Source organism: Amycolatopsis mongoliensis (genome assembly GCF_030285665.1).
Classification (GTDB): domain Bacteria; phylum Actinomycetota; class Actinomycetes; order Mycobacteriales; family Pseudonocardiaceae; genus Amycolatopsis; species Amycolatopsis mongoliensis.
Genome location: NZ_CP127295.1, coordinates 6,817,354 through 6,929,092 on the forward strand (window position 1 = coordinate 6,817,354; position 111,739 = coordinate 6,929,092).

At 72.4% G+C, this 111,739-nt stretch carries 112 protein-coding genes and 4 pseudogenes (2 of these 116 running past the window's edge); 69 read left to right on the top strand and 47 right to left on the bottom strand.

Features of this window, described 5'->3' with window-relative positions; all coding sequences use genetic code 11:
- From QRX60_RS32685 to QRX60_RS32720, 8 genes are all read right to left on the bottom strand, one after another.
- Positions 1-640, bottom strand: the 5' portion of a protein-coding gene (locus QRX60_RS32685; RefSeq protein WP_285995283.1) for a carbohydrate ABC transporter permease. Its footprint begins 179 nt before the window's first position; only the first 640 of its 819 coding nucleotides appear in the window; it begins with the start codon at positions 638-640; its stop codon lies beyond the left edge, outside the window.
- Positions 637-1,605: a carbohydrate ABC transporter permease gene (locus QRX60_RS32690; RefSeq protein ID WP_285995284.1), complete on the bottom strand. Its 969-nt coding sequence runs from the start codon at positions 1,603-1,605 to the stop codon at positions 637-639. The genes QRX60_RS32685 and QRX60_RS32690 overlap by 4 nt, the downstream gene beginning before the upstream one ends.
- A gap of 13 nt (positions 1,606-1,618) precedes the next feature.
- Positions 1,619-2,878: a sugar ABC transporter substrate-binding protein gene (locus QRX60_RS32695; RefSeq protein ID WP_285995285.1), complete on the bottom strand. Its 1,260-nt coding sequence runs from the start codon at positions 2,876-2,878 to the stop codon at positions 1,619-1,621.
- Positions 2,879-2,905: 27 nt separating this feature from the next.
- The gene (locus QRX60_RS32700) at positions 2,906-3,931 is read right to left on the bottom strand and encodes a LacI family DNA-binding transcriptional regulator (protein WP_285995286.1); all 1,026 of its coding nucleotides are present in this window, start codon (positions 3,929-3,931) and stop codon (positions 2,906-2,908) included.
- Positions 3,932-3,950: 19 nt separating this feature from the next.
- A complete protein-coding gene (locus QRX60_RS32705; RefSeq protein ID WP_285995287.1) occupies positions 3,951-7,574 on the bottom strand; it encodes a LamG-like jellyroll fold domain-containing protein in 3,624 nt (1,207 codons plus the stop codon).
- Positions 7,575-8,273: 699 nt separating this feature from the next.
- Positions 8,274-8,543 carry a hypothetical protein gene (locus tag QRX60_RS32710; RefSeq protein ID WP_285995288.1) on the bottom strand — a complete coding sequence of 90 codons (270 nt, stop codon included), beginning with the start codon at positions 8,541-8,543 and terminating at the stop codon, positions 8,274-8,276.
- A 22-nt stretch (positions 8,544-8,565) separates the two neighbouring features.
- The gene (locus QRX60_RS32715; protein WP_285995289.1) at positions 8,566-9,330 is read right to left on the bottom strand and encodes an SDR family NAD(P)-dependent oxidoreductase; all 765 of its coding nucleotides are present in this window, start codon (positions 9,328-9,330) and stop codon (positions 8,566-8,568) included.
- 10 nt (positions 9,331-9,340) lie between these two features.
- Positions 9,341-10,069, bottom strand: a complete 729-nt coding sequence (locus tag QRX60_RS32720) for an SDR family NAD(P)-dependent oxidoreductase (RefSeq protein ID WP_285995290.1) — start codon at positions 10,067-10,069, stop codon at positions 9,341-9,343.
- A 125-nt stretch (positions 10,070-10,194) separates the two neighbouring features.
- Here QRX60_RS32720 and QRX60_RS32725 point away from each other — a divergent pair, with 125 nt between their 5' ends.
- From QRX60_RS32725 to QRX60_RS32735, 3 genes are read left to right on the top strand one after another with little or no spacing between them, the layout of a single operon-like run.
- Positions 10,195-10,776, top strand: coding sequence for a carboxymuconolactone decarboxylase family protein (locus QRX60_RS32725; RefSeq protein ID WP_285995291.1), 582 nt, complete (start codon positions 10,195-10,197; stop codon positions 10,774-10,776).
- Positions 10,773-11,645, top strand: coding sequence for a fumarylacetoacetate hydrolase family protein (locus QRX60_RS32730; protein ID WP_285995292.1), 873 nt, complete (start codon positions 10,773-10,775; stop codon positions 11,643-11,645). The genes QRX60_RS32725 and QRX60_RS32730 overlap by 4 nt, the downstream gene beginning before the upstream one ends.
- Positions 11,645-12,502 (top strand): fumarylacetoacetate hydrolase family protein, encoded by an 858-nt coding sequence (locus tag QRX60_RS32735; RefSeq protein WP_286003745.1) that lies wholly within the window; start codon positions 11,645-11,647, stop codon positions 12,500-12,502. The genes QRX60_RS32730 and QRX60_RS32735 overlap by 1 nt, the downstream gene beginning before the upstream one ends.
- Here QRX60_RS32735 and QRX60_RS32740 read toward each other — a convergent pair.
- Both QRX60_RS32740 and QRX60_RS32745 read right to left on the bottom strand, forming a co-directional pair.
- Entirely contained in the window at positions 12,471-13,043 is a 573-nt protein-coding gene (locus QRX60_RS32740) for a TetR/AcrR family transcriptional regulator (protein WP_285995293.1), read from the bottom strand. The two genes, QRX60_RS32735 and QRX60_RS32740, sit on opposite strands and share 32 nt — an antisense overlap.
- Before the next feature lie 29 nt (positions 13,044-13,072).
- On the bottom strand, positions 13,073-13,906 hold the full coding sequence (locus QRX60_RS32745) for an alpha/beta fold hydrolase (protein WP_285995294.1): 834 nt from the start codon (positions 13,904-13,906) through the stop codon (positions 13,073-13,075).
- Between the two features lie 198 nt (positions 13,907-14,104).
- On the opposite strand from QRX60_RS32745, the gene QRX60_RS32750 reads away from it, so the two are divergent.
- Together QRX60_RS32750 and QRX60_RS32755 are read left to right on the top strand one after the other, a co-directional pair.
- Positions 14,105-14,854, top strand: a complete 750-nt coding sequence (locus QRX60_RS32750; RefSeq protein ID WP_285995295.1) for a GAF and ANTAR domain-containing protein — start codon at positions 14,105-14,107, stop codon at positions 14,852-14,854.
- A 29-nt stretch (positions 14,855-14,883) separates the two neighbouring features.
- The gene (locus QRX60_RS32755; protein ID WP_285995296.1) at positions 14,884-15,630 is read left to right on the top strand and encodes a GAF and ANTAR domain-containing protein; all 747 of its coding nucleotides are present in this window, start codon (positions 14,884-14,886) and stop codon (positions 15,628-15,630) included.
- Positions 15,631-15,701: 71 nt separating this feature from the next.
- On the opposite strand, the gene QRX60_RS32760 is transcribed toward QRX60_RS32755, so the two are convergent.
- The 3 genes from QRX60_RS32760 to QRX60_RS32770 form a co-directional block, all read right to left on the bottom strand.
- Positions 15,702-15,959, bottom strand: a complete 258-nt coding sequence (locus QRX60_RS32760; protein ID WP_286003884.1) for a hypothetical protein — start codon at positions 15,957-15,959, stop codon at positions 15,702-15,704.
- A gap of 186 nt (positions 15,960-16,145) precedes the next feature.
- Entirely contained in the window at positions 16,146-17,252 is a 1,107-nt protein-coding gene (locus QRX60_RS32765) for an AI-2E family transporter (RefSeq protein ID WP_285995297.1), read from the bottom strand.
- 375 nt (positions 17,253-17,627) lie between these two features.
- The gene (locus tag QRX60_RS32770) at positions 17,628-18,398 is read right to left on the bottom strand and encodes an NAD(P)-dependent oxidoreductase (protein WP_285995298.1); all 771 of its coding nucleotides are present in this window, start codon (positions 18,396-18,398) and stop codon (positions 17,628-17,630) included.
- Between the two features lie 75 nt (positions 18,399-18,473).
- Here QRX60_RS32770 and QRX60_RS32775 point away from each other — a divergent pair, with 75 nt between their 5' ends.
- The 4 genes from QRX60_RS32775 to QRX60_RS32790 all read left to right on the top strand — a co-directional run bounded on the left by QRX60_RS32775 (position 18,474) and on the right by QRX60_RS32790 (position 22,052).
- Positions 18,474-19,151 (top strand): GntR family transcriptional regulator, encoded by a 678-nt coding sequence (locus tag QRX60_RS32775; protein ID WP_285995299.1) that lies wholly within the window; start codon positions 18,474-18,476, stop codon positions 19,149-19,151.
- A gap of 171 nt (positions 19,152-19,322) precedes the next feature.
- The gene (locus QRX60_RS32780) at positions 19,323-20,027 is read left to right on the top strand and encodes a 4-carboxy-4-hydroxy-2-oxoadipate aldolase/oxaloacetate decarboxylase (protein ID WP_285995300.1); all 705 of its coding nucleotides are present in this window, start codon (positions 19,323-19,325) and stop codon (positions 20,025-20,027) included.
- The gene (locus QRX60_RS32785; RefSeq protein WP_285995301.1) at positions 20,024-21,085 is read left to right on the top strand and encodes a 4-oxalomesaconate tautomerase; all 1,062 of its coding nucleotides are present in this window, start codon (positions 20,024-20,026) and stop codon (positions 21,083-21,085) included. Before QRX60_RS32780 ends, QRX60_RS32785 begins: the two co-directional genes overlap by 4 nt.
- Positions 21,086-21,095: 10 nt before the next feature.
- A complete protein-coding gene (locus tag QRX60_RS32790) occupies positions 21,096-22,052 on the top strand; it encodes a catechol 2,3-dioxygenase (protein WP_285995302.1) in 957 nt (318 codons plus the stop codon).
- Here the strand turns inward: QRX60_RS32790 and QRX60_RS32795 are convergent, their stop codons facing one another.
- From QRX60_RS32795 to QRX60_RS32810, 4 genes are all read right to left on the bottom strand, one after another.
- Entirely contained in the window at positions 22,053-23,096 is a 1,044-nt protein-coding gene (locus QRX60_RS32795; RefSeq protein ID WP_285995303.1) for an MAB_1171c family putative transporter, read from the bottom strand. It lies immediately after the preceding gene.
- Positions 23,089-23,595 (bottom strand): hypothetical protein, encoded by a 507-nt coding sequence (locus QRX60_RS32800; RefSeq protein WP_285995304.1) that lies wholly within the window; start codon positions 23,593-23,595, stop codon positions 23,089-23,091. Before QRX60_RS32800 ends, QRX60_RS32795 begins: the two co-directional genes overlap by 8 nt.
- Positions 23,592-24,029 (bottom strand): helix-turn-helix domain-containing protein, encoded by a 438-nt coding sequence (locus QRX60_RS32805; RefSeq protein ID WP_285995305.1) that lies wholly within the window; start codon positions 24,027-24,029, stop codon positions 23,592-23,594. The genes QRX60_RS32800 and QRX60_RS32805 overlap by 4 nt, the downstream gene beginning before the upstream one ends.
- A 350-nt stretch (positions 24,030-24,379) precedes the next feature.
- The gene (locus tag QRX60_RS32810) at positions 24,380-24,856 is read right to left on the bottom strand and encodes a hypothetical protein (RefSeq protein WP_285995306.1); all 477 of its coding nucleotides are present in this window, start codon (positions 24,854-24,856) and stop codon (positions 24,380-24,382) included.
- Positions 24,857-25,340: 484 nt separating this feature from the next.
- On the opposite strand from QRX60_RS32810, the gene QRX60_RS32815 reads away from it, so the two are divergent.
- Positions 25,341-25,514, top strand: a complete 174-nt coding sequence (locus QRX60_RS32815; RefSeq protein ID WP_285995307.1) for a hypothetical protein — start codon at positions 25,341-25,343, stop codon at positions 25,512-25,514.
- 2 nt (positions 25,515-25,516) lie between these two features.
- Here the strand turns inward: QRX60_RS32815 and QRX60_RS32820 are convergent, their stop codons facing one another.
- Together QRX60_RS32820 and QRX60_RS32825 are read right to left on the bottom strand one after the other, a co-directional pair.
- Complete coding sequence (locus QRX60_RS32820) at positions 25,517-27,193, bottom strand: MOSC and FAD-binding oxidoreductase domain-containing protein (protein ID WP_285995308.1); 1,677 nt, start codon at positions 27,191-27,193, stop codon at positions 25,517-25,519.
- An 11-nt stretch (positions 27,194-27,204) separates the two neighbouring features.
- Positions 27,205-27,708: a CGNR zinc finger domain-containing protein gene (locus tag QRX60_RS32825; protein ID WP_285995309.1), complete on the bottom strand. Its 504-nt coding sequence runs from the start codon at positions 27,706-27,708 to the stop codon at positions 27,205-27,207.
- A 100-nt stretch (positions 27,709-27,808) separates the two neighbouring features.
- Between QRX60_RS32825 and QRX60_RS32830 the strand changes: the two genes are divergently transcribed.
- Positions 27,809-28,678 carry a DUF427 domain-containing protein gene (locus QRX60_RS32830; protein WP_285995310.1) on the top strand — a complete coding sequence of 290 codons (870 nt, stop codon included), beginning with the start codon at positions 27,809-27,811 and terminating at the stop codon, positions 28,676-28,678.
- A 186-nt stretch (positions 28,679-28,864) separates the two neighbouring features.
- Positions 28,865-29,158, top strand: coding sequence for a VOC family protein (locus tag QRX60_RS32835; RefSeq protein ID WP_285995311.1), 294 nt, complete (start codon positions 28,865-28,867; stop codon positions 29,156-29,158).
- On the opposite strand, the gene QRX60_RS32840 is transcribed toward QRX60_RS32835, so the two are convergent.
- The 3 genes from QRX60_RS32840 to QRX60_RS32850 form a co-directional block, all read right to left on the bottom strand.
- Positions 29,143-29,931, bottom strand: a complete 789-nt coding sequence (locus QRX60_RS32840; RefSeq protein WP_286003746.1) for a glycoside hydrolase family protein — start codon at positions 29,929-29,931, stop codon at positions 29,143-29,145. The genes QRX60_RS32835 and QRX60_RS32840 overlap by 16 nt on opposite strands.
- Before the next feature lie 127 nt (positions 29,932-30,058).
- The gene (locus QRX60_RS32845; RefSeq protein WP_285995312.1) at positions 30,059-30,238 is read right to left on the bottom strand and encodes a hypothetical protein; all 180 of its coding nucleotides are present in this window, start codon (positions 30,236-30,238) and stop codon (positions 30,059-30,061) included.
- Positions 30,238-30,816: an alpha/beta fold hydrolase gene (locus QRX60_RS32850; RefSeq protein WP_332845870.1), complete on the bottom strand. Its 579-nt coding sequence runs from the start codon at positions 30,814-30,816 to the stop codon at positions 30,238-30,240. The genes QRX60_RS32845 and QRX60_RS32850 overlap by 1 nt, the downstream gene beginning before the upstream one ends.
- Before the next feature lie 27 nt (positions 30,817-30,843).
- Between QRX60_RS32850 and QRX60_RS32855 the strand changes: the two genes are divergently transcribed.
- Entirely contained in the window at positions 30,844-31,230 is a 387-nt protein-coding gene (locus QRX60_RS32855) for a nuclear transport factor 2 family protein (protein ID WP_285995313.1), read from the top strand.
- Here the strand turns inward: QRX60_RS32855 and QRX60_RS32860 are convergent.
- A complete protein-coding gene (locus QRX60_RS32860) occupies positions 31,209-31,943 on the bottom strand; it encodes a hypothetical protein (RefSeq protein ID WP_285995314.1) in 735 nt (244 codons plus the stop codon). The genes QRX60_RS32855 and QRX60_RS32860 overlap by 22 nt on opposite strands.
- A 185-nt stretch (positions 31,944-32,128) precedes the next feature.
- Between QRX60_RS32860 and QRX60_RS32865 the strand changes: the two genes are divergently transcribed.
- Complete coding sequence (locus QRX60_RS32865; protein ID WP_285995315.1) at positions 32,129-32,509, top strand: hypothetical protein; 381 nt, start codon at positions 32,129-32,131, stop codon at positions 32,507-32,509.
- A 3-nt stretch (positions 32,510-32,512) separates the two neighbouring features.
- Here the strand turns inward: QRX60_RS32865 and QRX60_RS32870 are convergent, their stop codons facing one another.
- Together QRX60_RS32870 and QRX60_RS32875 are read right to left on the bottom strand one after the other, a co-directional pair.
- On the bottom strand, positions 32,513-33,694 hold the full coding sequence (locus QRX60_RS32870) for an NADH:flavin oxidoreductase (protein WP_285995316.1): 1,182 nt from the start codon (positions 33,692-33,694) through the stop codon (positions 32,513-32,515).
- Complete coding sequence (locus tag QRX60_RS32875) at positions 33,691-34,284, bottom strand: TetR/AcrR family transcriptional regulator (protein WP_285995317.1); 594 nt, start codon at positions 34,282-34,284, stop codon at positions 33,691-33,693. The genes QRX60_RS32870 and QRX60_RS32875 overlap by 4 nt, the downstream gene beginning before the upstream one ends.
- Positions 34,285-34,441: 157 nt before the next feature.
- On the opposite strand from QRX60_RS32875, the gene QRX60_RS32880 reads away from it, so the two are divergent.
- Both QRX60_RS32880 and QRX60_RS32885 read left to right on the top strand, forming a co-directional pair.
- Positions 34,442-35,182, top strand: a complete 741-nt coding sequence (locus QRX60_RS32880; protein WP_285995318.1) for an SDR family oxidoreductase — start codon at positions 34,442-34,444, stop codon at positions 35,180-35,182.
- 50 nt (positions 35,183-35,232) lie between these two features.
- Entirely contained in the window at positions 35,233-35,925 is a 693-nt protein-coding gene (locus QRX60_RS32885) for a hypothetical protein (RefSeq protein ID WP_285995319.1), read from the top strand.
- Here the strand turns inward: QRX60_RS32885 and QRX60_RS32890 are convergent.
- Positions 35,834-36,826 (bottom strand): LuxR C-terminal-related transcriptional regulator, encoded by a 993-nt coding sequence (locus tag QRX60_RS32890; protein ID WP_285995320.1) that lies wholly within the window; start codon positions 36,824-36,826, stop codon positions 35,834-35,836. The two genes, QRX60_RS32885 and QRX60_RS32890, sit on opposite strands and share 92 nt — an antisense overlap.
- Before the next feature lie 235 nt (positions 36,827-37,061).
- On the opposite strand from QRX60_RS32890, the gene QRX60_RS32895 reads away from it, so the two are divergent.
- On the top strand, positions 37,062-37,415 hold the full coding sequence (locus QRX60_RS32895) for a hypothetical protein (protein WP_285995321.1): 354 nt from the start codon (positions 37,062-37,064) through the stop codon (positions 37,413-37,415).
- A 65-nt stretch (positions 37,416-37,480) separates the two neighbouring features.
- On the opposite strand, the gene QRX60_RS32900 is transcribed toward QRX60_RS32895, so the two are convergent.
- On the bottom strand, positions 37,481-38,605 hold the full coding sequence (locus QRX60_RS32900) for a hypothetical protein (RefSeq protein ID WP_285995322.1): 1,125 nt from the start codon (positions 38,603-38,605) through the stop codon (positions 37,481-37,483).
- Positions 38,598-39,059, bottom strand: coding sequence for a type VII secretion target (locus tag QRX60_RS32905; RefSeq protein ID WP_285995323.1), 462 nt, complete (start codon positions 39,057-39,059; stop codon positions 38,598-38,600). The genes QRX60_RS32900 and QRX60_RS32905 overlap by 8 nt, the downstream gene beginning before the upstream one ends.
- Before the next feature lie 170 nt (positions 39,060-39,229).
- Between QRX60_RS32905 and QRX60_RS32910 the strand changes: the two genes are divergently transcribed.
- The 3 genes and pseudogenes from QRX60_RS32910 (at position 39,230) to QRX60_RS32920 (ending at position 40,315) form a co-directional block, all read left to right on the top strand.
- Positions 39,230-39,448 carry a cupin domain-containing protein gene (locus tag QRX60_RS32910; RefSeq protein WP_285995324.1) on the top strand — a complete coding sequence of 73 codons (219 nt, stop codon included), beginning with the start codon at positions 39,230-39,232 and terminating at the stop codon, positions 39,446-39,448.
- A 62-nt stretch (positions 39,449-39,510) separates the two neighbouring features.
- A pseudogene (locus QRX60_RS32915) lies at positions 39,511-39,633 on the top strand (hypothetical protein); the annotation flags it as partial.
- A 97-nt stretch (positions 39,634-39,730) separates the two neighbouring features.
- On the top strand, positions 39,731-40,315 hold the full coding sequence (locus QRX60_RS32920; protein WP_285995325.1) for an NAD-dependent epimerase/dehydratase family protein: 585 nt from the start codon (positions 39,731-39,733) through the stop codon (positions 40,313-40,315).
- Here QRX60_RS32920 and QRX60_RS32925 read toward each other — a convergent pair.
- Positions 40,302-40,733 carry a GntR family transcriptional regulator gene (locus tag QRX60_RS32925; protein ID WP_285995326.1) on the bottom strand — a complete coding sequence of 144 codons (432 nt, stop codon included), beginning with the start codon at positions 40,731-40,733 and terminating at the stop codon, positions 40,302-40,304. The genes QRX60_RS32920 and QRX60_RS32925 overlap by 14 nt on opposite strands.
- A 201-nt stretch (positions 40,734-40,934) precedes the next feature.
- Between QRX60_RS32925 and QRX60_RS32930 the strand changes: the two genes are divergently transcribed.
- From QRX60_RS32930 to QRX60_RS32950, 5 genes are all read left to right on the top strand, one after another.
- Complete coding sequence (locus QRX60_RS32930; protein WP_285995327.1) at positions 40,935-41,456, top strand: hypothetical protein; 522 nt, start codon at positions 40,935-40,937, stop codon at positions 41,454-41,456.
- A gap of 31 nt (positions 41,457-41,487) precedes the next feature.
- A complete protein-coding gene (locus QRX60_RS32935) occupies positions 41,488-42,429 on the top strand; it encodes a GNAT family N-acetyltransferase (RefSeq protein WP_285995328.1) in 942 nt (313 codons plus the stop codon).
- Positions 42,430-42,522: 93 nt separating this feature from the next.
- Positions 42,523-43,995 (top strand): FAD-dependent oxidoreductase, encoded by a 1,473-nt coding sequence (locus tag QRX60_RS32940; RefSeq protein ID WP_285995329.1) that lies wholly within the window; start codon positions 42,523-42,525, stop codon positions 43,993-43,995.
- Positions 43,992-45,062, top strand: coding sequence for a hypothetical protein (locus tag QRX60_RS32945; RefSeq protein WP_285995330.1), 1,071 nt, complete (start codon positions 43,992-43,994; stop codon positions 45,060-45,062). The genes QRX60_RS32940 and QRX60_RS32945 overlap by 4 nt, the downstream gene beginning before the upstream one ends.
- Positions 45,063-45,090: 28 nt before the next feature.
- Complete coding sequence (locus QRX60_RS32950) at positions 45,091-45,690, top strand: TetR/AcrR family transcriptional regulator (RefSeq protein WP_285995331.1); 600 nt, start codon at positions 45,091-45,093, stop codon at positions 45,688-45,690.
- 15 nt (positions 45,691-45,705) lie between these two features.
- Here the strand turns inward: QRX60_RS32950 and QRX60_RS32955 are convergent, their stop codons facing one another.
- Positions 45,706-46,137 (bottom strand): winged helix-turn-helix transcriptional regulator, encoded by a 432-nt coding sequence (locus QRX60_RS32955; RefSeq protein WP_285995332.1) that lies wholly within the window; start codon positions 46,135-46,137, stop codon positions 45,706-45,708.
- Positions 46,138-46,207: 70 nt separating this feature from the next.
- Between QRX60_RS32955 and QRX60_RS32960 the strand changes: the two genes are divergently transcribed.
- The 10 genes and pseudogenes from QRX60_RS32960 to QRX60_RS33005 all read left to right on the top strand — a co-directional run bounded on the left by QRX60_RS32960 (position 46,208) and on the right by QRX60_RS33005 (position 59,690).
- The gene (locus tag QRX60_RS32960; RefSeq protein WP_285995333.1) at positions 46,208-47,350 is read left to right on the top strand and encodes an MFS transporter; all 1,143 of its coding nucleotides are present in this window, start codon (positions 46,208-46,210) and stop codon (positions 47,348-47,350) included.
- Positions 47,351-47,795: 445 nt separating this feature from the next.
- On the top strand, positions 47,796-48,524 hold the full coding sequence (locus QRX60_RS32965) for a YcnI family protein (protein WP_285995334.1): 729 nt from the start codon (positions 47,796-47,798) through the stop codon (positions 48,522-48,524).
- A 25-nt stretch (positions 48,525-48,549) separates the two neighbouring features.
- Positions 48,550-49,278 (top strand): helix-turn-helix domain-containing protein, encoded by a 729-nt coding sequence (locus QRX60_RS32970; protein WP_285995335.1) that lies wholly within the window; start codon positions 48,550-48,552, stop codon positions 49,276-49,278.
- 454 nt (positions 49,279-49,732) lie between these two features.
- Positions 49,733-50,557 (top strand): hypothetical protein, encoded by an 825-nt coding sequence (locus QRX60_RS32975; protein ID WP_285995336.1) that lies wholly within the window; start codon positions 49,733-49,735, stop codon positions 50,555-50,557.
- Positions 50,558-50,690: 133 nt separating this feature from the next.
- Positions 50,691-51,524, top strand: a complete 834-nt coding sequence (locus QRX60_RS32980; protein WP_286003748.1) for a helix-turn-helix domain-containing protein — start codon at positions 50,691-50,693, stop codon at positions 51,522-51,524.
- A gap of 259 nt (positions 51,525-51,783) precedes the next feature.
- Positions 51,784-52,748 (top strand): annotated as a pseudogene (locus QRX60_RS32985) (PDR/VanB family oxidoreductase).
- A gap of 735 nt (positions 52,749-53,483) precedes the next feature.
- Positions 53,484-55,796 (top strand): YncE family protein, encoded by a 2,313-nt coding sequence (locus tag QRX60_RS32990; RefSeq protein WP_285995337.1) that lies wholly within the window; start codon positions 53,484-53,486, stop codon positions 55,794-55,796.
- 68 nt (positions 55,797-55,864) lie between these two features.
- A complete protein-coding gene (locus tag QRX60_RS32995) occupies positions 55,865-56,632 on the top strand; it encodes a DUF1775 domain-containing protein (protein WP_285995338.1) in 768 nt (255 codons plus the stop codon).
- Complete coding sequence (locus QRX60_RS33000; protein WP_285995339.1) at positions 56,629-58,305, top strand: copper resistance CopC family protein; 1,677 nt, start codon at positions 56,629-56,631, stop codon at positions 58,303-58,305. Before QRX60_RS32995 ends, QRX60_RS33000 begins: the two co-directional genes overlap by 4 nt.
- Positions 58,306-58,334: 29 nt before the next feature.
- Positions 58,335-59,690, top strand: coding sequence for a PepSY-associated TM helix domain-containing protein (locus QRX60_RS33005; RefSeq protein WP_285995340.1), 1,356 nt, complete (start codon positions 58,335-58,337; stop codon positions 59,688-59,690).
- A 12-nt stretch (positions 59,691-59,702) separates the two neighbouring features.
- Here QRX60_RS33005 and QRX60_RS33010 read toward each other — a convergent pair whose 3' ends face one another.
- The 4 genes from QRX60_RS33010 to QRX60_RS33025 form a co-directional block, all read right to left on the bottom strand.
- Positions 59,703-61,121 (bottom strand): glycoside hydrolase family 6 protein, encoded by a 1,419-nt coding sequence (locus tag QRX60_RS33010; protein ID WP_285995341.1) that lies wholly within the window; start codon positions 61,119-61,121, stop codon positions 59,703-59,705.
- Between the two features lie 149 nt (positions 61,122-61,270).
- Positions 61,271-61,627: a putative quinol monooxygenase gene (locus tag QRX60_RS33015; protein WP_285995342.1), complete on the bottom strand. Its 357-nt coding sequence runs from the start codon at positions 61,625-61,627 to the stop codon at positions 61,271-61,273.
- A complete protein-coding gene (locus QRX60_RS33020) occupies positions 61,624-62,379 on the bottom strand; it encodes an MBL fold metallo-hydrolase (RefSeq protein WP_285995343.1) in 756 nt (251 codons plus the stop codon). The genes QRX60_RS33015 and QRX60_RS33020 overlap by 4 nt, the downstream gene beginning before the upstream one ends.
- A gap of 16 nt (positions 62,380-62,395) precedes the next feature.
- A complete protein-coding gene (locus QRX60_RS33025) occupies positions 62,396-63,181 on the bottom strand; it encodes an alpha/beta fold hydrolase (RefSeq protein WP_285995344.1) in 786 nt (261 codons plus the stop codon).
- Between the two features lie 92 nt (positions 63,182-63,273).
- On the opposite strand from QRX60_RS33025, the gene QRX60_RS33030 reads away from it, so the two are divergent.
- The gene (locus QRX60_RS33030; RefSeq protein WP_285995345.1) at positions 63,274-63,696 is read left to right on the top strand and encodes a MarR family winged helix-turn-helix transcriptional regulator; all 423 of its coding nucleotides are present in this window, start codon (positions 63,274-63,276) and stop codon (positions 63,694-63,696) included.
- A 417-nt stretch (positions 63,697-64,113) separates the two neighbouring features.
- Here QRX60_RS33030 and QRX60_RS33035 read toward each other — a convergent pair whose 3' ends face one another.
- Positions 64,114-64,935: an alpha/beta fold hydrolase gene (locus QRX60_RS33035; protein WP_332845789.1), complete on the bottom strand. Its 822-nt coding sequence runs from the start codon at positions 64,933-64,935 to the stop codon at positions 64,114-64,116.
- A gap of 159 nt (positions 64,936-65,094) precedes the next feature.
- Between QRX60_RS33035 and QRX60_RS33040 the strand changes: the two genes are divergently transcribed.
- Complete coding sequence (locus tag QRX60_RS33040; RefSeq protein WP_285995347.1) at positions 65,095-65,679, top strand: TetR/AcrR family transcriptional regulator; 585 nt, start codon at positions 65,095-65,097, stop codon at positions 65,677-65,679.
- A gap of 10 nt (positions 65,680-65,689) precedes the next feature.
- On the opposite strand, the gene QRX60_RS33045 is transcribed toward QRX60_RS33040, so the two are convergent.
- Complete coding sequence (locus QRX60_RS33045) at positions 65,690-66,547, bottom strand: PaaX family transcriptional regulator (RefSeq protein WP_285995348.1); 858 nt, start codon at positions 66,545-66,547, stop codon at positions 65,690-65,692.
- Between the two features lie 114 nt (positions 66,548-66,661).
- Here QRX60_RS33045 and QRX60_RS33050 point away from each other — a divergent pair, with 114 nt between their 5' ends.
- The 7 genes from QRX60_RS33050 to QRX60_RS33080 all read left to right on the top strand — a co-directional run bounded on the left by QRX60_RS33050 (position 66,662) and on the right by QRX60_RS33080 (position 74,266).
- Entirely contained in the window at positions 66,662-67,963 is a 1,302-nt protein-coding gene (locus QRX60_RS33050) for an MFS transporter (protein ID WP_285995349.1), read from the top strand.
- Positions 67,960-69,297 (top strand): alpha/beta fold hydrolase, encoded by a 1,338-nt coding sequence (locus QRX60_RS33055; RefSeq protein ID WP_285995350.1) that lies wholly within the window; start codon positions 67,960-67,962, stop codon positions 69,295-69,297. The genes QRX60_RS33050 and QRX60_RS33055 overlap by 4 nt, the downstream gene beginning before the upstream one ends.
- Before the next feature lie 144 nt (positions 69,298-69,441).
- The gene (locus tag QRX60_RS33060) at positions 69,442-69,900 is read left to right on the top strand and encodes an ATP-binding protein (RefSeq protein ID WP_285995351.1); all 459 of its coding nucleotides are present in this window, start codon (positions 69,442-69,444) and stop codon (positions 69,898-69,900) included.
- Positions 69,901-70,019: 119 nt separating this feature from the next.
- A complete protein-coding gene (locus QRX60_RS33065) occupies positions 70,020-70,595 on the top strand; it encodes a TetR/AcrR family transcriptional regulator (protein ID WP_285995352.1) in 576 nt (191 codons plus the stop codon).
- On the top strand, positions 70,592-72,025 hold the full coding sequence (locus QRX60_RS33070) for an amidase (RefSeq protein ID WP_285995353.1): 1,434 nt from the start codon (positions 70,592-70,594) through the stop codon (positions 72,023-72,025). The genes QRX60_RS33065 and QRX60_RS33070 overlap by 4 nt, the downstream gene beginning before the upstream one ends.
- A gap of 13 nt (positions 72,026-72,038) precedes the next feature.
- Positions 72,039-72,956, top strand: a complete 918-nt coding sequence (locus tag QRX60_RS33075) for an alpha/beta fold hydrolase (protein WP_285995354.1) — start codon at positions 72,039-72,041, stop codon at positions 72,954-72,956.
- Positions 72,953-74,266: an MFS transporter gene (locus QRX60_RS33080; RefSeq protein WP_285995355.1), complete on the top strand. Its 1,314-nt coding sequence runs from the start codon at positions 72,953-72,955 to the stop codon at positions 74,264-74,266. Before QRX60_RS33075 ends, QRX60_RS33080 begins: the two co-directional genes overlap by 4 nt.
- Positions 74,267-74,294: 28 nt before the next feature.
- Here QRX60_RS33080 and QRX60_RS33085 read toward each other — a convergent pair whose 3' ends face one another.
- Positions 74,295-75,344, bottom strand: coding sequence for a glycoside hydrolase family 43 protein (locus QRX60_RS33085; RefSeq protein WP_285995356.1), 1,050 nt, complete (start codon positions 75,342-75,344; stop codon positions 74,295-74,297).
- A 327-nt stretch (positions 75,345-75,671) separates the two neighbouring features.
- Here QRX60_RS33085 and QRX60_RS33090 point away from each other — a divergent pair, with 327 nt between their 5' ends.
- The 7 genes and pseudogenes from QRX60_RS33090 to QRX60_RS33120 all read left to right on the top strand — a co-directional run bounded on the left by QRX60_RS33090 (position 75,672) and on the right by QRX60_RS33120 (position 81,231).
- Entirely contained in the window at positions 75,672-76,397 is a 726-nt protein-coding gene (locus QRX60_RS33090) for a (Fe-S)-binding protein (RefSeq protein ID WP_285995357.1), read from the top strand.
- 17 nt (positions 76,398-76,414) lie between these two features.
- Positions 76,415-77,863, top strand: a complete 1,449-nt coding sequence (locus QRX60_RS33095; RefSeq protein ID WP_286003749.1) for a lactate utilization protein B — start codon at positions 76,415-76,417, stop codon at positions 77,861-77,863.
- Positions 77,860-78,471 carry a LutC/YkgG family protein gene (locus tag QRX60_RS33100; protein ID WP_285995358.1) on the top strand — a complete coding sequence of 204 codons (612 nt, stop codon included), beginning with the start codon at positions 77,860-77,862 and terminating at the stop codon, positions 78,469-78,471. The genes QRX60_RS33095 and QRX60_RS33100 overlap by 4 nt, the downstream gene beginning before the upstream one ends.
- A gap of 270 nt (positions 78,472-78,741) precedes the next feature.
- A complete protein-coding gene (locus QRX60_RS33105; protein ID WP_285995359.1) occupies positions 78,742-79,320 on the top strand; it encodes an SDR family oxidoreductase in 579 nt (192 codons plus the stop codon).
- 34 nt (positions 79,321-79,354) lie between these two features.
- Positions 79,355-79,675, top strand: a pseudogene (locus QRX60_RS33110) (DUF3253 domain-containing protein); the annotation flags it as partial.
- A gap of 61 nt (positions 79,676-79,736) precedes the next feature.
- Positions 79,737-80,657, top strand: coding sequence for a class I SAM-dependent methyltransferase (locus QRX60_RS33115; protein WP_285995360.1), 921 nt, complete (start codon positions 79,737-79,739; stop codon positions 80,655-80,657).
- Between the two features lie 82 nt (positions 80,658-80,739).
- On the top strand, positions 80,740-81,231 hold the full coding sequence (locus tag QRX60_RS33120; protein WP_285995361.1) for a carboxymuconolactone decarboxylase family protein: 492 nt from the start codon (positions 80,740-80,742) through the stop codon (positions 81,229-81,231).
- 297 nt (positions 81,232-81,528) lie between these two features.
- On the opposite strand, the gene QRX60_RS33125 is transcribed toward QRX60_RS33120, so the two are convergent.
- Entirely contained in the window at positions 81,529-82,200 is a 672-nt protein-coding gene (locus tag QRX60_RS33125) for a lytic polysaccharide monooxygenase auxiliary activity family 9 protein (protein ID WP_285995362.1), read from the bottom strand.
- A gap of 397 nt (positions 82,201-82,597) precedes the next feature.
- Between QRX60_RS33125 and QRX60_RS33130 the strand changes: the two genes are divergently transcribed.
- The 8 genes and pseudogenes from QRX60_RS33130 (at position 82,598) to QRX60_RS33165 (ending at position 89,186) form a co-directional block, all read left to right on the top strand.
- The gene (locus QRX60_RS33130) at positions 82,598-83,560 is read left to right on the top strand and encodes a cyclase family protein (RefSeq protein ID WP_285995363.1); all 963 of its coding nucleotides are present in this window, start codon (positions 82,598-82,600) and stop codon (positions 83,558-83,560) included.
- 14 nt (positions 83,561-83,574) lie between these two features.
- Positions 83,575-84,693 carry an FAD-dependent monooxygenase gene (locus QRX60_RS33135; protein WP_285995364.1) on the top strand — a complete coding sequence of 373 codons (1,119 nt, stop codon included), beginning with the start codon at positions 83,575-83,577 and terminating at the stop codon, positions 84,691-84,693.
- A gap of 9 nt (positions 84,694-84,702) precedes the next feature.
- Complete coding sequence (locus tag QRX60_RS33140; RefSeq protein WP_285995365.1) at positions 84,703-85,641, top strand: VOC family protein; 939 nt, start codon at positions 84,703-84,705, stop codon at positions 85,639-85,641.
- 3 nt (positions 85,642-85,644) lie between these two features.
- Positions 85,645-86,601 (top strand): fumarylacetoacetate hydrolase family protein, encoded by a 957-nt coding sequence (locus QRX60_RS33145; protein WP_285995366.1) that lies wholly within the window; start codon positions 85,645-85,647, stop codon positions 86,599-86,601.
- Positions 86,598-87,334 (top strand): annotated as a pseudogene (locus QRX60_RS33150) (SDR family NAD(P)-dependent oxidoreductase). Before QRX60_RS33145 ends, QRX60_RS33150 begins: the two are co-directional and overlap by 4 nt.
- A gap of 11 nt (positions 87,335-87,345) precedes the next feature.
- A complete protein-coding gene (locus QRX60_RS33155; protein ID WP_285995367.1) occupies positions 87,346-88,491 on the top strand; it encodes an alpha/beta hydrolase family protein in 1,146 nt (381 codons plus the stop codon).
- 79 nt (positions 88,492-88,570) lie between these two features.
- On the top strand, positions 88,571-88,912 hold the full coding sequence (locus tag QRX60_RS33160) for a VOC family protein (RefSeq protein WP_285995368.1): 342 nt from the start codon (positions 88,571-88,573) through the stop codon (positions 88,910-88,912).
- A 94-nt stretch (positions 88,913-89,006) separates the two neighbouring features.
- Positions 89,007-89,186 carry a hypothetical protein gene (locus QRX60_RS33165; RefSeq protein WP_285995369.1) on the top strand — a complete coding sequence of 60 codons (180 nt, stop codon included), beginning with the start codon at positions 89,007-89,009 and terminating at the stop codon, positions 89,184-89,186.
- Positions 89,187-89,211: 25 nt separating this feature from the next.
- Here the strand turns inward: QRX60_RS33165 and QRX60_RS33170 are convergent, their stop codons facing one another.
- Complete coding sequence (locus QRX60_RS33170; protein ID WP_285995370.1) at positions 89,212-89,676, bottom strand: winged helix-turn-helix domain-containing protein; 465 nt, start codon at positions 89,674-89,676, stop codon at positions 89,212-89,214.
- A 154-nt stretch (positions 89,677-89,830) separates the two neighbouring features.
- Between QRX60_RS33170 and QRX60_RS33175 the strand changes: the two genes are divergently transcribed.
- The 3 genes from QRX60_RS33175 to QRX60_RS33185 all read left to right on the top strand — a co-directional run bounded on the left by QRX60_RS33175 (position 89,831) and on the right by QRX60_RS33185 (position 92,527).
- A complete protein-coding gene (locus QRX60_RS33175) occupies positions 89,831-91,159 on the top strand; it encodes a PepSY-associated TM helix domain-containing protein (RefSeq protein ID WP_285995371.1) in 1,329 nt (442 codons plus the stop codon).
- The gene (locus QRX60_RS33180) at positions 91,156-91,767 is read left to right on the top strand and encodes a DUF5134 domain-containing protein (RefSeq protein WP_285995372.1); all 612 of its coding nucleotides are present in this window, start codon (positions 91,156-91,158) and stop codon (positions 91,765-91,767) included. The genes QRX60_RS33175 and QRX60_RS33180 overlap by 4 nt, the downstream gene beginning before the upstream one ends.
- 205 nt (positions 91,768-91,972) lie before the next feature.
- A complete protein-coding gene (locus QRX60_RS33185; RefSeq protein WP_285995373.1) occupies positions 91,973-92,527 on the top strand; it encodes a copper resistance CopC family protein in 555 nt (184 codons plus the stop codon).
- A 359-nt stretch (positions 92,528-92,886) separates the two neighbouring features.
- Here QRX60_RS33185 and QRX60_RS33190 read toward each other — a convergent pair whose 3' ends face one another.
- On the bottom strand, positions 92,887-93,606 hold the full coding sequence (locus QRX60_RS33190; protein ID WP_285995374.1) for a zf-HC2 domain-containing protein: 720 nt from the start codon (positions 93,604-93,606) through the stop codon (positions 92,887-92,889).
- Positions 93,607-93,647: 41 nt separating this feature from the next.
- Positions 93,648-94,226: a sigma-70 family RNA polymerase sigma factor gene (locus QRX60_RS33195; protein WP_285995375.1), complete on the bottom strand. Its 579-nt coding sequence runs from the start codon at positions 94,224-94,226 to the stop codon at positions 93,648-93,650.
- A gap of 144 nt (positions 94,227-94,370) precedes the next feature.
- On the opposite strand from QRX60_RS33195, the gene QRX60_RS33200 reads away from it, so the two are divergent.
- The 6 genes from QRX60_RS33200 (at position 94,371) to QRX60_RS33225 (ending at position 102,317) form a co-directional block, all read left to right on the top strand.
- Positions 94,371-94,577 (top strand): heavy-metal-associated domain-containing protein, encoded by a 207-nt coding sequence (locus QRX60_RS33200; protein ID WP_285995376.1) that lies wholly within the window; start codon positions 94,371-94,373, stop codon positions 94,575-94,577.
- Positions 94,574-96,853: a heavy metal translocating P-type ATPase gene (locus QRX60_RS33205; protein WP_408630153.1), complete on the top strand. Its 2,280-nt coding sequence runs from the start codon at positions 94,574-94,576 to the stop codon at positions 96,851-96,853. Before QRX60_RS33200 ends, QRX60_RS33205 begins: the two co-directional genes overlap by 4 nt.
- Positions 96,854-97,005: 152 nt before the next feature.
- Positions 97,006-97,929: an ABC transporter permease gene (locus tag QRX60_RS33210; protein WP_285995377.1), complete on the top strand. Its 924-nt coding sequence runs from the start codon at positions 97,006-97,008 to the stop codon at positions 97,927-97,929.
- A complete protein-coding gene (locus QRX60_RS33215; protein WP_285995378.1) occupies positions 97,929-98,924 on the top strand; it encodes an ABC transporter permease in 996 nt (331 codons plus the stop codon). Before QRX60_RS33210 ends, QRX60_RS33215 begins: the two co-directional genes overlap by 1 nt.
- A gap of 10 nt (positions 98,925-98,934) precedes the next feature.
- Positions 98,935-100,611, top strand: a complete 1,677-nt coding sequence (locus QRX60_RS33220; RefSeq protein WP_285995379.1) for an ABC transporter substrate-binding protein — start codon at positions 98,935-98,937, stop codon at positions 100,609-100,611.
- Positions 100,608-102,317, top strand: a complete 1,710-nt coding sequence (locus QRX60_RS33225; protein ID WP_285995380.1) for an ABC transporter ATP-binding protein — start codon at positions 100,608-100,610, stop codon at positions 102,315-102,317. Before QRX60_RS33220 ends, QRX60_RS33225 begins: the two co-directional genes overlap by 4 nt.
- A 120-nt stretch (positions 102,318-102,437) precedes the next feature.
- On the opposite strand, the gene QRX60_RS33230 is transcribed toward QRX60_RS33225, so the two are convergent.
- From QRX60_RS33230 to QRX60_RS33245, 4 genes are all read right to left on the bottom strand, one after another.
- Positions 102,438-103,883: a hypothetical protein gene (locus QRX60_RS33230; protein ID WP_285995381.1), complete on the bottom strand. Its 1,446-nt coding sequence runs from the start codon at positions 103,881-103,883 to the stop codon at positions 102,438-102,440.
- A gap of 135 nt (positions 103,884-104,018) precedes the next feature.
- Positions 104,019-104,768 carry an ATP-binding protein gene (locus tag QRX60_RS33235; RefSeq protein WP_285995382.1) on the bottom strand — a complete coding sequence of 250 codons (750 nt, stop codon included), beginning with the start codon at positions 104,766-104,768 and terminating at the stop codon, positions 104,019-104,021.
- A 98-nt stretch (positions 104,769-104,866) separates the two neighbouring features.
- Positions 104,867-105,868: a methyltransferase domain-containing protein gene (locus tag QRX60_RS33240; protein WP_285995383.1), complete on the bottom strand. Its 1,002-nt coding sequence runs from the start codon at positions 105,866-105,868 to the stop codon at positions 104,867-104,869.
- The gene (locus tag QRX60_RS33245; RefSeq protein ID WP_285995384.1) at positions 105,865-106,227 is read right to left on the bottom strand and encodes an ArsR/SmtB family transcription factor; all 363 of its coding nucleotides are present in this window, start codon (positions 106,225-106,227) and stop codon (positions 105,865-105,867) included. Before QRX60_RS33245 ends, QRX60_RS33240 begins: the two co-directional genes overlap by 4 nt.
- Positions 106,228-106,297: 70 nt before the next feature.
- Here QRX60_RS33245 and QRX60_RS33250 point away from each other — a divergent pair, with 70 nt between their 5' ends.
- On the top strand, positions 106,298-106,762 hold the full coding sequence (locus QRX60_RS33250) for an ArsI/CadI family heavy metal resistance metalloenzyme (RefSeq protein ID WP_285995385.1): 465 nt from the start codon (positions 106,298-106,300) through the stop codon (positions 106,760-106,762).
- Positions 106,763-106,783: 21 nt separating this feature from the next.
- Here the strand turns inward: QRX60_RS33250 and QRX60_RS33255 are convergent, their stop codons facing one another.
- Together QRX60_RS33255 and QRX60_RS33260 are read right to left on the bottom strand one after the other, a co-directional pair.
- Positions 106,784-111,475, bottom strand: a complete 4,692-nt coding sequence (locus tag QRX60_RS33255; RefSeq protein WP_285995386.1) for a DUF6531 domain-containing protein — start codon at positions 111,473-111,475, stop codon at positions 106,784-106,786.
- 134 nt (positions 111,476-111,609) lie between these two features.
- On the bottom strand, positions 111,610-111,739 hold the 3' end of the coding sequence (locus tag QRX60_RS33260) for an SDR family NAD(P)-dependent oxidoreductase (protein ID WP_285995387.1). 596 nt of this gene lie beyond the right edge of the window; the window shows 130 of its 726 coding nt (coding positions 597-726); its start codon lies off the right edge, out of view; it ends in the stop codon at positions 111,610-111,612.

Sequence of the window (111,739 nt, forward strand, 5' to 3'; positions counted from 1 at the left end):
GGTCCAATGTGGACGCGAAGATGAAGTCCGACCAGGCCCACAGGAACGCGAACAGCGAGACCGTCAGGATCGCGTTGCGGCTGATCGGCAGCACGATCGACGTGAAGGTGCGCCACGTTCCGGCACCGTCGATCTTGGCCGCCTGCAGCAGCTCGCCCGCGATGCCGGACATGAACGTGGTGAACACCAGGACGCCGAAGGGGACCGCGATGGTCGAGTCGGCGACGACCAGGCCCCACACGGTGTTGAGCCAGCCGAGCCGGACGTAGATCGCGTAGAACCCGATGGCCATCACCACGCTGGGGATCATCTGCGCGACCAGCAGCACGAAGTTGAGCGTGCCCTTGCCGCGCACCCGCAGCTTGGCCAGTGCGAACCCCGCCGGCGCCGAGATCACCAGGGTCAGCACGACGCAGCCGAGCCCGACGAACAGGCTCGTGCCCAGCGCCGGGAACTGGTCGCTGAACACGTTCGCGTACCCCTGCAGCGTCGGGTCCTTCGGGTACCAGTGCGGCGGGTCGGCGCGCATGTTCTCGGTCTTGGTGAGCGAGACGTTGACCATCCAGTAGACGGGGAAGAGCATCAGCGCGGCCAGCACGATGCCGAGGGCCGTCTTCCACCAGGCGCGTTGCCGTGTCATGACCGCTCCTGACGCCGTTGGAGGTGGAGGTAGAGGAACCCGAAGACCAGGGCGATCACGATGAGCAGGTTCCCGATCGCCGCCGCGGGGGAGAAGTCCGGCTGGCCCGTGCCGAAAGCCTCCCGGTAGGACCAGACGGCGAGGGTCGTGGAGACGTTCCCCGGACCGCCCGTGGTCATGATCCAGATGACGTCCACCACCTTGAGGGTGTAGACGAGGCCGAGCAGCAGGGTGATCGCCGAGACCGGTCGCAGCATCGGCACCGTCACCCGCCGGAACTGCTGCCAGGCGTTGGCGCCGTCCAGCGCGGCGGCCTCGTAGAGGTCTCCGGGGATGTTCTGCAGCCCCGAGTAGAGGATCACCAGGTTGAACGGGATGCCGAGCCAGATGTTCGCGACGAGCACCGACGTCAGCGCCCAGTCCGGCGAGGTCAGCCAGTTGATTTCGCCGATGCCGAACGCCCGCAGCACGGAGTTCACGATGCCGTTGTCGCTGTTGAGCATCCACGACCACGTCGAACCCGACACGATCAGCGGCAGCAGCCACGGCACCAGGAACAGCGCCCGCAGCACCCCGGACAGCCGGAAGTTGTTACGGAAGAAGACGGCGAGTACCAGCCCGATGAGGTACTGCGCGGCGATCGACCCGAAGGTGAACACCACGGTGTTCCGCACCGCGGGCCCGAACGCCGGCGAGCTGAAGATGGCGGCGTAGTTGTCGAAGCCGACGAACTTCGCGTTGCCCAGTACGAACGCCCTGGCGTTGTAGTCGTGCACGCTGAGATCGATGTTCCGGACCAGCGGGTAGGCGTAGAAGATCGCCAGGTAGGCGGCCAGCGGCGTGAGGAAGCCGAGGGCCGCCCACTGCGTCGGGCGGCCACGCTTCCCCTTCCGGTCCCCGGTGGCCGGGGCGGGCGCGGACCGCACCCGCCGCTCGGCCACCGCGGTATTCGTGGTGACACGCATGGAAGTTCCTTCGTCAGCCGACCGCGGCGGACGCGGTCTTCTGCGCTTCGCTCAGCGCGTCCTGAGGGGACTTCGAGCCGCTGAGCGCGTTCTGTACCGCGGTCCACAGCGGTTCGGAGATCTTCGGGTACTTGGTGCCGAGGTTGTCACTCGTGCGCCCCTTGGCGTTGCGCACGGCATCGACCCACTGCTTCAGCTCGGGGTGCTGGGCCAGCAGGGCCTCCTGGCCGGCTTTCGTCGGCGGGATGTAGTACGCGAACGTGTTCGCCGTCTCGACCATGCCCTGCTGGGTGGTCATGCACTCGACGATCTTCTTGGTGGCGGTGTAGCGTGCGGTGTCCTTCTGCACCGGCACGGTGAGGAATTCACCGCCGGTCGGGGCGGGCGCGCCGCCGCCGTTGCGGCCCGGGAGCTGGATGACGCCGGTCGGGAACTTGGCCTTGGCGGCGCTGGTCACCTGCCAGGTGCCGTTGACGGCGAATCCGAAGCCGCCGGTCAGGAACTCCTCCCAGGAGGTGTTCTGGGAGTTGCTGATGACGGAGTTCGGCGCGTACCCGGACTTCAGCCAGCCGGTCCACAGGTCGAGTGCGGCCACCGCCGCCGGCGAGTCCAGCTGCTTGAGGTCGGCCCCGGCACCCCAGAACCACGGCAGGAACTGGAAGGAGCCCTCTTCGGTGCCGATACCGGCGAAGGTGATGCCCTTGTGGCCGGCGGCCGCCACCTTCTGCAGCGCGGCGGTCAGGCTCGCCCAGTCCTTGACGGACGCGGGATCGACCCCGGCGGCGTCCAGGACGGTCTTGTTGTAGTAGATGGCCAGCGTGTTGGCCCCGATGGGCACGCCGTAGGCCTTGCCGTCGACGACGCCGGCGGCGAGCAGGTTCTGGTCGATCCCGGCGGTGTCGAGGCCGAACTCGTCCATCGAGGTCAGCATGCTCGTGCCGGCGAGCGTCGACACCGCGGGGTTGTCGAGCAGGATGACGTCCGGCGACGTCCCCTCCTGCGCGGCGAGCAGCGCCTGGTTCGTCAGGGCGGTGGTGTCGTAGGCGGTGCGCTTGATGGTGACCCCGGCCTTGCTGCCGCACGAATCGACGCGCTTGGCCCAGTCCGAGGACGGCTCGTGCTGGGGGTAGGGGTCCCACCACGTGTAGGTGCCGCTCGCGGCGTTGCCGCCGCCGCTGTCGCTCGAAGACGAGCACGCGGCCAGGCCGGTGGCACACAGGGCCGCGGCGCCGAGGGCGATCGCGGCGCGAGCGGATTTCGATGAACGCTTCACTGGGTTCCTCCTTGAAAACGTGAAGAGCTAGGGACGGCCTGGTGGCCGTCCGGTGCTGCCGCGGTCGACGAGTTCGGGCGCGAGGAGCCGCCGGACCGGCGGCTCCGCGCGGGCCTGCGGCGACTCGATCCGCCGCACGAGCTGACGCACGGCCTGCTCGCCCAACCGGTCCGGCGCACTTTCGATCGACGAATAGGGGAGCGAGAAGGTGCGGGCGAACTCGTCGGAGTACCGGCCGATCACCGACAGGTCCTCGGGCACACGCAGCCCGCGAGCGGTCAGCACCGAGGGCAGCGCCGCCGCGGCGGCCTCGTTGTTGAGCAGCAGGCCGGTCGCCGTCGGGTGGGCGTCGAGAAGGCCGTGCAGGTCCTGCCCGACCTCGGGCTGGCGAGAGGCGCCGAACACGGCGTGGATCTCGATGCCGCGCTCCCGCGCCTCCCGCAGCGCCGCGTTCTGGAGCCGCCAGACGTACGCACCGCCCCGTTCCACCACGTGCTCCGGCTGCGACACCAGGATCAGCTCCCGGTGGCCGTGGGCGTGCATGTGCTCGACCATGAGGCGCCCGGCCGCCTCGAAGTCGAGGTCGAACACGTCCACGCCGGAGCAGTCACCGGGCATGCCCACCAGGGCGCCGGGTTGCGGAGCGGACCTCAGGATCGGCACGCGCTCGTCGTCCTGCGCGACGTTGAGCAGGACGACCCCGTCGACCATGCGGGAGCTGGTGATCCGGGTGAGGGCGTGCGCCCCGTCTGTCTCGGTCACCAGCAGCGTGTCGTAGCCCAGCGCGCGAGCCGTGTCCGAGACGCCCAGCATGTACTGCAACATGGCGGGTGCGAACTCGTCCGAGAAGAACTGCGCGAGCAGGCCGACGACCATCGTCTGGGACGTGGCGAGCGCCCTCGCCCCGGCGTTCGGCGTGTAACCGAGCTCCAGGGCCAGCTCCTGCACCCGCCGGCGCACGCTGTCCGAGATCGTGCGCTTGCCGGACAGGGCATAGGACGCCGTACTCCGCGAAACGCCCGCCGCCTTCGCGATGTCGCCGATGGTGACCAACTTTTCCTCCGATCCTGGTTCAGCGCGCGGGCGCGCTGAACGGGGCGATCGCGATCCGGTCCAGCACCGGTGCCCACTGGGAGCGCAGCGCCACGCCGGGGAACGTGTCCGAGGCGTAGGTGGTGCCGTCGAAGTTCGGCAGCTCCCCGGACCGGAACGTGATGGTGTTCGCGCCTGCCTTGAGCTGGACCGGCACGGTCAGCTCCCAGAAGTTGTCCTGGTGGAAGCTGTGCGGGAACAGCACCCGCTGCGCGGCCCCGCCGTTGACGGAGACGTCCGCGTGCCGGGCCACCGGGTCGGGGTTGTAGTGCGTAGCGACCGCCTGCTCGGGGTTCGAGTACCGGATCCGCATGGCGTAGGTGCCGTCCTTCGCGGCGGTCACCCGGAAGGTGAGCGCGTTGTCGTTGCCCGGGGCGCCGCCCACACCGGTGACGGCCTGGCCGCCGCCGGCGTTCGGCAGGGCGGTGACCTGGACCGAACCACTTCGCTGCGCGGCTTCGGCCTCGTACACCTCGGGCACCAGGGTGCCGTCGGTCCGGCGGACGTCGATCCGGTCGATCACGGACTTCGGGGCCACCCCGGTCAGCGTCACCTTGTTGACGCCGCCGGACAGCGACACCGCGACCGAGCCGGATCCGGCCACCCGCCGCACCTCACGGCCGTTGACGGCGACCGCCGTGACGCTGCCGAGCGTCCCGCGGACCGTGATCGTCGACTCGGCATCGGCCGGCGAGTAGACCCAGAAGGTCGCCTGGGCACCCTTGCCGAGCTCGGCGGAGCCGGGCCCGGATCCCGTGCCGTAGACGGCCTTTCCGCCCTTGAGCGTGGCCAGTTCGGCCTCGTACACGGACGTGGCCGCGGCGGGGTTGGGCAGCGCCAGCTTGATGCGGTCGACGATCGCGTCGCCCTTGGTCGTCCTGGTGCCGTCGAGACTGCGAGCGGCGAGGGAGATGACGTGCTTCCCCTTGCTCAGCCGCACCTTCGTGTCGGTGTGGTCCCACACCACCCACTTGTAGCCCAGTGGCAGCAGGATCTCCTGTTCGTTCGCTCCGTCGACGCGGACGAAGACGTTCGTCGGTCCCCGGTCCTTGATCAGGTCGGCGGTGTTGAGGGAATTGGCGAACACGCTCAGGTCGTACGTGCCGTCCTGGGGCACGTCGACGGTGAAGCCGAGCACGCCGTCGGAACCGGTCCGCAGGCCGCCGACGTCGTACCCGCCGGAGGTGTAGAACTTCGACACGGCCTGCGGCGAGCCCTCGGGGCCGTTCTTCGTGTAGCCGGAGCCGGTGTAGGTGGCGTTCTCGGCCTCGTAGCTCTGGTCGACCAGCTTCGGCGGAGCCGCGGCGGAGGGGCTCTTCCCGGCGGGGCTGAGCACGATCTCGTAGGCCGAGGACTCCTTGAGCGACGGCAGCGAACCGCCGAAGTCGAACGCGACCCTGCCGTCCTTGACCGCCACGTTCCGTTCGGTGATCAGCTCGGGCTGGGCCGAGTCACCGATCTGGCCGGTCCAGGGGATCTCGCGGATCCAGGCGTGCACACTGCTGCCGAGACCCGGCGGGACCTTGTCGAACTGGATCCAGGCGGGGCCGTCCGCGCCGCCGAAGATCGCGCGGGCCTGTGCCTTCGACTCGTCGAGCGTCGCCACGCCCTGCAGGGAGTAGTTGACACCGGGGAAGGGCGGGTCGACGTGCACGGTGTGCCCGCTCATCTCGCCGTAGGCGTTGTACAGCCACCACTGCCCGTTGCCGCGGTTGGCCTGCACGGCCGAGTCGGACAGGTTGCCGTCGATGTTCCAGTACGCGATGTCCGCGTCGATCTTCGAGTCCTCGATCGCCGAGATCCACTGGATCATCTGGCCCGGCACCGAAGTGTGGTAGTTGAACGCGTATTCGTTGACGTTGACCGGCAGCTGCCGGCCGGCATAGGCCGTACCGGCGAAGACTTCTTTCTCCCAAGCGCGGTACTGGGCGACGCTGGAGCGCACCTGTTCCGGGTGGCTCAGCTCGTGCCAGGTCACCACCTGGGGCACCGTCCCGGCCGCCACGGTGTGCTGCAGGAAGCCCTTGACCTCCGGGTACAGCACGCTCGTGTTGGGCCCGGCGATCCTGGCGTTCGGCAGAATGCCCTTGATCAGCCGGTACGTCTGGTCCCACGCGGCGAAGTAGGCCGTCGGGTCGGTTCGCCAGCTGACGCGGTCGTAGCTCCATTCCCCGGTGCCGAACATGTTGCCTTCCGGCTCGTTGAACGGCACGAACACGATGTTGTCCTGGTACTTCGGGTCGAGCGTGCGGACCTGCTCGACCTGCTTGGCGATCTTTTCGCTGTACAGCCGCATCTTCTCTTCCGGCGTGCTGCCCGGCCACTGGTACGGGAAGCCGCGGTGGATGTCGGTCATGTAGATGTAGACGTCGCCGTTGCTGCTGTCGGCCAGCGGCTTGACGACCTCGAGCGCGTCGGCACCCGGGTGCTGCGGGCCGTCCTGTGCCTTCGTGGAGATGGTGCGGACGTGCATGCCTTCGATCAGGTTGTTCGTGGGCACGCCGTCGCCGTACAGGCCGTAGAGGCTGCCGGACGCGCCGCCGTGGAACGCCCCGGTGCCGGTGCCGAGGTCGATCGTCAGCTGCCCGGGGCGGATCACCCGGACGTTCGCGGTGACCGGAATGCCCCCGGCGGATCCGGTGACGGTGAAGTCGCCGGGAGCGCCGTAGGCGGCGGGGTCGACCGCCTGCCACGCGATGGGGACGTCGCGGTCGTAGCCGTCGCTGAACGTGCTGCGCACCGCCGGCGGCAGGGCCGGCGCGGTGCCCACGGCGGTCCTGAGGTCGAACGTCGTTCGGGCCGGGGTCACCGCGGTCGGCGCCCGGCCGCCGGTCAGCTGCGCGACCTGGTCGGCGGACAGCGCCGAGTCGAACACCTGGAAGTCGTCGATCGCGCCCTTGAACAGCGGGTCGGGGTAGAAGGATTTGCCGATGTAGCCCGCGGAGGTCGCCGTCGAGTCGATGATCTGGGCGGCGGTGAGGTTCGTCGGGGTGCTCGCGACGGCGGTGCCGTCGAGGTAAGTGGTCAGCCGGTGCGCGGCCGAGTCGAGCGTCACCGTGACGGTCTTCCACGCTGCGGCGGGCAGTGCGCCGTAGCCGGTGACCTGGGCCTCGGCCCCGCCGCCGGCGGTGGTGGCCGCGGTGCGCAGGTTTCCGTCACCGTTGGACGGTGTGCTGAACAGGTACTTCGTGGTGTCCCGGCCCAGCGCGTAGATCCACTGCCAGGCGCCGGCGTTCGTGTTGTCCCACTTCAGCCGGGCCGAGACCGTCAGGTCGGGGGCGCTCGAGAGAGCCTCGCGGGGAATCCGGACGTACGCGCCGTCGGAGGTGGGCGCGCCACCGGGGAGGTTCAGTGCGGTGCCACCGTCCGCGCCGGTCACCATCGTGGCCGTCGCGCCGTTCACCAGGGTTCCGTTCAGCCCGTGGCCCGACGAGTCGGTCACCACGCCGGTGGCGACGTCGTCGGTGTCGAACGCGTAGTGCAGCGTGGGAGCGGGCGGACCGGCGGCGGCCGCCGTGGCGGGCACCAGGCCGGCACTCAGTGTCGCGGCCAGGGCCGCCGGAAGGGTACGGGCGAGCGCCCGTTGCGTCCTCGATAGCACCATCGTTGCTGCTCCTGAGGTCGATGGACTCAACGTGATAGGGGCGACGATCGGATTCTGCGGTGTCGAACCGGTTCGCCCGATTGGTCAGTCGAACCGGTTCGACGCCGCGGATTCAGGGCCCATTGTGAGCGCTAACACGGAGGGATGACAACCCCCGGATTCGGCCGGGAAGACTTCGCCGGGTCTGCGGCCACTCGGGTGACGACCAACCGGCGGTGCGGGCATCCTGCTGTCGGACCAGCCTGCGAGCCGCGAAGATCCGACGGCGGCGGGATCCGCTGTGGAGCAGTACTCGGACCCGCGAGCTCCGGCCCGGCGGTGCGCGGGCGAGCACATCGCCGGTAGGGGAGCCAGGGATTTCCGTGCCGCGGTGATGAACTGGCGTCGGATGACCTGTCGATCGGCTGCGGGGCGAAGACGTCGATGGGTTCGCCAGGTCTTTCGCCAGCTCGGTTACCTGCCCGCGCAGGGGCAGCGGCTCGCTCGGCCGTCCAGGGGCCGCTCCCGGTGGACGTCGGCTGCCCTGGTCCGATGTCGTTCGTCTTCGTGCCAAGCTGCTCGGAGAGCTTCGAGTTCGTACCGGGGCAAGGGACGACCTCGCAGCCGTCCGGTAGCCGACCTCGCCGAGGTCGTCGACGACGGTGTCGAACCCCGAGCGCTGCCAACGAACCTCGGGCTCGCGACACCAGGCGCCGGCGTTCAGCCGAGCCCGCCCAGCTGCACCGGGTTGTTGTCCCGCTCGAACGACGCCGCGCGCATCCGCGGCCCCACGGCCAGGCCGGCGGCGTTGCAGTCGCGCAGGACGGTCGCACCCCGGCAGTCGACGACGCGGTCGCCCGGTTCGGGGTCGACGCCGGAACGCACGGCCTCGATCCGGTCACCCCGGACCACGACGTCACCCGGCACCGCCGCCGAGCCGGTCCCGTCGAACACCCGGCCGCCGGTGAAGATCACCCTGGACCCGCGCATCCGCTCGTCCTCACCGACGAAGTCATGCGCCGATCATGTTGTAGCCGCCGTCGGCGACCATGAGGCTGCCGGTCATGTGGCTCGCGTCCTCGGTGGCGAGGAACAGCGCGGTCCCGGCGAGCTCCTCCGGCCGGGGGATCCGGCCGAGCGGGGTGTCGTTGCGCAGCTGCTCGCCGCGCCCGGACTTCCAGTCCTCCCGGCCCAGCGTCGCCTCGGTCTCGATGAAGCCCGGCGCGAAGACGTTCACCCGCACGGTGGGCGCGAAGGCGCGCGCGTACGACTTGGTCAGGCCGATGATCCCGTACTTGGCCGCCGCGTACTGCGGGGCGCGGGCGCTGCCGCGGGCGACGACCGTCGAGCCGATGTTGACGATCGCGCCGCCGCCCTGGGTGAGCATCCGGTCGCCGAACTCGTGCGTGCACAGCAGCGTGCCCTTGATGTCGACGGCGAGGACGTGGTCGATCGACTCCTCGGTGATGTCCCGCCACGACATCTGCTCGCGCGCGACGTCGCCGACGTTGTTGACCGCGACGTCGACGCGGCCGAAGTGGCTCCACACCTCGTCGGCCATCCGGCGGATCTGGTCGTGCTCGGCGATGTCCGCCTGCACGAGGAACGCCTTGCGCCCCAGCGCTTCGACGCGCTCCACGGTGCGCTCGGCGCCGGCCCGCGAGCCGCGGAAGTGCACGGCGACGTCGGCGCCTTCCTGCGCGGCGCGCACGGCGATCTCGGCGCCGAACCCGGTGCCGGCGCCGGTGACGAGGACGGTCTTGCCGGTGAATCGCATGAAGAACTCCTTAAACGAGGGTGCGGCCGCCGTCGGCGTACAGCACGTGACCGGTGACGAACGCCGAGCGCTCGGAGCAGAGGAACAGGACCGGGCCGACGAGGTCGTCGACGGCGCCGAGCCGCCCGGCGGGAACGAGCGACGTCAGCTCGTCGCGGACGCCGGGCTTGTCGAGGTGGTGGCGGGTCAGCCCGGTCTCGGTGTAGCCGGGCGCGACGGCGTTCACCGTGACGCCGCTGCCCGCCCACTCCCGGGCCATCACCCGGGCGAGCTGGTCGACTCCGCCCTTCGTGGCGGCGTAGGGCGCGTGGTGCGGGTGCGCGAGCAGGCCGGACACCGACGACAGGTAGACGATCCGGCCGTGCCCGGCCGGCACCAGCACCTCGCCCGCGGCCTTGCCGGTCCGGAACGCGCTGCTCAGGTTGAGCGTGACGATCGAGTCCCAGACCTCGTCCGGGGTCTCGAGCACCGGCCGCCGGTCGTTGACGCCGACGGCGTGCACGAAGACGTCGAGCCCGCCGAGCAGCTCGACGGCCCGCGTGACGCACTCGCGGCTGCCTTCGGCCGTGGCCAGGTCCGCCCGCAGCGTCTTGGTCCCGACCGCGGCGAGCCGCTCTTCGTCGACGTCGGCGACCACGACCTCCGCGCCCGCTTCGGCGAGCGCCGCGGCGACCCCGCCGCCGATGCCCCCGGCGCCCGCCACCAGGGCCTTCCGGCCGTGCAGCCCGAGCCAGTCCACTCCGCGCTCCTTCACCGTCCTTGGTGGCGCCGACGGTAGGTTCCGGGCCGCGGCCCGAGGAACGGCTGTGCCATTGGTTGGCAACACCGGGCCCGGGGACGGCGGGCGCTGGTGGGATGGCCGGCATGAGCAGGCTGCCGCACCTCACCCCGGACGACCTCGACGCCGAGCAGCGGGTGCTCTACGACACGATCACCGGCGGCCCCCGCGCGGCCGGGCCGCAGCGGTTTCCCCTGGTCGATGCCGCCGGCGCGCTCACCGGCCCGTTCAACGCGATGCTCGTCGCGCCGCCGGCCGGGCACGCGCTGCAGGGGCTCGGCGCCGCGATCCGGTACGGGACGACGCTGACCGACCGCATCCGGGAACTGGCGATCCTCGCCGTCGCGGCCCGCTGGGACTGCGCGTTCGAGCGGTACGCCCACGAGCCGCACGCGCGGGCCGCCGGGATCACCGGGGCGCAGGTCGAAGCGGTCCGCGGCGGCGCGCTGCCGGACCTCGCCGACGAGACCGAGCGGGCGGCGCTGCGGTTCGTGTCCGCGCTGCTGCGCGACGAGGACGTCGACGACGCGACTTACGCCGAGATCGTGCCGATCATTGGCAACCGCATGGCCGTCGAGCTCACCACTTTGGTGGGCTACTACGCGACGCTGGCCCTGCAGCTGCGGGTCTTCCGCGTCACCGAACCCGGAGGAAGCAGACACCGATGAAGCTCGTCACCTTCAACGAGAACCAGGTCGGCCGGATCGCCGACGACCAGGTCCTGGAGCTCGACACGGCTTCGGCCCGCGAGTTCTTCGAACGCGACCGGGACGTGCCCGAGACCGGCCGCCGCTACCCCCTGGCCGAGGTGCGCCTGCGCGCGCCGATCGTGCCGAAGAAGTTCTTCCACACCGCGGGCAACTTCCGCGAGCACCACGACGACCTCGCCCGGGTGAACTGGTCGCACCCGGTGAACAAGGGCATCGTCTTCTTCCAGAACGTCGACGCGATCATCGGCCCGGGCGACCCGATCGTCTACCCGGAGCACCTGACGTCGGAACTGGACTACGAGCTCGAGCTGGCGATCGTGCTCGGCAAGCCGGGCAAGTTCTTCACCGCCGAGCAGGCGGCCGAGCACATCGGTGGCTACCTGGTCTTCAACGACATCACCGCGCGTGACATCCAGCGCCGCGAGATGGAGTCGGGTGTCTTCTCCTTCTCCAAGGCCATCGACACGTTCTGCCCGATCGGCCCGTACATCGTGACCGCCGACGAGATCGAGGACCCGCACGACCTGGACATGGAACTGCGCGTCAACGGCCAGGTGCGGCAGAAGTCCAACACCGGGCGGATGTCCGTGTCGATCCCGCAGCTCGTCGCCTACCATTCGCCGCAGGTCTACAGCGCGGGCGACCTCATCACGACCGGCACGGTCGCGGGTGTCGCGGCGAGCACCGAGGACCCCTTCGCGAACTACCTCAAGCCCGGCGACGTCGTCGAAGCGGAGATCGAAGGCATCGGCGTGCTGCGCAACCGCGTCGTGTCGTGGCAGGACGCCCACGGCACGCCGCCTCCGGCCGCGGACCAGTGGATCTGATGCGTCTGTCCACAGTGGAGGACCGCGCGGTTCTGCTCGCCGGCGGCGGCGTCATCGACGTCGCCCGGGCGAGCGACGGCCGGTTCGGCCCCGATCCGATGGTCGTCCTCGAGCGCTGGACGGCGTTCACGGCGTGGGCCGCGACCGCCGTCCTGCCGCCCGCCGAACCCCTGGCCGGCCGCGCGTTCGACGCGCCCGTGCCGCGGCCGCGCCAGGTCTTCGCGATCGCCCTCAACTACCCGCCGCACGCCGCCGAGGCCGGCTACCGGCCGCCCGCGGATCCGTTGGTGTTCACCAAGTTCCCCAGCTGCATCACCGGCCCGGACACGACGGTGGAGCTGCCCGGCGACCGCGTCGACTGGGAGGTCGAGCTGGTCGTCGCGATCGGCGAGGGCGGCCACCGCATCGCCGCCGAGGACGCCTGGGGCCACGTCGCCGGGCTGACCGCCGGGCAGGACCTGTCCGAGCGCGGGGTGCAGCTGCTGGGCACCCCACCGCAGTTCTCGCTCGGCAAGTCGTTCCCCGGTTTCGGCCCGACCGGCCCGGCCCTGGTGACGCCGGACGAGTTCCCCGACCCCGGCGACCTGCGGCTGGTCACCGAGCTGAACGGCACCGTCGTCCAGCAGGCCCGCACCGGCGAGATGATCTTCGGCGTGCCCGAGCTGATCGCCCGCCTGTCGGCGATCTGCCCGCTGCTGCCCGGCGACCTCGTCTTCACCGGCACCCCGGCGGGCGTGGGCAACCGGATGAGCCCGCCGCGCTACCTCGGCCCGGACGACCTGCTGGTCAGCAGGATCGAGGGGATCGGGGAACTGCGGACCCGGTTCAGGACAGGAGCGTCCCGAACGCGATCGTGAAGAACGCGGCGAACGCGGAGCCGTCCTTGGCGGCGCGTTCGCCGACGATGGCGCCTTCCCAGGCGTTGACGAGGAACCGGCCCAGCACCTCGGGGTCCTGCGTGGTCGTGACGGATCCGTCGGCCTGGGCTTCGCGGATGGTGTCGGCCACGGCCGCCGCCCAGGTCGCGAAGGCCGTCACCAGGCCGTCGCGGATGGCCGGGCTGTGGTCGGCGGCCTCGTTGCTGAAGTTGCCGAAGACGCAGCCGCGCTCGTAGCCGTACTTCTCGATGTCGGCGGCCAGGAACTCGAAGTGGGCGCGCAGCCGGGCCAGTGGCGCGACCGTCCGGTCGGCGAGCTCCGGCACCCGCCGGGTGTCCCCGTAGCGCTCCATCACGACCAGCGCCAGCGCTTCCTTGCTGGCGAAGTGGTTGTAGAACGAGCCCTTCGGCACGCCCGCGCTGTCGGTGATGAGCTTGACGCCGCAGGCGTTGTAACCGTGCCGGTGGAACTGTTCGTACGCGGCGTCCACGATCTGTTCGCGCACGCTGGCCCTGGCCATCCTGGTGTCCTCCTCCGCTGGTGCGCCGGTCAGGCCGACGGGACCGGCGCGTTCGCCTGCCACCAGGCGGTGAGCACGCGAGCGTAGCCGTCCGCATCCTCTTCCCAGGCGAAGTGGCCCGTGTCGAGGACGTCGAGCCGGCTGTGGGGCAGCCGCTCGTGCAGGTACTCGGCGTTGGCCGGTGGGACCACGGGGTCCTTCCGCCCGGCGATGATCTGCACCGGCGTCCCGATGCCGGGCAGCAGGCCGCCCAGCACCGGGAGCTCGGCCGGGTACGCCCGGACGTAGGGCATCTGGTCGGCGAACCGCTGCCCCTGGTAGGCGGCGAGGTAGTCCTGGCGCACGACGTCGGGCAGCTCGTAGCCCTCGATGGTGTCGAGTGCGAAGGTCACGATGTCCTTGGGGCCCATGGCCCGGTACTTCGCCAGGTCCTCGGCGTGCACCCATTCGTCCAGCACACCCGTCAGGTTCAGCGGGACCGACGCCCCGCCTGAGCCCACGGTCACGCTGCTGAACCGGCCCGGGTGGGCGGCCGCGGCGAACAGGGCGGCGCTGGTGCCGATGTCCGGCCCCACGACGTGCGGCTTCGCCAGGCCGAGGTCGTCGGCGACGCGCACCACGAACTCGCCCATCGCGCGCGGGGACAACAGGTCTTCGCGCAGCTCGGAGTGCCCGAACCCGGGCAGGTCCACGGCGACCAGGTGCGCGTGCCCGGCCAGCCGCGCCCAGCTCGCGTCGAAGGCGAACAGGCTTTCCGGCCACGGGCTCAGCAGCAGCGCGTCCGCTTCGCGCGGCTCTTCGCTCTCGGCGTACCGGATGGACAACCCGTCGATGCTCCGGAACCGGGGCTTGATCTCGCTCATGTCCTCGTCCTCTCGGCGATCCGTCTCTTCCAATATGACCGGTCGTCTTACCTTCGTCAAAGCGGGTGACGCGGGGCACGGAGCGTGCGTTCCAGGGCTGCCTCGAAGGCGCGGGCCGCGACGGCACTCGGGTATCCTGCGGAGGCGCTTCCCGTGGTGGGGAACCGCCGATCGCTGAACCGGAAAGCGCTGAGCAGGGTGTCCACTATCCGTGACGAGTGGGGTGAGAACTCCTCGCTGGGGCGCCTGTGGGCGACGCTGACCGCTCTGGCCGGGGACCGTGGCCGGGCGGTGTCCGTCGAATTCGCGTGCGCGGTCGCCGCGGAGCGGTTCGGGAGTGAAGCGGCCTGCCTGATCGTGACCGGGAAGACGGGGGTCGCGGAGCTGCACAGCGCGATCGGGGACCTCGGCCGCCGGATCCCCGAAGTCGAGGTGACGGTCGGCGAGGGGCCGATCCGGGACGCGCTGGAGCTGGCGTCCCCGGTGATCGTCACCGACCTCGACGCCGAACCGGTGCTGCGCAGGTGGCCGCTGTTCGCGTCGCTGGCGGCCGAGGCGGGTGCGAAGGCGTGCTTCGCCTTCCCGCTGGCCGTCGGCGTGGTCCGGGCCGGCGTGCTCGTCCTGCTGCACGGCGCGCCGATCGTGCCCGGGTCGGCGAGTCTCCGGGAGGCACTGGTCTTCGCCGACCTGGTGCTGGCGATGCTGCTCGGAGAGCAGGTCGCCCGCAGCGGAACCGTCGCCGGGCCGGCGCCGGACGGGTTCCCGATCGTCGGGCCCGAAGTGCACCAGGCGACCGGGATGGTCGCCGCGCAGCTCGACACCGATCCGGACACCGCGTTCGCCCGGCTGCGGGCCCGGGCCTTCGCCGACGGTCGCCGCCTGTCCGAAGTCGCGGCCGACGTCGTCGCCCGCCGGCTGCGGTTCACCCCCGATCCGGACCCGCGGTGACCGGAACCGGCGGCGGTAGGCTGCGGGCCGTGGGAAGGAGGCCGATGCGCGAGGCCGGGCTGAGCGACACCCTCGTCGAGCTGGCCGGCACGTTGACCGGCGATTTCGACCTGATCGACTTCCTCCACCGGCTCGCCGGCCGGTGCGTCGAGCTGCTGGACGCCGACGCGGCCGGCGTCCTGCTGGCGCACCCGCACGGCAGGCTCCAGGTGGTCGCCAGCGCCGACGAAGCGCCGGAAGCCGTGGAGCTGTTCCAGATCCAGGTCGAGGAGGGGCCGAGCATCGAGGCCTGGCTGGGTGGTGCGCCGGTGAGCCACCCGGATCTCGCCGACGGCGACACCCCGTGGCCCCGGCTGCGGCGCATGGCCGCGACGGCGGGGTACGCGGCCGTGTATGCCGTCCCGATGCGGCTGCGCGAGGAAAACGTCGGGGTTCTCTGCTTGTTCAAGGGCGCCGCCGGCGAACCCGGCCAGGATTCGGTGCGTGCGGCGAAGGCGATGGTCGACGTGGCCACGATCAGCCTGATCCAGGCGCGGACGGCCCGGCAGCGGGATATCCTCGTCGAACAGCTGCAGACGGCGTTGAACAGCCGGATCATCGTCGACCAGGCGAAGGGCTTCGTGGCCGAGCGGCTCGGGGTGGACGTCGCGGCGGCTTTCGCCCTGCTGCGCGACTACTCGCGGGCGCGCGGACGCCGGCTGACCGCGGTCGCCGAGGAGGTCGTCACCCGCTCGGCGAACGTGCAGGACCTGTACGGCGGCAGCCCGGCGCGGTGATCCCCGGTGCCCGCACGGAACGTTGTCCGTCCTTTATGGACTCACCGCGCGCAGCGGGGCAACCCGATCGGTCACCTCCGCCGCGCCTGCGCGGAGTTCCGCCACCGGCGGTGGGGTCTCGGCGTTTCGGCGCGAGGGGAACCGGGCGGGGCGTCGTCCGCCGGCGGACGGCCCTCGGCGGGAGTGAGGCCGAGGACGGAGAGCAGCAGCGCGCAGTCGTCGGCGTCGTGCGAAGCGGACGCGACCACGCGCACGGCGTGGTGGCGCTGCTCGCCCGTCAGGCCGAAGGGGTCTGCCGCGTAGTCGGGCAACGCCCGTGAGCCGGTCATCGGACCGGGGCCGGTGCGCTCGGGCAAGGGGTGGTTTCGGCGGTCATCGCGGCCCTCCGGTCGGGTTCCACCACAGGGGTGGGGTCGCCGGGGACTGGGGCGCAGTGGCCGGGACCTGGTGGTTCCCGGACCTTCGAATGTAGTCCTCCCGGCGGGTCGCCGGGGCCGGCAGACGGGTTGTGGTGGTCAGCTCGGGCCGGGGAGGTGGTCGTCGTCCGGGGGCGCGGACAGGCTGCGCACGCCCGAGCTGACGACGGCCAGCAGGGGCACGGCGAACAGGGCGCCCACGACGCCCGCGGCGACGAGCCCGGTGGCGAGGGCCAGGACGACCGCCAAGGGGTGCAGCCGGACGGCCCGGCCGAGCAGCAGGGGTTGCAGCACGTGGCTTTCGACCTGCATGACGCCGACCACGACGGCGAGCACGATGACGCCCGCCCAGCCGCCGTTGGCCACCAGTGCCACGAGGACGGCGACGGCGCCGGCGAGCACCGAGCCGATGACGGGCACGAACGCGCCGACGAAGACCAGCGCGCTCAGGGGAGCGGCCAGCGGGACACCGACGATCACGAGCCCCAGGCCGATGCCGACGGCGTCGACGAACGCCACGGCGGCGGTGCCGCGGATGTAGTGCGCCAGGGTGGTGAAACCGCTGCGCCCGGCGACGTCGACGCGGGGGCGGAGCCGGGCCGGAACGGCGTGCAGCACGAACGCCCAGATCGCGCGGCCCTGGGCGAGGAAGAAGATCAGGCAGAACACCGCGAGCAGGAACTCGCCGAGCAGCTCGCCGACGGTCACCGCCGTGGTGAGCGCACCCGAGGCGATCACCGACTTGTTCCGGTCGAGGGTGGTGGTCAGGTTGGCGAGCATGGCGTCGAGCTGGCCCTGGCTCAGGTGCAGGGGACCGGTCCGGAGCCAGGTGTGCAGCTCGGTCAGGCTCGCGGTCACCTGGCCGATGAGCCCCGGCATGCCCGCGGTGACGGTGATGACCACGAACGTCACCACGGCACCGGCCAGCGCGATGCCCAGGACCAGCACGATCGCGGTGGCCGCCGCGCGGGGGACCTTCTTGCCCGCCAGCCACGAGACGGCCGGCGCGAACAGGCCGGCGAGCAGCAGGGCCACGGCGACCGGAACCAGCACCGAGGCCAGCTTGACGGCCAGGAAGCCCAGGACGGTCAGGGCTCCCGCGATGATCAGCAGGCGCCACGAGACGGCGGCCGCGACGCGGAGCCCGTAGGGCACGGCGGACCGGACGTGCCGGGAGGCGTCGTCGCCCGGGGTCTCGGCGGTCATGGGCGGCCGCAGACCGTCACGGGCCGGGAGGAAGGGGGAAGGGATGTTCTTCGTCGCGATCACGCCGATCCTGCCGCGGTCGTCGAGTGCGGGGTCCGGGCGCTCGCTGTCCGTGCGAGCGTACCGCGAGTACGGCCGGTCGGCCGGATCACCGAGCGCCCGGCCGGCGACCTCGCGCCGGGAAGGTCAGGCGTTCGGCGAACCCGGGACCGGCGTCCGGCCCCGGCCGCGACGACATGAATGAGTCATTCACCTCGTCCGGCGACATGAATGACTCATTCATGTCGCCGGACCGGCGCCCGCGGCCCTCGGCGGATCCAGGTCCGATGCACCCGACGCCACTTCGGCGCGCAGCGCCGGGCCGCTCGACGAACCTCAGGGGCGCGACACCAGGTGCGCGAGCTGGTCACGAGCCGCCGCCGCGACGTCGGCGCGGACGCCCAGCTCGCCGAGCATCTCCGCGGCCGCCGCCATCTCGGACGTCCGGCGGACGGCGTGCTTGACCGAGCCGTCGACCAGCCGGTCCACGGTGGCGGCGCTCGCCGCGGTGAGCTCGTCGACGACGATCTTCCGCAGCCAGTCCTCGCAGCCCGCGGCGCGTGCGGCCGCCAGTGCCTCGACCACGGCGGCCGACATGCCCTTGAAGAACACGCTGCGCAGCAGCTTGCGTTCGGCGGCGAGCCCGGCGTCGCCGGTCATGACCTCGACCGCCGCCCCGAACGAGTTCAGCGCGGTGGCGACGGCTCCGGCGGCGGCGCCGGTGGCGAGCATCGGGACGCGCAGGCCGCGGCCCGGCACCGGCGCCATGATCGCGATGTCGGTGAACGGCACGCCGTACCCGGCGGCGACGCCAGCCAGCTTGCGCTTGGTGCCGGGGGAGGCGGTGTTCAGGTCGGCCCAGGCCGCGCCGGTCTTCAGGCCGGGCAGGCCGGCTTCGAGCGCGTCGACGGCCGCGGACGCGCTGTTCACGCTGAGCACCAGGTCGGCGCCGTCGGCGGCTTCGGCCTCGGAGCCGGTCGCGACGACGCCCTCCGCGGCGGCGACGGCCGGGTCGTAGCCGCGCACCACGGCCCCGGCGGCGACCAGGTCACGAGCGAGCGCGCTGCCCGCCTCGCCGAGTCCCAGTACCGCGATGGTTCCGGTCATAGCAGAATCCTCTCCGCAAGCTACGATCGAGTACACGATGTTCTCGACAATATTGTCAACAAACGGAGCCGGGGTATGACGGAGAGTGCTGCGGACGGGCAGCCGGGGGAGCGTTCCGTGGTGACGGCCATCCGCGACGCGATCGTCCGCGGCGAGTTCGTGCCCAACCAGAGGCTGGTGGAGGCGGATCTCTCCGGCCAGTTCGCCGCGAGCCGCGCCACGGTGCGCGCGGCGCTGATCGAGCTGACCAACGAGGGGCTCGTCGAGCGCGTGCAGAACCGGGGAGCCCGGGTGCGCGCGGTGTCGCTGGAGGAGGCCGTCGAGATCTCCGAGGTCCGCATGATGCTGGAGTCGCTGTGCGCGGCGAAGGCGGCGGAGCGCGTTTCCGACGCGGAGATCGGCGAGCTGAAGGAACTCGGCGAGCTGATGCAGCAGGCGGTGGCCGGCGGGGACGTGGTCGGCTATTCGGGTCTCAACCAGCGGCTGCACCGCCGGGTCCGCGAGATCAGCGGCCAGCGCACGGCGGCGCAGGTGCTGGAGCGGCTGCGCGGGCAGAGCGTGCGCCACCAGTTCCGGTTGGCGATGCGGCCGGGCCGTCCGCAGGTCTCGCTCCCGGAGCACCTGGCGATCATCGACGCGATCTGCGCCCACCACCCGGAGCGGGCGGCCGAGGCGGCGCGGACGCATCTGGCGAGCGTGATCGAAGCCCTCAAGGCGGCCGACGCCGCGGAGGTTTCGCACCTGCGCCCCTGAGCCGGCGCCCCAAGGCGGCCTTGGTTGCGTTCAACGCACCGAAGGCCGCCTTGAGTGCGTTGAACGCACCGAAGGCCGCATTGGGGCGCTGGGATCCGGGCTTCAGGGGTGCGCCGACTTGGCCGCCAAAATTGTTGACAATTTCGTCAACCGAACCGTACCGTGGTTCGTATGAAGCCCGTCATCGTCACCGATCCACCGCGTGCCGACCTCGAGCAGGTCTCGCGCCTGGCCGACTACGGCGTCGCCACCGTGCACGAGGCTCTCGGGCGCTCCGGGCTGCTCGGCCCGGACCTGCGCCCGATCCAGGACGGCGTGCGCGTCGGCGGCACCGCCGTCACCGCCCTCTGCTGGCCCGGCGACAACCTCATGATCCACGCGGCCGTCGAACAGTGCCGCGAAGGCGACGTCCTCGTCGTCACCACCACTTCGCCGTGCCGCGACGGGCTTTTCGGGGAGCTGTTCGCCACCGCCCTGCGCTACCGGGGCGTGAGGGGCCTCGTCATCACCACCGGCGTTCGCGATGTCACCGACCTGCGGGCGCTCGGCTTCCCCGTCTGGTCGGCCGCGGTGAGCGCGCAGGGCACCGTCAAGGTGACCGCCGGCGCGGTCAACGTGCCCGTCGTCATCGGCGGGCAGCTGATCCGGCCGGGCGACGCCATCCTCGCCGACGACGACGGCGTCATGCGCGTCCGCCGCGAAGACGTCCGAACCGGACTCGAAGCCTCCCAGGCCCGCCTCGAAAAGGAAGCCGCCGCAAGGGAAGCGTTCGCCCAGGGGCAGCTCGGCCTCGACCGCTACGGCCTGCGCGAGAAGCTCGAAGCCCTCGGTGTCCGCTACCTGACCGCCGAGGAGTACGAGAAGGAGCAGGCATGACCGGCGTGCGCTGCATGCTCATGCGCGGAGGCACCTCGAAGGGCGCCTATTTCCTCGCCGAAGACCTCCCCACCGACCCGGCGACCCGCGACGACCTCCTGCTGCGGATCATGGGCACCCCCGACCCGCGCCAGATCGACGGCGTCGGCGGAGCGCAGCCCGTCACCAGCAAGGTCGCCGTGGTGTCGAAGGCGAGCGAGCCCGGGCACGACATCGACTACCTGTTCCTGCAGCTCGGCGTCGAAGAGCCCACCGTCTCCGACCGCCAGACCTGCGGCAACCTGCTGGCCGGCGTCGGCCAGTTCGCCGTCGAGCGGGGCCTCGTGCCCGCCGGCGAAGACCGCACCACCGTGCGCGTGCGGCTGGTCAACACCGGCACCATCGCCGTCTCGACGTTCGCCACCCCCGGCGGCGAAGTCGACTACCGCGGCGACACGGCCATCTCCGGCGTGCCCGGCACGGCCGCCCCGGTCGAGCTCGACTTCACCGAGACCGAAGGGTCCGTCTGCGGCAGCCTGCTGCCGACCGGCAATGTCCGCGACGATGTCGGCGGGATCGAAGTGTCCTGTGTGGACAACGGCATGCCGGTCGTCGTCGCGCGCGCCGAAGACCTCGGCATCACCGGGTACGAGCCGGCCGGCGAGCTCGCCGATCCCGCGCTGGCCCAGCGGATCGACGCCCTGCGCGTGGAAGCCGGGAAGCTGATGGGCCTCGGCGACGTCCGCGGCAGCTCGGTCCCCAAGACCACGCTCGTCGCCGCGCCCCGCGACGGCGGCGCGATCTGCACCCGGACGTTCATCCCGGTCAAGGCGCACCCGTCGATCGGCGTGCTCGGCGGCGTCAGCGTCGTCACGGCGCTGCTGCTCGAGGGCGCCGTCGGGCGCGAGCTGCTCGAAGCCCCCGCCGACGGTGAGCCCGTCGAGATCGAGCACCCGAGCGGCAAGCTCGCGGTCGGCATCGAGTTCGACACCTCGTCCACGCCGCCGCGCGTCCGCCGCTCGACGGTGATCCGCACGGCGCGAAAGCTGTTCGACGGCACCGTCTTCCCCCGCCCCTGAGGAGTCAGCGATGTCCCAGCCCTCGCCCCGCCACGAGATCGCGCACCTCGGTCACGTCGAGCTGCTCACCCCGGAGCCGGAGAAGAGCCTGGACTTCTTCGTCCGCGTCCTCGGGTTGACCGAGAACGGCACCGACGGCGACTCCGTCTACCTGCGCACCTGGGACGACTACGAGCACCACAGCCTGAAGCTCACCGCGGCGAAGACCTCCGGGGTCGGGCGGACGGCGGTGCGCGCGTCCAGCGAAGAGGCCCTCAAGCGGCGCGTGGTCGCCCTCGAGGAGCGCGGGCTGGGCGTCGGCTGGGTCGACGGCGACACCGGGATCGGCCCCACGTACCTGTTCCGCGACCCGGACGGCCACGAGCTCGAGGTCTACTGGGAGACCGAGCGCTACCGGCCGCCGGAGCACCTGCGGCCCGCGCTGAAGAACCAGGCGCAGGCCTACCCCGGGCGCGGGGTCGGCGTCCGGCGCCTCGACCACGTCAACTACCTGGCCCGGGAGGCGGAGGTCAACGGCCGGTTCATCTGCGACGCGCTGGGCGGCCGGGTCACCGAGCAGATCCGGCTCGACAGCGGCGTGATTTCGGGGCAGTGGACGCACTTCGCGCAGAAGTCCTACGACATCGTCTACACGAACGACTGGACGAAGTCGAACGGGCGCCTGCACCACATCGCGTTCGCGACCGACACGCGCGAGGACATCCTGCGGGCGGCCGACATCGCGCTCGACAACGACGTCCACATCGAGACCGGGCCGCACAAGCACGCGATCCAGCAGACGTTCTTCCTCTACCTCTACGAGCCCGGCGGCAACCGCATCGAATTGTGCAACCCCACCGGGCGGCTGATCTTCGCGCCGGACTGGGAACCGGTCACCTGGACCGAGGCCGAGCGGGCGAAGGGCCAGGCGTGGGGCTTGAAGACGATCGAGTCGTTCCACACGCACGGCACCCCGCCGGTCGAGTAGTCAGGACACGTCCGCCGTCGCCCTCCGGCTGATCTCCCGGAAGGCGTCGGCCACGCGGCAGAGGTACTCGGTGTCGCTGCCGAAGTCCTGGCCACCTCGGACGGCCGCCTCGGGGGAAAGCGGCGGCCGGCCGTCTTCGCGGGCGCGCAGGGCGGCGAGGATCTCGGCGGCCTCCTGCCGTTCCCCGGTGCCGGACCCGCTGCGGTACGGGCGGATCACGAGCAGGCCGTCGCGGATCTCGATGACCCGCCGGTAGAGCTGCAGCCGCGTCGGGAACACGGTGGTGCGCGGCGGTTCCAGCGCGATCGCGGGCTCGGCCCGGTAGAGGGCCAGCCAGAGCGGGCCGAGCCGGCGGTACTGCCGGTGGCGGCGCAGCCAGCCGGCCACCGCGGGCACGCCGACCCCGACGAGCACGAGCAGGTGCGCCGTCGTGGGGAGGGCCTTGCTCAGCAGGAAACCCTTGCCGTAGTCGAAGTCGAACGGCGCGCGGGCGGAGATCGCGATGACGGTCCGGATCACCATGTACCCGGCCGCGGCGACGACCCCGGCGGTCACCAGGCCGAGGCCGAGGCGCAGGATCCGGTCCGGCGCCTTGCGCGCGTCCTGCACGCACAGCCGCGCGATGACCGCGAACTCGGGCAGGAGCGCCACCGCGTAGGCGATGCAGTACTCCATGACGAACGGCGACTGCGGCCGCATGTCGGGCGCCAGCACGAAGGTGACGGTCATCGCCGCGCCGCCGGTGAGCGCCCACGCCGTGTGCCCGCGGGCGCCGGCCGGAAGGCCGTGCAGCCGCAGCAGGACCTGGGCACCGGCCCAGACCGCGCCGAGCATCGCGAGGTGGGCGACGAGCAGTTCGACGCTGGGCGCGCCGATCGTCCGTGTGAAGGCGCGGACGGCCGGGGTGAGCGCGGTCTGGGAGACGGCGAGGCCCAGCACGCAGAACCGCACGAGGCGGCGGCCGGGCGCCGGCCCCGGCCGCAGGAACACCAGCAGGATCCACGCCAGGGCCGCCGGGCCGTAGCGGCGGATCACCTCACCCACGGTCGCCGCCGTCCTCCAGCGCCGAGCGCAGCCGGTCGGCGACCGAGTCGCCGCGGTGCGCCAGTCCCGTGTGCTGCCCCAGCATCGAAGCGAAGAACTCCGCTTCCCGCTCCTCCACGCTCGAATAGCCCGCACGGCCCAGCACCCGGCGGACCATGTCCGGGTCGAGACTGGGCAGCAGCAGCCGCATCTGCTCGGCCGGGGTGAGCGACGCCGGGTAGTGGTCGCACAGCATGTGGCCGATCTCGTGCAGCACGATGTGGTCCTGGTGGGGCGCGCTCGTGTGTTGCTCGTAGGCGATCAGGTCGGTCGTGTCGGTGGCGATCCACAGCCCGCACACTTCGGACAGGCCGGGTAGCGGCAGCAGCCGGATCGGCCGCCCCCGCCGCTCGCCCAGCGCCGCGCACAGCGCCGGCACGTCGAAGGAAGCCGGCAGGTCGAGGTCCCGCAGCACCGCGGCGAACCGGTGCCGCAGCTGGCGCCGCCCGCGCGAGCTCATCGTTCGGTGTCGCTCGCCGGTTCGGGCAGGCCTTCGAGTTCGCGGACCCGGTCGACCATGTCGCTGATCGCTTCGAGGCTCTTCGCCGACAACCCGCGCGCGCGGAGCGCGATCTGCCGGACCGGCGCGTCCCGGAGCGCGCTGAGCAGCGTCAGCTCGGCGTCGATGCGCTCGGCTTCCGCGTCGTCGAAGAAGTACGCGGGAGGCACGCCGAAGAACCCCGCGAGCGCTTCGAGGTGCCGCTTGGTCGGGTTGTCGCGCAAACCCTTGCGCAGCTGCCAGAGGTAGGTCGCGGAGATGGTGGGGCCGCCCTGGGCGCGGATCGACTCGGCGACCTCGTCGAAGGTGTATTCGTCGCCGTCGGCGGGGCGCACGACGCCGAACAGGTGGTTCAGCTTCGCGGAGAGGGGCCCCGCCGCGATCTCCTCCGGCATGTCCGGAGTCTACCCCGGCGCCAGCTACCGTGAGGCGGGTTCGCGGCTGCCGGCTCACCTCAGTTGACCGCGCCGGTCACGTCAGTTTACGATCGCGGCCGAGTTCACCAACTGATGTGAATGGGCGAGGGGGCGGTTCACATTCCGAGGAAGACGGTCCGCGCGAGGACGATTCCGGGACGGCTGGCCGTGGTGGGCGCCGCCGTCCTGCTCTACGCCCACTGCATCGGAGGCGCCGGCTGCCCTGCGGGGCAGCGAACCTGAAGCGAAGACGCTTCTCCCGAGGTCGTGCTCGTCGCCGCAGCGAGCTGTCAGACGGCACCGATCGTCCACCTGACGCGTATAACGGTCTATACGACGGTGCTCACCGGATCCGGTCCGCCGGTACCGGTGGCGCTGACGCGGATCGTGCCCGTCCGGCACCCGGGACCGGCGGACGCCCGGTGCGCCGGGTCCAGCCGGTAGCCGGTTCGATCGCTGCCGTTTCCGGACCTCACCCGGCCGGCTCCGCCGCGGCGTCCGGCCTGAGCCGGGCGGCGCCGGCCAGGGAGCAGGAGCGCGAAGGTCCCGGCCAGGCACGCGGTCGCCGACGCCCAGAGCCGGACCGGTCGGTGCTGCTTCGCCGCGGTGCGGGTGGCGATGACCAGCAGGATCAGGGAAGCCGGCTCGAACGGGAACAGCGTCAGGCCGGTGCCCGGTCCTTCGGTCGCGAGCCGGGCGAGGAAGGTTTCCGGCGGTGCGGTCCGCCAGGACGGCACGAGCACGGTCTGGCTCGGCAAAGCACCACCGGCGAACGCCGCGGTGGTGGCCGTCGCGAGGGTTCTCATGCCGCTCTGACGGTCCGCTGCCCGCCGATGTGACCGGAGTCGACAAGTCGGCTGGTGTCGCGCGTTGCAAGGTGTTTGACGTTCGGGCGGCTGGAACCTGCGTCATGGGAGCCCGGCCCGTGCAGTCCCGGCCGCGATGCAGTGAATGACCCATTCACCTCGTCCGGCGACATGAATGACTCATTCATGTCGCCGGACCAGCCGCCGCGACCCTCGACAGATCCCGGTCCGATGCACCCGATGCCACTTTGGTGCGCAGGGCCGCGCCGCTGTCAACGAACCTCGGACGCGCGACACTGGCGGAAGGCGGTCAGGAGTTTGCCCAGCGCACTGCCGGCCGTGGCGGAGGTGTAGGGGACGAGGGACGCGACGAGGGCGGCGACTTCGCCCGGGCTGAAGGTCACCGGCGGGACGACGGCCGGCATGGTGAGGCGGTGGCCGCCGCCGCGCTTGACCTCGACCGGGATGCCGGCCGCGCAGCCGAGTGACGTCGCGTTCGACGGTCCGCACGGTCGTCCCGGTGCGCTCGGCCGGCACCCGGCCCGTGACGAACCGGGGCGCCCGCGCGCGCATCTCCTCGATCAGGGCGTGCTGCCGCTCGACCGGCGCCCGCGCCGACCGCCGGGTCCGCTGGCTCATGCGGCTCGACCTCCGCTGACCTCAGAGGTCCAGGACGACGTCCTCCCGGGGCCGGGCGCAGCAGACCAGCGTCTCGCCGTCCGCCGGCGGCTCGAGCGGGTCGGGGTCGTACTTCACGCGGCCCGAGAGCACCGGAGTCACGCACGTGTGGCAGACCCCGGTCCGGCACGACCAGCGCGTCGGCACGTCGCACGCCTCGGCGAACTCCAGGAGGCTGGGGTACTCCTCGCTCCACGGCACCGTGAGCCCGCTGCGCGCGAACGTCACCTCGGGCCCGGTCCCCGCCGCGCCCGCCGGGGCGTGCGGGGTCTTCCGGACGATCCCGGTCAGCCCGGGGTTGATCGCCGACACCCCGCCGAACAGTTCACTGTGGACGCGAGAAGCGTCGAAGCCCAGTGACACCAGGACTTCCCGCATCGCCGTCATGAACGCATCCGGGCCACACAGGTACGCCGTCGCCTCGACCGGGAGGTCCAAAGCGGACAGTTTGCCGAGCGTCGGCCGGCCGCTCTCGGCCGTGTAGCAGATGTGCTCGCGGCCGTGGGGAAGGCTCGCCACCAGCCGGTGCGCCTCGGCCGCGAACGCCTGCTCGGCGGGCGTCCGGGCGGTGTGCAGCCACCGGACTTCCCGCGTGGTCCGGCGCGCGGCGAGCGCGTGCAGCATCGCGAGCACCGGCGTCACCCCGATGCCCGCGGACACCAGCACCACGGGACGGTCGTCGTCGGCCAGGACGAAGTCGCCCCGGGGTGCCGCGACGTCCACCAGCGCGCCGGCGGTCAGCCGGGTGTGGAGGTAGCTGCTGACCACCCCGTCCCGCTTGACGCTGATGCGGTACTCGCGGTCCGACGGCGCCGCCGACAGCGAGTAGCTGCGGACCGGTGCGGGGTCGCCGGCGCCGGGGACGCGCAGGGTGAGGTACTGGCCGGGCTCGGGCCGGGGGAGCGGCGCGCCGTCGTCGGTGGTCAGGTGGATCGAGGACACGGTCGCGTTCTCGGGCACCACCCGGGCGACCCGCAACGGCCGGAAGCCGCGCCACCCGCTCGGCGCGGGGGCCGGCTCCGCGGCCAGCAGGTCCCGGAACGACGACTGCCAGCCCGGGCTGAGGGCGGGGATGTCGACGGCCTTGCGGAGCGCGCCCTCGTCGCGACCCGGCAGGTAGAGCAGCGCGTCGATGTCCGCGACGCTCATCTCGTGGCGGCCGGTCCGGGTGCGGACGATCTCGTCGCCGGCCTCGACGTGGCCCTCGGTGATGACGCGCAGGTAGAAGCCGGGCCGGTGGTGCGCCACCAGCAGCGACGGCATCCGCGGCTCGCCCAGGCGCATCCCGACGCGGAAGCACGTGACGCGCGGCTGGGTGACCTCGAACTCGGCCTCGCCGATGCGGTACCGGTCGCCGATGTGCACCTCGTCGTCGGGCAGGCCGTCGACGGTGAAGTTCTCGCCGAACTGGCCGTCTTCGAGGTCGTCGCGGCCGAGGAACCGCCGCCAGTGCTCGTAGGACTGGCGCTGGTACACGAGCACCGCGCGGTTCTCGCCGCCGTGCCCGCCCAGGTCGCCCTGGCCGTCGCCGTCGACGTTGAGCCGGCGGACCAGCAAGCGGCCTTCGACGGGGTACTTGAAGATTCCCGTGTGGACGGTCCGCCCCTGCCAGGGCACGTCCCGGGGCATCCCGACGTTCAGTGACACCAAGCGGGCCATGGTCGCCTCCTTCAGTCCGCCGCGATGCGCGAGCGCTGGTAGTGCCGCCGGGCTTTCATGCGGTTGCCGCACGCGGCCATCGAACACCAGCGGGCGCTGTTGGGCTTGCTGTGGTCGATCAGGAACAGCCGGCACTCCGGGTTGGCGCACGGGCGCAGCCGGCCGGGGCTCGACTTGGCGAGCGCGTCCCAGGCGAGCACGGCCCGCGCGGCGGCGGACCGGCCGGCCGGGACGTCGAGGACCCACTCGACGCCGTCGTCGCCGAAGGACGCCCGGTAGGTCACGTCGTCGAGGAACCGCGCGGCGGCGGCGGGCGCGTCCTGGCCCCGGACGATCGCCTGGAGCACGGATCGCGCGTCGAGCAGGGTGCGGTGCTCGTCGTCGGTGGCCGGTTGCCCGTGGCTGGCCAGCCACTCCCGGGCCACCCGCGCGTCGGCGAGGTCGTCCTCGGGGGTCCCGTTGCGCACCGGGGTGGTGTTCAGCAGATCCAGGAGCAGTATCTCGTCGGTCGTCATCCGCCTAACCTCCAAACTCACCCTTGACAGGTTACATGACGCCTGTTTCCATGTCTAACTATCAAAGTGACTTATAAGGGTTAGAACCGAGGAGGACATCATGGGACTGGCCTGGCAGCAGGGACCGCTGGCGACGCGCGCGGTGGGGCACTTCCTGGTCGAACAGCCGCTGCCCGAGCGGATGCTGTTCGCCGAGCCGCTGCGGCGGCGGATGCGCGTGCGGTTCGGCGGCGAGTGGGTGGCCGACAGCGAGGACGTCGTCCTGCTGCACGAGCCCGGCCGCTACCCGGTGGCGTACTTCCCGCTCGCCGATGTCCGCGAAGACGTGCTCGTCGCCGAGGACCGGACGACGGCGCACCGCGAGCTCGGCCCTGCCGAGTGGTACACGGTCCAGGCGGCGGGCAGCCGGGCCCTGCGCGCGGCCTGGCGCTACACCGGCCTCCCCGGCCACGCGGACGTCCTGCGCGACCGCGTCGCGTTCGCCTGGCGGGCGATGGACGCCTTCTACGAGGAGGACGAGCGGATCGTCGGCCACGCGGCGGACCCGTACCACCGCATCGACATCCGGCAGACCTCGCGCCACCTCGTCGTGCGCGAGGGCGACCGCGTCGTCGCCGAGACCCGGCGCCCGGTCGTGCTCTACGAGTCGGGCTTCGCGCCCCGCTGGTACGTGCCGCGCGAAGACATCGACCTGACGGCGCTGACGCCGGTCGAAGGTGAGACGTTCTGCCCGTACAAGGGGCTGGCCGGCTACTTCGACATCGGGCCGGGCAAGCGCGCCGCCTGGTCGTACCCGGAGGCGTGGCCCGAGGTCGCGCGGGTGTCCGGGTTCGTGTCGTTCGAGCCCGACGTCGTCGACGTGACCCTCGACGGCCGCAAGCTGGCCCTCGAACCGGGCCAGACCGTGACGCCGCACGGCATCGACCGGGGCCTGGACCCCGACGAGATGCTCGTGGCGAAAGGAAACTGAGAAAACCGCCGCCTGCGCGGCCACCAGCCCGGCGCGCGCCGGGCGCCCAGCGCGTCCGATGGGAGCAGTCGTGATCACTCGCAAGATCCCGCGCCCGGCCGGCGCGGTCACGCCGGAGGTCGGGCTCGTCCCGGCGATCTACGTACCGCGACGGATCGTCCGGCGCCCCGCTCGGCGGGGGCGAGCGTGATGGAGTTCCGCCTGGAGGTCCTCACCTGCCGGTCGCCGATGTCGACCGGCCTGCCCGGCGCGGCCCGGGACAGCTACCTGGTGGTGGCCGACATCGAGACGGCCCGCGAAGAGCTCGCCGGGCGCGGCGTGCCGGTAAGCCCCCTGCGGCACAAGAAGTCCGTGGACTGGCAAGGGGACTTCGCTCCGGGCGCCGACCCGGACCGGCGTGACCACGCGAGTTTCTTCGACTTCGCCGATCCGGACGGCAACACGTGGATCGTCCAGGAGCGCGGCTACCCGGCGCGGTAGGCCACGCCGCTCGCGTTCGGGGTCGTGCCGGAGTAGAGCCCGGTCGGTGACGTCGACGTCGACAAGGAGAACCACGCGTACCGCTCGACGAACGACAGCCCTTCGAGCATCGCGGTGGACCGGGTGACGAAGTCGGTCTGCTGGGCCGATGACGGGTAGCGCGGCGTCGAGCCGGAGAAGTCGATGAGCGCGTACTCGGTCAGCCAGATCGGGAGGTGGTAGCGGTCGTGGACCTTCTGCAGGTAGGACTGCAGCTGCCCGGACGCGGCGCTGGAGAAGTCCCCGCCGTACCAGTGCAGCGGGATGAAGTCGACCCGGTACCCGCGCGCGGCGGCGCCGCTCATGAACCGGTCGAGCCACCCACCGGCGACGTCGCCCCCGTAGGCCACGGCCGGCGCGCCGAGCCGCATCCCGGTGGACTGCAGGCGCGGCCACAGGTCCAGCGCCGTCTCGACGGGCATGCTCGCCTGGCCCGCCAGGTCCGGCTCGTTGAAGCCCAGCAGCGTGCGGCCGTTCGCTTTGGCCCGGTCGAGCTGGTCCTGCGTGACGGAGTCCCGGCCCCAGATCATGGGCACGAACTCGGTGCCGCTCGGCGCCGCGATGCCCTGGGGATCGGCGGCCCAGGTGTAGAACCACTTCGCCCCGACGTCCTTCAGCGCGGTCGCGGCCCCGGCGTAGGGGTTGGCGCTGACGCCTTTCTTGCCACTCGCGCCGGCGGCGGGCGAGGCGAGCCCGCCGAGAGCGAGGAGAACGACGGCCACGACGGCGAGCATTTTCTTCACGAGCCGCTCCTCGGAGGAAGTAGCGCTGGTCTTCCACCGGGGTAGCGCACCCGGGGGAGCTGCGGCAAGATCGCGCCGACGTCGAGGGCGTGAAGAGGAACCGTCCGTGCCCGTGCGGTCAGGCGACGGGGAACGTGGTGCCGATGCCCATGCCGGTGATCCATTCCGGGACCGACCGCGCGGCGGGCCGGCCGGCGTCGGCGAGGAACTGCGCGCCCGGGCCGTCGCCGGACGGTGGCGGCAGCAGGGTCGCGAACGGACTGTGGGACATGCCGGCGAACCCGGCGATCCCGGCCATCAGGACGGGTCCGTTCCGGTCAGCAGCCAGGTGCGGTGGACGTCGAGGAACTCGGCGACCTTCTCCCACTGCGGCCAGTGCCCGGCGTCGTCGATGACGTGCAGCCGCGCGTCGGGCAGCCAGCCGAGCAGCAGCTCGGCCTCGTCGAGCCCGCCGGTGGGGTCGTGGCTGGTCCACAGCAGCAGCGTCGGCGCCTTCACCCGCGACACCCAGGACGGGTCCCACGCGAAGTCCTTGCGCACCTCGGAGTCCTGCAGCACCAGGGTGTTCGTGATCGCCCGGACGAACCCGGGCCGGGAGTGGATCCGGCGGCGCAGGTTCACCAGCTCGTCGGTCGCCATCTCCTTGTGGTGGAACAGGAACTCGACGCGGCGGCGCACGGTCTCGTCACTGGGGTCGAGCACCGCCGCCATCGTGCTGTCGCGCATCCGGGCCATCACCTCGGGCTTGTCGGCGATGTTCCCGGGCGTGTTGAGCACGAGCTTCTCGACGCGGTCCGGGTGGTGGGCCGCGGTCCAGGCGACGACCCAGCCGCCGAGCGACTCGCCGGACAGGTGCGCGCTGGTCGCGGAAGTGATGACCCGCTACGGCCTGGAGCTGCGGAAGTGACCGGCACCCGCGAGCGGATGGTCCACGCCGTGTGCGCGGCGGTCGACGCGGGTGACGCCGAAGCGTTCGCCTCGTGGTTCGCCGACGACGCGACGTACGCGTTCGCCAACGACGAGCCGCTGACCGGCCGCGCCGCGATCACCGCGGCGACGGCCGGCGCGGCCGGCGCGCTGCCCTGGGTCCACCACACCGTCGACCAGGTCGCGGCGGTGGGGGAGGACCAGCTGTTCTGCCGCTTCACGATCGAAACGGCGGCCCCGGACGGCACCCCGCCGGCCCTGCCGTGCGTGACGGTGATCCGCCTGGCCGGGGACCGGGTGACCGACTACCGCGTCCACACGGACATCACGCCGGCCTTCGGTCAGGCGCCGGGGCCCGAGTAGATTTCCGCCGCCTTGGGCTCGGCGACCGTCGTCGGCTTGTCCCAGTCGGAGAACTCCAGCGTGCCGCTCTTGGGGTCCTGCATGCGCAGCAGGTAGTGCGGATCGGCCGCGGCCACCGTCGCGGTGCCGTCGGGGCTGGTGAAGGTCTGCGCCGGGACGCCGCCGCTGGTGGTCGGCTCGCCGCCGGTGAAGGTCGCCGACTTCAGCTCGCCGACCGTGTTGTCGGTGAACGTCTTGTAGTCGAGGAACTGCTTGAACGCGTCACCGATGCCGGCGCCGACCTGCGAGGTCGAGGGCACCCACTTGTCCTTGAGGAGCTTGCCCACCGAGGCCGGGAGCCCGGCCTTCTCGATCAGCGACTGGCTGAACCGGAAGTAGTACTTGTCCCCGACGCGCAGGACCGGGATCTCCAGCCCGTCCTGCACCACGGTGCCACTCGCGCTGTCCGGGTTGAGCTGCAGGTCGAGGTTGAGGTTCCCGCCCTCGGAGACCGTGCCCCGGACGTGGACCGCCTTGGCCTGCTTCGCGGCGTCGGCGACGGCGGAGCCGACTTTCGCCCCGTCGAGGGCGGGGGCCGCGGCGCTCGCGGACGTCGTGGTGCCGGTCGACGCGGCGGCCGGCGCCGGTGTGCCGGAGGTGGTCGAGCAGCCCGTGGAGATCAGGGCGGCGACGGCCCCGGTGGCGATGAGTGCTCCCAGGTGGAGACGAGACATGGCGAGAAGGTTCCGTTCGTGAAGGCCCGGGTGTTCCGGGCACGAACGGGATATCGATCTCCCCGGTCGTCCGTTACGGACCGGCGCCCGGCGTCGTCCGGCGACCCTCCTCGTCGGAGCAGCGTCGCCGCCATCGGTCGACGTACCCGGCGATTGCGTCCCGGCCGGCCGCGGTCAGGGCGCGCGTGCCCACCTTCCCGCGCAGTTCGCGGTCCTCGCCCGGCAACCGCGGTACCGGCTGCTCGTCGAACGCGCGCTCGATGCGTTCGCGGACGACCGCGCGGATCGTCGTTGGCCGCCGTCACGAGACCGGACAGGGGGCCCGGGTGCTCGGCGCCCACGTCCAGGGCCCGGTCGAGCAGCGCGCGGGGGAGGTCGGCCGGCGGCGTGTCGGTGGTCATCGTGTCCGCCGCGTCCAGGCCGCGGCCCGCCGCCTGGCGTTCACCGCGCCCCCGGTCGACTTCGAGGTGGGTGCCAAGGACAACACCTGCAAGATCACCGTCGACGGCAAGACCGTCGTCGAGCAGTCCGACAGCATCGGCGCCATCTGCACCCACCGGCCCTGACCGCTACGCGATGTCCTCCGGCGGGGTGAGCACGCAGCGCGTGCCGCGGTAGATGGTGGGCATGCAGCGGTTGCAGTGGATGCACAGCGACCGGGTGCTCGCGTCGGTCCGCATCCGCCGGACGAGGTCGGGTTCACGCAGGAGGGCGCGGGCCATGGCGACGAAGGCGAAGCCCTCCGCCATGGCCAGGTTCATGGTCTCCACCGTGGTGATCCCGCCGAGCAGGATCAGCGGCATGGTCAGCGCGGCGCGGAACTGGCGGGCGCGGTCGAGCAGGTAGGCCTCGCGGTAGGGGTACTCGTGCAGGAAGAACCGGCCGCCCAGGCGCAACCCCAGCCGCGTCGGCTGGGGGAACGCGGCCGCGAAGTCGCGGACCGGTGCGTCGCCGGTGAACAGGTACATCGGGTTGAGCAGGGAGCTGCCCGCGGTGAGTTCCAGGGCGTCGAGGGTGCCGTCGGCTTCCAGCCAGCGGGCGACCTGGATGCTTTCGTCCACCCAGAAGCCGCCGGGGACGCCGTCGTCCATGTTCAGCTTGGCGGTGATCGCGAGGCGGTCGCCGACCGCGTCGCGCACCGCGCGGGCGACCGCGCGCGCAAGGCGGGCCCGGTTGCCGAGACCGCCGCCGTAGGCGTCGGTGCGCCGGTTGAGCCGCGGGCTCAGGAACGCGCTGACGAGGTAGTTGTGTCCGAAGTGGAGTTCCACGGCGTCGAAGCCGGACTCGAGCGCGGTGCGGGCCGCGGCGGCGTGCGCTTCGACGATCCGGTCGAGGTCGGCGGCGGTGGCGGCCCGGGTCGGCCGCATCCCCAGGGGGCTGAACCGGCGGGTCGGCGAGAGCGCGGGCAGCCGGTTCGACGCCGCGTTCGCGACCGGGCCGGCGTGGCCGATCTGCGCGCAGGCGGCCGCTCCTTCGTCGTGGATCGCGGCGGTGAAGCGGCGCAGTCCGGGCACGGCCTCGGGCCGCATCCAGATCTGGTGGCGGTCCGTGCGGCCTTCCGGTGACACCGCGCAGTAGGCCAGGGTGGTCATCCCGACGCCGCCGCGGGCGGGCCCGCGGTGGTACTCGATCAGCTCGTCGGTGACGAGCGCGTCAGGGGTCCGGCCTTCGAAGGTGGCCGCCTTGATCACGCGGTTGCGCAGCTCGACCGGGCCCAGGCGGGCCGGGGCGAAGACGTCGGGCGGGCTCACGGCGCGTCCAGCCCGGCGGTCACGAACGAACGCACGGCAGCGAGCGGGATCCGGGGCGGGGGCGGCGCGGGCGCGGCCGGGTTGCCGAACACCTGCAGCAGGAGCTGGAAGGCCAGGACCCAGCGGGCGGACGCCTGCTCGCCGGTCAGGTCCGGCCGGGCCGCGCGCAGGAGCTCGACCCACGGGTCTAGGCCGAACCAGGGGGAGCGCCAGTGCATCCGCCGCCCCGAGAGCAGCACCCGGGCGAGCAGGTGCAGCCGGAGCCGGCCGACCGGATCGGCGGCCAGCCCGGCCAAGGGCTCCAGGACGGCGTCGACCAGGTCCGCCGCGGTGGGCACCCACCCTTCCCGCCGGCGGCGTTCGACGTCGGCGAGCACGTCGCCCCACACGGGCGCCAGCCGGTCCTCCAGCATCGCGGAGACCAGCGCCTCCTTCGAGCCGAAGTGGTAGTGCACGGCGGCCGGGTTGAGCCCGGCGGCCGAGCAGATTGCCCGCACGGACACGCTGTCGTAACCGGTGACCAGCAGAAGCTGTTCGGCGGCGGCCAGCAGCCGGTCCCGCGTCGAGTCCGTCGTCGCCTTTGCCGCCATCCGCCGAGTACATCACCGCGCGGGCGCGCGTTCAAGCAGTGATTCAAACAGTGATTGAACGACGAGTGGCGCGGGGCGGCGGTTGACAGAAGCGGACACCTGTCCGCTATGGTGGGCAGACAACCGGACAGATGTCCACTTCGAGTGAGGAATTGTCATGACCATCCACGGCAAGGTCGTCGCCATCACCGGCGCCAGCAGCGGGATCGGGGAGGCGACCGCCCGCCACCTCGCGTCGCTCGGTGCCGTCGTCGTCCTCGGTGCGCGGCGCACCGACCGGCTCGACCGGCTGGTCGCCGAGGTCGAAGCCGACGGCGGGCGGGCCGTCGCCGTGCGGGTGGACGTCACCGATCCCGGCGACCTCCGGACGCTCGTCACCACCGCCGTCGAGCGCTTCGGCCGGCTGGACGTCCTGGTGGGCAACGCCGGGGTCACCCGGATCAGCACCGTCGCCGACCTGGACGTCGAAGGCTGGTCGGCCATGGTCGACGTGAACGTCAAGGGGATCCTGCACGGCATCGCGGCGGCCCTGCCGGTGTTCCGCCGGCAGGGCAGCGGGCACCTCGTCACCGTCGTCTCGACCTCCGGGCTGAAGATCGTCCCCACCCAGGCGGTGTACGCCGGGACCAAGAACGCCGTCCGCACCCTCCTGGAGGGGCTGCGGCAGGAGAGCACCGACGGCGTGCTGCGCACGACGTCGATTTCCCCGGGCTACGTGCGCACCGAGCTCATCGACCACGCCGTCGACGACCCGGCCGTGCGCGAGCAGGCCCAGCGGAGCATGGCCAAGCTCGGTATCGAGCCCGAGGCGGTCGCGCGGGCGATCGCGTTCGCCGTCGACCAGCCCGAAGACGTCGAAATCGGGGACCTGACCATCCGGCCGACGCGGCAGGGCTAGGTGGTTGCGTTCGAGTGGCACATCACATGGTGACTGCGCGACGCGGATCGGTGGCCGTCTTTCTTCATGGGAGCCCGTTCGGTGAAAGATCACCGAACCTGTCGGCCGACAGCCGGTTCGGCATCCAGGCGCCGCGCGTGGCCGACCTCGACGGGGACGGCCGGGCCGAGCTGCACGTCGCCCGGTCGATCGGTGCCAACACCACGTTCTTCTCCGTGCTGCACTACGACGGCGGCAACCTCGGCCAGGTCGTCGGAGCCGACGGCGGGCCGTTCTCGGTCGCCGAAGGCGGTGGTGTCGCCGCCCACCTGGGATATCGGTGCACGCCGCTGGACGGGGGCCGTGCCTTCGTGACCGTCGCCGCGGAGAGCGACGACGTCGGCCGCTCGGTCGATCAGCTGACCTATTCGGGCACGCGCACCGTCTACACCCTTCGCGACGGCGCTGTGAGCGTCCGCGACACGGTTCCGTTCAGCGGCCGCCCGGCGACGGATCCGCTGCTCGACGCCGATTCCGCCGGCTGCGTCCGACCGTCCGGTCAGTGCCCGTTGCCGTTTCGCCGCCCTGGTAAAGCTTTTCGACCAGGTCGCGGTGGACCCCTCGCCGCGGTGCGCGACGTCGTCGCGCGGGTGAGCTCGCCGGCCTGGCCGGTCAGCGCGCCAGGTGCTTCCGGACGTCGTCGGCGACGGCCGCGCGCCCGGTCATCCGGTACTTGGCCAGGATGTTGCGGACGTGGGTCTTGACGGTGTGGAGGCTGATCCCGAGTTCGCGGGCGATCTGTTCGTTGTGCATGTCGCTGCCGAGGAGAACCGCCACCCCCTGTTCGGCGGCGGTCAGCGAGCGGAAGCGTTCCTCGGGACCGTTGTCGATGTCGAGCGTGAGTTCGACGAGGTCCGACTGGAGCTGCTGGCAGTCGGTGACGATGCGCTGCAGGACCTCGCGCAGCGAACCCGTGCCGGGTACCGCGAGGGCGTCCTGGGCGCGCTGCCGGATGTCCGCCACGCGGGAGGAGAGGAGTTCGACGATGTGGTCCGCGGTGACCAGCTGCGGCGCGTCCTCGACGTCGGCCGGCAGCCGGCGGAGCGCGTCGACGTCCTCGGCTTCGGTCGTCAGCACGCGGGCCACCAGATCGGCCAGCCATTCGAAGGCGCGCACCGCGTTGTCGTCGAAGGTGTCCGGCCGGTAGCTCTGCATGGACATCATGCCGAACACCGCCGGCTCGCCGTCGCGGCCGCGGCGGAACAGCGGGGTGGTGACGGCGTCGGCGGAGGCGCGGCTGGTGTCCCCGGAAGCGACGCCGGCGTTGAGCGCGGCACCGTTGTCGTACTGCATCCGGTAGGTCTGACGGTGTTTCAGGAGCCAGGCGGCCTGGCCGTGCGGCCCGTAGATGTGCGACGCCGGATCGGTGTACATGCCCCCGTCGTAACCGTAGGGGTAGCGGACGCGGTTCGCGCCGTGGAAGAAACCGATGTAGAAGTGGTCCAGGGGAACGATTTTGCTCATGACGGCGCGGGCGTAGTCGTAGAGACCGTAGTGGTCGTTGCGGTAGTTCGCGTCGATCTTGTGGAACGCCTCGCGCAGGATCAGCGTCGTCTCGGCGTCGACCCGGAGCCGGGCCGGTCGTTCCGAGTCGTCGGAGGGCACCGCTCCATGATGAGGCCCCGCGGCGATTCCGTCACTCCGCGAGCGATGGAGCGCCGGCCCGGGTGCTGGGACCGTTGACGCGGCAACTGGCTGCCACGAGAAACGGAGGTGCTCTCATGGAGACCCATTCCCGTTCCACCGGGCGGCGGCGCCGCTGCTGAAGCCCCGGGCGAGCAGAGCCCCGGTGTGGCCGGTGAGGGCGGCCCAGGAAATCTATGGCGGCCGGGGTAGACATTTGGTCGGCTGGCGGGAGGGCACGGTCCTGCTCGACGCCGCCCAGGAAGCCCTCGGCGACGATCCGCACCACGAGGGCGAGGAGTGCGCCGCGTTCGACCGGTTGACGTCGGCGATCTCCGGGGCGATGGCGGAGGCGATGCACGCGATCCTCACGGCCGCCGGGCCGGAGGTCGTCCGGGACGCCGAGGACGTGTCGGCCCACGAGTTGCTCGTGACCCGCCGTCTGACGCCGTCCCCGTGGCGCGCCCGCCGCGCTACGACGAGATGCGTGCGGCCGGGAACGAGCGGAACGCGGACCAGCGCCCGGACAACCCCTGACGGCGGGATCCACGGTCCGCTCCGGGACCGGTGAGGCTGCCGGCCAGTGTCGATCGTCGTGGGACGGCTCGTCTGTCACGGAGCTTGCAACGCGCGACGCTAGACGGTCGCCGTCTTCTGCGCCGAGCTGCCGACGACGTCGAAGTCGCGCGCCTTGCCCGTCGTGTTGAGGTGCGCGATGTCGGCCTGCTCGAAGTCGACGTCCAGCACCGGGGTGTCCCGTTCGAGGTCGCGCCGGTGCTCGCTGGGAATGCCCCAGTCGTAGCGCTTCTGGATCTCGACGTGGTAGGTGACCTCGTCGCCGTGCTTCTCGCCGACCAGCCGGTACTGGAAGTGGTTGAACGAGTAGTACCAGTCCTGGCCGCCCTTGCCGTCCCGCTCGAGGTCCGGTGCGGTCGTCTTCCAGCCGGTCGTGAACGGGCCGTCCGGGCCCTTCCCGGCCGCCGCCACGTCCTTGTCGACCTGGTCCCGGAAGGACGGCATGTCGTCGAGCATGTCCTGCACCGGCGCCTCGACCGTCTTGCCGTCGCCGTCGAGGTAGTGCTGCAGCAGCCAGGCCGCGTGGTCGTTGCCCTGCTTCACCAGTCCCAGCAGTACGACGTTGTGCAGCTGGTTCCACACCCGGCGGTCGTGTTCGGTGGGCGGGAGGACGCCGTAGCGGCGGTCTTCGGTCTCGAAGTTGTCCTGGGTGCCGAAGACGACCTTGAGGTTGCGGGCGAGCTCCTCGTCGATTTCGGTGGCCTGCTTCAGATGCGCCTGGATCTGCTTCTCCAGGCCGTCGGCGATGGCGGCCTGTTCGCCGAGCGCGTCGAAGTACCCCGGTGACACGCCCGGCGTGTCGTCCCAGGTGACCTTGCCCGCGGCGGTGACGGTCATGCCCTGTTCGCGCGCCTGCCGCTGCAGGTCGAGCACGGCGCGCTGGTGGCCTTCGAGGCCCTTGAGCCCGGCGGTGCCCTCGGCGCCGTCGGCTTCCACGTCGATGTACTTGCGCAGCGCCTTCACTTCGGCGTCCACGGCGTCGAAGTCCCAGCGGACGCGGGCGCAGTACCGGGTCGCCGCGTCGCCGCCCTTGCCCGCCCAGTCGCCGTCCTCCAGCGGCGTCACGACGGCGGATTCGTAGGCGTCGCGGATCCCGTGGAGCTTCTGGTGGACCACCGCCCACTGCTCGGCGAACGTCTCGAGCCCGGCGACGTCCAGTTCGGTGAGCTGCCGGAAATCAACCACGGATCCGCTCCCCGCCCACAGCGCCGGCACCGGCCGAGTCGGTCTTGGTGTACGCGTCCGCGCTCAGCCGGAAGTTCTCCGCACCCTCGGCGAGCCGCCGGTGGAGGAGGTCGTTGAGCCCGTCCCACCGGGACTGCATGTCGTCGACGCTGCCGGCGAACTCCCAGCCGGGGGCCGCCCGCCGGAGCGGCTCGAAGGTGTCGTCGGCCGCGCCGCGCAAGGCGTTCACGGCGACGGCGGTCTCGTCGCAGGCGTCGGCGCGCTGCCGCAGCCACGACGGCGTCACGCCGATGTCCGGCCCACCGCCCCACGGCGGCACCCGCTTCGGCGGCGGTCCGGGGGAGGGCGACGGAGTGGGCTCGGGCTCCGGTTTCGAGTCGTGGCCGCCCGGGGACGGCGGTGGCGGCGTCACACCGGGCGCCGGTTCGGACACGACTCGCCATTCAGCTGCCACCACGGGACTCCCTCCGGAAGATCTTCGGTCAGGCTACGACGCGGACGGCGGTGGTCCGGCTCCCGGCCGCGATCGTTTCGGCGTCGGCCGAAACGAGAAGGGCAGTGGTCCAGTGCCCCGGACCGGAAGTGGACCAGCCGGCCCGGGCGCGTTCTGCCTAGCGTGGCACCATGACCCACGCACAGCCGAGGACGAACTCCGTCCTCACCACGCCGGCCTCGCGGACTCCGTCCATTCCGGACGGTGCCCACGTCATGACGGCCACGGTCGACCTGCCGCCCGGCGCCCCGGTGATCCGAGCCGGTCAAGCGTTCTGGGAGCCCGGCGGGGACGTCATCCACTACCGGGCGGCCACCAACCTGGCCGGTCGTCGCGGGCCGCGGGACTGAACAGGAGGACGACCGTGCGGATCTTCCTCGCCGGCGCGTCCGGCGCCCTCGGCCGCCGGGTGGTGCCCGCGCTGCTCGGCCGGGGCCACGAAGTGGTCGGCCTGACCCGGAACCCGGCTTCCGCCGGCCGGCTCGAGGCGCTGGGAGCGGCGGCCGTCCTGGGTGACGTGTACGACGCGGCCGCGCTCGCGGAGGCCGTGGTGGCCGCGCGACCGGACGTCGTGATGCACCAGCTGACCGACCTCGGCGCCGGCGACCGCGCCGCCAACGCGAGGGGTCCGGGTGGTCGGCACGCGCAACCTGGTCGACGCCGCGAAGGCGGCGGGCGTGCGCCGGATCGTCGCGCAGAGCATCTCGTGGGCCTACGAACCGGGCGACGGGCCGGCCACGGAGGACACGCCTCTGGACCGCCACGGCGCGCCCGACCGGCTTGCCACGGTTCGCGGCATCGAGTCGCTCGAGACGGCCGTCGCGGAGCTTCCCGAGTGGGTCGTGCTGCGCTACGGCACGTTGTACGGCCCCGGAACGTGGTACGAGCGCGGCGCTCTCGTGGCGGAACAGGCCCAGGCGGGCACCCTGCCGGCCACCGCCGACGTCTCGAGCTTCGTGCACGTCGACGACGCGGCCTCGGCCGCGGTCGCCGCGCTGGACTGGCCGGCGGGCGCGGTCAACGTCTGCGACGACGAGCCCGCGCCGGGCCACGAGTGGGTCCCGGTGTTCTGCGCCGCCGTCGGCGCTCCGGCACCGGCCCGCGTCGACGCCGCGCGCACCGGCTGGGCGCGCGGGGCCGACAACACCCGGGCACGCACTGAACTCGGCTGGGTGCCGAGCCGCTCGTCCTGGCGGGACGGCTTCACCAGGGCGTGATCGCCGCACCGTAGTCCAGGCTGCCGGTGCCCGCCGCGGCCAGCGAGCGCTTGACCGCGGCCGACCACCGGCCGTGCGGGAAGAGGCTGAGGTCCGGCCGGCCGGGGCGCAGGTCGACGACCGGGCGCGCCGGTGCGCCGGGCGGGGCGCCGGTGTGCGGGAGCGTGACGTCGGCGACCCGGGTGCCGGACCCGGTCGTGCTGACCAGCCACCCCTCGGCGACCAGCTGGGCGTAGGCCGCGACGACGGTTCCCCGGGCGATCCCCAGGTCGTCGGCGAGGCCGCGGGTGCCGGGCAGGCGGGTCCCGGCGGGCAGCCGGCCGGTGGTCACCGCCTCGCGCAGCGCCGATTCGATCGACCGCGCCCGTGGTCCGCCGCCGTCGACGTCGATGTGCAGGTCGATGCCGAGTTCGCCCACCGTGGTCCACCTCCGGAGGCCATTCTGCGGTACGGGTGCCGTGGTCCGGACCGGTCCGGCCCGCCGGATCGTCCGAAAAGGACTCGTGCCCGATCGGGTGCGTGCTCCGCGCCGACCCCTACGGACGCCTAGGGGCGTGGGGAAGACCCGGACCGCGGCGGTACCATCGGCCGGTTCCCAGCCACTTCGAAGGGTTTTCCGTTGACCGAATCGACAGCGCAGCGGGTGAAGTCGATCCGCATCGTCAACGGCCTGCGCCACCCGCTCCTGGCGGTCGTGGCCCGGTACCCGGCGGAGTTCGTGGTGCGCCCGGGCGGTGAGCTCGAGATCCGCGAGACGGCTCCTCCTCGCGGTGGTTACGTCGAACTCACGCTCGACGCCGAAGAACGAACGGGGTTGCGGATCGAAACGGGCGAATCCGTCAAGACCGAGGTCTTCCTCGACGGGGAGCCGCAACCCCTGCCGTCCGTCATCCTGGGCGGGGGCCCGTGCGAGGCGGCCGGACCGGACCTCGAGGCGGCTTTCGGCAGCCTGCAGGTGTTCGACACCCGATCGGGTCCCCGGACGGTGCGTCTCGAAGAGAAGAACGGCACCACCACGCTGGTCGGCGCCGGCCGCGAGCCGATCAGGTTCGCGGGTGTCGGGGTGAACGGCTACCCGCCGGAACTGATCATCGAGTCGGACGGGCTGCGGATCCGCGGTTCCCACGGTTCGGCCCGCTGAGGGACGGCGCCCGCGGCCGTAACCTGTCTGCATGAGCGAGCTCCCGGTTTCGACCGAGCGGCTGGTCGTGCGGCGGTTCACCGACGGGGACGTGCCCGCGTTCACCGCGTACCGCTCGGATCCCGAAGTGGCCCGGTACCAAGGGTGGGACGCGCCGGTGCCGGAGAAGGCCGCCCGGCGGCTCGTGACCGAGTTCGTGGCCGCCGAGGAAGGTGCCCCTGGCTGGTTCCAGTACGCCGTGGCGCTGGACGGCGGACTGATCGGGGACGTCGGGATCTGCCTGGACAGCAACCGGATGCAGGCCGAACTGGGGTTCACCATCGCCCGGGCGCACCAGGGGAAGGGCTACGCGATCGAGGCCGTGCGCTGCGTGCTGGACCGCGTGTTCGCCGCCGGCGTGCGCCGCGTCTCCGCGGAGTGCGACGCGCGGAACACCGCGTCCGCCCGGCTGCTGGAGCGGCTCGGGTTCGGCCGCGAGGGCCATCGGCGCCGGCACACCTGGCTCAAGGGGGAGTGGACGGACGACCTCCTGTTCGGCCTGCTGGCCGAAGACTGGCGCGGCGCCGCGGAAAGACCGCCGGACATCTTCGGCTGCCGGCCCAACCTGCTGGTCGGCGACCTCGGTGCCGGCCTCGGCTTCTACGCCGGCCTGCTGGGGTTCGAGATCGGCTGGCGCTGGTCCGACCCGCGGGCCCGGTTCCTGACCGAGGACGAGCCGCCCGAGCCGGGAACGGCGTTGGTGCGGCGGGGAAACGCCCAGATCATGCTCACGCAGGTCGCCGGAGTGCACACGACCCGCCTGCACCTCGACGTCCACACCGCGGCACAGGTCGACGAGCTGTTCCGGGAGTGGACCGAACGCGGCGCCGACATCGCCGAGCCGCCGTTCGTGCGGCCGTGGGGGATGTACGAGATGCGCCTGCACGACCCCGACGGCAACGTGCTCCGGGTGAGTTCGCCGCCCGCGCACTAGCGGGCGGCCGGCGATCGGGCCCTTGACACTCGCGCCCACTCATTCATACATTCGTCGTCACTTTGTATGATCCGACGTGGGGAGTTGATCCGCATGCGGCTCGGCAAGACCGCCGTCGTCCTCGGTGGCAGCGCCGCCGGCCTGTGCTCCGCCGGCGCGCTCGCCCCGCACTTCGACCAGGTCCTGGTGCTGGAACGCGACGAGCTCCCCGCCGAGGCCGAGCATCGCCGCGGCGTGCCGCAGAGCAAGCACCCGCACTTCCTGCTGAACTCGGGCCGGCGTGCGATCGGGGCGCTGTTCGACGGCTTCGAGGACGACCTCGTCGCCGCCGGCGGGCTGCACCTGATGCCGTCCATGGACGCCGCCTACCTCGACGGGGAGGGCTGGTCGGCCCGCAAGCGCAGCGCGATGACCATGGTCTACAGCTCGCGGATCCTGATCGAACGGGTCCTGCGCGACAAGGTGCGCGAGCTGGCCAACGTCGTCATCCGCGAAGGCGCCGCGGTGAGCGGCCTGACGACGCGGGCGGGCGGCACCCGCGACGGGGAGATCACCGGCGTCGACTTCACCACCGCCGGAGGCGACGAGCACGTCGACGCCGACTTCGTCGTGGACGCGATGGGTCGCGGCTCCTCCGTCGGCGGCTGGCTGGTGGCCGCGGGCTGGCCCGAGCCCGACGTCCGGACGCTCGACGCCAAGGTCACCTACACCTCGCGCTGGTACGAGCTGCCGGCGCCGCGGCCGGCGACCTGGTGGTGGCGGCACCTGGTGATCATGCCGACGCCGGACAAGGGCGAGCACCCCGCCGAACACGAGTACCTGGTCAACTTCTTCCCCGTCGAGGGCAACCGGGTCATCGCCTGCATGGGGTCGTGGGGCCTGGACATGCCGCGCACGGCCGACGCGTTCGTCGAGACGGCCCGCCGGGTGCGGACACCGCTATTCGCGGCCGCGATGGACCGGTGCGAACCCACCTCGGAAGTCCACCTGACCCGCTCGACCGGCAACAAGTGGCGGCGCTACGACCGCCTGCGCACCCCGCCCCGGGGGCTGGTGTTCGTCGGCGACTCGATCTGCGCGTTCAACCCGTTCTACGCCCAGGGCATCAGCTCCGCGGCCGGCTCGGCGCTGCTGCTGCGCGAGCACCTCGCCCGCGCCCACCGGCTCGACACGCGGTTCTCCGCGAAGTTCCTCGCCGCGCAGCGCAAGCTGCTCGGCGTGCCCTGGCGCCTGGCGATGGCCCGGGACCAGGGTTACGAGTGCGCGGAAGGCACCGAGAAGCCGCGCGAGTGGAAGCGCCGTGTTCTCGCGGCCGTCTCGGCCCCCGCGTTCAGCCTCATCGTCGGGGCGGCCCGGGAGGACGAGGTGGTCGACGAGCACTTCGCCAAGGTGTTCAACCTCGACGAGTCGCTGGGAGACATGCTGCGCAACCCCCGTGTGATCGCGGGGCTCGTGCGCTACCGCGTCCGCGCCGCGCTCGGCAGGCACCGGGTTCCCTTCGGGTTCGACCCCCAGGCCGAACCCCCGGCCACGGACTACTCACCGGCCGCGGCGACCGCGCGATGAGCACGGCGTGCGGGCCGGACGCCGAGGCCCTCACCAAGGGGCTCGGCTTCGACTGCCACGACGTCGCCCCGGTGGTCTCCGTCCGCTTCCCCTGGGCCCTCGCCCACTGGACGATGCCGCCGCTCGAACTGCTCGTCGTCGGCGGCGCCGTCTTCGCTCTGGTGCACGCACTCCCCCGGTACCGCGCGGGCGATCCGGTGAACCTGGCGCTCTGGTGGGCATCGCTGGTCTACCTCTTCGTCACCGAGCCGCCGTTGTACTTCCCCGAGTGGTTCGGCCTCGACCGGCTGTACGGCTTCATCTTCGCCCACAACCGGTTCACCGTGCAGTTCATGGCGGATCGGCTGCCGCTCTACATCGTGGCGTTCTACCCGGCGATCAGCCAGCTCGCCTACGAGCTCGTGCGGTCGCTCGGCGTCTTCCGGAGCCGGGGCCCGCTCGCCGGTTCGGTGGCCGTCGCCTTCGTCTGCCAGGTGTTCTACGAGGTCTTCGACCACCTCGGCCCGCAGCTGAAGTGGTGGGCCTGGAACCCGGGCAACCGGATCGTCAACCACCCGGCGCTGGCGTCGGTGCCGATGACCAGCATGCTGCTGTTCGCGTCCGTCTCGTTCGGTGCCCTGACCTACCTGGTGGTGCGGCTGGCCGGCGGTCCGCGCCGCGGGTGGCCGCTGGTGCTGCGGACCGTGGTGGCCGGCGTGCTCACCCCGCCGACGATGGCGATCGCCGGCATCCCGTCGAGCCTCTTCGACGGGAACACCGTGGCACAGGCCTGGGTTCTCGGCGTCGAGCTGGCGCTGGTGTGGCTGGCCGGTGCCTGGATCATCGTCACGAGCCGGTCGGAGCGCCCGCCCCGGTCCGCCTTCGCGCGGATCTATCCGGCCGTCTACCTCGGGGCGCTGGCGGTGTTCTGGATCGGGGCCCTCCCGGCGTACCTCGGCGCGGACGACGGCGTCACCGGGGACGGCACCCCGATCGGGAGCGGGCCCTACGCGCTCGCCTGCTTCGTCGCGGCCGGTCTGGTGCTCGGGGCGCTGTACCGGAAGGCGCGGGCCCCTGCCCCCGGCTGAGGCCGTCGGGTCGGGGAGGATGGGGCGCATGGGGCACCACGGATGGCGGGGCAACCCACCCGGCACGGAAGACGAGGCGCGCCGCCGGATCGTCGAGGCGGCGACGGCGTGCCTCGACCGGGCCGGGCTCGCCAAGACCAGCCTGTCCGACGTCGCCGCCGAGGCCGGGGTGACGCGGCAGACCGTCTACCGCTACTTCCCGGGCCTGAACGACATCCTGCGCGCGGTCGCCCTGGCCGGCGTCGAGGAGTTCGCCGGGCGGATGGAACGCCACCTGGCCTCGTTCGGCAGCGCCACCGAGGTCGCCGTGGAGTCCGTGGTGTTCGCGGTCCGGACGGTGCCCGGCGAGCCGCACCTGGGGCTGCTCCTGCAGGCGGGCGAAGCCGACTTCTTCACGGTGGGCGTCAGTTCGCCGTTGGCTTTCTCCTACGGCGCCCGGATCCTGCGCAACGTGCCGGCCGACTGGTCCGCCGCCGGCGTCACCACCGACGACGACTTCCAGGGTCTGGCCGAGATCCTGATGCGGCTCTTCCTGTCCTTCCTGCAGTACCCCTCGACACCGGCCCTCACCGACGACGGGATCCGCGTGCTCGTCCGCCGCTGGATCGGACCCGCGCTGCGCGGCTGACCGGCCCGGCCCGGTTCACTTGCGCACCGAGGTCGTGTCGCTGGTGAGCGGCGATCCGTCCGGGGCGGTGGGGACGACCGGCGGGACGACCACGCCGTGCCCGTCGACCAGGACCGAGTGCGGCTCGCCGGCTGCGAAGGCGTGCCGCTCGCCCCACTGCCGAAGCGTGACGATCACGGCGAAGAGGTCCTTGCCCGCCGCGGTGAGCACGTACTGGCGTCGTTTGCCCGACGGCGCCTCGACCTGGGCGATCAGGCCGTGGGCGGTGAGCTTGCGGAGCCGGTCGGCGAGGATGTTGCGGGCGATGCCCGTGCGCTGCTGGAAGTCGGTGAACGAACGGGCGCCGTCCATCGCGTCCCGGACGATCAGCAGGCTCCAGCGATCGCCGATCACGTCCACCGCCCGCGCGACCGGGCAGGTCGGGTCCGTCCACATCACGTCTCCCATGAGTTGCTGAATGAAACCATTCTGACCTACCCTCCGAAGAGTTGCAAAACGCAACCAATCGGGAGGTGTGGTGGGACGCGGGACGAAGCTGCTGCTGGCGGTGGTGTGCGGGGTCGCGGTCGCCGGCGTCTACGCCGGGCAGCCGGTGCTGGGCCCGATGGGCGACGAGCTGGGCGTTCCCCGCGACTCCGTCGGCTGGTTCGTGGCGGTGGGACAGCTCGGCTACCTCGCCGGCCTGGTGCTGCTGGTGCCCCTGGGCGACCGCCTCGACCGCCGGCGCCTGATCGCCGGGCACCTGGGCCTGGTGGCGGCGGGCCTGGCGCTCACCGCGGCCGCACCGGCCGCCTGGGCGGCGTTCGCCGGCCTCGCCGTCGCGGGGGTGTTCGCGGTGGTGGTGCAGACGACGGTCGCCTACACGGCCTCGCTCTCGCCGCCGGCCGAGCGAGGACGCAACCTCGGTGTCGTGACGTCCGGCGTGGTGATGGGCATCCTCGGCGCCCGGGTCGTCACCGGGACCTTGGCGGACCTGGGGGGCTGGCGCGGCAGCTACTTCGCCCTGTCCGGGGCGGCCGCTGTCCTTTGCGTGCTCTGTCTCGGTGTGCTGCCGGCGGACAGCCGGACGGGCACCGAGCCCTACGGCCGGATCATCCGGTCCTTCTTCGGGTTGTTCGCCCGGCCGCTGTTCCTCGGCCGGGGCCTGATCGCGTTCTTCCTGTTCGCGTCGTTCGGCACGCTCTGGAGCGGCCTGGCGCTCCCGTTGGCCGGCGAGCCGTGGCACCTGAGCGAAACGCAGATCGGCCTGTTCGGCCTCGCCGGCCTCGCGGGGGCCGGGGGAGCGGCCCGGTCCGGCCGCTGGGGCGACGCCGGCCACGCGGGCCGGGTCACGGGCATCGCCTTCGTCCTCCTGCTCGGCTCGTGGCTCGCGATCGGCACGCTGGGCTGGTCCCTGGTCGTGCCGATCCTCGGCGTGCTGGTGCTGGACTTCGCGGTGCAGGTCGTGCACGTGGGCAACCAGCACGTCCTGACGACCGCCTTCGCCGGCCGCACCAGCACCGCTATCGGCGCGTACATGGTGTTCTATTCGCTCGGCTCGGCGTTCGGGGCCACGGCGACGACGGCTTTGTTCGCGACGGCAGGCTGGGTGGGCTCGACCGGTTTGGGCGCCGGGCTGGCGTGCGCCGCCCTCATCACGTGGCTCACGGCGCGAGGGTGAAGCCCGCCGGGGACGATCCCGGCTGTTCACTTGCAGGAAACACCACCCGGACCTCCCGATCGCCCGGCACGCCGCAGTACGCTGGGGAAGGTGAGCCCGGGAAGCCGGCCAAGTCAAGATCCGGAGCCTCAGGCAAATAGGTGTCTCACTCTTTCGAGTGAGGCGGAGGGCCAGGTTGGCAGCCTGAGGTGAGAGAACACCCCTCCGCGGGACCCCGGGAACCGGGCGGCGGTGGGACACTTTTCCCGGCAGCCGCCGCCCTTTGCGCGCGGCGCCTGATGATCACCGGCGGCTTCCGGCCCCGGGGAGTTTCCGGTAATGGACTGTCAACAACGGCGTGATCCACCCGTCACGCCACGCCGCACCATTGGCCGGACCGCGGTCGCTTTCCGCGGCGATATCGGGAATGTCCCGATCGCAATGTGGAACCCTGGAGGGGACGAGTATGCGTGCACCTTCGCTGCGTGCCGGAGGGCGGAAACCCTTCCGCGCACCGCGCTTCACCGTGGCCGCCTTCGCCGGGATCGCGGTCGCGCTGGCCTGCCCGGCGCCCGCGGCCGCGCACGTGGCGGCCACTCCGGACACCGTCGCCGCCGGGGAGCCGGCCACGATTTCCTTCCGGGCGCCCGACGAACGCGACGACGCGACGACGGTGCGGCTCGAGGTGCTGTTCCCGGACCAGCCGGCCATCAGCGGGGTGACCCCGGAAAACCTGCCCGGCTGGAAGATCAGCGTGCACGACCGGATGACCGCCGAGCCCGCCGGGGGCAGCGACGAGATGGCGGGGAAGCCGGTGGCCTCGATCGTGTGGGAAGGGGGGACCGTGCCCGTCGGCACCTTCCAGGAATTCCCGGTGCGGATCGGGAAACTGCCGGCTTCGGGCACGCTCGCCTTCCAGGCGCTGCAGACCTATTCGGACGGACAGGTCGTCCGCTGGGCCGACCCGGCCCGGCCCGGGCAGCCCGAGCCGGAGCACCCCGCACCGGTCGTCACCGTGACCCCGGTGGCGGTGGACGAGGCGTCCGATCCGGACGTTCCCGCCCGTGCGCTGGGCGGTGCCGCGCTCGGCGTCGCGGTGCTGGCCGTGGGGGTGGCGTGGCTGCGCAAGCGGCCCGGCGGTGGCCGGGCCGAGGCCGCCGACGAGGCCGCCGAACGGGAAAAGGCCCGGCTTTAGCCCGACGCGACCGGACGGGATGGCGATGGTGGAGGTTCAGCGAGGTTTGGGCGCCGGCGGTGCCCGCAGCCTGTCCCCGGAGGCGTTGGAGCAGTTGCGGCGGCGGGCCGTGGCCGCGGTCGAATCGGGGGTTTCGCAGACGCGGGTCGCGAGCACGTTCGGCGTGTCCAGGAAGGCCGTCGGCACCTGGGTGCGGGCCTACCGGTCCGGAGGCGAGCCGACACTGCGGCCCCGCCCCCGGGGCCGCCGGGCCGGGGAACGCCTGGTGCTGTCTGCGGCCCAGCAGGGCCGGCTGGTCGAGATCCTGGCGGCCGGACCGCCGGACGAAGCCGGCTTGCCGTGGCTGTTGTGGACGCGCAAAGCGGTCGCCGACCTGATCGCCCGCGAGTTCGGGGTCGTGCTGGCCGGAACGACGATCGACAAGTACCTGCTGCGGTGGGAACTGATCGGCCGCGCCGGCGCGGCGTCCCGGCGGGCCGGCTGCCCGCCGGGAACGGTGCTGGTGACCTGGACCCACCCGCGTTCGCCGGCGGGAACCGGCAGGCTGCACGCACTGGTCGCGGTGAGCGGCCGCGGCACGCTGCACTTCCTCGCCCGGGCCGAGCCGTTCACCGGGATCGCCGAGTTCCGGCACCGGCTGCGGATGCAGCTCGGCCGCGACGTCCGGATGGTGCCGCACGACTGGCCCGCGGCCCACCCCGCGCTGCTCGACGACCGGGGGGAACCGGACCAGGAGTTCGTCCTGCCGGCCTGAACCCGGGTTCTCCCGAGCCCGCCGATCCGGAATCCGGATCGGCGGGCCTTTTTCTGCGCCCGGACGTGTTGCCTGCGCGTAAACAGTCTCCCGGATCGCGGTCCGCGCCCGGTGAAATCCACGGGAAAAAAGTACCTTGCTTTCTTTGAAAAGGTTACACGCAACTCGATCGCGACCTCGGGCGGCACTCGGTCCCGGTGTCCGGTATTTGCCCGCGGCGGTTCATGCGGCTGCCTCCGTCGCGGTCGCACAGAAGTGTCATAAGCCCTGGTCCGAGCGTTGATGCCGGTAGCGGCAACATTGCCGCAACGAACCTTCGCGTCCGATTTCACCCAGCTGGTCAAGAAAGCGGTAAAGCTGTCACGATGCCGTCGTCCGGTTTTCCCAGCCTGGCACATCCGGGCGGCGGATACCTGAGACCGGGCCAAGAGTTCCATTTTCGAGGAGGTGGCAAGTGCGAACCGGATCATTCCTCGCTGCCGGCACGCTGACCCTCACCCTGCTGGCCGGAACGCCCGCCTTCGCGGACGAGCCCACGGCGACGGCGGCGGGGTGCTCGGCCACGGTGACCGGGGTGCCGGGGCAGCCGGTGGCGCTCACCCCCGCGTCGGTGACCGAACCGCTGACGTCCGCGCTTTCCGGCCTGGATCCGCTGGGCGTGCTGACGAGTGCGTTCCGCACGGTCTGGGCGACCACGGCGCCGATCCCGGTGGGGACCGTCCCGGTGGGACAGGCGGAGATACCGGGGGCCCGGATCGCCGACGCGGTGGTCGCGCGCCTCGGTGAGCTCCCCGTGCTCGCGCCGGTGCTGACGCCCCTGGTGTCCACAGTGCGCGGTTCGCTCGCCGCGCTGTGCGGCATCGTCGTGCGCGGGCAGGTGCCGGGTGCGCCGCCGGCCACCGCGCCGGCGCCGCCCGCGGATCCCGCGCCGCCCGCCGGAACCGGCGGCCTCGCGGCCGGCGGTACCCCGGTCGAGGGCCGGCAATGGACGATCGCGGCCGTCCCCGGCCCGGCTTCGAGCGGCGGCGCGGTGTTCGGCACCCCGATCCCGGGGCAGCTGCCCGGCGATGGCTTCCCGGCGTCGGCCGGCTCCGGGGTGCCGCAGGCGGGCAGCGGGGCACCGGTGGTGCTCGACGCGCGGCGTGCGGCCGGGTCGGCGGATCCGCTGGCCGCGCCGCAGCGCGACGCCCTCTCCTGGCCGGTCATGGCGGCGATCCTGCTGCTGGCGGCCGTGGCCGCACAACTGGTGCGCCGATGGGGGCTCCGCGCCGGCCGCTGACCCGCTTCGCCCGTGACGCGCTCCGTTACCTGCTGATTACGAGTTTCCGCGCAGGAGGGACGAGCGGTGACATCCCGTTCACGAAAGGAAATTTCCCACGAACAGCACAGGTGTCACCATTCGGGACTTGAACGTGACCGGTCATGATGCGCGCAGCCTCTCCGCCGATGCTCTCGAAGCCCTCCGCCGCCGGGCGGTCGCCGCCGTCGAAGCGGGAGTGACGAGGGCGGAGGTCGCGCGCCTGTTCGGTGTCTCCCGGAAGACCGTCGGTGCGTGGGTCGCGGCTTACCAGCGCAAGGGCGACGAGGCGTTCCGGCCGCGGCGCCGGGGACGGCGCCCCGGTGAGCAGTTCGCGCTGTCCGCCGCGCAGCAGGCGTGGGTCGTGCGGACGATCGTGGACGGGCCGCCCGAGGACTGCGGGCTGCCGCAGCGCCTCTGGACCCGGCAGGCGATCGCGGAACTGGTCCGCCGGGAGTTCGGCATCCTGATCAGCTCGCCGACGGTGTCCCAGTACCTGGCCCGCTGGGGGCTGGTCGAGGAACGCCGGCTGGTGGAGATGCGGCGCAGCCGGGTGCTGTCGGCCCGCCCGCGAGAACCGCGTTCCGGCAACGAGTGGATCGCCGACGCCGAGGTCCTCTGGCTGGCCTGGACGCGGCCGCACGCGCCGGCCGATCCGCGGGGCGGACCGGTCGCCGGCCGGCACAACCTGCTGACGGGGTTCCGTGACCACTACGGCGACGTCAACCTGCTGCTCGCCCTGTCCCATCGCGGGATGGTGTTCTTCCGAGCGCAACGAGGGCCCTTCGACTCCCGGCAGACGGACGAGTTCCTGACGCGGCTGACCGACCAGTTCGGCCGGGGGCTCAACGTCGTCGTCCGCGAGTGGCCCGTCCAGCACGACGACATCCTGCGGGCGTGGCCGGAACCCCGGCCCGGCCGGCTGTCGGTGCGCTTCGCGCTCGACTGACCGGCTTCGAGAGTGAAACCCGGCATCGCCGCACCGCGGTGGGAGGAGCATTTTGCCGAACCGACGACTTTCCCTTCTTGCGGCGCCGCCGCAACCGAGTAGTATTTGGCCACAGCCCGAATCCGGGCCGCGGAAAAGTTCACCGCTGTCGCCGCGCGTCGTGAAATCCGCGATACAAGGAGTTCATTTCCCAGCCATGCCGCTGTTTCCGGCGGTGGTTTGACTTGTTTCCGAACCGACGCGGAAAACTGGGAGAGCCATGACCGTCAACACCCTTCCTTCGGCCGACATCGACCTCGAAGTGCTGCTGGCGCACAAGGAGACGATCGCCGACGGCGTCGTCCGGCTGGTGTTCCGCCACCCCGCCGGGGAGCAGCTGCCCCCGTGGGCTCCGGGCGCGCACGTGGACCTGCTGCTGCGACCGGACATCGTCCGCCAGTACTCGCTGTGCGGCGACCCCGGCGACCGCTCGGTGCTCGAGGTCGCCGTGCTGCGCGAACGCGCCGGGCGCGGCGGTTCCGCTTTCGTGCACGACGTGCTGCTCCCGGGCGAACGGGTCCGGATCAGCGCTCCCCGCAACAACTTCCCGTTCGTGGGTGCCGAGCGGTACCTCTTCATCGCGGGCGGGATCGGCATCACCCCGTTCCTGCCGATGATGGCGGCCGCCGATGCGAGTGGCGCCGACTGGCAGCTGCTGTACGGCGGGCGGTCGCGCTCGACGATGGCCTTCGCCGCGCAGCTGCGGCGGAAGTACGGCGACCGGGTGGTGGTGTGGCCGCAGGACGAAGCCGGCTTGCCCAACGTGCGCGGGGTGCTGGGAGCCGCGTTCGCCGGCACCGCGGTCTACTGCTGCGGGCCCGAGCCGCTCCTGGCCCTCGCCGAGGAGGTCTGCGCCGGCCTTCCGGGCCTCGGACTCCACGTGGAGCGGTTTTCCCCAAGGAGATCACCGGTGCCGCGACCGGGTTCGACGTCGAGTGCGCCCGGTCGGGGCTGACGCTGACGGTGCCCGCCGACCGGTCGATTCTCGAAGTGGCGGAAGACGCCGGGCTGCCGGTGCTGTCGTCGTGCCGCGAAGGCACCTGCGGCACGTGCGAGACGCCGGTGCTGGACGGGACGGCCGACCACCGCGACTCCCTGCTCACCCGGGAAGAGCGGGACGCGAACGCGACGATGATGATCTGCGTGTCCCGCGCCTGCGGCCGGAAGCTGGTGCTGGACCTCTGAAATGCGTGAGACGATGAAGAAAATCGGTACCTGGGCGGCGGTCCTGCTGGCCGCCGCGTCCTGCGGCTGGGCCTTGTGGACGGTGGCCGGTGGCCTCGGGGACGAGCAGCGGCCGCGGGCGACCGAGGTCGCGGCCCCGCGGCCGGCACCCCCGTCCGGCGAACCGGTCACCCCGCCTGACCCGTCCTCCGCGCCACCGCTCCCGACCTCACCCCAAGCGGTACCCGGACCGGGGCCCACCGCTCCCTTGCCGCCGGTCGTGATCGGGCCCGTCCCGTCGGCCGGGTCTCCGCCGGGTGCATCCGACTACCCGGTTCCGACCGGGGAATCCCCGCCGCCGCCGGGAGATCCGTCCTCGCTGCCGCCGTCCGCGCCTCCCGTCCCGTCCTCGCCGGAGCCCCCCTCGGCGCCACCGCCGGAGCCTCCGCCGACCGATCCCGTCCCCGTGCCCCCCGCTCCGGAATGCGATTCGAGCGGATTGCTGGGACCGCTGCTCTGCACCGTGCTGGGCTTGCTCGGCTGACCGGGAAGCAGCGCCGGGAAGTATTCAACGCAAAGTCCGGACGTCCTTTATTCGACTCTTTTCTTCACCGCGGGAAGCAATTTCGAACCCGGAATATTTCACTTCCCGTTAACGGGAGAAATCGGTGCGCCCCGCGGTGTTCGTGATTCACTTTCCCCCTGTCCGGACGGTCCGTTTTTCCGCCGGGTCGAACAGATACAGAAAGGAAGCCCATGTCCCCAGAAGCTCCGCCAGGAGCCCGCACCAGGCGGCGGCGCGCGAAGGCGGTGGTCGCCCTCGCTGTCGTCACCCTCGGCGCCTCCGCCGTGGCCGCGGTTCCGGCCTCGGCGCAGCAGCCCATCGGGGTCGGTCCCGTGCCGATCACGTTCCACATGAAGGACGACAACGGCAAGTGGTTCGACTCCGGGCTGAACCTGTTCGGTGACCAGTCGCTGGCCGTGGCGGAGATGCCCCGCCTCGGCACGCTGGGCGGCCTCACGACCGGAGGCGAGCTCACCAGCCTCCTCAACTCCGACCTCGTCGGCGCGGCGGGCAACCTGCTGCAGAACGTCGTCGGCCAGGTCCCGGTGCTCGGTTCGCTCGGCAGCCAGCTGTGGAAGGCGCTGAACCTCGACAGCACGCTGTCGGCGGTCCAGTCGATCGGGGCGTCCAACCCGAAGGCCGCCCCGGCGGCGACCAAGGCGGCCGGGCTGCTCGGGCAGTTCGCGCAGGGGCTTTCGGCGCTCCCGGCGGACAAGCCGGTGAACCTCAACTCCCTGCCGGTCGGCCTCGACCTGCAGGGGGCCCTCAACGACCTCGCCCAGTTCGCGGTCAAGGGCCCGCCCGTGACGGTGAACTTCGTGGTCGACCCGAAGGAGTCGACCGGTGCCCGCGACCCGATGGGCCTGATCGCTCCCGAAGGGGCGCAGGGCTTCCCGTACGACAACCCCAGCGGCGCGTTCTTCGGCCAGCGGTCGGTCCAGCTGACCGAGCCCGGGCTGTACGCGTTCACCGACATGGTCACGCCGTACATGCTCGGCGCGGTGGTGGTCGACGACCCGCTCACCATCGGGCTCGACTTCGGCAAGGCCTCGATGGTCAACTCGCGCAACCTCGTCGTCCCGACCAACTCCGACATCGTCAACCGGCTGGTGAACACGTTCTTCAACATCACCAACCCGAACAACTGGCAGCAGTTCAAGCCGGACGCGGAGAACACCTTCGACGCGATCCAGCCGCCGGTGCCGATCCTGCAGTACGACGCCGCGGGCAACCCGGTGCTGATCCCCAACCTGGACGCCTACTTCAACAAGAAGTTCTCGTACCCGAAGACGCTGTCGAAGGGCAACCAGCTCCCGGCGACGCCGGGGGTCGGCGAGGTGTGGGTCGACACCGAGGTCGAGGAGTGGGCCGGCAAGAAGGCGGTCGGCTCGGCGACGAAGGTCGACGTCACCAACTGGACGGTCGACCGCAAGATCGGCGCCCCGTCGATCAACATGAACAACCCGCACAACATGTGGACCGACAAGGACTACAAGTACCTGTACCAGACCGAATGGTTCTCCAACAAGGTGGACGTGTTCGACCGGGTGACGGGTGAGTTCGTCCGGTCGACGCAGGTCGGCCAGAACCCGGCGCACGTGATGACGGAGCCGGGCAGCGACAAGCTCGTCATCGGCATCAACGCCGGCAACGAGGTCGTCGAACTGGCGCCCGGCGGCACCAACGTGCTCCGCAAGATCACGGTCAGCCCGACCGGCGAGGTCCGGCACCCGCACGCGCACTGGACCAGTTCGGACGGGAAGACGGTCGTCACCCCGAACGTGCTGACCAACAACGCGTCGGTGATCGACATGCCGACGGGCACGGTCCGGACCGAGCCGACGGGCCAGTTCCCGATCGCCTCGAGCATGACCCCGGACTCCTCGAAGTTCTACACGGCGGACTTCCTCGGCGAATCGATCACCTGCGTTTCGCTCGCGCAGGACGCCTGTGTGAACAACGGGGAGAAGGTGCACAGCAAGACGATCGACCTGTGGGCGAACTACAGCCCGCAGGACGGCCCGAAGAGCGCTGCGCCGTTCGGCGGGCTGACGATCCAGCTGCCGGTGAGCCCGGACGGCAAGGCGATGCTCGCGGCGAACGTGCTGTCCCAGACGGTCACGGTCATCGACCCGAGGACGGACAAGGTCGTCAAGGACCTGCCGTGCACCGCGGGCTGCCACGGCATCAACTTCGGTGCCAAGAAGGGTGGTGGCTACTACGCCTACGTGTCGAACAAGTTCTCCAACGTCATGCAGATCATCGACGTCGACCCGAACGGCGACGGTGCCATCGACGACGCGAAGGTGGCGGGCCAGCTGACGCTGAACCCGACGGCGACGACCAAGATGGACGGTTCGATCGCCGGCAAGGCCGGCTACGGCGGCCAGGGAGTGCTGGCCGTTCCGCTGGTCTACAACGGATGGGCGCAGCAGAACCAGGGGAGCTGGCGGTCGCAGTTGACCTGCCGGCAGCTCAACCCCATCGACCAGTCCACCTGCTGACACGCACGCGATCGTGGTCCGGGGCCGGGCTGTTCCCTGCCCCGGACCACTCCGCTCAGGAGACTCCCATGTCGCACCGCCGGAAAGCTTTTTCCCGCACCCTGTTCACGTTGCTCGCGGCCGTGCTCGGCGTGCTGGCGTCGTCGGCGCCCGCCGTGGCCCAAGTGTCCATAGTGCCCGATCGAGTCGCCGGTGGTGGCACGCAGACCTTCGCCTTCCGGCTGGCCAACGAGCGAACCGACACGAACTCCACCCGGCTCGAGCTGGTCTTCCCGCAGACCCCGCCCGTCGCGTACGTCAAGGTCGCTCCCGCGCGGGGCTGGACCGCCACCGTCCGCCCGCGGCCGCTCGACCGCCCGATCGAGGTCGGCGGCAAGACGATCAGCGAGGTCGCGGGCAGCCTCGTGCTCGAAGGCGGCGCGGTCGCGCCGAGGCAGTTCGAACAGTTCCTCGTCACCATGGGCCCGCTGCCCGCCGACGGGCGGTTGCTGTTCGAAGCTACGCAGGCCTTCGCCAACGGAGCGGTCGCGCACTGGAACGCGACGACCTCGCCCGCTCCGGCGATCACCTTCGGGACCGGCCCCGCCGCTCCCGCCGCCGAGGCCGGGTCCGCGGGGCCCGTCCGGGCCGACGGCGTCGACGCTCCCGGCGAGCAGGCCGCGCCGCAGGGTGGCGGGGGCATCGGCGGACCCTCGTTCGCCGTGCTGTGGGGCGCGGTCGGACTCGCCTTCGTCATCGTCGCGGTCGTTGGATACCGGGCTCGCCGCCGCGCGTCGGCCGAGGCGGCCCCGCACCCCGAAGCCGAACGCCCCGAGTCCCCGGTGGGTGCCGAATGACGGCCGTGCGGGAGCGTCCCCGCGGCACGGTCGCCCGCCGGCGCGGCGTGGCCGGGCGGCTCGTCGCGCTCGTGGTCCTGGTCGCCGCGTGCTGGGGCGTCCTGCTCGCGACGACCCCGGCGGCGACCGGGGACCCGGTGCTCGTGACGACCTCTCCCGGCAGCACCGAAGTGGTCAAGTCGCCCGACACCGTCGCGCTGACCTTCGACCGGCCGGTCCCGGCCGCCCTGGCCACCGTGCGCATCCTCGACCCCGACGGCAGCCAGGTCGTCTTCGAGCGCCCGGTCCACCCCGACGGCCGCGAGGACACGATCTCCGTGCGAATGCCGGCAGAACGCCACGAAGGCACGTACGCGGTGGCGTGGACCTTGCCCTCGAGCCGGCTGGAACCCATCAGTGGCTCCTTCACGTTCGACGTGTCGTACCCGATCAAGCCCGACGGGGTACCCGAGATCGAGACGACGCGCGACCCCGTGCTCGTCGTCGTGCACCTGGCGGCACGGACGGTGGCGATCGTGGCCATGGTGGTGCTCGCCGGCGTGGCGTTCTTCGTCGCGGCGATCGGGCCCGCCGCGGCGCGGACGCGCTCGGCCCGCCGGCTGGTCAAAACCGCCTGGTGGCTGGTGACCGGAGGCACGCTCGTCGCCCTGGTGTCGTTCGGGCCGTACGCGGCGTGGGTGCCGGTGCGCGACGCGTTCGACCCCCGGCTGCTGTCGGACGCCGTCGGTTCCGTGGTGGGGGGAGCGCTGCTCGCCCGGCTCTTCGTGCTCGTCCCCGTCACGCTCGGCCTCGCGTGGCTGATGACGAGCCCGCCCGCGGCGACCGCCGGTGAGCGCCGGCTGCGCGGGGCGGGGGTGCTGGGCTGCGCGACGGCCGTGCTCGCCACCTGGACGCTGGCCGATCCGCGTGCGCCCGGTGCGCCGACGCCGCTCGCGCTCTGCGTGGACGTCGTCCTCCTCGTCGCGCTCGCCCTGCCGGTGGCCGGCCTGCTGGTGTTCCGGTTGCCGGTCGCGCGTGACCGGGACACCGTGTCGCGGTTCGTCCGGCCGCTGCTGGCGTGCGCCGGGCTGCTCGTCGTGGCCGGGGCCGTCCAGGCCTGGGGTGCGCACCGCTTCGGCTGGTACCCGGCCGGCGCGCTCGTGCTGGCTTCGGTGCTCGCGGCCTTCGCCTGGCTCAGCGCGCACCGGGTGGCCGGGCCGGTCGCGCGGCAGCGCCGGTTCAACCGCCGGGTCGCGGGCGTCGCGGGGCTGGTCTCGGTGATCGTCGTCGCCACCGCGGCGCTGCTCGCGCTCGACCCCGCCGGGAACGCCCACGCGCAGGGCGCGGCCGGCCAGGCCCCGGCCGCGATCCGGCAGCAGGTCGCGCCGACGCGGCTCGCGTACGACACCGGCAAGCCGGCCGGGCAGGGCTCGGTGGACCTGGTCCTCATCCCCGTCGCCGACCGGCTCGACGCGCGTGTTTCGCTCCTCGGCCCGCACCGGGTGGACACCACGGTGACCGCCGCGCTCGTCCGCGGCGACCGGACGACGCCGGTGCCCGTGGACCGCGCCGGACCCGGCTACTGGACGGGGCAGGCGACCGTGCCCGAACCCGGCCGGTGGGACCTCGCGCTGACCCTGCGGGCCGCGGACGGGAGCACGCAAACGGTCAAGCAGCCCATCGACGTGCGATGAAAGTTTCACCCAGCCGCCCAGGAGCCGCCTTGTCCACCGCCCCCACCGCCCCCGCGCACCGCGCCCCCCGGCCGTCGCCCTCGCCGCGGCTGAGCACCGTCCTGCAGCTCGTTTCCCGGCGGCTGCACTTCCTCGCCGGGCTCGTCGTCGCGCCCTTCCTCGCCGTGCTGTGCCTGACCGGGCTCGTCTACGTGTTCAGCCCCCAGATCCACGACAGCCTCTACCGGACCGACCTGCACGTGAACGAGGTCGGGGACGCGCCGCGCCCGCTCGCCGAGCAGGTCCGGGCGGCGCTCACCGCGCACCCGGAGGCCACGCTCAAGTCGGTCCTCACCCCGCCGGCCGCGGACCGCACCACCCGGGTCGTGCTGTCGGTCCCCGGCCTCGCCGGCACGTCGGACCGCACGGTGTTCGTCGACCCGTACACCGCGCTGATCAACGGCGAGCTGACCACGGTCGAGGACCGGCTGCCCGCCAACACGTGGCTGCGCCAGCTGCACGGCAACCTGCACCTGGGCCCCCCGGGCCGGCTCTACGCCGAGCTCGCCGCGAGCTGGCTGCCGCTGATCATCGCCGGGGGCCTGGCCCTGTGGCTCGCCCGCACGCGCCGCAAACGCCGCCTGCGCGACGTGCTCCTGCCGTCCACCGGGGACAAGACGGGGTGGACGCGGTTGCGCGCGGTGCACGGCTCCCTCGGGCTGTGGCTGGCCGTGGGCCTCCTGCTCGTCGGCGTCACCGGGCTCGCCATGAGCCAGTTCGCGGGCGGCCGCGCCGACGGCGCGACCGACCCGCTTCACCTGCGAGCGCCGGTGCTCGCCGCGACGCCGGTGCCGGTCCCGCCCGGTGCCCGGCCGATCGGAGTCGACCGCGCGGCGGCGGCCGCGCGGGCCGCGGGGTTGCGCGGCGAGCTGGCCGTGGTCCCGCCGTCGGTGCCGGGAGCGCCCTTCACCGTCACGGAGGTCTCGGAAGGACTGCCGATCCACCGGGGCGCCGTCGCCATCGATCCCTACACGGCGGAGGTGACCGAGCGGATCGGCTGGAACGACTACTCGCCGGTGGCGAAACTCGGCACCCTCGGCACCGAGTTCCACACCGGCACCCTGTTCGGGCTCGCCAACCAGATCGTCCTCGCGGCGCTCGCGGCCGCCACCCTCGTGCTGCTCGCACTCGGGTACCGCATGTGGTGGATCCACAACCCCTACCGGGGACGGTGGACGTCACTGCCGCGTCCGGTCTGGCGGCAGCTGCGCGGGTGGTCACTGATCACCGTCCTGCTCGGAGCCGCGGTCCTGGCCTGGCTGCTGCCGGTGCTCGGCGCCAGCCTGCCGGTGTTCCTGGCCGTCGACGCGGGCTTGAGCCGGTTCAAGCGACGCACCACCGCCTGACCGCGGTTCGGGTCAGGCGCAGGACACCCCGTTCACCGCCGGGGTGAGGAACGGTGGCGTGCCGCCGCTGTAACTCGCGTTGTAGCCGATGGTCGCGGTGGCCCCGGTGGCGAGCGCGCCGTTCCAGGACACGTTCTCGACCTTCACGAGGTCACCGGTGTCGGTCCAGGTGCCGTTCCACCCCTGGCCGACGGTCACTCCGGGCGCGGAGAACGTGAGCGTCCAGTGGTCGATGGCCGCTCCGCGGTTCTCGAGGACGATCTCGCCGGTGTAGCCGGTGGGCCAGGAGCTGACCACCCGGTGCGTGACCTTGCAGGCGCCGGGCACCGGCGAGGTCGGGCTGGTCGCCGGGGTGCTCGTGGTGCCGGTCGTCGGGGTGACCGAAGTGGTCGGCGCCGGGCCGGCCGCGACGGCCAGGTCGTACGCGCGCTGGGGCACGAACTGGCCCGCCGCGGCGATGCAGCCGTCCGCCTCGCCCGGCAGCTTGATCCACAGGTACGCGGCGATCTGGCCGTCCGCGGTCTGGTCGGTGCTCGGCGTGCCGATGGCGCGCCCGGCGGGATCGCACCATTCGCTGCCCGCCGGGCCGTTGCCGTTGCGGCTGGTGTCGATCACCGCGCGGAGGCGGGAGTCGCCCACCGCGTTCAGCACCGACTTGTCGTAGGCGATCTCGTCGGCGGTCCAGCGGTAGTTGGACACGTTGGTGGAGATGCCGTCGGCGCTGGCCGAGACGTCCGCGGACTTCAGCCGTGCGGCGGCCTCGGCGGGGGCCAGCCACGCCGAGTGGCCGATGTCGAAGTACACCTTCGCCTGCGTCGAACCGGCCTTGAGCTTCTTGCCCGCGTAGGAGAGCGACGCCTTGGTCTGGGCCTGCTGGTCGGCGGACTGGCAGTTCGTCATGATCGCCAGGACGTCGGGCTCGAGCACGATGACCGCGGGCCGGCCGGCCAGCCCGGCCGCGACCTGGTCGACCCACGCGCGATAAGCCTCGTGCGAGGGCGCGCCCCCGCCGCTCGCCCCGCCGCAGTCGCGGTTGGGGATGTCGTAGACGACCATGATCGGGATCTTCCCCGCCGCGGCGGCGGCCCCGACGAAGGTGTCCACCTCACCGCGCACCGTGCCGGTGTTCGTCGTGGTGAACCACCTCGCCTGGGGCACCGCCGCGATGCGGTCGCGGATGACCGCGGCGCGGGAGTCCCCGGGGTTCGCCGCGACCCACTGGGCCGCGCCGGTGCCGGGATCGACGTAGAACGGCGAGGAAGCGGCCTGCGCCCGGCCCTCGCCGGCGAGGGTGGTGACGGCCAGGACGAGTGCCGCCGCCGCGACACCGCTGGTGATCGCTGTGCCTCGGGCGCGGGCCGCCCTCGGGGTACGAGACGGGTTTTCCGCTCCGGCGGCGTGATCTGCGCTCGGCAGGGTGCTCGGTTTCATCAGGGTCCCTCACAGCGTCGTTGCCATCCAGGTCCGGTCTGGGAGCGCTCCCAATGCCCGGCGAAGTGTAACCGTGGAGGCCCCTGGAGAAAAGGCTTGCCGTCCGGGTAACTCGCCCAGCCGTCTCGCGGCGCTGGTCCTCGGGCCCCTTACGGGGAGCCGGCGGCGGGCAGCTCGACGAGCTGGGTCAGCGCGCCGGCGTCGGCGGTGCTGTGCCGCTCCAGCTCGGTGAAGAAGGTCGCGACGTGGCCGGTCGCGAGGTGCGCCCGGAACGCGTCGGTGTCGGCGTAGATCTCGTACAGGTGGAACGTCCCCGGGTCTGCGACGTCCCGGAACGACCGGAACTCCAGGCACCCGGGCTCGCGCCGCACCGCGGTGGTGAGCACCGCGATGGCGGCGGCGAGCCGGTCCTCGTGGCCCGGGATCGCCCGGACGACGGCCACCATCGGCCGCTCGCCGGGCGGGAGGTCGTCGCCGACCTCGGGCATGAACCGCCGGTCGCTCACGGGACCACCACCGTCGTCCCGGGCAGGGTGAGGCGGACGTCGACCTCCGGGGCGAGCCGCGCGACCGCGTCGGCGTAGTGCCGCGGGTCCCGGTCGCCCTTGGTGATCATCCGGTCGCCCAGGCGGCCGCTGTGGAAGGCGTAGTGGTGCGGCACGGCCAAGGTCGGCTTCAGCGCGGCGGTCAGCCCGGCCGCTTCCTCGGCGTCCATGACCACCTGCGCGAGGTTCATCGGCCGGATGCACAGGCCGTTCGTCGGCAGGATGGCCAGGTCCACCGGGCCGAACCGGTCCGGGATGGTGTCCAGCTCCGGGACCCGCAGCGAGTCGCCGCCGAAGAAGACGGTGCGGCCGCCGGCCTGGAGGACGAAGGTGACTTCGTGGACGCCGTGCTTGCCCGGCGTCGCCGTCACGGTGAGGTCGCCGACCGTGGTGGCTTCCCACGCCTCGACGACGCGGACGTCCCGGAACCCCTTGTCCCGCGCGAGGGTCGCGACCGTGCCCGGGCCGACCAGCGGGGTGGTGAGGTCGAAGCCGCCGGCGACGAGGGCGTCGAGGTCGCAGTGGTCGTAGTGCTCGTGGCTGACCACGACCGCGTCGACGCGGCCCAGGGCTTCGACGGTCGAGGTGACCGGTTCGCCCTGGTAGTAGATCGCGGTCTGGGTGAACCACGGATCGGTCAGGACGCGGATCCCGCCGATCTCGATCAGCTGGCAGGCGTGCCCGATCCGGGTCACGCTCAACGAAGTGCTCATGCTGGTTCTCCTGAGGTCAGTTGCCGAGGTCGAGCAGCGCGCCCAGCAGCTCTTCGGGCGTCTCGACCTGCGGCAGGTGGCCGGTGCGGGGGAGCAGGGTGAACGTCGACAGCGGAATCGCGGCGGCGTAGGCCTTCCCGTACTCCGGGCCGACGATGCCGTCGCTTTCGCCCCAGACGACGTGCACGGGGAGGTCGATCTCGCCGAGCCGCCCGGCGAGCGCGGGGTCGGCCATGGCCGGGCCGGTGTAGCCGATCAGCGCCCGGACGTCCGGGCTGGGCCCGGTGCCGCCGCCCGGCGGGACGGGCGCCTTGGCCGGGTCGTGGAAGGAGTGCGCCCGGAGCTCGGCGGGGGAGAGGCCGCTGACGTCGGTCATCGGGTGCCCCTCGACCTCGATGCCGACACCGTCGATGATCACCGCGCCGCTGACCCGGGGGCTCTTCTGCAGGGCGATCTCGGCGGCCAGCCAGCCCCCGAAGGAGTTGCCGACCACGGTGACGTCGGTGAGGTCGAGCTCCTCCAGCAGTGCGACGTACGTCCGCGCCAGTTCGGTGACACCGGTCAGGCTCGCGTCCTTCGGAGTCCCGCCGAAGCCGGGGTGCGTGGGCAGCAGGACCCGGGAGTGCGTGCGCTCGGCGAGCAGGTCGGCGAAGCCGGCCATCGTGGCGACGCCGCCACCGCCGTGCAGGAGCAGGAACGGCCGGGTGCGGTCGCGGTCCTGGAGGGTCACCTCGACCGGGCCGAGCGCGTGGGTTGCGGTGCGGGTGGGCCGGAGCGAGCCGGCCGTGGGGAGAGTCGTCATGGTTCCTTCTCGGTCTCGGGAGTGCTACCTAAGGAACCTTATATAAGGATCCTTAGATAAGCAAGCTGGCTTCGATCGGTTAGGGTGTGCGCATGAAGTACCGCCCCGGCGATGTCTCGCTGGCCGTGAAGCGCCTGCAGTACCGCCACCACCGCGCGCTGAGCCGCGCACTGGCGCCACTGGGGCTTTCCCTCGTGCAGTGGGACACGTTGCGGCACCTGCACCGCCAACCGGACGCCTCGCTGCACGACCTGGCGGTGCTGACCTTCCAGACCGACCAGTCCTTCGGGTCGCTCGCCGCGCGGATGGCCGAGCGGGGCCTGATCGAACGGGTTCCCGGGCCCGGCCGGGCCGTGCGGCACCGGCTCACCGAAGAGGGGGCGCGCTTGCGCGCCGAGGGGCAGGAGCTCGTGGACGCCGTCGCCGAGTCTTCGTTCCGGGACCTGTCGGCCGCCCAGCTCGACCAGCTGGGCGAGCTGCTGGACCGCGCCCTCGGCCCCGATCCGACCGCTTAGGGCGCGGACAACAAGCACTACAACCGGCAGGCCGGTAGCTACGGGCAGGTCGAGTGCTCGAAGAGCTCGTCGGGCACCGGCGCGCACGAGGACAAGTACATTCCCCCGCGTCCCGACCGCGGTTCGCACCCGACCTACCCGAACCCGGCCGTGCCGGATCACGCCGGCGGTCCGTGGCACTCCTACCCGCAGGCCCCGAACGGCCTGCCCGCGCACTCGAACCCCGTCTCACCCGGCGGGACCCCGATCCCGCACGCACCGACCAGCGAGCGGCCCCCGGGTCTCCCCGCGGTCCACCTGCCCCCGGGGTCCCCGGTCGACCGCCCTGCGAAGCGCCGCGGCTGGACTGGCGATCGGTGCTCGTCGATCCTCGCGGGGAGCAGGGTCCTGCGGGGCGCGGTCGTGCCGTGCGCCGGTTCACGGCCGCGTCGTCGTGGTCCGGTCCACCTCGTCGAGGAACGCCAGCACCCGTTCGTTGACCGCGGCGGCCGACTCGCCGGCGATGGCGTGGGTCGCGCCGGGCCAGACTTCGACCTGTGCGCAGGGGAGCAGGGCGCGAGCGCGGGCGGCGGCCTTGCCCGCGTCGTGGATCGCGCTCTTACCGGCGATCAGCGCGAGGACGGGCACCGTGATCGACCGGAGCCGCTCGTCGGCCGGCAGTTCCGGCGCCGGCAGCGCGATCCGGTAGGTGCGCATGCCCGCCTCGATGACCGCCGCCACGGGATCGCCGGGCGCGACCTCGGCGCCGCCGGAGATCCACCGCACGAAGGCCGGCAGTCCCCAGCGGCGGACGCCGGGAACCAGCGCGAGGGTCGTGCGGAAGAGCAGGGACACCGGCAGTTCGCCGAAGGTGCGGACCGGGTCGATCAGTGTCAACGACGCGAGCCTTTCCACCGCGCGCATCGCGTAGTCGGCCGCGAGCCAGCCGCCGAAGGAATACCCGACGAGGTGGACCTTCTCGTGCCCGAGAGCGTCCAGGGTGGAGGTCAGCCAGCGCGCCTGGTCGGCGCCGTCGCGGATCGGCGCGGTCTGCTTGCTGCGCCCCGGTTCGCCGATCAGGTCGAGGGCGTACACGGGCCCGCGGCGCAGCCACGCCCGGAGGTTCGGTTCCCACATGACCGCGGTCCCGGCCCGGCCCGGCAGCAGCACGGCCGGCGTCGCCGTACCCGAGCCGAACCGGTACACCCGTGCGGTCCCGAAGGCGGTCGTGACGTCGCGTTGCCCGGTGCGCTCCGGCAACGCGGCCAGCCCGCGCTCGTAGACGGCGTCGTACTCCCTCTCGGCCCTAGGAGAGGTGAACCCGCCCAGTTTCATGGCGCCCCCTTTTTCGCGATACGATCGGATTGTAAAGCGGGTTCGGGCGGTTTGCAATCCGATCGTATTGGAAAGGGTGTGCGGGTGCCGAAGGTCGTCGATCACGAGGAACGCCGGCGACGGATCGCGGAGACGCTCCGCCGCATCGCCGCCGACGAGGGTCTCGAGGCGGTCAGCCTGAGCCAGGTCGCGGCCGCCGCCGGCATCTCCAAGGGGCAGGTGCAGCACTACTTCCCGAACAAGGACGCCATGCTGCGCTACGCGGTGCGGACGCTGCGCGACCAGGTCGAGCGCCAGATCGCCGCCGGGACCGCGACCGCCCCGCCGGACCTGCGGACGGTCCTGGTGGCCCTGCTGCCCCTCGACGAGGGCAGTCGCACGGAAGCGCTGGTGGCCACCGCGTTCCTCTGGCGCGCGTTCAAGGACGACGAGATCGCCGCCCGGTTCCGGACGGGGTACGAGCAGCTGCGTGCGGGGCTGGCCGCACTCGTCGAAGCCGAGCAGGAGCGGGGTGCGTTCCCGGCGGGCCTGGACTCCGGTCGCGAAGCGGACCTGCTCCTCGCGCTGACGACCGGCCTCGCCGACGCGGTCCTCCTCGGGCACCGGACCGGCCCGGAGGCCGTCGAGCTGATCGAACTGCACCTCGCGCGACTCGCCGAGCGGGGCTGAGGGCGCGGGGTCAGAGTTCGTCGGCCTGCTCGTCGGTGATCGTGTCGAGCACCTCGGTCGCGGTGGCGCGCGCGGCCGGCTTCGCCTCGGCGCTGAGGCCGAAGAACAACTCCTGGGCGGGTTCGGCCGGCCAGCCCGCCGGCAGGTGTTCCCGGGGCAGGCGTGGGTCGTGCCGGATGGTCTGCAGCCAGTCGGACTCCAGGAGCAGGTCCCGGGCGAGGCTGTCCGGCGCCTGGGCGAGCGGGTCCTGCCAGCGGGACAGGAACGCCCGGTAGCGCCCGGCCAGCCGGTCCACGTCCCAGGCCTCCTGGATGATCGCGGCGACCTCCGTGGGCGGCAAGGCCCGGCCCTGGAACACCTTCACGTGGCCGTCGGCGTCGAGGCCGTCGAGCAGCGGGGGCACGTCCACCTCGCCCGGCGCGATCCACAGCCCGCTCTGGAGGCTGCCGAAACCGGCCCACAGCAGGCGTGAGCGGAGGGCGTGCCGCTGGCGCTGCCACGACTCGGGCATCGAGAACCCGAGGAGTGTCCAGGTGCCGTCCCACTGCCGGTTGACGACGCCGTCCCGCCAGATACGCCGCTCGCCGTCGTGCAGGATGGCCCGCGACCGCTCGGTGAGTCCGATGTAGACGTGGCGGCCGCGGCGCACCCGGTGCAGCAGCCCGCGTCGCGCCATGCGGCTCAGCGTGGATCGGGTGGCGTGCTCGGAGACCCCGGCGCGGTCCAGCACGTCCAGCACGCTCGCGGTGGCGACGTGGATCCCGCGGCCGAGGACGTGGCCGCCGAAGAACGCGAGCAGCAGCGCCTGGGGACGCGGTGACTCGGCACCGATGCCCTCGGTGGCTTCCGAGACGGCGAGATCACTCACGTCGCGAGCATAGGCGAGCCTGACATTGGGCAGTGTATTGACTGCGATCACGAATATGCTTAACGTCGTCCTGGACGTGACGCGGGTCACGTGGGGTCGGCGACGGGTGGACCAATGACAGAGAACTCCCGGACGCGGGCGCAGCTGCGCCGCGCGGTGCTCTCCAGCTACTTCGGCAGCGTGATCGAGTACTACGACTTCCTGCTCTACGCCACGGCTTCGGCGGTGGTCTTCGGCAAGGTGTTCTTCTCCAACCTGGATCCGGTGGTCGGGACGATCGCCAGCCTCGGCACCTTCGCCACCGGCTACCTCGCGCGGCCGATCGGCGGGATCGTCTTCGGGCACTTCGGCGATCTGCTGGGGCGCAAGCGGATGCTCGTGATCACCATGACGATGATGGGCGTCGCGAGCACGCTGATCGGCCTGGTGCCCACCTACGCGCAGATCGGGCTGTGGGCACCGGCGCTGCTGGTCCTGCTCCGCGTGCTGCAGGGCATCGCCGTCGGCGGGGAGTGGGGCGGCGCGGTGCTGATGTCGGCCGAGCACGCGACCAGCCGCCGCGGGCTGTGGGCGAGCTTCACCAACGCCGGGGCGCCCAGCGGGATGGTGGTCTCCACGCTGCTGCTCACGCTCATGGGCGCGGTGACCACCGACGCGCAGTTCCTGGCGTGGGGCTGGCGCGTGCCGTTCCTGCTCAGCGTCGTGCTGCTGGCCATCGGCCTGTTCATCCGGCTGAAGGTCGACGAAACGCCGGTCTTCGCCGCGACGCGCCGGCCGGCGGGCGCACCGCTGCTGGAGGTGCTGCGCCGCCACCCCAAGAACCTGCTGCTGGCGATCGGTGTCGGCTTCGGCGCTTTCGTCGCGCAGGGCACGCTCACCACGTATGTCCTGTCCTACGCCGTGCACGCGGGCTTCGCGCGCCAGACCGTGCTCAACGCGATCACGCTGTCCTCGGTCGGTGCGGTGCTCGGCATCGTCGGCTTCTCGGCGTTGTCCGACCGCGTCGGCCGCCGTCCCGTCGTCATCGCCGGCGCGGTGGCCACCGCCGTGGTGGGATTCCTGCTGTTCCCCCTGATCGACACCCGCTCGGCGGCGCTGCTGACGCTCGCGGTCGTGCTGGGCCAGTCGATCGCGCACCCGGCGATGTACGGCCCGCTCGCCGCGCTCTACACGGAACTGTTCGCCACCCGCACCCGGTACACCGGCGCGTCCCTCGGCTACCAGATCGCGGGGCTGGGCGCGGGCATCGGGCCCGTGGTGTTCGCCTCGGTGGCCGGCTCGGGCACGGGCGTGATCTCCGCGGCGATCGCGGCCTGCTGCCTCGTCACGGTCTTGTGCGTGCTCGCCCTGCGCGAAAGCCACCGGATCGACCTGGCGGATCCGGCCGAGCCGCGGCTGACCGGAGCCGAACGGTGACGCGGTGGACCAAGCTCGCCGCGCTGGTTTTCGCCGCGGTGCTGTCGATCGGTGCCGCACCGGCCGCGGTGGCGGCCGAGCCGGGACACCACACCGGGCAGCTGGCCGACGGCGCGACCTGGGTGGCGGACGTGCCGGCGCCGTGGAACGGCACGATCATCCTCTACAGCCACGGGTTCGGGCCGCTGGCGCCGCAGAACGCGCCGGACGCGGAGACGGCACGACAGCTGCTCGCCGAGGGCTACGCGCTCGTCGGCTCGTCCTACTCGGGACCGTCCTGGTGGGCGCTGGAGTCCGCGGTCGGTGACCAGTTCGGCGCCCTGTCCGCGCTCGAAGCGAAGATCGGCCCCGCGAAGCGCACCATCGCGTGGGGGACCTCGATGGGCGGACTGGTCAGCGCCCGGGAGGCGGAGGACCCGCACCGCCGGATCGACGGCGCGCTGACGACCTGCGGGCTGGTCGCCGGGGCGCTGAACCTCAACGCCTACCAGCTCCACGGCGAGTACGCGCTCGCGCACCTGCTCGCCCCCGGGCAGGAGATCAAGCTGGTCCGCTACGGCAGCCAGGACGAAGCCGCCGCGGCGGCCGCGGCTCTCACCGGGGTCACGAGCGCCGCCCAGGCCACGCCCGCCGGCCGGGCGCGGATCGCGCTCGCCGCCGCGCTGATGAACGTGCCCGTGTGGTACACCGGCGCCACGGCGCCCGCGCCCGGGGACTACGAAACCCAAGAGGCACACCAGGAACAGGCGCTCAGCGGGTTCGTGCTGGGCTTCGTCATGACCGGCCGCCGGCAGATCGAGCTCGCCGCGGGCGGCAACAGCGCTGCCACCCGCGGCACCGACTACCGGGCCCTGCTCGGCAGCAGCACCCATGCCCGGCAGGTCCGGGAGCTGTACCGGCGGGCGGGGCTCGACCTCGACGCCGATCTGGCGAAGCTCGGCCGGGACGCGGACATCACGGCCGACCCCGGCGCCGTCGCGGCGCTCGCGCGGACTTCGGTGCCGACCGGGCGACTGCGGGTGCCCGCACTGGACGTGCACACCGTCGCCGACCAGCTCGTGCCGGTCGAGCAGGAGAACTGGTACGCACGGCAGGTCGCCTCGGCGGGCGCCGGGCCCCTGCTGCGGCAGGCCTACGTCGAGAACACCGGGCACTGCGCGTTCGCGCCCGCGGAGACGATCGCCGGCCTCCACGCGCTCGAAACGCGCATCACGACCGGCCGGTGGGGCACCGCGACCGCGCCGGAGCAGCTCAACGCGGCCGCCGGCACCGGGCGCTACACGCGGGTCACCGTTCCCCGCCTGGTGGGCGCGATCGGGCCCGGGCGCGGGTAGGCGCGTCCCGGCGTCGTGCCGACGCGCGGGGCGACCGCGACGCGTCGAGCCGAGGCGATGGTTGAATCCGCCACGGCTGGGCAATCGCAGGGCGCGGACGTCTTCGGCAGCGAGGGCGGAGAGCGCGGAGCGGGTGGTGTCGTCGTGCCCGAAGGCAGGGAAGCCGGGGACGGGCCGGTGCCGTGGTCCTTGGACCTGCGCGGCACCACGGTCCCGGCGCTCGTGGAGGTCCGGCGCTGGGCTGCCCGGACCCTCGGCCGGATTGCGGACGACCAGCTGGGGGACGTCCTGCTGGTGGCCACCGAGCTGGTGACCAACGCCTACGACCACGGCCGAGGGCCGTTGCGGGTCCGGATGAGCCACACGCCGGTGCCGTGCCGGGTGCGGATCGAAGTGGACGACAGCTGTCCCGACCACCCCGTGATCACCACGCCCGCGCCGGACACCCCCGGGGGCCGCGGGATGCAGATCGTGGACAAGCTGGCCACCGCCTGGGGCGTCCTGGACCACGCCACCGGCGGCAAGACGGTGTGGGCGGAGATCGTCTGCGACCGGGCCGGCACCCCGCCGTGCGCCGCGGCGTCCCCGGCCACTGGCGAGTGACCTCTTCGGAATGCGTGGCGTGCCAAGGCCGCGGTGCCCCGTGCGCGGGCGGCCCTTGCGCAGGCGACCGGCGACACCTACCCTGATTACACTACAACTTGTAGCGTAATGGAGGCGGTATGCCTGGTCGTCCCCGAGATCCCGATCTCGAAAAGCGGCTCTCGGCCGCGGCGTGGTCGCTGCTGCAGAGCCGGGGTTACGACGCGCTGAAACTGACCGAAGTCGCGGCGCAGGCCCAAGCGCACCGCACCGACGTCTACCGGCGGTGGTCGAGCAAAGCGCAGCTCGTCGTCGACGTGCTCGCCGAACACCTGCCGCCCGTTTCCGACCCCGACACCGGGACACTCCGCTCGGATCTGAGGGCCATCGTCGGGGACTTCGCGGCGTCCTGGTCCTCGTCCTGGATCGACGGGCTCATGGGGCTCGTCGCCGATCTGCACCACGAGCCCGACGCCGAGCTCGCCTTCCGGAAGATGGCCGAGGGCCGAGGTGCGCCGCTGCGCAACGCCATCACCCGGGCGGTGCGGCGGGGCGAGATCGGCGAACCTCCCGACCTGTCCCTCGTGGGCGATCTGGTCGAGGGGCCGCTGATGCACCGCCGCATGCTCGCCCGCCGGCCGCTGACGCCGGACTACCTCGACGCCCTCGCCGCCTTGGCCCACGGTGTGCTGACCGGGACCACGGTGGCTCCGTGAGCGGCCGGCTGCACGAGCTTTCCGCCGCGGCGCAACGGGAATCCCTGCGCGCGGGCGACGTCAGCTCCCGGGAGCTGACGGAGCACTACCTGGGCCGCATCGAGAAGTTCGACGGCGGGCTCGGCGCCTTCACCACCGTCACGCCGGACCTCGCCCTCGAGGAAGCGGCCCGCGCGGACCAGCGCATCGCACGGGGGGAGTGGTCGCCGCTGCTGGGACTTCCCTTGGCCATCAAGGATCTGTACCCGGCAGCGGGAGCGCGGACGACCTTCGGCTCCGCCGCGCTGGCCACGTTCACCCCGCCTGCCGACACCTGGACGGTCGGACTGCTGCGGCAGGCCGGTGCGGCGCTCGTCGGCAAGACCAGCACCGCGGAGTTCGGCGCCACCTGCTACACCGACACCGACGTGACGGGGCGGCCGACCGTCACCCCGTACGACCTGACGCGCTACGCGAGCGGCTCCAGCGGCGGCGCGGCCGCAGCCGTCGCCGCCGGGCTGGTGCCGCTCGCGCACGCGGGCGACGGGGCCGGGTCGACCCGCACGCCCGCGGCGACCTGCCACCTCGTCGGCGTGAAGCCCAGCCGGGGGCTGGTCAGCTCCTCGGTGCCGTTGTCCTCGCTCACCGCCACCACCATCGAAGGGCCGATCGCCCGGTCGGTGGCGGACGCCGCGCTGCTGCTGGACGTGATGGCGCAGCCCTGGAGCGGCGACCCGGACGGCTGGCGAGCGGACGGCAGCTTCGCCGACGCCGTCGAGCGGCCGCCCGCGCGGCCGCTGCGCGTCGCCGTGTGGACGGACTCCGGCCTGGGCGGCCTTCCACAGCACCCGGAGGTGGTCCGCGCCGTGGAGCGGACGGCGACCCTGCTCCAGGACCTGGGGCACCAGGTGCGCGAGGTGCAGATCCCGGCCCGTTGTGACGAGCCGGTGCGCCTGGCGCTGCGCACGCTGTTCGCCTCTTCCGTCCACGCGGCGGTGCAGTCGCTGGTCCCGCCGGGCCGCAGCGAAGTGCTGCAGCCCTACACCCGATACCTCTGCACCGAAGGGAAAGCGCTGTCCGGCAGCGATCTCTTTGCGGCGCAACGGGTGCTGGCGCGCTACGCGAGCGCCTTCCTGACGGCCCTCGAGAGCTTCGACGTCGCGCTGACCCCGGTGACGAACGGGCCGCCCGTTCCGGTCGGGCACTTCCAGGCCGGCGGGGTGGCGGCGATCGCCGACGCGATGCTGGCCTGGTCGGCCCCCACGCCGTGGGCCAACCTGACCGGCCAGCCCGCGGTTTCCCTGCCGTCGCACCTCGGCCGCGACGGGCTTCCGTACGGCGTGCAGCTCGTCGGACGCCGGCGTGCCGACGCCTCGCTGCTCGCCGTCGCCGCGCAACTCGAACGTTCGGCTCCGTGGAACGACGTCCACCCGTCCTGCTGGGATGATTGAGAGGCCACGCCTGATGAAAACGCACACGCAGGTCACCGGGGGAGGTCCGGGGCACCTCGATCCCGGTCAGGGGCTCACCGAGCAGTTCGTCGTGCTGCCCGGCGGGCGGCGGCTGCGGGCCGTCACCGCCGGCGAGGGGGACGGGCCGGCGGTCGTGTTCGAAGCGGGCATGAGCGCGCCGGCCGCGTCGTGGGTGCACACCCAGCGCGAGGTCAGCGCGCGCACCCGCACCGTGGCCTACGACCGGGCGGGCTACGGCGGGAGCGACCCGGATCCGCACGACCGGACGATCGAGCGGATCGCCGACGACCTCACCGGACTCCTCGACGGTCTCGGTGAGACCCGGCCCGTCGTCCTGGTGGGGCACAGCTGGGGCGGGCCCGTCATCCGGTTGTTCGCCGAACGCCATCCGCACCGGGTCGCCGGCCTGGTCTTCGTCGACGCGACCGTCGCCGAGATCATCAGCGCCCGCGACGCCCGGATCCTGTCCTGGTCGTTCGGCGTACTGGCGGTGCTCGCGCGCCTGAGCGGCCGGAACCTGGTCGTGAAACTCACCGTGCCGCACCTGTCCCGCGCCATCACCGCGTCCGATGTGGACGTCATCGTCCGCGACTACGCTTGCGCCCGGGCGATGCGCGCCGGGCGCCGCGAGGCGGCGCAGGTCGTTGCGGCGCTGCCGGCCATGCGGCGTCTGCAGGCCGCGGGAACTCCGGACGTGCCGACAATCTGCCTGCAGGCCGGGCGGATCGACCGCGGGATGGCCCAGGCACGCCCGCTGTTCAACCGGGTCGCGGCCGAGCTCATGGCCGCCGTGCCGGCCGGGCGCGTGGTCGTCGCCGAAGGGACCGGGCACCTCATCCCGCAGGAGAACCCCGCGGTCGTGCGCGACGCGATCTTCGAGATCGTCGATGCTTCGGCAGGCCGGCGATGATCCCCGAGGCGGTGGTCCCGCAGAGTGCGGCGGATGCCCCCGGGACGGTCACCCGGACCACCGGCCAGCGGCGCCTCATCGGGGCACTGGTCGGCACGAACGCCGCCGGCTACATCAGCATCGCGGTGCCGATGAACCTGCTGCTGGTCACCCACCTCACCGCGATCGCCGGCGCGGCGGCGACCTCCGCGTTCAGCCTGGTGACCGGGATCGGCGGGCTCGTCGGGCTGCTGGCGAACCCGCTCGGCGGCCGGGTCAGCGACCGCACGGCCGCCCGGTTCGGCCGGCGCCGCACCTGGATCCTCACCGGTGGACTCGGCGCGGCGATCCTGGTGACGACCATGGGCTGGACGACCGAGGTGTGGCAGGTGGCGCTGGGCTGGGCGCTCATCACGGCGCTGGTCATGTTCCAGCTCGCGGCGAGCGCCGCGCTGGCCGCCGACCAGGTGGCTCCGGAGCGGCGGGGAGCGGCATCGGGCGTGGTGGCGTTCGTGGCCCTGGCCGGTCCGGCCCTGGGTTTCGCCGTGGTGAGCGCGATGCCGGCCGTCCCCCGGCTGCAGTGGGGCGTGGTCGGCGTGCTGAGCGCGGCGGGCGTGCTGATGGCCGTCCTGCTCGTGCGTGATCCCCGGCACCGGCCCCCGGCGGACGAACCGCGCCTCAGCCCGGCGATCATCCTGCGCTCGTACTGGGTCAGCCCGCGCAAGCACCCCGCGTTCGGCTGGGCGTGGGCGGTGCGCTTCCTGATCACCGCGGCGTGGGCCTCCAACAGCTACCTGGCCTTCGTGTTCACCCAGCGGTTCGCCGTCCCGGCCGGCGCGGTCCCGGGCATGATCTTCCTGCTGACCCTGATCGGGATCGCGTGTGTCGCCGTCACCGCCTGGCTGACCGGCTGGCTCTCCGACAAGATCCGGCGGCAGAAGCCGTTCGTGCTCGCCGGCGGCCTCGTGCTCGCCGCCGGGCTGGTCCTGGTGGCGCTCTCGCCCAGCATCCCGGTGGTGTACCTGGGCACCGCGATCATGTCGCTGGGCTACGGCACCTTCCTGGCCACCGACTTCGCTCTCTGCCTGCGCATGCTGCCCGATCCCGAATCGGCGGGGAAGGACTTCGCCGTGCTCAACATCGCGAGCACCCTGCCCGTCGCGGTCGTGCCCTTCGTGGCACCGGCACTGCTCGCGGCCGGCGGGTTCCTCGCCATGTTCGCCTGCCTCGCCGTGCTCAGCGTGGCCGGCGCGGTGAGCGTGCTCCGCGTCCCCGACATCGGCCAGGAAGGGCAGCCGCGCTTCGCGGCGATGGACCGCGACGTCGGCTGACGGCCGGGGCGGCGCCCGTTCCTTTCGCTCATTCGAAGAACTTGAGGCTCCAGCCGGTGTCGGTGGTCGCGCCGGGGACGTTGGCCCGGTGGTAGGTCGTCGACCCCCACCAGCAGAAGGTTCCCGTGTACCAGAAGCGGTTGGCCCACGAGTACGGCGTGCCTTCGGGGACGGCGTGGAACATCAGCGGGAACTTCGGCCCGGCCGGCGGGCTCGTCGCGATGTCGCCGTCGAGCAGGACGAAGCTGTGGCTGCCCGGCCCGTCGACGTAGAGCGTCGGGTCCCAGCCGGCCATCATCGTCTCGCGGTGGGAGCCGAAGAGGCAGCCGTTCGACTTGTACCAGTCCCAGACGTACGTCGGGTCGCCGCCGGCGCGCAGGCGGACCTCGGCGACGCAGTACTGGTCGCTCCAGCTGCCGTTGGCCGAGTAGGCGATGTGCAGCTGGCCGTTCGGGTCCTTGATCGCCACGGGCGCTTCGTTGATGTACGGGTTGCCCACCACGCGTTCCCAGCTCTCCCGCGGCTGGGAGATGACGTACCGCGCGCCGGCCGGGGTGGTCGGCGTGCTCATCCGCGCGAGGTAGAGGTTCTGCTCGACGTTCGTGTCCCCGGCCCAGCCCGACCAGACGAACCACCGCTGCCCGCCGAAGGTGAACATCGTGCCGTCGATGGCCCACTTGCCGTCGGGCAGCGCCAGCTGGGTCTCCGCCGTGTAGCCGCTGTCGGCGACGGCTGAGCTGATCACGTACATCCGGTGCGCCGCACCGGTTCCGGCCGAGAAGTAGACGTAGAACCGGCCGCCGTCGGTGACGATCTCCGGTGCCCACACCTCCCCGCGGCCGCGGCTGTCCGACCAGATCTGCCGGGCGGGCGCGCCGGCCAGGCCGTCGGTCGACGCGGCTTGCCGCACGACGATCCCGCCCCCGGACGACTGCACGGCGACGTAGGTGGAGCCGACCCGGAGCACGCTGGGATCGGCTGCCCGCAAGGAGATCTGCCCGGCCTCCGCGGTGCCGGCGGTGACCGTGGCGAAGAGGAGGAAAACGCAAGCGAGGTACAGGAACCGGGAGAGCTTCATGACCACATCCCTCGGTCGATCCGGGGCGGGAACCGACAGGATCACCCGTGATCGGGTCCCTCCGGTAGGGCCGCGGGTGCTTGCTCGATCAAGTCCGGGAGAAATTGGTCTGAACCGGTGAGGTTCCGGTCGCCGGGCAGGCTCGGCGACGTCCCGCCGCGGACACGGGCACTGCTCTCGCCGGGACCGCCGGGTTCACAGCCGCCGTGCTCCGACACCGTTGAAACGTAGAAAATCCGCCGAGTCGGCTGACGGTTGACTTGGTCAACTGGCCCATAGTAGCGTCCCGGAACACGATTTGAAACGTTTCGATTCCGGAGGGCACGCATGAAGGTCGCCGTGCTCGTCACCTGCATCAACGACTCCCTCTTCCCGGACACGGGCAAGGCGGTGTTCCGGCTGCTGCGCCGCCTCGGCGTGGACGCGGACTTCCCGGAAGCCCAGACCTGCTGCGGCCAGCCGATGGTCAACACCGGCTACCTCGACGAGGCCGTGCCGGTGGTGCGTGCCTTCGCGCACGCGTTCGCGGGCTACGACCACATCGTCACGCCGTCCGGTTCTTGCGCGGGCTCGGCGCGCCACCAGCACGGACTCGTCGCGCGAAGAGCCGGCGATCCCCGGCTGGCCGAAACCGGGCCGAAGGTCCACGAGCTGAGCGAGTTCCTCGTCGACGTGCTCGGCGTGACCGACGTGAACGCCTACTTCCCGCACCGCGTCACCTACCACCCGACCTGCCATTCGCTGCGCATGCTCGGCGTCGGCGACAAGCCGCTGAAGCTGTTGCGCGCGGTGCGCGGGCTCGACCTCGTCGAGCTGCCCGCCGCCGAGGAGTGCTGCGGTTTCGGCGGCACCTTCGCGGTCAAGAACGCCGGGACGTCCACCGCCATGGGCGCGGACAAGGCCCGGCACGTGCGGGACACCGGCGCGGAGGTGCTCGTCGCGGGCGACAACTCGTGCCTGCTGCACCTCGGCGGCCTGCTGTCACGGCAGCGGTCCGGCGTCCGCGTGGTGCACCTGGCCGACGTGCTGGCCTCGACCGAGGAGGACGCGTGAGCGCCACCTTCGTCGGCATGCCCGCGTTCCCGGTCGCGGCCCGGGAAGCGCTCGCCGACACCCAGCTGCGCCGCAACCTCGCCCACGCCACCGGCACGATCCGCGCCAAGCGCGCGGCCGTCGTCGGCGAGGTGGCCGAGTGGGAGGAACTGCGTCTCGCGGGTGCGGCGATCAAGGACAACACCCTGCGCCGCCTCGACGAGCACCTGCTGACGCTCGAAGCCGCCCTGCAGGCCCGGGGCGCGACCGTCCACTGGGCCCGCGACGCCCGGGAAGCCTGCGCCGTCGTGGCGGGCATCGCGCGGGACCACGGCGTCGACGAGGTCGTGAAGGTCAAGTCGATGGCCACGCAGGAGATCGGTCTCAACGAGGTACTGGCCGAGCACGGCGTCACCGCGTGGGAGACCGACCTCGCCGAGCTCATCGTGCAGCTCGGCGACGACCTGCCCAGCCACATCCTGGTGCCGGCGATCCACCGCAACCGCGCGGAGATCCGGGAGATCTTCCGCCGCGAGATGGGCGCGGCGGGCCGTCCGGCACCCGACGGGCTCACCGACGATCCGGCCGAGCTCGCCGGCGCGGCCCGGCTGCACCTGCGGGAGAAGTTCCTGCGGGCGAAGATGGCCGTCTCGGGCGCGAACTTCGCCGTCGCCGAGAGCGGCACCCTCGTGGTCGTCGAATCCGAGGGCAACGGCCGCATGTGCCTGACGCTGCCCGAGGTGCTCGTCTCGGTGGTGGGCATCGAAAAAGTCGTGCCCACGTGGTCCGATCTGGACGTGTTCCTCCAGCTCCTGCCGCGCTCCAGCACGGGGGAGCGGATGAACCCGTACACCTCGGCGTGGTCGGGTGTCACGCCCGGCGACGGGCCGCAGGAGATGCACGTCGTGCTGCTCGACAACGGCCGCACCCGGGCCCTCGCCGACGAGGTCGGCCGGCAGGCGCTGCGCTGCATCCGCTGCTCGGCGTGCCTGAACGTCTGCCCGGTCTACGAACGGACCGGCGGGCACGCCTACGGCTCGGTCTACCCCGGGCCGATCGGCGCGATCCTCAACCCGCTGCTCAAGGGCGTCGGCGTCGACGAGCAGACCGACTCCCTGCCGTACGCGTCCAGCCTGTGCGGCGCCTGCTTCGAGGCGTGCCCGGTGCGCATCGACATCCCCGAGGTCCTGGTGCACCTGCGGTCCCAGGTGGTCGACGCGCATCGCGGCGGAGCACCGAAACCCGAGGCGGTGGCGATGAAAGCGGCGTCCTGGGTGCTCTCGGACGCCCGCCGGCTCGGCCTCGCCGAACGCGGGCTGGGGGTCGCCAACCGGGCTTTGACCCGCTTCGGCCGCCGCGTGCTGCCGGGCGGGCGGCGGGCGCTGTCCCGCCTGCCGTGGCCCGGTTCACTGTGGACCGACGCCCGGGACCTCCCCGCTCCGCCGCGCGAGTCGTTCCGCTCGTGGTGGCGGAAGGAAAAGCGGTGACCGCGCGCGAGGAGATCCTGGCCGCCGTCCGCGGTGCGCTGCGGGACGCGGACCGGACGGAGGCAGCGGTCCCGCGCGGCTACCGCTCCGCGACGGCACCGGACGTCGTCGAACTGTTCGCCGAGCGCGTGGTCGACTACCGCGCGGGCCTCACCCGCTGCACCACCGCCGAACTGCCCGGAGCCATCCGCGCCGCGCTGGGTGCGGCGCGGAAGGTCCTGGTGCCCGAAGGCTTTCCGGTCGAGATCGACGGCACGGCCGCGGCGGAAGCCGGGACGACGGCGGAACTGGCCGCCTTCGACGCCGTCGTCACCACGGCCGCGCTGGGCATCGCGACCACCGGAACCCTGGTGCTCGACCACGGACCCGGCCAGGGCCGGCGCGCGCTGAGCCTGGTGCCCGACATCCACGTGTGCGTGCTCCGCGAGGACCGGATCGTGCCCGGCGTGCCGCAGGCCGTGGCCGCCCTCGACCCGGCGCGCCCGCAGACGTGGATCAGCGGGCCGAGCGCCACCAGCGACATCGAGCTGACCCGGGTGGAAGGCGTGCACGGGCCCCGGACCCTGCACGTCATCGTCGTCGCGGGACCGCCTTCAGGGAGAGTTTGACCTGACCCGGCAGGCCATCGCTTGCCTTCTGGTGGCATCGGGTGCATCGGACCCGGATCTGCCGAGGGTCGCGGCGGCTGGTCCGGCGACATGAATGACTCATTCATGTCGCCGGACGAGGAGAATGACTCATTCATGTCGTCGCGGGAGGGCTGCACGGGCCGGGGTCCCGTGGCGCAGGCTCCCGGCACCTCGAACGGCAAACACCCTGCAACGCGCGACACCAGGTGGCGCGAACAACCTCGGCGGCGGGCCGGACGTCCCCTGTTCATGATCACGACGAAACCGCCCGCGCTCACCCGGGTCGCCGCGCTGTCCGCGGTGGTCGGCGCCGCGCTGGTGGTCGTGGCCGCTCCGGCGGGCGCGGCCGACCAGGTGGTGACCGAGGTCGGCGCGGCCGGGCGGGCCGCCGCGCTGGCCCACTGGACGCCGGAGCGGATGCGGCAGTGGGTGGGCGATGGTTCCCTGCCCCCGGCCGAGCGGATCGGCCGGGAGTGGGCGGGGCCGGTGCCGCCGGGCGCGGCGAAAGCCGCATTGGTCAGCTTCACGAAGTCGGTGTCGGAGGAGTTCGGCCCGCACGGGGTGCGCGCCAACGCGATCAACCCGGGCCCGGTCGCGACGGACCTGTGGCTGGGCAGCGGCGGCGTCGCCGAAACGATCGCCGCCACCACCGGTGCGAATCCCGAGTCCGTCGCCGGCGAAGCCGCCGCCCACGCCGTCACCGGCCGCTTCACCAAACCCGCCGAGGTCGCGAACCTCGCGGCCCTTTTGGCCAGCGACCGGGTGGCCGGCAACATCACCGGGGCCACCTTCGCCATCGACGGCGGCTACACCGCCGAGACGCACTAGGCACCGTCCGGCCGGGTCGTGCGATCCTGGCGGCATGACCGATCGGTCCGCGCCGCGGCGGGAACTGGAGCGGACCCGTGACGGCGGTGGCCCCGGCGCGGACCACGCCCGCGTCGCGCTGACCGCCGAGGCCTCCGCCGACCGGCTGCGGGCCGCCATCCTCGCCCTGGCCACGGCCCGCGGCGCGGACAGCAGCACCTGCCCGTCGGACGCGGCCAGGGCGGTGGCCGCTGACTGGCGTCCTTTGCTGCCACCGGCGCGGGAACTGGCCAGGGAGCTCGCCCGCACCGGCCGGGTGCGGCTCACCCAGCGGGGCCGGTCGCTCGACCCGGACGCCGAGTGGCGCGGGCCGATCAGGATCCGGCTGGCCGGCACCGCTCGACCACAACCCGAATCCGAAGGAACCAAGGCGGAGCATGACTTCGACCAGGCAAGACGGCGACACCTGGGACCTGGCGTCCAGCGTCGGCGCGACGGCCACCGCGGCCGCGGCCGCCCGGGCGATCGCCACCCGCGAGGATCGCTCGCTCATCGACGACCCGTTCGCCGAACCGCTCGTCCGGGCGGTCGGCATCGACCTCCTCACCCGGCTGGCGTCCGGTGAACTGCCTCCCGGCGACCTGGTCGGGCAGGTGGCGATCGACGGGGCCAAGGTGCGCACCAGGTTCTACGACGACTTCTTCCTCGAAGCGACGAAGGCGGGGATCACCCAGGTCGTGATCCTGGCTTCGGGGCTGGATTCGCGTGCCTACCGGCTGGCCTGGCCGGCCGGGACCGTGGTGTACGAGCTCGACCGGCCGCCGGTCGTCGAGTTCAAGACCCGCACACTGGCCGGGCTCGGCGCCGTGCCGACCGCCGACCGGCGGGTGGCCGCGGTCGATCTGCGCGAAGACTGGCCCGCGGCACTGCACACCGCCGGGTTCGACCCGGCCCGGCCGACCGCGTGGAGCGCCGAAGGCCTGCTGGGTTACCTGCCGCCGGAGGCGCAGGACCGCTTGCTGGACACCGTCACCGAGCTCAGCGCGCCGGGGAGCCGGGTGGCCACCGAAAGCAGGCCGAACCCGAAACCGGGCGACGAGGACAAGACGAAGGAACGCCTGGACCGCGTCTCCGAACAGTGGCGGGCGCGCGGCTTCGACACCGACATGGCGAAGCTGCGGTACTTCGGTGAGCGCAACGAGGCGGCTCCCTACCTGACCGGCCTCGGCTGGGTGCTGAAGGGAGCCACGACCCGGGACCTGCTCGCCGCCCACGGCCTTGCGCCGCTGGAGGAGGACGACCTGCGCATGGGCGACCTGCGCTACGTCAGCGGCGTTCTCGGCACGGCCACGGAGTAGCGGCCACTCGCGCGCTGTCACAGGATCGGCGTCACCGGTGTCTGGAGGTCGTTCGGCCACGACACGAGTGAGGACCAGACCCATGGAAACGCGCTTCGACCTGATGAACAACGAGATCGGCGCCCGGTTCGGCAAGCGCTTCGCGAACCTCGGGCAGGTGATGGAGCGGTCGTCGCTGCCGAAGCCGACCCAGGAACTGGTCAGCCTGCGGGCCAGCCAGATCAACGGGTGCGGCTGGTGCATCGACATGCACACCAAGGAGGCCGCGGCGGCCGGGGAGACGGCGGTCCGGCTCAACCTCGTCGCCGCGTGGCGCGAGTCGACGGTGTTCACCGAGGCCGAGCGGGCCGCGCTGGCCCTGGCCGAGGAGGGCACCCGGCTCGCCGACGCCCACGACGGCGTGTCCGACGAGACCTGGGCCCGGGTGCGCGAGCACTACGACGACGACCAGGTCGCGGCCCTGGTCGCGCTGGTCGCGCTGATCAACGCGGCAAACCGGCTCGCCGTGATCGTGCACCAGAAGGGCGGGTCCTACCAGCCCGGGATGTTCACCGCGTTCGCCGAACGGGGATAGCCACCGCCGGAGGCGCCCGACGGGCCGTCGGGCGCCTCCGGCCGGGGGACGGCTAGTGTCGCGCGCCTGAGGTTCGTTGACAGCGGCCCGGCCCTGCGCGCCAAAGTGGCATCGGGTGCATCGGACCCGGATCTGCCGAGGGTCGCGGCGGCTGGTCCGGCGACATGAATGAGTCATTCATGTCGTCGGACGAGGTGAATGGGTCATTCACTGCATCGCGGCCGGGACTGCCCGGGCCGGGCTCTCATGACGCAGGTTCCCGCCGCCCGAACGGCAAACACCCTGCAACGCCCGACACTAGCGGCCCGAGAAGTTCACGTCGCTGCAGAAGTAGTACGACTGGTCGAGGTGGCTCGCCTGCCAGATGGTGTAGACGACGTGCCGCCCGGTCCGGGCGCCCGCGTCGACGGCGATCTGGTACTGCCCGGCGGGGGCGATGCGGCCGGACTGGGCGACCGGTTCGAGAGCGCCCCAGCTCAGCGGCTGGGTGGCGGCGTCGAAGCCCTGCCGGGTGATGTACACCCGCAGGTAGTCCGCGCCGTGGTGGGCCTGGTCGGTGACGGTGAGCGTGAACCTGTTGTCCTTGTTCGCCATCTGCCACGCGCCGACGGTGTCCAGTGCGTTGTACCGGGGGCTCTGCGTGCGGCCGCCGCTGCACAGCGTTCCGTCGGGGATGGCGGCCTGGTGGTTGCCGGCGACGCCTTCGCGGTAGAGCCCGTTCCAGTTCCACATCGCGTTGGGGTCGGCCTGCCAGGCCTGCCAGCACATCGGGTCCCGCGTCGCCATGGCCGGGTTCTGGAAGTCGCTGCCCCAGCGGTTCCAGCAGCCGTAGTTGCGTGACGGCGGGTCGGTGGCGGAACCGTGCGCCTCGGCGACACCGGTGAGCGCGCCGCCCAGCAGCACGGCGGTCACGGCCGTCACCGCCAGGGAGAGCAAGGTCTTGCGGGGGCGAATCCGTCGGGGAACCACTCTGTCCTCCTTGATCGGCGAAGACCGGCGAATCGGTCCGCGGGTTGGGAGCGCTCCCAGGTGTGCGCCGACCATACGCCCCGACGCGTGCCGGTGGCCAGAAACAAACCGCCGGGACACCGATGCGGTGCCCGGATTTCCGGTGCGGCGACGTGCTGAACGGCTCCTGAACGGCCGAGGGAGCCGGGCCGGCGCCCCCTGAACGGCCTCGCGTCCGGGAACGCACCGTGAGCGCGGAGCCGTGGTGGCTGCTCCGCCCGGGCGGATCCGGAAAATCGTCGCGCTCCCGCGGGAACGCGACGATTTCCGGGGCCATCCGGCCGCCATCCACCGTGCTGATACTCCGTATCCGCGATTTCGTCTTCCTCGATACCGCCCGGACCCCGACAGTGAAGGCGTGGACCGAACCGATCCCGAGGGCGCGATCGCCGCGGCCGCCCAGCGGTGCTCCAACCGGGGCCGCTGGGGCGCCGACGACGTCCTCGGCACCCTGAACTTCCTCGACGAAGCCAAACGCCGTGCGGGCGCGGCACTCGTCCGCCGCGGCGCGAGCTTCTCGCTCGCCCAGGCCTTCGGCGCCGACGGCCCGCAGAAGGGCTGGCGGCGCCGGACCAACCCGGTGCACACGATGCTGGACACCGGGGTGGACGCCGAACGCGGCACGCAGGGCTTCCCGCACGGGCTCGGCGGCGCCGACGACGTCGTCTTCATGCCCCTGCAGGCCTCGACCCAGTGGGACGGGCTCGGCCACATCTTCGACCACGGCCTCGCCTACAACGGCCGCCGCGCCGGTGACGTCGTGACCAGCGAAGGCGATCGCGTCACCGGCATCGAGACGACCGCCGGCCTGATCGCCGGCCGCGGGGTCCTGCTCGACGTCGGGCGCGCGCTCGGTGACGACGGTGAGCTCCCGGACGGGTTCGCGATCACCGCCGAGCACCTCGCCGCCACCATCGCCGCGCAGGGCGCGACCGCCGCGGTCGGGCGCGGGGACCTGTTGCTGGTGCGCACCGGCCGGCTGACCCGCGCCCGCCGCGAAGGCTGGGGCGACTACGCCGGCGGCGACTCGCCGGGGCTGTCGTTCACCACCGCGGACTGGCTGCACGGCACGGAGATCGCCGGCATCGCGACCGACACGTGGGGCTTCGAGGTGCGGCCCAACGAGTTCGACGTCGCCTTCCAGCCGCTGCACCAGGTCGCCATCCCGCACATCGGGTTGTTCCTGGGGGAGATGTGGGACCTCGACGCGCTGGCCGCCGACTGCGCGGCCGACGGCGTCTTCGAGTTCTGGCTCACCGCCGCGCCGCTGCCGGTGACCGGCGCCGTGGGCGCGCCGGTCGCACCGATCGCCGTCAAGTAACCGAGGGAGCACCCATGACCGCCGTGAACACCGTCCTCGTGGTGGGCGCCGGCCTCGCCGGTACCGGCACCGCGATCCTGCTCGCCTCCGGCGGCGTCGCGGTCGACCTCGTCGAGAGCTCCGCCGGAGCCGGCACCGAAGGCTCGGGCATCACCTTGCAGGGCAACGCCTTGCGGGTGCTGCGCGAACTCGGCGTCTGGGACGCGGTGCGGGCCGAGGGCTACTGCTTCGACAGCCTGGGCCTGCGCGCACCGGACGCCGCCGGCACGCTGCTGGCCGAGATCCCCGACGCCCGCACGGGCGGCCCGGACCTGCCCGCGACCCTCGGGATACCCCGGCCCACGCTGGCGCGCATCTTCGTCGACCGGGCCCGCGAAGCCGGCGCGAAGGTCTGCTTCGGACTGTCGGTGGCCGGGCTGGCCGAAGGCGAGGTGACCTTTTCCGACGGTTCGATCGGCCACTACGACCTGGTCGTCGGCGCCGACGGGATCCGCTCCGCGACGCGCGGGCTGCTCGGGATCGACGCGCGGACCCGGGCGACCGGCATGGGGATCTGGCGCGCGTTCGGCCCGCGTCCGGCGTCGGTCACGCGCACCGACCTCTACTACGGCGGCCCGTCCTACATCGCCGGCTACTGCCCGACCGGCGAAGACTCGCTCTACGCCTACGTCGTCGAAGCGGCCCGGAACCGCGGCTCCCTCACCCCCGCCGAGCGGCTCGCGACCCTGCGGACCCTCGCGTCGGCCTACCACGGCCCGTGGGACGAGATCCGCGAGACACTGGTCGACCCCGCCCGGGTGAACTACACGTGGTTCGAGACGCACGTGCTCCCGCCGCCGTGGCACCGCGGCCGCGTCGTGCTGATCGGCGACGCCGCGCACGCCTGCCCGCCCACCCTCGCCCAGGGCGGCGCGCAGGCCCTTGAAGACGCGACGGTGCTCGCCGAACTCCTGCTCGCCGCCGACGCGCTCGACGACGGGCTCTGGACGGCGTTCACCGATCGGCGGTTCGGCCGCGCGAAGGCCGTCGTCGACGCCTCGAACCGGCTCGGCCAGTGGCTGCTCGACCACGAGCAGGGGGACGTCCCCGGCCTGATGCACGAGATCGCCGCCCTGGTCACCCCGCCCGCCTGAGAGGAACCCATGCCCGACCAGCTCATCACCCACCTGCGGCACGTCGACCTCGCCGTGCCCGACCTGTCCCGCCAGCAGGACTTCTTCACGAACGCCTGGGGCCTGTCCGCCGAGCACTCCGACACGGGGATCGCCTTCCTCGCCGCCGAAGGCTCCCCGGAGCAGTACGTCGTCCGGCTCCGGGAAGCGGCCGACAAGCGGATCGACCTCATCGCCTTCGGCGCCGGCTCACCGTCCGATGTGGACGCACTGGCCGGGCGCCTCGCCGTCGCGGGCGTCACGCTCGTCACCGAGCCGGGGACGATGACGACGCCCGGCGGCGGGTACGGGTTCCGGTTCTTCGACAACGAAGGCCGCACGATCGAGATCAGCGCCGAGGTCGCCGTGCGGCGGCACCGCCGGATCGAGGCGGGCGAGCACGTCCCGGTGCGGCTGTCCCACGTCGTCGTCAACTCCGCGAACCCGGAAGAAACCCGCGCCTTCTACGAAAAGCACCTCGGGTTCCGGCTCTCGGACATCCTGATGCACCCGCGGATGGGCGAGATGATGTGGTTCCTGCGAATCAACGCGTGGCACCACAGCCTCGCCGTCGCCCGCGGCCCGCACCCGTCGCTGCACCACGCGTCCTTCGAGCTGCGCGGCCTCGACGAGTACCTGCGCGGCACCGGGAAGCTGCTGCGCGCGGGCGTCGAGAAGATCTGGGGCCCGGGCCGGCACCTGGCGGGCAACAACACGTTCTCCTACTTCCTCGACCCGCACGGCAACACCGTCGAGTACACGACGGAGCTGGAGCTGGTCGACGAGGACGCCTGGCACCCGCACCTGTACGACTTCAGCGACCCCGCGGTGAGCGACCAGTGGGGCACGGCGAACGCGATGGACGAGTTCGTCGCCCGCAAGTCGTTCAACGACCCCGACCGCGGCCTGTTCGTCGCCCCGCCGGTCTGAGCCATGCGGTTCGCCACTTATCTCCACGACGGAGTCACGCACGCCGGCGTCGTCGGCGACGACGGGCTGCACGCGCTGCCCGACGGCGCGACCGTCCTCGGGCTGGTCCGGAACGGGCTGCCCACGGCGCTGGCCCAGGGCACCCGCGCGCTGCGCTCGCCCGCCGTGCCGATCGAGCGGGTCCGGCTGCTGCCACCCCTGGACCCGCCGACCGTGCGGGACTTCGTGGCGTTCGAGGAGCACGTCGAGGGGGTCGTCGCGAGCGTCGGCGACGGCGCCGGGGTCGTCCCCGAGTGGTACGAGGCGCCGACGTTCTACTTCACCAACCCGTACGCGCTCGTCGGCGCGCACGACGACGTGCCGGTGCCACCGGGCTCGCGGCTGTTCGACTTCGAGCTCGAAGTGGCCGCGGTGATCGGCCACGACGGCACGTCGCTCACCCCCGCCGAAGCGCGCGACGCGATCTTCGGGTACACGATCCTCAACGACTGGTCCGCGCGGGACCTGCAACGCCGCGAGATGAAGGTCGACCTGGGGCCCGCCAAGGGCAAGGACTCGGCGACCACGCTGGGACCGTGGCTCGTCACCGCCGACGAGCTGGAGCCCTTTCGCGACGGCGACGGGTTCCTGGCACCGGCGATGCGGGTGTCGGTCAACGGCCGCGAAATCGGCCACGACCTGCTGTCCAACATGGGCTGGCCGTTCGAGGACCTGGTTTCCTACGCTTCGCGCGGCACGTGGGTCCGCGCGGGTGACGTCCTGGGCTCGGGCACCTGCGGCAACGGCGGGTGCCTCGCCGAGCTGTGGGGCCGCGGCCGGCCGGTCCCGGCGCTCGCCCCCGGTGACGTCGTCGAGATGACGGTCGAAGGGCTCGGCACGATCCGCAACACCGTCGTCGCGGGCGTGGATCTGCCGCCCGTCGCCCCGGCTCGCCCGCGGCCGCGGAAGCGCGCGCGATGACCGGCCGGGTGGCGGGGAAGGTCGTGGTGGTCACCGGTGCGGCCCGGGGCCAAGGCGCCGCGGAGGCGCGACTGCCGGCCGCCGAGGGCGCGCAGGTCGTCGGCGTCGACCTGGCCGAGGAACCGGCCGAGGAGCTGCCGGGCGTCGAGTACGCCCGCCTCGACGTCACCGATCGCGCCGGGTGGGCGGCGCTGGTGCGGGACCGGGACCGGATCGACGGGCTCGTCGCCAACGCGGGCATCACCTGGCGCGCCCGGCTGTCCGAGGTCGCACCGGAAGACCTGGCGCGGGTCCACGACGCAACGTCGGCGGGACGCTGCGGGCGATCCAGGCCGTGCTGCCGTGCATGCCCGCCGGCGGCCCGATCGTCGTCGTCGGCTCGGTGGCCGCGCTGACCGGCCACTACCCGGCGGCCTGCACGGCGAGCAAGTGGGCGCTGCGCGGGCCGGCGAAGACGGCGTGCACCGAGCTCGGCCCACGCGGCATCCGCGTCAACACCGTGCACCCCGGCTACCTCGAGACGGCGATGACCGCGTCCGCGGCACCCGCGTTCCGCGCCGCGAACATCGCCGAAACGCCGCTGGGCCGCACCGGCGCCGTGGCCGACGTCGCTCCGCTGGTGGTGTTCCTGCTCAGCGACGACGCGTCGTTCATCACCGGCGCCGAGATCCCCGTCGACGGGGGACTGACCGCCCACGGAGGCGTCAAGTCCCTCGCCGGCGCACTCTCCTGAAAGGACGATCCGTGTTCGAATACTTCCCCGGCAACTACGTCTGGAACCTGGGCGTCGTCGCGACGCTCAACAGCGGCGGCCTCATCGACGAGGTCGACCGCGCCTGCCGCCCGATCAAGGAGGCGGCCCAGCGCGGCGAAGACGCCGGCACCGCGGACTTCCTGCGCGCCTGGACCGCGTTGACCGACCAGCTCGTGACCCAGGCCGAGGAGGCGGAGAAGAACGGGCACCCGCGGACGGCGAAGCAGCTCTACGCCCGCGCCACCAACTATCTCTGCCAGGCCGAGCGCATGCAGAGCGCGTCGGCGCCCGACCGGCTCGACACCTACCGGCGCGTCCTCGCCCTGCAGGAGAAGGCGTTCGAGACGGTCACCCGCGTCGAAATCCCGTACGAGGGAACCACTTTGCCGGCCTACTTCAGCCGTGCGGGCACCGGCCGGGCCCCGGTCGTGATCATGTGGAACGGGCTGGACTCGACCAAGGAGCACATGTACTCCTCCCGGCACTGGGAAGAGCTGGCCGCGCGCGGGATCTCGTGCCTGATGGTCGATTGCCCGGGTTCCGGGGAAGCGCTGCGCCTGCAGGGCCTCACCGCGCGCGTGGACACCGAAGCGTGGGCGGCCGCGTGCGTCGACTACCTCGAAACGCGCGCCGACGTCGACCCGGCCCGCATCGGCCTGGTCGGCTGGTCCCTCGGCGGCTACTACGCCCCGCGCGCGGCGGCGTTCGAGAAGCGGCTCGCGCTGGTCGTCGCGTGGGGCGCCAACCACGACTGGGGCGCGGTGCAGCGGCGCCGGCTGCAGCGCGAAGGCGAGCGCCCGGTGCCGCACTACTGGGAGCACGTCCGGTGGGTGTGGGGCCACGAGAACCTCGACGAGTTCATCGGCTTCGCCGCGGCGGTGAACCTCGACGGCGTCGTCGAGCGGATCACCGTGCCGTTCCTCGTCTGCCACGGCGAGAACGACCGGCAGATCCCGCTGGAGTACGCGCACCGCTCCTACGACCAGGCGACGGCCAGCCCGGACCGGCGGCTGCGGATCTTCACCGCGGAGGAGGGCGGGGCCGAGCACATCGGGCTCGACCACCTCTCCCACGTGAGCACCTTCATCGCCGGCTGGGTCGCCGACGCGTTCCGCGCCGGCCGGGCTTTGTCTTGACATAAGGACCGCGCCGTGGCTACCGTCGCGAACGCCGGAACGTCCGGGGCACGGCGGCCGGAAGGGCGGAAACCCGGGCATGGCAGCGATCCACCACGTGGCGGTCGTCGTCGACGACCTCGACCAGTCGATCGGCTTCTACACGCGGGCGCTCGGCTTCCGGCTCTCCGCCGACCGCCCCGGCACCCTCGGCCCCGGTGCCTGGCTCGACGTCGGGGACCAGCAGCTCCACCTGATCGCAGGGTCGTCGGGTCCCTCGCGGGGGCAGCACTTCGCGGTGCTCGTGGACGATCTGGACGCGGAGGTCCGGAGGCTGCGCGCCGCCGGGGTCGACGTCAGCGATCCGGTGCCCGTCGGTGCCGCCCGCCAGTCCTTCCTCGCCGACCCCTCGGGGAACGCGATCGAGCTCCACGAGAAATAACCCCGAGGCAGGCGCCCCTCTTTTCAGGATGTGGACGCCCTGGGACGGCGGCTCCGCGGAGCCGAGAATGTCCTGACGGCGGAAGGGGCGCACGATGAAGCGGATGGTCCACGCGCTGGCACGGGCGCTCACCGGCTTCGGGTGGGTGCTGGTGCCCCCGGTCCCGCCGTTCGAACCCGGCTCGGCCGTACCGGTCCCGCGACCCGTGGCCGACACGCCGAGCGTGCCGTTGTCCCGCCGGGAACGCGAGGAGTTCCTGCGGATCATCGGCTGAGAAGTCCGAAAAGGACTCGAGTGCTTCAGGTCAGTGCCACCGGCGCCGAACCTTCGAAGCGGTAGCCGATCCCGCGGACCGTCGTGATCGGGTCCAGGTGCGGCGCCAGCTTGGCGCGGAGCTTGCGCACGTGGACGTCGACGGTCCGGTCGTTGCCGTCCTGGCGCGGCCACAGCGCGCTCTTCAGGGCGGTGCGGGTGAAGACCCGGTCGGGGTGCGCGCGGAGGAAGCGCAGCAGGTCGAACTCCAGCCGGGTCAGCTCGAGGTCCCTGCCCAGCAGGATCGCCCGCCGGGAGCCGGTTTCGACGTGCAGCAGCGGGACCGGCACGAGCTTCGGGCGCGGCCGGGCCGGGAAGACGTCGACGCTCGCCAGGCCGTCGAGCGCGGTCGCCAGCCGCTCGGCGACAAAGCCGGCGTCGCCGGGTGAGCCCGTGAGGTCGATCCGGATGGTCACGTCGAGCACCTCGGGCCGGTCCGGCTGGATCGTCATGGCCGCGATTGTCGGTGCCGCGCGCGAAGAAGCGAAACGCGCCCGGCGAGTGGAACGGCTTGACGCACGGTGATTCCGGGATTCCCGGGAACCGTGCGCGGTGTTCAGCCGACCTCTCCTGCAGCGGCGGTCGCCGCGGACGGGAAGGAGCTCGATGTCGATCGACCAGAGCGGCGAGCGCACAGCCGAGCCGGTGGCGGCGCCGCCGCGGCTCACCTGGGCGGCGATCCGGCCGCTGGTGCTGCGCCTGCACTTCTACGCCGGGGTGTTCATCGGGCCGTTCCTGCTGGTCGCCGCGGTGACGGGGCTGGCCTACGTCTGGACGCCGCAGCTGGAGCAGGCTGTCTACGACCACGAGCTGCACGTCCCGGTGGCGCCCGGGGTCGTGCCGCTGGAGCAGCAGGCCGCCGTGGCCCGGGCCGTCGTGCCCGACGGGACGGTCATCGGGATCCGGCCCGGGCCCACGCCGGCCGACTCGACGCAGGTGATCTTCACCCGGCCCGGGCTCGAACCCAGCTACCACTGGACGGTGTTCGTCGACCCGCACACCGGGATCGTGCGCGGGCAGCTGGAAACCTACGGCTCGGGGCAGGCGATGCCGGTGCGCGGCTGGGTCGACACCCTGCACCGCAGCCTGCACCTGGGCGATTTCGGCCGGTGGTACAGCGAACTGGCGGCCAGCTGGCTCTGGGTGGTCGTGCTGGGCGGGCTCGCGCTGTGGCTGGGGAAGCGGAAGTCGTCGCGGAGCAAGCGAGGACGCGTCCTGGCGTGGCACCGGACCACCGGGCTGGTGATCGCGGCCGGGTTGCTGTTCCTGTCGGCCACCGGGCTGACGTGGTCCGAACACGCGGGCACGAGCATCAGCGAACTGCGCTCCCGGCTGGACTGGACGACGCCGTCGGTGTCCACCGCGCTTCCGGCCGCCGCGCCCCAGGCCCGTGACGTCGGCGTGGACGCGGTGCGCGCGGCGACGCTGGCGGCCGGGCTGGCGGACCCGGTGGAGATCCGCCCGCCGTCCGCGCCGGGAAAGGCCTATGTCGTCCAGCAGGTCGGCCGCGACTGGCCGACGAAGGCGGACTCGATGGCCGTCGACCCGGCGACCGGGCGGATCACCGACACGCTGCCGTTCGCGGACTACTCGCCGGCGGCGAAGCTGGCGCGGTGGGGGATCGACGCGCACATGGGCCTGCTGTTCGGCGTCGCCAACCAGATCCTGCTCACGGTGCTGGCGCTCGGGCTGATCGCGGTGATCGGCTGGGGGTACCGGATGTGGTGGCTGCGCCGCCCCACCCGCGGTGACGCGCGCGCCGGACGGCCGCCGGCACGCGGAACCTGGCGGCGGATCCCGGGCCGGGTGCTCGCACCCGTGCTCGTGGTGACCGCGGTGGTCGGCTACTTCCTGCCGGTGTTCGGCTTGTCCCTGCTGGGTTTCCTCGTCGTGGACCTGATCGCCGGGGTCCGCCGTCAGGAGGTGGCGTCGTGATCGAAGCGACCGGGCTGCGGTGGATCCTGACGATCGTGTTCGCCGGGATCGGGCTCTTCTGCCTCTACCGGTGTTTCCGGCGGGGGCCGGTGACGAGCCGGTTCGGTGACGTGCTGCACGCGGCGATGTGCGCGGCCATGGTGGCGATGGCGTGGCCGGCCACGATGGCCTTCGCCCGGTTGCCGCAGCTGGCGCTGTTCGGGTTCGCCGCGGTGTGGTTCGCCGTGGCCACCGCGCGGGGTGCCGCGCACGGCGGCCACGACGGCCGGTGGCAGCCCGGGTTCCACGCCGTGATGATGGCCGCGATGGCGTGGATGGTGTTCGCCATGCCCCGTGCCATGGTGGGCAGCGGAGCGGTGTCGACGACGGACATGCCGGGCATGGAGGGGATGTCCATGCCGCTGCCGGCGGCCGGGGGCGGGGTGCCGGCCGACGTCGTGGTCGTCGCGCTGGTGCTCGCGATCGCGTTCTGCCTGGCCGGGGTCGCGTTCCTCGCGCGGGCGATCGACGGGGCGCGCGCCGCCGCACCGCCGGTCCGGACGGCCGGGTGGGGTGCCGACGCCCTGATGGGCCTCGGCACCACCGTGATGCTGCTCGCGATGCTGTGAGCTCGGGCCGGCGCGAGGAAGAGGGTCGCGGTGGCGGTGGCTGGTCCGACGACATGAATGACTCATTCATGTCGTCGGACGAGGTGAATGGGTCATTCACTGCATCGCGGCCGAGGCTGGACGGGCTGGGCTCTCATGGCGCAGGTCCCGCCGCCCCGGACGACACTAGAGTGATCTCTCCTGCCCACCGGACCGAGGGAACCGCATGAAGATCGCCCGGCTCTTCGCCGCGTCGCTGCTCGCGCTCACCGGCCTGCTGGCCTTCGCCGGGCCGGCGTCCGCGCACACCGCCCTGAAGTCGAGCTCACCCGCGGACGGCGCCAGCCTGGCGGCCCCGCCCCGCAAGGTCGAGCTCACCTTCGAAGAACCCGTGACGCTGCAACCGGACCCGATCGCGGTGACCGGCCCGGACAGTGCGAAGTGGACGGTCTCCGCCTCGTCGGTGACGGACGCGGTGATCACGGCGGCGGTCCTCCCGGCCGGCCCGGCGGGCGCGTACACGCTGACCTACAAGGTCATCTCGGACGACGGCGACAAGGTGACCGGCGAGGTCCACTTCACCCTCACGGCGCCGGCCTCCGTGCCGACGACGGCGAGCCCGGTTTCGCCGTCCGCTCCGGCGGCGACCTCGGCCACACCGCTCGCCGCGGCCCCGCTCAGCGACGGCGGCGGTGTGCCGGCGTGGGTGTGGATCCTGGTCGCCGTGGTGGTTGTGGTCGCCGCGGTCGTGGTTGCCCTGCGGTTGCGCCGGGGGCGGTAGCTGGCCGCTGGCCGGGCGGTTCGTCGCCTGGCCTGTTTGGCTGAGCAGCCCCGGCGCGGGGAAGCGGGGTGCTGACCGGGGCGGGGCGTGCAGGCAGTTTCGTGTTTCGGGGGTGTGCTCTCAGACTGCGTGGTGGCGGTTACCGGCCTTGGCGAGAGTCGGCTGCTGGCTGGTGCGGGCGCGTTGGGGTTCCGGGAGACTGTTCTCCGGCGTCTGGCCAGCTTTAGCGAGCGTCGGATGCGGGGTGGTGCAGGCGGGCTGTCCCCAAATCTGCTCTCAAGCCGCGCGGTGCTGGCTGGCCGGTCTTGGCAGAATCGGCCGCTGGCTGGCGCAGGCGCGTCGGGTCCGGGAGTCCGCTCTCAAGCTGCGCGGTGGCGGCTGGCCGGCCGTCGCGGGAACCGGCTGCGGACCGGCACGAGCGGTGCGGGCGCAGCGTGCTCCGCGAGCCGCACCTCGTCGTCCGTGCCGAGGGCGTCGGCGGTCAGCGGTGCCGGTGCCGGGCGGCGCCGGTGTTCGCGGTGGACCACCACCAGCAGCACCAGGCCGACCAGCAGCAGCCCGTGCGTCAGCAGGCGGCCCGGGCCGACCTGGCCGCCGGACGCGTCGATCACGGACGTCACCCCGAGCACGAGCGTGAAGCCGGCGAACAGCGGCAACTGCGCTCCGGCGGTCCGGGGGCGCAGCGCCGCCCACAGCAGCCCGATGCCCAGTGCGAGGTTCCAGGCCGCGCTTTCGTTGCTCAGGTGGACCGCGCCGGAGTGCGCGGCGTGGGCGTCCGCGGGCAGGAGGAACTCGGCGAACCCGAGTCCGGACTGGACGAGCCCGACCAGGGCCAGCGCGACCCGCGCCCCCCACTTCTCCCGGGACGGCAGCGGCGCCGTCGCGAGGATCGCGGCCGTGAGGTCGGGGACCTCGGGGGCCTGGCGCACCATCGAGCGGCGCAGCCGCCGGGCCTGGTCCTGCCAGGCCTGGCACGCGCCGCAGCCCTGCAGGTGGCGGTCCACCTCGGCTTCGGGCAGCGGGCCGGTCTCGCCGTCCATCGCGGCCGAGAGCGATTCCCGGAAAAGTGCGCAGTCCACGCGTAGATAGTCGCTCATGTGCCCGGCTTGGTTCCAGCGGATCAGCCGACGGCGGTGCGCCGGCGCCCAGGTGCGTCGGCCATCGCCGCGAGCAGGTCGTCGCGGGCACGGGCGACCCGCGAGCGGATCGTGCCGACCGGGCACCCGCACACCTCGGCGGCGTCCGCGTACGACAACCCGAGGGCCTGGGTCAGCACGAACGCGTCCCGCCGCTCCGGATCCAGCGCCCCGACCAGCTGGTCCAGGACCACCTGCTCCTCCAGCAGCGACCGCGTCGCCGGCTCGTCGCGCGCGGAGAGCGTCTGCCAGTCGGCCGCGGACACCGACCGCGGGCGGCAGCGGGCGGCGCGGATGTGGTCGGCGACGGCGCGGCGGGCGATCGAGAGCAGCCACGTGCGCGCCGACGAGTCACCCTTGAACCGGCTCAACGACCCCAGCGCCCGCAGGTAGGTCTCCTGGACGAGGTCGTCCGCGGTCTGCGCGTCGCCGAGGCTCGCCACGAACCGCCGGACGTGCGGCTGCGTGGCGCGCACGAAGTGTTCCAGAGCGACCTGGTCGCCGCGGCCGGCGAGCCGGGCCCAGCGCGTGATCTCGTCATCATCCGCACGAAGTGGCCTCACACCCGCTGATACGGCTCCGGGGCGAGAACGGTTGAAGATGATCTTGCCCGGAATCCGCCGGGAACCATCCGGGCCCGCCGGCCGACCTTGTTACGGCAAGGCCACTGCCCGATCTCGGGAAGGCCACGGCCGGAAGGCGAGACGATGACTCAGAGTACTTACGCTGTGACGGGGATGACCTGCGGCCACTGCGCGGCTTCGGTCCGCGAAGAACTCGGCGAGCTGCCCGGCGTCCGGGCGGTCGACGTCGACGTGCCGGCCGGCCGGGTCGTCGTCACCAGTGAATCGGCCCTGGTTCTCGAGCACGTCGAGAACGCGGTCCGGGTCGCGGGCTACCAGCTCGTCCGATGACCAGCGGGTACCTGCGCGACCCGGTCACCGCGCCCATCGCCGCGCCGCGGCCCGCGCGTGAGGTGGAGCTGGTGGTCGGCGGCATGACGTGCGGCTCGTGCGCCGCGCGGATCGAACGCAAGCTCAACCGCGTCGACGGCGTCCGCGCAACCGTCAACTACGCCACCGGGAAAGCCGCCGTCTCGGTCCCGGCGTCGCTCACGGTCGAGGACATCGTCGCGGCGGTCGAAAGCGCCGGCTACACCGCCCGGCCACCGGCGCCGGAACGGCCGGAACCGGTCGCCGATCCCGTGCGGCGGCGGCTGCTCGGGTCCGCCGTCCTCACGGTGCCGGTCATCGCGCTCGCGATGGTGCCCGTGCTGCAGTTCCCGGCCTGGCAATGGGTGTCGCTGGTGCTGGCCACGCCGGTCGTGGTGTGGGGCGCGGGGCCGCTGCACCGCGCGGCGTGGGCGAACCTGAAACACCGGACGGCGACGATGGACACCCTCGTCTCGATCGGGGTCGCCGCGGCCTGCCTCTGGTCGCTGTACGCGCTGCTGTTCGGCGGCGCGGGTGAAATCGGGATGCGGCACGAGTTCGCCTTCACCCTCGCCGCCGACCACGACGTCGACGGGATCTACTTCGAGGTCGCCACCGGCGTCACGCTGTTCATCCTGGCCGGCCGGTTCTTCGAAGCCCGGTCGCGGCGACGCGCCGGAGCCGCCTTGCGGGCGTTGCTCGACCTCGGCGCGAAGTCCGTCTCCGTGCTGCGCGACGGCCGCGAAGAACGCATCCCGATCGACGGACTGCGCGTCGGCGACCGGTTCGTCGTGCGCCCCGGCGAGAAGATCGCCACGGACGGCGTGGTCGAAGACGGCACGTCGGCCGTCGACCTGAGCCTCGTCACCGGGGAAGCGGTGCCCGTCGAGGTGACGGTGGGCGCCGAGGTCGTCGGCGCGACGGTGACCATGAGCGGCCGGCTGCTCGTGCGCGCCACCCGCGTCGGCGCCGACACCCGGCTGGCGCGGATCGCCGCCATGGTGGAGCGGGCCCAGAGCGGCAAGGCGGACGTGCAGCGGCTCGCCGACCGCGTCTCGGCGGTGTTCGTGCCGGTGGTGATGGCGCTTTCCTCGGCCACCTTGGTGTTCTGGCTCGTGTCCGGCGCGGGGACCGCGGCCGCGTTCACCGCCGCGGTCGCCGTGCTGATCATCGCCTGCCCGTGCGCCCTGGGCTTGGCGACGCCGACCGCGCTGCTCGTCGGTACCGGCCGCGGTGCCCAGCTCGGCGTGCTGGTGAAAGGCCCGGAGATGCTGGAGTCGACCCGGCGGGTCGACACCGTCGTGCTCGACAAGACCGGCACGGTGACCACGGGCAAGATGAGCCTGGCCGCGATCCGGACCGACGACGGCACCCCGCGCGACCTCGCGCTCCAGCTGGCCGGGGCGCTGGAAAACGCGTCCGAGCACCCGATCGCGGTCGCCGTCACCGCCGCGGCCGTCCAGCGGTTCGGCTGGGTGGGCCAGGTGCGGGAGTTCCGCACGGTGGCCGGGTTCGGCGTGCTCGGCCGCGTCGAGGGCCACCGCGTCGTCATCGGCCGTCCCGAACTGCTGCGGCGGCTGAACGTCCGGCTGCCGCAGTCGTTGCTGCGCGCGAAGGAACGGGCCGAGCAGGAGGGGAACACGGCGGTGATCCTCGCCTGGGACGGGCTGGCGCACGCGGTGCTGGTGGTCGCGGACAGCGTCAAGCCGACGTCGGCGCCCGCGGTGTTCCAGCTGCGCCGGCTCGGCTTGAACCCGGTGCTGCTGACCGGGGACAACGACACCGTGGCGCGCGCGATCGCCCGCGAAGCCGGGATCACCGACGTGATCGCCGGCGTGTCCCCGGAGCAGAAAGTCGAAGTGATCCAAGGGATGCAGGCCCAGGGCCGCGTCGTCGCGATGATCGGCGACGGCGTCAACGACGCGGCGGCGCTGGCGACGGCGGACCTGGGCCTGGCGATCGGCACGGGCACGGACGCGGCGATCGAGGCGAGCGACCTCACCCTGGTCCGCGGCGACCTGCTCGCGGCGGTGGACGCGATCCGGCTGAGCCGCCGCACCCTGGCGACGATCAAGGCGAACCTGTTCTGGGCACTGGCGTACAACGTGGCGGCGCTGCCGCTGGCCGCGGCGGGCCTGCTGAACCCGATGATCGCGGGCGCGGCGATGGCGATGTCGAGCTGCCTGGTGGTCTCGAACAGCCTGCGCCTGACGCGGTTCCGGGGGAGCGCGGCCGGACAGTCGGGGGTGCCCGCCTGACGCGTCCGCATCCTGGCCGAAAACCGAGATCAACCGGACATAAGGTCACTCCTGCGCGTTACTTGCCGTCCACATGATGAGACGGTGGATCGATCACGGGAAAAACTCCTTAAGGTCCGATCATCACTCGATCGGCTGAACCTTGAGGTGCTGTGTCCGCCCCCTCCCTCTCGCCACTCGCCGCGCGCTCCCTGCCCGCCGCCGTGTGGCGCGCCGTCCGGTCCGGGCGGTGGACGTCCACCTGCGCGCTGCTGGCCGTCCTGATCGTGCTGCTCGCCGCCGGTGCCGACCTGGTCGTCCTGGCCGAGGGGCAGAGCCTCACGCCGGACATCGCGACGCTCGGCCCGACCGGGCTGCCCGCGGGCACGCTCGGCGGGGTGAGCGGCGCGCACTGGTTCGGCGTCGAGCCCCTGACCGGCGTCGACCTCTTCGCGCTCGTCGCGCACGGCGCCCGGACGTCGCTGCTGGTCGGGCTGGGCGCCACCGTGCTGGCCACCGCGCTCGGCGTCGTGGTCGGGGTGAGCGCCGGCTACCTCGGCGGCTGGTGGGACCGGGTGGTCACCTGGACCGCCGACGTCATCCTCGGCTTCCCCTACCTGATCTTCATGATCGCGCTCGGCGCGGTCCTGCCGGTGGACTTCCCGCGGCAGATCACGCTGATCGTCGTCCTCGGGCTCTTCGGCTGGCCGCGCATCGCCCGCATCGTCCGGGCCCAGGCCCTGACGCTGGCCAAGCGCGACTTCGTCGCGGCGGCGCGGGCCGTCGGCGGCGGGCCGTGGCACGTGTTCACGAAGGAGCTGCTGCCCAACCTGTGGGCGCCGATCATCGTCGTCGCCAGCCTGTCCATCCCGTCGATGATCGGCAGCGAAGCGGCCCTGTCGTTCCTCGGCGTCGGCGTGCTGCCGCCCACCCCGAGCTGGGGCCGCACGATCAGCGCGGCCATCGACTTCTTCGAGACCGACCCGATGTACCTGGTCTTCCCCGGGCTGCTGCTGTTCCTGGTCACCCTGGCCTTCAACGTCGTCGGTGACGCGATCCGCGACACCCTCGACCCGCGGTCCGGGGGTGCTGCCTGATGCGCACCGCCCGCTTCGCCGCGACCCGCTTCGCCGGGATGCTGCTGGTCCTGCTCGTCGTCGCCTTCGTGACGTTCGTGGTGTTCTACGTCCTGCCCGCCGACCCGGCGCGGATGGCGTGCGGCCGCCCGTGCTCGCCGGAGAGCCTCGCGCTGGCGCGGGAGTTCATGGGCTACGACGTGCCGTGGTACCAGCAGTTCCTCGACTTCCTCGGCGGGATCTTCGGCGGCCGCACGTTCGGCACCGGTGCCGCCGCGATCCACTGCACCGCACCGTGCTTCGGCTACGACTTCCAGAACAACGTCGACGTCCTCGGCGAGATCGGCAGCCGGGTCGGGGTCAGCTTCTCGGTCGCGCTCGGCGCGGCCGCGATCTGGATCGTCGCCGGCGTCGGGCTCGGCGTGCTTTCCGCGCTGCGCCGCGGCACGGCCGTCGACCGGGTCACGATGGCCGCCGCGATGGCCGGCGTGTCCATGCCTGCCTACCTGGCCGGGATGATCGGGATCACGATCTTCGCGTTCGCCCTCGACGTCGTCCCGAAGAACGGGTACGTGCCGCTGACCGAGGATCCCGCGCAGTGGGCGTGGCACCTCGTGCTGCCGTGGTTCGTGCTGGCGTTCCTGCACGCGGCGATCTACGCCCGGCTCACCCGCGGCCAGATGCTCGAAACCCTCGGCGAGGACTACATCCGCACCGCGTGGGCGAAAGGCCTCACCGAGCGCAAGGTGGTGGGGCGGCACGCGCTGCGCAACGTGCTGCTGCCGGTGGTCACCGTGTTCGGCGTCGACCTCGGCTCGCTGCTGGCCGGGACGGTGATCACCGAACGGATCTTCGGCATGGCCGGGGTCGGCCGGCTGCTCGTCGACGCGATCTCGTCGCTCAACCTGCCGGTGCTCCTCGGCGTGACGCTGTTCTCCGCGCTGCTGGTCACGGTCCTGAACTTCCTGGTCGATCTCTGCTACGGCGCGCTCGATCCGCGAGCCCGCCTCGTCTGAAGGGGTAACGATGAAACGGGGACACTGGCTTGCCGCGGGGGTGACGGCCGCCGTCATGCTGCTGACGGCGTGCGGCGCCAACGACACACCGGCCTCCCAGGGCGGCACCGTCAAGCCGGGCGGGAACCTCGTCCTGCTCAACGACGCGCCGTCGATCACCTGGGACCCGGCGAAGAGCTCCAACCTCGTCGTCACCACGCTCGGGCTGATCCACCGGCGGCTGACGTCGTGGGACGTCGCGCCGGGCAAGGACACCACGATCGTGCCCGACCTGGCCACCGACACCGGCCGGCCGAGCGACGGCGGCAAGACCTGGACGTTCACCCTCAAGGACAACCTCAAGTACGCCGACGGCACGCCGATCAAGAGCGAGGACGTCAAGTGGGGCCTGGAGCGCTCGTTCGCGCCCGCGTTCTCCGGCGGCCTGGCCTACCACAAGGACCTGCTCTCGCCGGGCCTGGCGTACAAGGGCCCGTTCGACGGCGGCAAGGAGCTCGACACCATCCAGACGCCCGACGCGAAGACGATCGTCTTCCACCTCGCGCGTCCCTACGGTGACTGGAACTGGGTCGCGAGCACGCCCGCGTTCTCGCCGGTGCCCAAGGGCAAGGGCGCCGAGGCGAACTACAACGACCACCCGGTCGCCTCGGGTCCGTACCAGCTGCAGAGCTACGAGCGCGGCAAGTCCGCGAAGCTGGTCCGCAACCCGAACTGGAGCCGGGACGAGGACACCACGCGCAAGGCGTACGCCGACACCATCGACTTCGAGCTCGGCCAGGACACCAGCGTCATCTCCAAGCGGCTGATCGACGACACCGGCAAGGACCGCAACGCCTTCGGGATGTCGTTCGCCTCGCCCGCCCAGCTGGCCCAGATCCAGGGCAACGCGTCGGCGAAGGCGCGGCTCGTGACGTCGGAATCCGGTGCGCTGGCGTATCTTTCGCTCAACACCCAGCGCGGCACCCTGACCAACCCCGAGGTGCGCCAGGCGTTCCAGTACGCCGTGGACAAGGCCGCCTACCAGGTCGCGAGCGCGGGCAGCGCCCAGCTCGCCGGCGACGTCGCCACGACGCTGATCACCCCCGGCCTGCAGGGCCGCGAGCAGTACGACCTCTACCCGGCGCCGCCGTCGGGTGACCCGGCGAAGGCCAAGCAGCTGCTGGCCGAGGCGGGCTTCCCGAACGGCCTCGACGGGCTGGTCCTGGCCACGCACAACGAGAACGGCTACCCGGAGAAGGCCGCGGCGATCCAGGCCGCCCTGGCGCGGGCGAACATCAAGGTCACCATCAAGCCGCTCGACGAGGACACCTACACGTCCGAAGTGGACACCAAGGGCCTGTCGGACTACGACCTGACGCTCACCTCGTGGCAGCCGGACATCCCGTCGGCCAACGCGAACATCCAGCCGCTGTTCCAGTCGACCGAGATCGGCAACGGCGGGTACAACGAATCCCGCTACAACAACCCCGACGTCGACAAGCTGATCGCGGAGGCGCAGGCCACCGTCGACCCGGCCGAGGCCGGCAAGAAGTGGGCGGCGCTGGACAAGAAGATCCTCGCCGACTCGCCCGTCGTGCCGCTGATCTACACCCGCAACTCGTTCCTGCACGGGTCGGCCGTGGGCGACGTCCAGATCGGCCGGTTCCCGGCCTACGTCGACTACCGCAAGTTCGGGATCGTCCAGTGACCGGAGCCGGGCTCCTGCGGCTGCACGACGTCGCGGTCTCGTTCGGGGACGTCGAAGCCGTCCGCGGGGTCGGCTACGAGGTCCGCGCGGGCGAAGTCGTCGCGGTGGTCGGGGAGTCCGGCTCCGGCAAGACAGTCACCGCGATGTCCCTGCTCGGCCTGCTCCCGCCCACGGCGAAGGTGACCGGGCGCGCGGAGCTGGCCGGGCGGGACCTCTACGCGATGACCCCGGCCGAGCTGCGCGCGGTCCGCGGCGGCGAGGTCGGCATGGTGTTCCAGGAGCCGATGAGCGCGCTGAACCCGGTGTTCACCGTCGGCGACCAGCTCGTCGAAGCGATCCGGACACACCGGGAGCTGTCGGCCGCCGCGGCCCGGGACCGCGCCGTCGAGCTGCTCGGCCTGGTCGGGCTGCCCACGCCCCGCGAGCGCCTCCGGTCCTACCCGCACGAGCTGTCCGGCGGGCAGCTGCAGCGCGTCGTGATCGCGATGGCGGTGGCGAACGAGCCGAAGCTGCTGATCGCCGACGAGCCGACCACGGCCCTGGACGTCACCGTGCAGGCGGAGATCCTCGAGCTGCTGCGAGACCTGCGCTCGCGGCTGGGCACGGCGGTCCTGCTGATCACGCACGACATGGGCGTGGTCGCCGACCTGGCCGACCGCGTGGTGGTGATGCACGACGGGCTCGTCGTCGAGCAGGGCACGGCCGGCGAGATCTTCTCCGCGCCCGCCGAGGACTACACGCGACAGCTGCTCGGCTCGGTCGTCTCACTGTCCGGCACGGCGAACACGGGCCTCGAACGGGCGCTGTCCGCGGACATCGAGGTGGGCCCGGCCCACGTCGCGGCCGCGGAGCACCCCGCCTCGGCGTCGGTCCCGGACGTTCCCGCCGAGGCGCCGCTGCTGCGCGTGGCGGAGATGTCGGTGACCTACCGCGGCCGGTTCCGCGCGATCGCCGTCCGCGCCGCCGACGGGGTCAACCTGCACGTCGACGCGGGGGAGGTGCTCGGGCTCGTCGGGGAGTCCGGGTCGGGCAAGAGCACCGTCGCCCGCGCCGTCACCGGGCTGCTCGCGCCCACGGCGGGGTCCGTCCACATCGGAGACACGGACATCACCCGCGTGCGCGGCCGGGCGGCGAAGGCGTTGCGGCGCCGGGTCGGTGTCGTGTTCCAGGACCCGCTGTCCTCGCTCAACCCGCGGACGACGGTGGGGGAGAGCGTCGCGACCCCGCTGCGGCTGCACAAGGCCGTCCGTCCGTCCGAAGTGGACGGTCGGGTGGCGGAGCTGCTGTCGGCGGTTCAGCTCTCGCCGTCGCTGGCCGGGCGGTACCCCCACGAGTTGTCGGGGGGCCAGCGTCAGCGTGTGTGCATCGCGCGGGCCCTGGCGCTGCGTCCGGACCTGCTGGTGGCCGACGAGCCGACGAGCGCGCTCGACGTCACCATCCAGGCGAAGATCCTCGACCTGCTCCGCGACCTGCGCCACGAGTTCGGGTTCGCGTGCCTGTTCATCAGCCACGACCTGGCGGTGATCGAGCAGCTGGCCGACCGGGTGGCGGTGATGCACCGCGGGCACGTCGTCGAGCAGGGCCCGACGAAGGAGGTGCTCACGGCACCGGCCCACCCGTACACGCAGCGGCTGCTGTCGGCGGCGCCGGTGGCGGACCCGGAGGCCCAGCGCAGGCGCCGCGAAGCCTGGCGGCGGCTGCGCTGACCGGGGTGGTCACGGGAGCGTGAGGACCGCCCGGCAGCAGGTACACCGGGTGCGTGGAGATCGGCTCCGGCGGCACCCCCGACGACGCTGAGCCGGGTCTGGAGGCGCCGGGCCGCGGATTCACGCCCGCATCAGGATGAAGTCGCCGTGACCGCCGTAGCCGAGGACGTCTTCGGCGTACTGGGTGCCGTCGAAGGTGGGGAGCCACCAGCGGCCGCCGATCCGCACCAGCATCGGGTGCGGGATGTTGGTGCCGTACGGTGCGTTCAGCGTGCCCAGCTTGCGCAGCCGCAGGTCGTAGACCGGGTACTCGCGCGCGTTGCCGTCGCTGGCGAACAGGTACCACCGGCCGCCCACCCGTTGCAGGATGGTGCCTTCGGTCTGGCTGACCGACAGGTCCGCGCCCAGCAGCGTCAGGCCGTGGTCGTAGTCGGCGCCGCGGGGAGCGGCCGCCAGCGCGGGGTGGAACAGGAACGCGGGTTGCTGCGCCGGGCTTTCGACGAACCCGATGTGCCAGCGGCCGTCGATCTTCGTCAGCGCCGGGTCCCACGAACTCACCGTCGTGGGCAGCGGAAGCCGGGCGGTGGGCAGGACGTGCACGCCCGACAGCACGTCGGCGCGGGTCGTGGTGTGGCGCACGTGGACGCCGGTGAAGGCGAAGTCGCCCCAGGAGCTCATGAGCAGGATGAAGCGGTCGTGCTCGTCGTCGCGGACGATCTGGCCCGCGTGGTCGCCGAGCACGACGCCGTCGCGGGTGAAGAACAGGGCGGCCACCTGCTCCAGCTTCGACGGGTCGGCGAGGTCGAGCGTCCACACCGCCCAGTGCGCCTGCTGGAAGAAGCCGAGCCCGGCGTTGGTCATGGTCAGGTAGAGCTTGCCGTCGCGGATGTACGGCCGGCCGTCGGCGTACTGGACGACGTGGGGGTCGCGGACGCCGGCCTGGCCGAAGTAGCCGGCCCGCACCCGGCCCAGCCGCGCCGGGCCGCGGCTGCCGTAGGCGTACCCGAGCTTGCCCAGCACGGCGGGATCGCGGAGGTCGATCAGGGCGCGGACCCGGTCGCGCTCGGTCAGCAGCGGCCGCCAGCCCGATCCGGTGCCGGCCAGCACCGTGACCGCGTTTTCGTTGACCACCACGGCGAACCCGAACGGCGCCCGCAGGGCCGCCGGCGCGGTCTTGACCACCGTGGTGCCGGCCGGCGTGGTGATCTCGATGCCCGCCTGTCCCGCGGCGGCGTCGTAGGTGCCGAGCACCGAGACCTCGTCCCCGGCCAGCCCGGCGACGACGAAAGCGCTTTCCTCCGGCACCTCGACGGTCACCGTCCCGTAGGGCGCCTTCGGCCGCACACCGGTCTTGACGAGCGTGCCGGGCCGGGCCCTCGTGTCGACCTGGACGAACTTCGGCGCGATCAGGTCGAACGGCCGGAACTGCTCTTCGACGGTGAACTTCAGGTCCAGGGGGCTCGGGGCGGCCGCTTCGGCGGTCCCGGCGAACAGGCTCGCCGTCACGCCGGTCACCCCCAGCGCGGTGAGGCTGCGCAGCACGGCACGTCGATCGAAGTCGGTCACCCTTGACCTCCGGGGCGGGGACGGATCGGGGAACGCACGACAACGGGCCCGCCCAGTTTGCAACGTGGCACACCCGGTGGCAAGGGTGGCCGGTGCGGGTCGCCCGGACGCATCGGCCGCGCTGCCGCGACCGGCTCAGCCCGGCTCGCCGCAGCGCCGCTCGCTGGTGAGGACGGCCCAGACGACCTTGCCGCCGGACCACCGGGAGCTGCAGCCCCACTTTTCCGCCGAGCGCGCCACGATGTGCAAGCCCAGGCCGGCGGCGCCCGGTCGCGGCCGGGGGAGCAGCACGGCCGGGCGGGGATCGTCGTCGAGGACCGCGATGGTCAGCCGTCCGCGCCGCAGGTCCAGCCGCAGCGTGGCCGTGGAGGTGGTGTGCTGGGCCGCGTTGGTCGCGAGCTCGCCGGCGACGAGGATGCCGTCGTAGACGAACTGCGGGACTTCCCACTGCGCGCAGGCCTCGCGCACGGCCGCCCGCGCCATCGCGGACGCTTCGGGACCGCGGGGGAGGACCAGTTCGGCCTGCCGCCGCGAAGGTTTGCACAGCGCGCGTTCGGCACTGCCGACGTCCTCGCCGATCGCGACCTGGCGGTGGATCCCGTTTTCGCGCAGCGCCTGGGTCCGGCTCGCGGTGCCGGCCAGCGCGAACGGGATCCCCGGCCAGGTCCCGAGCCGCCGGGCGACCAGCCCGAACACACCCACCGGCGCGACGGCGTCGAGGTCGAGGCCGTCGATACCGGCGATCACGGCTTCCGGCTCGTCCGCCGCGACCTCCAGGAGACCGTCGCGCAGGCGCCGGTAGCTGCCCAGGTGCAGCCCCCCGGTCACGGTGACCAGTGTGTAGCGCGGCTGCGAGGCGACCTCGAAGTCGAGCGTGCCCAGCATCGTCTCTCCTCGGGCGAGCGGCAGTGCGGTCCCGGTACCCTCCACGCTAGGACCACGGCGCCGGATCCGACAGCCCCGCCACCCGCGTGCCCGCCCGATCAGGGCCGGGTGGCGCGGATGATCGCCGAATGGAGCCGGTCGCCCGCTTCGTGGGTGACGCGCACGTCCACGCCGACGAACCCGGCATCGCGCAGGAGTTCCCGGTAGCGGCCGGCGGTGAGCGCGCCGCCGAGGCATTCGACCGCGCCGGTGCGGACCGCGCCTTCGGCGTCGGTCAGGGTGTCGTCGGCCAGGATGTCGGTGATGCCGAGGCGGCCGCCGGGGCGCAGCACACGGGCGATCTCCGCGAACACGGCGGGCTTGTCGGACGAGAGCGCGATGACGCAGTCGGAGATGACGACGTCGGCCGAGGCGTCCGGCAGCGGGACGTCCTCGATCGTGCCCTTGACGAACTCGGCGTTGCGCACGCCGGCCCGCTCGGCGTGCCGGCGGGCGAGGACGAGCATGTCGTCGGTCATGTCGAGGCCGATGGCGCGCCCGGTGGGGCCGACGCGGCGGGCGGAGAGCAGGACGTCGAGGCCGCCGCCGGAACCGAGGTCGAGCACGGTCTCACCGGGGCGCAGGTCGGCGACGGCCAGCGGGTTGCCGCACCCGAGGCTGGTCGCGGCCACCTCCGCCGGGATCTCCTCGCCGGCGTAGTGGGCGGTACCGAGCCGGTCGGCGTCGGTGCGCAGGCCGGTTTCCTCCCCGGCGAGGGCTCGCCGGGCGGCAGTGGCGTAGCGGGCGCGGACGGCGTCGCGGTCGGGGTTCACCGGGCGGCCTCGCAGGAGACGTCGGCGAACTGCCGGACAGCGCGGCCCATGACGACGTCGGCGGCGGTCGGGGAGCACGACACGCACCGCTGGTTGACCCGGTAGAGCCGGGCGGTGCCGCGCGGGGGCGATGGGCAACGAGATCCCGTCGACCTGCACCGCGGACAACGCGGTGTTCAGCCCGGGCACCCAGCGGCCGGCCAGCAGCCCGGCGGTCATCGCGGCCGCGATCCACACCGGCAGGAGCCGGTCCGAAGGGGACAGGCCGCCGACGACGCGGGCGCTCATGCGGGGACGATCGCGTCGCCGGGGACCAGCACCGCCGACAGCCGGGCCAGCACCTCGGGGTGGATGCGGTAGTACACCCACGTCCCGCGGCGCTCACCGGTGATCAGGCCGGACTCGCGCAGCACCTTCAGGTGGTGGGAGATCGTCGGGCCGGTCAGGTCGAACGCGTCGGTCAGGTCGCACACGCACGCCTCGCCCCCGGCGTGGGACGCGATCAACGACAGCAACCGCAGCCGGACCGGGTCGGCCATCGCCTTGAACAGCTTCGACAGCTCGACGGCCTGGTCTTCGTTCAGCGGCTCGTGGGCCAGAGGGGAGCAGCAGGCGTCCAGCGCGACGACCGGAAGCTGTTTCGACATACCTCTATCTTGACAAGTATCTATTCAGAGGGCAATCTACTTAGACAGACATCTATTCAAGGAGGATGGGATGTCACGGGTACAGCTGGCCCTGCGGGTCGGGGACCTCGAAGGCTCGATCGACTTCTACTCGAAGCTGTTCGGTACCGAACCGGCCAAGCGCCGGCCCGGCTACGCCAACTTCGCCATCGCCGAACCCGCGCTCAAGCTCGTGCTCCTGGAGGGCGAGCCCGGCCAGGCCACCGTCATGGACCACCTCGGCGTCGAGGTCGAGTCCACCAGCCAGGTCAGCGCGGCGAGCAAGCGCCTGACGGGCGAGGGCCTCGAGACCTTGACCGAGGACGACACCACCTGCTGCTACGCGGTGCAGGACAAGGTGTGGGTGCACGGCCCGGGGCAGGAGCCCTGGGAGGTCTACACGGTCAAGGCCGACTCCGCGACCTTCGGTGCCGACAGCGCCGCCACGCCGGCGACTTGCTGCACTTCGGACGCGGAAGCGGGACCGGCTGCCCAGCCAGAGGGCTGTTGCTCCTGACCGTGCAGGCGCCTTGGCCGGTCAGGGCTTCTGGTACGGGCGCGTCCCGCCGGTCTCGGCGTTGTGCTCGGTGACCTTGATGCCGTTCTGCTCCAGCTTCGGGTACTCGATCTTGTCGAAGATGTTGTCGGGCCGGCGGTAGGGGTAGATGTCGCCGTTCGGGTTCGGGATCCCGGTGCTGGTCTCCCTCCCGGGCTTGTCCGGGAAGACGACGTGGGTGTCCGGCGTCGAGTTCTTCGCGAACGTTTCCGACGCGTGGTCCCACTTCTCCTTGACGAAGTTCTTCTGGTCGAGGTTGGACGTGCCGTGGTCGCCGTGCGACCAGTACCCCTTGCCCGGGTCCTTCATCATCTTGTCGTCGACCCAGCCGGGCATCTTCAGGTGGTTGTCGGCGACGAGACCCTCGAGGGTGTTGCCGCCGTGCTGCTTGGCGACCGAGTTCGCCTTGAACTCGATCGAGCCCAGGTACGGGTCGTCCGGCGCGCCGTGGCCCTGCTTGTACCCGCCGGACCAGAAGAAGTGCTTGTCGGCGCGCATCATCTGGTCCAGGTCGGGCTTGAACTTCTCCCACTCCTCGCGCGTCATGCGGTTCACGTCGACGCCGAGGTCGGGCTTCTTCGCCGGTGGCGGCTTGAGGTCCGGGTGCTGGTCGAAGTCGTCCGGGCGGGGCCGCTTCGTGCTCGAGGGCCCGCCGGTCTTGCCGCACGTGCCCACGAGCCCGAGCGGGTCGCCGGTGAGCAGCGGTTCGGTGACGTAGCCGACGGGGTCGGGCGCGGCGGCGAGCCCGAGCGGGTCCTGGCTGAGGTACCGCGCGGTTTCCGGGTCGTAGTAGCGGAACACGTTGTAGTGCAGCCCGGTTTCCTCGTCGCGGTGCTGCCCGGGGAACGCCAGCGGGACGGCCGCCCCGTCGGCACCGGGCAGCGGCGCGCCCCAGAAGCTGCTGCGGTCCCGCCAGACCAGCGCGCCCCGCGCGTCCAGCAGCTCGGTCGGCGTGCCCGCGGGCGAGGTGATCACGCAGTGGAACCGTTCCTCGGACGCGGTGCGCTCGACCTGCACGACCGGGCGGCCGTCGGCGGGATGGCGCTCCCAGGTGAGGATCCGGCGCGATCCGTCCGCGCCGGACTCGACGCGCTCCACGAGATCGAAGCCGCTCCAGAGGAACCGCGTGTCGGCGGCGAGCTCGGGTTCGCCGTCGGCGCCGGTGACCCAGCGCCGCTTGGCGAACCGGCGGCCCAGCGGGTCGTAGTGGTACGTCCAGCGCGCGCCGTCCGGGGTCCGCACGCCGCGCATCCGGTCCAGCTGGTCCCACGAGTAGGTCCAGGACCGCTCGCCGCGGTGCCGGCCGGTGACCCGGCCCTGCGCGTCGCCGGTGTATCGGGTGCCGCCCGCCGAGACCAGCGTGTTCCCGCGGTAGGTCCGCGGACCCGGCAGCGACGGCGAGTCGGCCGAGGTGACACTGCCCGCGGCGTCGCGGGCGAACCGCTCGACCCCGCCGGGTCCGCGCGCCTCGCCGACCCGGCCCGCGGGGTCGAACTCCAGCCGCCAGGTGTCCCCGACCGCGGCGAGCCTGCCGTCGGGCCGGTAGCCGTAGGTGCGCTGCCCGACGCCGGCGATCTCCTCCTCGGCGAGCCGGTCCTCCGCGTCGAACCGCCGCCGGAGCAGCACCGTCCCGTCGACGCCGCGGGCGACCTCGCGCCCGGCCGCGTCGTGCTCGAACCCGACGTCGTGCCCGGCGATCCGCAGCGAGCGCGGCAGGCCCGCGTCGTCGAAGGTCCATGCACTGTCCACACCGGACGAGGTGCGGCGGCGCAGGAGCGTTCCTTCGTAGCTCCAGGCCACGCCGAGCCCGTTGATCGTCTCGGCGATCACCCGGCCGCGCCCGTCCCGGACGATCTCCAGGCGGGACTCGGCGTTCTCGGCGAGGGCCAGCCGGCCCAGGGCGTCGTAGGCGTAGCGGGTGACGTCCTCGGCCGTCCGCCGTTCGACGACGTTGCCGAGGAGGTCGTAGGCGAACTCGGTGGGTTCGCCGAGGCCGTTGGTCATGCGCCGCAGCTGCCCGGCCTCGTCGTAGGCGTAGGTGAGCCGGCGGCCGTCGTAGTCGGTCTCCTCGACCAGACGCCCCGCCGGGTCGTAGGTGTAGCGCCAGGTGAGGCCCCGCGGGTTCGTCACCGCGGTGAGCCGCAGTTCGGTGTCGTAGCCGTAGGTCGTCCGCGCGCCCGCCGCGTCGATGTCGGCCACGGCGAGCCCGAACGGCCCGTACTGGCGGCGCCGCACGCCGCCTGCCGCGTCGCGGTACTCGACGACCTGCCCTTCCGCGTCGTGCAGCCAGGTTTCCCGGTCGCCGTGCGGGCCGATCCGCCAGGCGCGGCGGCCCTCGGCCGTCCAGCCCAGCCGGACCGCGCCGCCGGAGGCGGTGTGCACGAGCTGCGGCCGGCCGAACACGTCGCGGTCCCCGGGGCGCCCGTCGGTCGCCGGTGCGTCGGCGAGCGGGTCGGGCGCGGCTGCCGGATCGCCCGCCCCCGCGGCACCGGGCAGGACGGTGAACGGGTCGGCCGCGGGCACCACCCGGTGGACGGCGGCGTCGCCGTCGCCCACCTGCAGCCGCACCTCGCCCTCGGCCGCGGGTGCCGTCCGGACCACGGACCCGTCGGGGCGGATGACGGTGGCGAGCTCGCCGTCGCGGTAGTCGTACCGGGTTTCGCGGCCCAGTTCGTCCACTTGGGACAGCAGTTGGTCGTAGCGGCTCCAGGTGTAGCGCCGGGAGCCGCCCAGCGGGTCGATCCGTTCGACGAGCTGCCCGGCGTCGTTGAGCCGGTAGGTCCAGGTGTGGCCGAGCGCGTCGGTGTGCCGGGTGGCGCCGGGCTCGTAGGCGAACGTCGCGTTGTAGAAGCCGTTCGCCCCGACGGTGCGCACGCAGCGGCCGGCGGCGTCGTAGACGTAGCGGTACCAGGTGCCGGCGCGGTCCTGCCAGCCGACGAGCCGGTGCTCGAAGTCGTAGTCCAGCGTCATCGGGCGGCCCGCGAAGTCCGCGACGGTGGTCAGCTGGCCCAGCCGGTTGTAGCCGAACCGGACCAGCGGCGCGGCGTCGGGCGCGCCCAGGGCGACCACCCGGCCCTCGGCGGTGCCGATCCGGATCTCGACGCCGTCGTCGCGGCGCAGCGCGGTGGGCGTGCCGTCCGCGGCGTAGGCGATCTCGGTGCGGCTGCCGTTCTGCTCGATCGCCGTGAGCGCCGCGATCCGGCCGTTGCCGGTGAAGTGCAGTTCACGCTCGCCGGTGGAGAGCCGGTAGCCGCCGGGGGAGCGGTGCAGCGGGTGGCGCGGGCCTTCCAGCGGCAGCACGGGTCCGCCGGCGGGCACCGGGTAGACGAGGACCATGCCGTCCTCGGCGTGGAACCGGACGTGCTCGGGGCCGACCTCCAGCCGCTGGTCCAGGGTGGAGGCCCAGGACCGGCCGAACCAGCGGCCCGCGCGGTAGGCCGACAGGTGGGTGCGGGACAGCTCCAGGTCGCCCGCCTCGCTCGGCAGGGTCAGGTCGACCTGGGTCATCACGACCTCGCCGGTGGCGATGTCCACCGGGTCCCCGCAGTAGGTCTTCGAGTCCGACGGCAGGGCGCGGTCGCGCGGGCCGTCCCCCTTGGGGCCGCCCTTCGGCGTGCCCCCGCCGTCGGGCGCGCCCTTCGGGGTGCCCCCGGGCGGCGCCTCGACCTTCGGCGGCGGCGGGTCCGCCGGCGGGTCGGTCTTGGGTGGCGGGTCGCTCTTCGGGGGCGGGGTGTGGTCGCCGGAGGGTGTGGTCGAGTCGCCCTTCGCTCCCGAAGGTGTGGTGCTGTCCCCGCCCTTGGGCGTGGGCGGTGGGTCGGTCTTCGGCGGCGGGGCGTCCGGCCCGCCCTTGCCCTTGGGCCCGTCGAGGCCCTTGGGGTTGCCCTTGATGTCGATGCTCTTCGGCGGCGGCGCGGCCTTGCCCGGTTTGATGTTCTTGAGTGCCTTGGCGGCGTCGGAGAACAGGTCACCGGCTCGTTTGAGCAGCGGGATGAGTGCTTTCAGGGCGGTGACCAGCCGCTTGACCAGGTCGGCGATCTTCGACGCCGTTTTGGCGACCGCGTTGATGACCTGGGGCACGACCCAGGTCAGGCCGATGCCGAGGGTGAAGACGACCTGCAGTGCCCAGCTGATCAGGTGGCCGATGAGTTCGGCGATGATGTCGCGGACCAGCGCGCGGACCGCCGCGACGACTTCACCGGCGGTTTTGACGCCGCTGGAGGCGCCTTCGCAGCCCTTTTGCGCGGTCTCCAGCAGTGTCACGGTGTCCTGTGCGCGCTGCCGGTAGCTGTCTCCGCCGTTCCCGGTCCACGACGCGGTGTCGGTCTTGACCATGCCGGTCAGGTCTTCGCCGACGCTGCCCAGTTCGGTGGCGATGTTCTTCCAGGTCTCCGACTGGGCGGCGATCTCGTCGGCGTTGCCGGTCAGGCCGTTGAGGGCTTCCTTGAGCGGGCCGACGTGCTCGATCAACCAGCCGACGCCGGCGGCGAGGATCGCGCCGAACGGGTCCATCGCCATCGACAGGGCGTCCAGCGCGGTGCCGACGGCGCCGAGCGCGACCGAGGCCCAGTCGCCGCTTTCGATCGCCGACTTCAGGTCGTTCGCCGACTCCAGCAGCGACACACCCGAGTACGCCTTGGTCGAGTCCTTGGTCTCCGCGACCAGCGGGTTGCCCACTCCGCGACCTTTCTGACGTCCCGGCGAACTTTCCTGGAACTTTCAAGCAAGCCTGGACGAAAACTAGCAGCGCGTGGTGGGTGCCGGGATGAGCTGCCCGAAAATCCGGCGATCCCTGTCCCGGGCGGGCAACGTCACCGCACGGGCCGGCCGTCGAGGAAGAAGCCGCCGGTGGGGCCGTCGGCGGGCAGGGTCGCGGCCCAGACGATGCCGAGCGCGGCCTCCGCGGGTGAGCGGTCGTCGGCGTCGTCGCCGCGCTCGGGG

Coding starts and splice junctions, on each gene's coding strand:
- QRX60_RS33140 (WP_285995365.1), top strand. CDS start 84,703: ATGCCCGACCAGCTCATCACCCACCTGCGGCACGTCGACCTCGCCGTG.
- QRX60_RS32780 (WP_285995300.1), top strand. CDS start 19,323: ATGAAGCCCGTCATCGTCACCGATCCACCGCGTGCCGACCTCGAGCAG.
- QRX60_RS32945 (WP_285995330.1), top strand. CDS start 43,992: ATGAGCACGGCGTGCGGGCCGGACGCCGAGGCCCTCACCAAGGGGCTC.
- QRX60_RS33175 (WP_285995371.1), top strand. CDS start 89,831: ATGTCGATCGACCAGAGCGGCGAGCGCACAGCCGAGCCGGTGGCGGCG.
- QRX60_RS32955 (WP_285995332.1), bottom strand. CDS start 46,137: ATGGGAGACGTGATGTGGACGGACCCGACCTGCCCGGTCGCGCGGGCG.
- QRX60_RS32705 (WP_285995287.1), bottom strand. CDS start 7,574: ATGGTGCTATCGAGGACGCAACGGGCGCTCGCCCGTACCCTTCCGGCG.
- QRX60_RS32950 (WP_285995331.1), top strand. CDS start 45,091: ATGGGGCACCACGGATGGCGGGGCAACCCACCCGGCACGGAAGACGAG.
- QRX60_RS32690 (WP_285995284.1), bottom strand. CDS start 1,605: ATGCGTGTCACCACGAATACCGCGGTGGCCGAGCGGCGGGTGCGGTCC.
- QRX60_RS32775 (WP_285995299.1), top strand. CDS start 18,474: ATGACGGAGAGTGCTGCGGACGGGCAGCCGGGGGAGCGTTCCGTGGTG.
- QRX60_RS32735 (WP_286003745.1), top strand. CDS start 11,645: ATGCGTCTGTCCACAGTGGAGGACCGCGCGGTTCTGCTCGCCGGCGGC.
- QRX60_RS32970 (WP_285995335.1), top strand. CDS start 48,550: ATGGTGGAGGTTCAGCGAGGTTTGGGCGCCGGCGGTGCCCGCAGCCTG.
- QRX60_RS33095 (WP_286003749.1), top strand. CDS start 76,415: ATGCCCGCGTTCCCGGTCGCGGCCCGGGAAGCGCTCGCCGACACCCAG.
- QRX60_RS32715 (WP_285995289.1), bottom strand. CDS start 9,330: ATGCGATTCACCGGCAAGACCGTCCTCGTCACCGGCGCCGGCACCGGG.
- QRX60_RS32840 (WP_286003746.1), bottom strand. CDS start 29,931: ATGCTCGCCGTCGTGGCCGTCGTTCTCCTCGCTCTCGGCGGGCTCGCC.
- QRX60_RS33085 (WP_285995356.1), bottom strand. CDS start 75,344: ATGAAGCTCTCCCGGTTCCTGTACCTCGCTTGCGTTTTCCTCCTCTTC.
- QRX60_RS32760 (WP_286003884.1), bottom strand. CDS start 15,959: ATGACCGGCTCACGGGCGTTGCCCGACTACGCGGCAGACCCCTTCGGC.
- QRX60_RS32935 (WP_285995328.1), top strand. CDS start 41,488: ATGAGCGAGCTCCCGGTTTCGACCGAGCGGCTGGTCGTGCGGCGGTTC.
- QRX60_RS33065 (WP_285995352.1), top strand. CDS start 70,020: ATGCCTGGTCGTCCCCGAGATCCCGATCTCGAAAAGCGGCTCTCGGCC.
- QRX60_RS33250 (WP_285995385.1), top strand. CDS start 106,298: ATGTCACGGGTACAGCTGGCCCTGCGGGTCGGGGACCTCGAAGGCTCG.
- QRX60_RS32965 (WP_285995334.1), top strand. CDS start 47,796: ATGCGTGCACCTTCGCTGCGTGCCGGAGGGCGGAAACCCTTCCGCGCA.
- QRX60_RS33235 (WP_285995382.1), bottom strand. CDS start 104,768: ATGCTGGGCACGCTCGACTTCGAGGTCGCCTCGCAGCCGCGCTACACA.
- QRX60_RS33245 (WP_285995384.1), bottom strand. CDS start 106,227: ATGTCGAAACAGCTTCCGGTCGTCGCGCTGGACGCCTGCTGCTCCCCT.
- QRX60_RS32875 (WP_285995317.1), bottom strand. CDS start 34,284: ATGGCGGCAAAGGCGACGACGGACTCGACGCGGGACCGGCTGCTGGCC.
- QRX60_RS32730 (WP_285995292.1), top strand. CDS start 10,773: ATGAAGCTCGTCACCTTCAACGAGAACCAGGTCGGCCGGATCGCCGAC.
- QRX60_RS32740 (WP_285995293.1), bottom strand. CDS start 13,043: ATGGCCAGGGCCAGCGTGCGCGAACAGATCGTGGACGCCGCGTACGAA.
- QRX60_RS33080 (WP_285995355.1), top strand. CDS start 72,953: ATGATCCCCGAGGCGGTGGTCCCGCAGAGTGCGGCGGATGCCCCCGGG.
- QRX60_RS33220 (WP_285995379.1), top strand. CDS start 98,935: ATGAAACGGGGACACTGGCTTGCCGCGGGGGTGACGGCCGCCGTCATG.
- QRX60_RS32770 (WP_285995298.1), bottom strand. CDS start 18,398: ATGACCGGAACCATCGCGGTACTGGGACTCGGCGAGGCGGGCAGCGCG.
- QRX60_RS33160 (WP_285995368.1), top strand. CDS start 88,571: ATGGCAGCGATCCACCACGTGGCGGTCGTCGTCGACGACCTCGACCAG.
- QRX60_RS33205 (WP_408630153.1), top strand. CDS start 94,574: ATGACCAGCGGGTACCTGCGCGACCCGGTCACCGCGCCCATCGCCGCG.
- QRX60_RS33090 (WP_285995357.1), top strand. CDS start 75,672: ATGAAGGTCGCCGTGCTCGTCACCTGCATCAACGACTCCCTCTTCCCG.
- QRX60_RS33170 (WP_285995370.1), bottom strand. CDS start 89,676: ATGACGATCCAGCCGGACCGGCCCGAGGTGCTCGACGTGACCATCCGG.
- QRX60_RS33050 (WP_285995349.1), top strand. CDS start 66,662: ATGACAGAGAACTCCCGGACGCGGGCGCAGCTGCGCCGCGCGGTGCTC.
- QRX60_RS32820 (WP_285995308.1), bottom strand. CDS start 27,193: ATGGCCCGCTTGGTGTCACTGAACGTCGGGATGCCCCGGGACGTGCCC.
- QRX60_RS33075 (WP_285995354.1), top strand. CDS start 72,039: ATGAAAACGCACACGCAGGTCACCGGGGGAGGTCCGGGGCACCTCGAT.
- QRX60_RS32790 (WP_285995302.1), top strand. CDS start 21,096: ATGTCCCAGCCCTCGCCCCGCCACGAGATCGCGCACCTCGGTCACGTC.
- QRX60_RS33020 (WP_285995343.1), bottom strand. CDS start 62,379: ATGAGCACTTCGTTGAGCGTGACCCGGATCGGGCACGCCTGCCAGCTG.
- QRX60_RS33145 (WP_285995366.1), top strand. CDS start 85,645: ATGCGGTTCGCCACTTATCTCCACGACGGAGTCACGCACGCCGGCGTC.
- QRX60_RS33135 (WP_285995364.1), top strand. CDS start 83,575: ATGACCGCCGTGAACACCGTCCTCGTGGTGGGCGCCGGCCTCGCCGGT.
- QRX60_RS32710 (WP_285995288.1), bottom strand. CDS start 8,543: ATGCGCGGGTCCAGGGTGATCTTCACCGGCGGCCGGGTGTTCGACGGG.
- QRX60_RS32990 (WP_285995337.1), top strand. CDS start 53,484: ATGTCCCCAGAAGCTCCGCCAGGAGCCCGCACCAGGCGGCGGCGCGCG.
- QRX60_RS32880 (WP_285995318.1), top strand. CDS start 34,442: ATGACCATCCACGGCAAGGTCGTCGCCATCACCGGCGCCAGCAGCGGG.
- QRX60_RS33120 (WP_285995361.1), top strand. CDS start 80,740: ATGGAAACGCGCTTCGACCTGATGAACAACGAGATCGGCGCCCGGTTC.
- QRX60_RS33165 (WP_285995369.1), top strand. CDS start 89,007: ATGAAGCGGATGGTCCACGCGCTGGCACGGGCGCTCACCGGCTTCGGG.
- QRX60_RS32845 (WP_285995312.1), bottom strand. CDS start 30,238: ATGGCCGGGATCGCCGGGTTCGCCGGCATGTCCCACAGTCCGTTCGCG.
- QRX60_RS33185 (WP_285995373.1), top strand. CDS start 91,973: ATGAAGATCGCCCGGCTCTTCGCCGCGTCGCTGCTCGCGCTCACCGGC.
- QRX60_RS32725 (WP_285995291.1), top strand. CDS start 10,195: ATGAGCAGGCTGCCGCACCTCACCCCGGACGACCTCGACGCCGAGCAG.
- QRX60_RS33105 (WP_285995359.1), top strand. CDS start 78,742: ATGATCACGACGAAACCGCCCGCGCTCACCCGGGTCGCCGCGCTGTCC.
- QRX60_RS32800 (WP_285995304.1), bottom strand. CDS start 23,595: ATGAGCTCGCGCGGGCGGCGCCAGCTGCGGCACCGGTTCGCCGCGGTG.
- QRX60_RS32825 (WP_285995309.1), bottom strand. CDS start 27,708: ATGACGACCGACGAGATACTGCTCCTGGATCTGCTGAACACCACCCCG.
- QRX60_RS32765 (WP_285995297.1), bottom strand. CDS start 17,252: ATGACCGCCGAGACCCCGGGCGACGACGCCTCCCGGCACGTCCGGTCC.
- QRX60_RS32785 (WP_285995301.1), top strand. CDS start 20,024: ATGACCGGCGTGCGCTGCATGCTCATGCGCGGAGGCACCTCGAAGGGC.
- QRX60_RS33010 (WP_285995341.1), bottom strand. CDS start 61,121: ATGAAACCGAGCACCCTGCCGAGCGCAGATCACGCCGCCGGAGCGGAA.
- QRX60_RS33215 (WP_285995378.1), top strand. CDS start 97,929: ATGCGCACCGCCCGCTTCGCCGCGACCCGCTTCGCCGGGATGCTGCTG.
- QRX60_RS32830 (WP_285995310.1), top strand. CDS start 27,809: ATGGGACTGGCCTGGCAGCAGGGACCGCTGGCGACGCGCGCGGTGGGG.
- QRX60_RS33240 (WP_285995383.1), bottom strand. CDS start 105,868: ATGAGCGCCCGCGTCGTCGGCGGCCTGTCCCCTTCGGACCGGCTCCTG.
- QRX60_RS32940 (WP_285995329.1), top strand. CDS start 42,523: ATGCGGCTCGGCAAGACCGCCGTCGTCCTCGGTGGCAGCGCCGCCGGC.
- QRX60_RS32995 (WP_285995338.1), top strand. CDS start 55,865: ATGTCGCACCGCCGGAAAGCTTTTTCCCGCACCCTGTTCACGTTGCTC.
- QRX60_RS33115 (WP_285995360.1), top strand. CDS start 79,737: ATGACTTCGACCAGGCAAGACGGCGACACCTGGGACCTGGCGTCCAGC.
- QRX60_RS32810 (WP_285995306.1), bottom strand. CDS start 24,856: ATGAGAACCCTCGCGACGGCCACCACCGCGGCGTTCGCCGGTGGTGCT.
- QRX60_RS33025 (WP_285995344.1), bottom strand. CDS start 63,181: ATGACGACTCTCCCCACGGCCGGCTCGCTCCGGCCCACCCGCACCGCA.
- QRX60_RS32860 (WP_285995314.1), bottom strand. CDS start 31,943: ATGTCTCGTCTCCACCTGGGAGCACTCATCGCCACCGGGGCCGTCGCC.
- QRX60_RS32910 (WP_285995324.1), top strand. CDS start 39,230: ATGACCCACGCACAGCCGAGGACGAACTCCGTCCTCACCACGCCGGCC.
- QRX60_RS32805 (WP_285995305.1), bottom strand. CDS start 24,029: ATGCCGGAGGAGATCGCGGCGGGGCCCCTCTCCGCGAAGCTGAACCAC.
- QRX60_RS33000 (WP_285995339.1), top strand. CDS start 56,629: ATGACGGCCGTGCGGGAGCGTCCCCGCGGCACGGTCGCCCGCCGGCGC.
- QRX60_RS33200 (WP_285995376.1), top strand. CDS start 94,371: ATGACTCAGAGTACTTACGCTGTGACGGGGATGACCTGCGGCCACTGC.
- QRX60_RS32745 (WP_285995294.1), bottom strand. CDS start 13,906: ATGAGCGAGATCAAGCCCCGGTTCCGGAGCATCGACGGGTTGTCCATC.
- QRX60_RS33030 (WP_285995345.1), top strand. CDS start 63,274: ATGAAGTACCGCCCCGGCGATGTCTCGCTGGCCGTGAAGCGCCTGCAG.